Origin of the sequence: Pseudomonas sp. PDM03 (assembly GCF_014852385.1) — a bacterium.
GTDB lineage: Bacteria > Pseudomonadota > Gammaproteobacteria > Pseudomonadales > Pseudomonadaceae > Aquipseudomonas > Aquipseudomonas migulae.
Genome location: NZ_JACVBM010000005.1, coordinates 114,673 through 228,569 on the forward strand (window position 1 = coordinate 114,673; position 113,897 = coordinate 228,569).

Sequence of the window (113,897 nt, forward strand, 5' to 3'; positions counted from 1 at the left end):
GTTACGCCGACAACCTCAACACCACCGTGCTACCGGGTTATGGCCGTTGGGATGCGTTGGCCGGGTTCCGTCAGAAGGATTGGGATTTGCGCGCGGCGCTGAACAACATCAGCGACAAAACCTATTACTCGTCGGCCACCAGCGCGGCGCAGATTCAGCCGGGTGAACCGCGCAGCGTGGTGGTGACCGGGACTTACAGCTTCTAAACACCCCGGACTCCGACATCACGCCGCCCCGTGTAGGAGCCGGCTTGCTGCGGGCGGCGTTCCGACGATAGCGGTGGGCCAGTCAACGTATTTACTGGCCGGACGACCGCTATCGCCAGCAAGCCGGCTCCTACACGGGGTTCTGCGTAATGCCCACAAAACCATCGCCCATAAAAAAGCGCCGCCCTCCCGGCAGCGCTTTTATCAATCCGTTGTTTTTCTTCTTATCCTTCCATCACATCCCACAACGCTTCCAGTTCCGCTTCGCTGAATAAACCAGCGGGGTAACGCTCGATCATCATCCGGCGCGGATCAGGTTCCCTGATCTGACGCGTTCCATTGGACTTCAACCAGTGCGCCAGAATCTGGAGCGAATCGCTGTTCTTTACTGCCAGGGGATGCAATGCCCGCTCGCTCACTACATTCATTTCGGCGTTCATTTCCGCGCTCTCTCCTGGTTTGTGAGCGGCTAACTTATCCAAGGTTTATGACAGAACATCGAAGTCCTCCCCCTCCCTGTCTACACCAGGAGAGATACAAGAGCTGTGCCAATGTGTCTGGACGGTCGACGAGCGGATACAAAAAAGCCCGCAGTCCTGACGGGCTGCGGGCTTTCTGCGAGGCGTACGGGGAAAACGTTTGCCTGAGCGATTTAGCAATCAACTCAAGCTGTTACAACCCCACTCACTCCTTGTGCGGCGCGGGCTGTTGTTGGGTAAGGCAGTGGATGTTACCGCCTCCCAGTAACAGTTCGCGGCCCGGCACCATCACCACTTCGTGTTGCGGGAACAGGTTCTGCAAAATCTCTTTGGCCGGACCATCCAGCGGATCGTCGAAACTTGGCGCGATGATGCCGCCGTTGACGATGAGAAAGTTCACGTAGGAACCGGCCAGACGAACGGTCGGATTGCGCTCCTGAGTTCCGTCCACCGGATCGACACCGGCGCACTCTTCTTCGGTCGCATACAGCGGCCCGGGAATCGGCATCTTGTGCACCGTGAATGGGCGACCCTTGGCGTCGGTGCTGCTTTCCAGCACCTTCATCGCCGCCTGGCAGCGCGGGTAATTCGGGTCTTGCGGGTCGTCGGTCCAGGCCAGCAATACTTCGCCCGGACGCACGTAGCAGCAGAAGTTATCCACATGGCCGTCGGTTTCGTCGTTGAACAAACCGTCCGGCAGCCAGATGATTTTATCCACAGCCAGATTCGCGCTGAGCATCGCTTCAATTTCCGCACGGTTCATGTGCGGGTTGCGATTGCGGTTGAGCAGGCATTCTTCAGTGGTGATCAGCGTGCCTTCGCCATCCACGTGAATCGAACCGCCCTCGAGCACAAAACCCTCGGTGCGATAACGCGGGCTGCGCTCGATCTCGAGGATCTTGCCGCCGACCTGCGAGTCGCGGTTCCAAGGCGAATACAACCCGCCGTCAAAACCACCCCACGAATTGAAGTCCCAGTTCACGCCGCGGACTTCACCGCTGTTATTGATGACGAATGTCGGGCCTGTGTCGCGGACCCAGGCGTCGTCGCTGGACATCTCGACCACACGAATATTCGGCACATCGAGACGCGCCCGAGCGTTTTCGTATTGGCCGGCGGACACCGCCACGGTCACCGGTTCGAAACGCGCGATGGCCTTGGCCACCGCCACGTGTGCGGCTTGCGCCGGTTTGCCGCCCAGGCGCCAGTTGTCCGGACGCTCGGGCCAGATCATCCAGGTTTGGGTTTGCGCCGCCCACTCGGCGGGCATGTAGAAGCCGTCGGCGCGCGGGGTGCTGTTTAATGTGGTCATGCGGTCAGGACTCCAGGGAACCGTCGAGGGTTTTGAGCGCATTGTATAGGTTCGGGCGGCGATCACGGAACGAGCCCCACGCGCTGCGAATGTGCTCCAGTTCATCGAGGTCGAAGCGATGAACCAATACGCCTTCTTCGGTTTTATTGAGTTCCTGAACCTTCTCGCCGAACTGGTTGGCGATGAACGACGAGCCGTAGAAGGTAATGTCGTACCCGTCCTGCTCCTCATTGCCGATGCGATTACTGGCGATCAGCGGCATCAGGTTGGCACCGGCATGGCCCTGTTGCACACGCTGCCAATGATCGCGGGACGAAATGGTCTTGTCGTGCGGCTCGCTGCCGATGGCGGTCGGGTAGAACAGAATTTCCGCACCCAGCAACGCCATGCTGCGCGCGCATTCCGGGAACCACTGATCCCAGCAGATGCCCACGCCGATTTTCGCGTAGCGGGTGTTCCAGACTTTGAAGCCGGTATCGCCCGGGTTGAAGTAATACTTTTCGTGATAGCCAGGGCCGTCCGGAATGTGGCTTTTACGATAAATCCCGAGGTTGGAGCCGTCGGCATCGATGATCGCGATGCTGTTGAAACGCGCACGGCCGGCCAGTTCGTAGAAGCTGATCGGCAGCACCACTTGCAGTTCTTTGGCGATTTTCTGGAAGTGCTTGATGGCGACGTTGTCTTCAACCGTCGTGGCCAGTTGCAGGTAATCCGGGTTCGGCTTCTGGCAGAAGTACGGCGCCTCGAACAGTTCCTGGATCAGGATGATCTGCGCGCCTTTGGCCGCAGCCTCACGGACCAGCCTTTCAGCGGTTTCGAGGTTGGCTTCAAGGTCCCAGGAACAGGCCATCTGGGTGGCGGCGACGGTAACGATACGGCTCATGAATCATCTCCGGGCAGGTGCTGTGGGTCGAGTTTGGCATCGACCGATGACAGAAAGGGAAGCGCCGGGCGTGAAGAGACACGCCGCGGCAATGGCGACTTTATAGCCGATAAAAATCGGCTTTAAAAGCAATTAATCTTCCATCTGTCGAAAACAACAGCACTTAAACCCGATAACAATCGAATTAAACCCTATCCTGTAGGAGTGAGCCTGCTCGCGATAGCGTCGGAACATTCAACATGTGTGTTGGCTGATCCGACGCTATCGCGAGCAGGCTCACTCCTACAGGGGGGTTATGTGTTTACAGACCTTCGGCCAACACCTTCGCCAGCATGTCGACAAAGAAATCCACACTCTGGCGCGACGTAACCATCGGCGGTTTGATCTTGAGGACGTTCAGGAAATCACCGGTCGGCTGCATGAAAATCCCCAGCTCCCGCAACCGGTCACACAGCGCCGTCGTCTCCTCGGTCGCCGGTTCCAGGGTTTCACGGTTGCGGATCAACTCCACGCCCAGATAAAAACCGGAACCGTGCACCGCGCCCACCAGCGGATGACTGTCGATCAGCGCCTCAAGACGCTCCTTGAAATACCCGCCCACGACCTGGGCGTTTTCCCAGAGTTTTTCCTCTTCCATCACATCCAGAACGGCCATGCCGATCTGGCAACTGACCGGGCTGCCACCCGCCGACGAGAAGAAGTAGCCCTCGGCCTCCAGCGCTTCGGCGATTTCCCGACGGGTGATCACCGCGCCCAGCGGTTGGCCGTTACCCATGCCTTTGGCCATGGTGATGATGTCCGGCACCACGCCCTGCTCTTCGAAGCCCCAGAAGAAATGGCCCATGCGGCCGTAACCCACTTGCACTTCGTCGGCGATGCACACGCCGCCCTGCGCACGGACCATTGCATAGACCTGTTTCAGGTAACCCGGCGGCAGCGAAATACCACCGGCATTGCCATACACCGGTTCGCAGATGAAACCGGCCAGCGGGCGTTGCTGCTCCGCGATTTTCGCCAGGTTGTGTTCGACGCTGCGCACATAATCCGGCGCACTGTCCGGGCCACGGAATTCGCCGCGATAGGTGTTCGGCGCGGTCACCGGGTGCACCCAGTCGGGACGGCTGCTCAAGGCCTTGGGGTTGTCGGCGATCGAGGTCGAGACCGCGTCCGCCCCCACGGTCCAGCCGTGATACGCCTCCAGCACGCTGATGATGTCGCGACCGCCGCTATAGGCCCACGCCAGACGGATCGCCAGGTCGTTGGCCTCGCTGCCGCTGTTGACCAGGAACACCCGGTCCATGCCCTCCGGCGACAGTTTCAGCAAGCGCTCGGAAAACTCGGCAACCGCTGCGTAGTTGAACCGCGAGTTGGTATTGAGCAGTGACCATTGACGACTGGCGACCTCGGCCATACGCGGGTGACCGTGGCCAAGCACCGCGACGTTGTTGAGCATGTCGAGGTAGGAGCGACCCTGCATGTCGATCAAGTGATTGCGCCAGCCACGCTCTATGCGCGGCGGGTCGACGTAATAGTGCTTCTGGGTCCGGGCGAAACTGGCGTCGCGGCGCGCCAGCAAAGTCTGCGAATCAAGCTCTGCCTCGGCATCGCACGCCAGCCCCAACAACGCTGCCGGCGACGGGCACAACGCTTGCCAGGCGGCCGCGCGCGAAGGCGTGCAAAACAACGGCGCATCGAGCGCCGCGCCTCGGCACAACTGCACCCGCAACGGGCCGCTGACCGAACCCAACACCTGGCCTTTGACCAGTGCCGCACCGGTGTGCAGCGACGGTGTCACGCCCCACAACCGCACGCTCAACTGTGGGCCGTCCAGTTGCAGCACACCCGGCGCCGGTTGATGCACAACCCCGGCAAACGGCGATTCGACCGCAGTGCCATGAGGCACTCGCAGCTCGACGTGCAATGGGCAAGTGTCTGGTTCTGTCGCACTGTCCGGGCGGGTGCGGGATAAACGGTATTGTCCGTAACGGCTCGCTGCCAAGCCGTGGGCCGCAGCCGCTTCGCTCAACAGACGCTGATCGATCCCCTCCTGCTCCCAGTTACCGGCCTCGAAATGCGGGCTCAATACGCCCAGATCGATCAAGGCAAATTCGCGCCCGACCAGGCTCGGCAGCAGCGGTGCGAAGCCTTCGCTGCCGATGTCCGGCAGGCTGTGACCCACCGAGGTGAGGATCGCCGCTTCCATCAACGCCAACGGCACCGACGTGGCCACGCGGAAAATCTCCCACTCATGGGTCAGGTTGTCGCGACTGTAGGCATTACCCGGGTCGATGCTGACCTGCTGCTCGCCGCTGAGCACCAGTACCGCCGCCCGCGCAACGATCAATGGCCACAGCGCCAGCAGCTCTTCGTGTTGCAACGGATTGACCGCGTGATAAGCCTGAACCGCCGGCAAAATGTAGAACGGATCGCCTCCGGCATGGTGCAGCAGCGCCGCGCAGGTCACCGACAAGTCGGTAATGCGCCACGTGCGGACCAGATCGCCAAAATCGATCACGCCCTGCAATTGCCACTGGCGTTGCGCATCGCGCTGCCAGACCGCGTTGTCGTCGGTGATGTCCATGTGAATGGCTTGTACCGGCAACTTGTCCATCAGCGGCTGCAAATGCCGCTCGGCCTGCTCGGCCACTTCGGCGATCAACGCGCGTTGCCGGTCATCTTCAATCACCGGCAGCAAATGCGCGATCAACGCATTCGCGTGGCGGGCGTCCCACTGAAGGGTGCGCTCAAGGCCCGCATGATCGAAAGCGGCCAGCGCCAGGTCCATTTCGCCGCAGAGCCGGCCGAAACCGGCCACCACGGATCCGGGCAGATGATCGAGATGTGTAAGCGACTGGCCCTCGATGTATTCGAGCAGGCGTACGTGCACCGCTTGCCCGTCGATTTCCAGTGACAGCAGGTCGGCGCCGCTTTGCGCGGCAATCACTCGCGGCACCGGCACACCGGAGTGTTCGGCCAGATGCTTGAGCCCGGCATGCTGGGCTTGCAGCTCCAGCACCGAATAGTCGCCCCGGCAGATTTTCAGGACGAAACGCCCATGCTTACTGTCAACGCGGAAGTTCAGGTCTTGCTGGCTGCCGAGCGCCTGCAGCTTTGCGCTCAGCCCGTAATGCCCCTCGAGCAGCTCAAGCGCTTGCTCCGCAGACACTTGCGGGCTGGGCAAACTGGCGCGATGAATCAACGTGGCGAGCGGCATACAACAACCCCTGAAATTTTATTAGGCGCTTATATCGCCACCGCATCGGTCGATAATCAACCCCCTGTTTACGCCACAAAACCCAAATTGCAGACACAACCCTCTTGCACCACCACTCTCCTGCCGACAAGCTATGATCTTCGCTATATCGTCCGACGGAAAAAAAGGCTGGCCCACATGCGTATTCTTATCACCGGCGGCGCCGGTTTCATCGGCTCTGCCCTGGTTCGCCAGCTGATTCGGCACACCGAGCATGAAGTGCTCAACCTGGACAAACTGACCTATGCGGGCAATCTCGAATCGCTGACCAGCATTGCCACCGACACTCGCTACGAGTTCGTGCAAGCCGATATTGTCGATCAAGCCACCGTGAGCGCCGTACTGACACGTTTCCAGCCACACGCCATCATGCACCTGGCGGCTGAGTCCCATGTCGACCGCTCCATCGATGGGCCTTCGGACTTCATTCAAACCAATATCGTCGGCACCTACAGCCTGCTGGAAGCCACTCGCGCCTACTGGCACACCCTGGCCGAGCCGGAAAAAAGCGCCTTCCGCTTCCACCATATCTCCACCGATGAAGTCTACGGCGACCTGCACGGTGTCGATGATCTGTTCACCGAAACGACTTCGTACGCGCCAAGCTCGCCGTACTCCGCCAGCAAAGCGGCCTCGGACCACCTCGTCCGCGCATGGCAGCGCACCTACGGGCTGCCGGTTTTGCTGACCAACTGCTCGAACAACTATGGCCCGTTCCACTTCCCCGAAAAATTGATTCCGCTGGTGATTCTCAACGCGCTGGCCGGCAAACCGCTGCCGGTCTACGGAAACGGCCTGCAGATCCGCGACTGGCTGTTCGTCGAGGATCACGCACGAGCGTTGCTCAAAGTAGTCACCGAAGGTGTCGTCGGCGAGACCTACAACATTGGCGGACACAACGAACAGACGAACATCGACGTGGTGCGCAGCATCTGTGCCCTGCTCGAAGAACTTGCCCCGGTCAAACCAGCCGGTGTTACCCGATATGCCGACTTGATCACCTTCGTCCAGGACCGCCCCGGGCACGATCTGCGTTACGCGATCGATGCCGGCAAAATCGAGCGCGACCTGGGTTGGGTGCCAGAAGAAACCTTCGAAACCGGTCTGCGCAAAACCGTTCAGTGGTATCTGGAAAACCTGGAATGGTGCCGCCGCGTTCAAGATGGCAGTTATCAGGGTGAACGACTAGGCTCCACCGATATCAAGGAGTTACTCGCATGATGAAAGGAATTGTGTTGGCTGGAGGGTCGGGCACGCGCCTGCACCCGATCACGCTAGGCGTTTCCAAACAGCTGTTGCCGATCTACGACAAGCCGATGATCTACTACCCGATCTCGGTGTTGATGCTGGCTGGCATCAAGGAAATCCTGGTGATTTCCACCCCGCAGGATCTGCCGCAGTACCGCAACCTGCTGGGTGACGGCAGTCAGTTCGGCGTCCATTTCAGCTACGCCGAACAGCCTACGCCGGATGGCCTGGCCCAGGCGTTTCTGATTGGTGAGGAATTCATCGGCGACGACCCGGTGTGCCTGATCCTCGGTGACAACATCTTCCATGGCCAGCACTTCGGTGGCCAGTTGCAAAGAGCGGCGCAGCAAACCAGCGGCGCGACGGTATTTGGCTATTGGGTCAAGGATCCGGAGCGCTTTGGCGTGATCGACTTCGACGCAGAAGGCCGCGCCATCTCGATCGAAGAAAAACCGCTCAAGCCAAAGTCCAGCTATGCGGTCACCGGGCTGTATTTCTACGATAACGACGTTATCCGCATTGCCAAGGCCGTCAAACCGTCACCGCGCGGCGAGCTGGAAATCACCGATGTGAACAACGCCTATCTGCAACGCGGCAAACTTCAGGTCGAGCGCTTTACCCGCGGTTTCGCCTGGCTCGACACCGGCACTCACGACAGCCTGCTCGAAGCGTCGCAATATGTGCAAACCATCGAGCACCGCCAGGGACTGAAAGTGGCCTGTCTCGAAGAAATTGCCTACATGAATGGCTGGATCGATCGCGAGCACTTGCTTGAGCGAGCGAAGTATTTCGGCAAGACCGGTTATGGCCAGTATCTCTATACGATTGCCGGAGAAGCGTAATGAAAGTCACCCCCACCCAGTTACCAGGTGTGCTGATTATCGAGCCGAAGGTCTTTGGTGACGAACGTGGGTTTTTCTATGAAAGTTTCAATGTCCGTGAATTTGAAAACGCCACCGGCCTCAAGAAAGCGTTCGTTCAAGACAACCACTCGCGTTCGCGAAAAGGCGTGCTGCGTGGCATGCACTATCAGGTGCAACACACCCAGGGCAAGCTGGTTCGGGTGACTGCGGGGGAAGTGCTCGATGTGGCCCTTGATGTCCGCCGCAGTTCGCCAAACTTCGGACGCTGGGCCAGTGTGCGTTTGTCCGCACAGAACAATCGCCAGTTGTGGATACCGGAAGGCTTCGCCCATGGCTTCCTGGTACTCAGCGAGTACGCCGAGTTTCTCTACAAAACCACCGACTATTACGACCCGGCGTCAGATCGCTGCATTCGCTGGGACGATCCGACACTGGCCATCGACTGGGAACTGGAAGAAGCGCCTCAACTGTCGGAAAAGGACCAACACGGTAAAAGCTGGCAGGAATCTGAACTGCTTCCATGAAAATCCCTTTGCGAATTCTCATCATTGGCCAGCACGGCCAGGTCGCCCGCGAACTGCAGCGCCGCTTGAGCGCGGCTGATGAACTCATGGTGCTGGGGCGCGATCAACTCGATCTGGCTCAACCGGAACAGATTCGCCAACAGGTCCGGCTCGCTCATCCCGACCTGATCATCAACGCCGCCGCTCACACGGCGGTCGATCGGGCAGAAAGCGAACCTGAGCTGGCGTTCGCCATCAACGCGACGGGCCCGGGAATTCTGGCCGAAGAAGCACTGACGCTGGGCATCCCGCTGATTCACTACTCCACCGATTATGTGTTCGACGGCAGCAAGGGCGAGCCTTACAACGAAGCCGACGCGCCCCAGCCGCTGGGGGTTTACGGCCAGAGCAAACTGGCTGGCGAACAAGCCATCACGGCGGTGGGAGGCATGCATCTGATTCTGCGCACCAGCTGGGTCTACTCGGCCAGTGGCAGCAATTTCCTGCTGACGATGCAGCGTCTGCTGCAAGAAAAACCCGAGTTGCGCATCGTTGCCGATCAGATCGGCGCGCCCACCTGGGCCGGCACGATCGCCAACAGCACCCTCGCCCTGATCGAACGCTGGCAGGCCGGTGAGCCGGGCGCCTGGGGCACTTATCACCTGACCGCTCAAGGTGAAACCTCATGGTTCGGTTTCGCCCAGGCCATTGGTGAAGCACTACGCAAACAGGGCAAGCCTTGCGCGCACCTGTTGCCCATCCCTTCCAGCGAATACCCGACGCCTGCCGTCCGACCGTTGAATTCGCGCCTCGATTGCAGTCGCTTGCTCCGCGAATGGGGTGTCAGTCAGCCAGACTGGCAAACCGCGTTGCGCGAGTGTCTTGCCGGGCAAGCCTAGGCATAATGCGCCTGTACCCTCAGGCGCCTGATGCTCATGACTCCGACCCTCCCCCGCAGACCCCGTTGGCGTAGCCTCGCCCTGCTGGCGCTGTGCCTGGCGCCGTTGCTGTGGCCGCTGGAGCATCTGGCCGAGCGTTATTACCGCAGCGAACTGGCCGGGCAGAACCGGCAGACCCTCGACCTGTACGTCGCCAACCTGCTGGGCACCCTGCACCGATATGAAGTGCTGCCGCAGATCCTCGGCGACCTGCCGGCCCTGCGCGCCACGCTCGGGGCCCCCGACGACGGTGTGACCCAAGGCAATGCCAACCGCCTGCTGAAGAACATCAGCGCGCAGACTGGTGCCGAAGTCATGTACCTGATGGACACCACCGGCAAGACCCTCGCGGCGTCCAACTGGGACAAACACGACAGCTTCGTCGGCCGGAATTTTTCGTTTCGCCCCTACTTCAGCGAAGCCATGGCCGGGCGTCTCGGGCGGTTTTTCGGGCTGGGCACCACCTCGGCCAAACGCGGTTACTTCTTTGCGGCGGCCGTGCGCGACGGCGAAAAAATCCTCGGCGTGCTGGTGGTCAAGGTCGACCTGGACCACACCGAAAGCCTTTGGGGCAAAACCCCGGAACAACTGCTGGTCACCGACCACAACGGCGTGGTCATCCTCACCTCGCGGCCAGAATGGCGATTCCGCGCGACCCGGCCACTGGGCGAGGGCGAGCGCGAGGCAATCACCGCGATTCAACCCTATCCGACCCGCGACCCGAAGCCGTTGAATCTCAATCCCGACGCCTGGCTGACCCAAACCCGGCAGATCGACGAAACCGGCTGGAGCGTCAGCATTCTTGCACCGCGCACCTTGATTGATCGCCCGGTGCGCACGGTGGTCGCCATCGGCGGCGCGACGCTGCTGGTGTTGATGCTGCTGCTCGGCCTGATGATGCAACGGCGCCGTCACTACCTTGAACGGATCGCCTTTGAAGCCAAGGCCCGGCGCGAACTGGAAGGCCGGGTCGCTGAACGAACCAGCGACCTCGAAGGACTGAACCGCCGACTGAAACAGGAAGTGCTGGAGCGCGAACACGCCCAGCAGGAACTGGTACGCGCCCAGGATGACCTGGTGCAGGCCGGCAAGTTGTCGGCGCTCGGGACCATGTCGGCAAGCATCAGCCATGAACTGAATCAACCGCTGGCCGCCATCCGCAGCTATGCGGAAAACGCCGAAGTGCTGCTCGATCATCAGCGCACCGACGATGCGCGCGGCAACCTCAAACTGATCAGCGAACTGACCGGGCGCATGGCTTCGATCATCGCGCACCTGCGTGCCTTTGCCCGGCGTGATCGCCACGCGCCGGAAAGCGTCGCGTTGCAACCGGCGCTCGACGACGCGCTGGCGCTGTTGGCCAAGCGTCGGCGGAGCATGGAAGTCGAGCTGATCCGCGATTTGCCCGCCGCCACGCTGTGGGTCGAAGCCGGGGAAACCCGTCTGCGCCAGGTGCTCGGCAATCTGCTGGCCAACGCACTGGACGCGCTGACGGAAAAAGGCCCGCCGCGTAAACTCTGGTTGAGTGCCCAATCCACCGCCGACGGCGTCAATCTGTACATTCGCGACAACGGCCCCGGCTTTTGCATGGAGGCTCTTGGCCGCGCCAGCGAGCCTTTCTACACCACCAAGACCCGCACGCAGGGCTTGGGTCTGGGGCTGGCGATTTGCGAAACCCTGATGCGCGCCTTCGGCGGTGAACTGTCGTTCGCCAACCACAAGGAAGGCGGCGCCCTGATTACCCTGAAACTGCGCGCAGGCGCACCGGGCGTGAGCCTGCAACCGTCCGAGGACCGAAGTGCATGACCATCGACAACCGCATCCAGGTCGTGCTGATCGACGATGATCCCCATCTGCGCCAGGCCCTGAGCCAGACGCTGGATCTGGCCGGCCTGAAAATCCTGCCGCTTGCCGAAGCCAAGGGCCTGGCCGCGCAACTGGAACGCGACTGGCCGGGTGTGGTGGTCAGCGATATCCGCATGCCCGGCATGGACGGTCTCGAACTGCTGACCGAACTGCACGCCCAGGACCCGGAGCTGCCGGTGCTGCTGATCACCGGTCACGGCGACGTGCCGCTGGCGGTGCAAGCCATGCGCGCCGGGGCTTATGACTTTCTGGAAAAACCCTTCGCCAGCGACGCCTTGCTCGACAGCGTGCGCCGCGCGCTGGCCCTGCGCCGACTGGTGCTGGACAACCGCAGCTTGCGTCTGGCCCTCAGTGATCGCAATGAACTGAGCACAAGACTGGTCGGGCAATCGGCGCCAATGCTGCGTCTGCGCGAGCAGATCGGCGCACTGGCGGCGACCAAGGCCGATGTGCTGATCCTCGGCGAAACCGGCGCCGGCAAAGAAGTCGTGGCGCGGGCGCTGCACGATTTGTCGAACCGGCGTAATGGCCCGTTCGTGGCGATCAACGCTGGGGCTCTGGCCGAATCCGTAGTGGAAAGCGAGTTGTTCGGTCACGAGCCGGGCGCGTTTACCGGTGCGCAGAAGCGCCGTATCGGCAAGTTCGAATTCGCCAGCGGCGGCACGGTTTTCCTCGATGAAATCGAAAGCATGAGCCTGGACGTGCAGGTGAAATTGCTGCGTTTGCTGCAAGAACGTGTAGTCGAGCGTCTGGGCGGCAATCAGTTGATCCCGCTGGACATCCGCATCATCGCCGCGACCAAGGAAGACCTGCGCCAGGCCGCCGATCAGGGCCGCTTCCGCGCCGACTTGTATTACCGCCTGAACGTCGCCCCGCTGCGCATTCCGCCGCTGCGCGAACGCGGTGAAGATGCGCTGATGCTGTTCCAGCACTTCGCCGATGAGGCCAGTGCTCGCCATGGCTTGCCGCCCCACGAACTGCAACCGGGGCAACGGGCGCTGCTGCTGCGTCACACCTGGCCGGGCAACGTGCGGGAGTTGCAAAACGCCGCCGAGCGTTTTGCCCTGGGCCTCGAACTTGCGCTGGACAACAACGCGCCGGATGGCACGGCGGGCACAACGGTTGAAGCGCTCAGCGGTGGCTTGAGCGAGCAGGTGGAAAACTTCGAAAAATCGCTGATTGCCGCCGAACTGGCGCGCTCTCACAGCTCGGTGCGCAGTCTCGCCGAAGCCCTCGGCATTCCGCGCAAAACCTTGCACGACAAACTGCGCAAGCACGGGCTGAATTTCGCCGACCACCACCCGAGCGACGAACTCGATTGATCGACCGTCAAACCGTCCTCTTCAAACAAAAGGTCCCGTCATGAACCGCGACAGTCGTCACCTGGAATCAGTCCTCCATCGCGACATTCCCCTGACGCAAGCCATGGGCATCAAAGTGCTCGACTGGCACGACCAGCAACTGCGCCTGCACTTGCCGCTGGAAGCCAACGTCAATCACAAAAGCACCATGTTCGGCGGCAGCCTGTACTGCGGCGCGGTGCTGGCGGGTTGGGGCTGGCTGCATTTGCGTTTGCGCGAAGAAGGCATTGAAGACGGGCACATCGTGATTCACGAAGGGCAAATCAGCTATCCGCTGCCGGTGACCATGGACGCGACCGCGATTTGCCAGGCGCCGAGTGCGGCGGTGTGGAAGAAGTTTCTGGCGATGTATCAGCGCTATGGAAGAGCGCGGTTGACGCTGCATTCGCGGATTGTGAATGCCGATAGCGATGAAGACGCCGTGAGGTTTGCCGGGCAGTACGTCCTGCACCGGTAAGCCTCAGCGGCTGATCGTTCCCACACTCCGCGTGGGACGATCTCATCTTTGTAGGAGCCGGCTTGCTGGCGATCCAATCAACGCGGTGTATCTGTTCGACCGCATCGCCTGGATCGCCAGCAAGCCGGCTCCTACAAGGTGGCGAGCTTCAGAAGTTTTTCGCGCCAGGCGGCTTTCGCTGGCAGCGCCAGGAAAAACGCGTTCCGCAAAGACTCCCGCGCCGGGTAGCTGAACGGCACGCCGCTCAACTCCAATACCTCACCACCCGCACCTTCCAAAACACCTTGGGCCGCCGCCGTATCCCACTGCGAAGTCGGCGCCAGACGCGGGTAACAATCCGCCGCCCCTTCCGCCAACAAACAAAACTTCAGCGAACTGCCGATGTTGGCCAGTTGCAGCTCACCCAGGCTGTCGCTCAACCCGGCGAGCAAGCGCTCTTGCTCTGGGCTCGAATGCCGACGGCTGGCGACGACCGTGAAGGCCTCACCCGGGGCGGGCACGGTGCGAACCTGAATCGGCAGCGGCTCGGCGTCCTTATCACCACGCCACGCGCCCAGACCGGCACCACCGACGTAGAAGCGTCCATTGGTCGGCATCGACACCACGCCAAACACCACTCGCCCCTGCTCGATCAACGCAATGTTGACGGTAAATTCTTCGCTGCCGGAGATGAACTCCTTGGTGCCGTCCAGCGGATCCACCAGCCACCAGCGCTGCCAGCCGGCACGCACGCTCTGCGGGATGTTGGCGTCTTCTTCAGACAACACCGGGATGCTCGGGTCCAGCGCGGTCAGGCCGGCCAGAATCAGATGATGAGCGGCCAGGTCGGCAGCGGTGACCGGTGAATCGTCGGCCTTGGCGGTCACGGTCGTGCCGGTGCGCCAGAACGGCAGGATCGCGTCGCCCGCCTTCAATGCCAGTTCAATCACCGGCGCCATCAATGGATGAGGGAAAATCATGGCAGGAACACTCCGCGCTGGGTCAGCAAATCTCGGGTCAGGTACAGCGCCGCCAAGGCACGGCCCTCGGTGAATTTCGGGTTCTGGGCCAAGGCCGACAGCTCTCGCAGGTTGATCTTGTCCACGCGCATCGGTTCAGGCTCGTCGCCTTCAAGCCGTTCTTCGTACAGATCGGTGGCCAGCACCACCTGAATTTTCTGGCTCATGTAGCCCGGCGACAAGGACAGCTCGGTGAGGTGTTCCAGTTGTCGCGCGCCATACCCGGCTTCTTCCTTGAGCTCACGCTCGGCCGCCGCCAGCACGTCTTCACCCGGCTCGATCAAGCCTTTGGGCAGCGACATCTCGTATTCATCGGTGCCGCCGCAATATTCCTCGACCAGCACCGCGTGATCCGCGTCGAGCATCGCCACGATCATCACCGCGCCATACCCGGCGCCTTTGCCGACCAGCCGCTCATAGGTGCGCTCCACGCCATTGGAAAAGCGCAATTTCAGCTCTTCGACGCAGAACAAGCGGCTGGTGGCGACGATCTCGCGGGCGAGGATGGTGGGTTTCTGGCGCATGAAAAGCTCCTTGGCGTGAACGCGTTACTATACCCGGCCTATCCTGATTGTTGACCTCGGATATCTCTTTTACCGCTGGAGAAGTTTTTTATGTCCCTGCTGCCCTGGCGAGACATCGACACCGTTCTGCTCGATATGGACGGCACGCTGCTGGACCTGCACTTCGACAACCATTTCTGGCTGGAACACTTGCCCCAGCGTTACGCCGACTTGCACGGGGTGAGCCGGGCCATGGCCGAGATGGAATTGCAGCCACTGTTTGAACGCCATGCCGGTCAGTTGCAGTGGTATTGCCTGGATTTCTGGAGCGCCGAACTGAAGCTGCCGGTGCGCGAACTGAAACTGGAAACCGCGCACCTGATCGCGTTGCGCCCGGACGCGGATACGTTTCTGGAGGCGATCAAGCAGGCCGGCAAGCGGGTGGTGATGATCACCAATGCACATCGGGATTCGCTGTCACTGAAACTGGAACGAATTGAACTGGCGCCGTATTTCGAGCGGTTGATCAGCTCGCATGATTACGGTTTTCCCAAAGAGAATCCGCAGTTCTGGCAGGCATTGCAGGCGGATATCGGTTTTGATCCGGCGCGCAGCCTGTTTATCGACGATACGTTATCGATCCTGCGCAGTGCGCGGGATTTTGGGGTCGCGCATTTGTTGGCGGTGAAGGAGCCGGACAGCCGCAAGGGGCCGAAGGACACGGCGGAGTTTGCGGCGGTGGTTGATTATCGTGGGCTGATTGCGGGCCTATAGACCGAAGTGTCTGCATCGCCAGCAAGCCGGCTCCTACAGGATTGTAGTCGTACGCACTATTTGTGAACGACACAAAACCTGTAGGAGCCGGCTTGCTGGCGATGCAGGCGACTCGGTCTTAAACCCTACTCAGGAATCCGCAACGACTGCCCCGGATAAATCTTGTTCACATCCTTGAGCATCGGCTTGTTGGCTTCGAAGATTTTTTGATACTTGTTGGCATCGCCATACACGCGCAAGGAAATCGCGCTAAGGGTGTCGCCCTTCACAACCGTGACAAAGGTTGCGGCCTTCACCACCGGCCCGGTCACCGTAATCTGGTCATCCACGCTGCCGACACCGGCGATATTGCCCACGGCCAGCAGGATTTTTTCTTTCTCTTCCTGGCTCGCAACCTCACCGGTCACCGTGACTTTGTCGCCATCTACCGTCGCTTGCACATTCGGATTGCCCAGGCCGACCTTACTGATGTGTTCCTTCAACTGCTCGCTGGCATTGGCGTTGCCCGGCGTCAGCAAATCGATAAGCTTTTCGCCTGCTTCTTTTACAAAGCTAAAAATACTCATGGTGCACTCTCCTTGGTTTTTGGTTCCAGACGCAAAAGCCTAGACCAAGGTTGCAACACCCGGTTCCTACCCGACCAATGACGCCGCTTGCCCTCAGGCGCTAGAATCCCGACCTTCCCGCGCCCTGGAGCGAAGATGGACATCAAGCAGCTGAAATTCCTCATCGCCCTCGACGAAACCCGCCATTTCGGCCAGGCCGCTGCACGTTGTCACGTCACTCAGCCGACCCTGTCCATGCGTTTGCGCAGCCTTGAGGAAGAACTCGAGTTACCGTTGGTCAACCGTGGCCAGCGCTTCGAAGGCTTCACCGCGCCGGGCGAGCGGGTGCTGGCGTGGGCGCGCACGGTGCTCGCGGCCTACGACGGTTTGCAGGCCGAAGCTGCCGCCTGTCGCGGCAACCTGGTCGGTACGCTGCGCCTGGGCGTGGTGCCGTTGTCGAGTTTCGACCCGCTGCCGCTGCTGCAACGCTTGCACGGCGAACACCCGAACCTGCGCTTCGAACTCTCGGCGCTGAGCTCCGAGCAGATCCTCGAACAACTGGCGAACAATCGCCTGGATCTTGGCGTGTCGTACCTGGAGCGTCTGGACGCCGAACGTTTCGATTCCCTGGCGTTCAGCGAAACGCGAATGGGCCTGCTCTACGATCAGCGCTTCTTCACGTTCGGCGAGGCGCCGCTGAGCTGGGAGTCGCTGATCGAATTGCCGCTGGGCATGCTCACCAGCGGCATGCATTTCCGCCAGTCCATCGACCACAATTTCCACAGCCGCGGCCTTACTCCGCAGCCGTTGTTGCAAACCGATGCCGTGCATCAACTGTTACAAGCTGTTCATGGCGGGTTGTGTTGCGCCGTGATGCCGCTCGAAGGCGGCCTGGAAAACCTGACTGACCATCTGCGCCTGCAACCGATCGAAAACGCCCAGACCCTCGGCCGGCTGGGGCTCATCATGCGGCGCAGCGCACCGCGCTCGGCGTTGGCGGAGGCCTGTTTCGCGATCTATCAACAATCATTGACAAGCTCTTGATCGACGCCATCTATCGGTAGATCAGTAATAGCGATTAGACGCGACAACTTGTCGCGCATAGGCTTAAAGCTGACTAAACCGTCGGTGATGCCTCATGAACGCCAAGCGTCCTGTTTGCGCGGCGCCAGCCCTCGAAACGCCCGCGCCCGCCGCCAGCCAAACGTACAGTTACAGCGATTTTCAATACACCGAATCGGCCAGTACCGCGCTCGCCGAGGAAGTTGCGTTGGCGATTGCCTACAACGGTATCAGTCAGGCAGTGATGCTGGTGACGCCGACGGACCTGGAAGACTTCATCGTCGGTTTCAGCCTCGGCAGCGGCATCATCGAAGACGCCTCCGACATTTATGACCTGCAACTGAGCGGTTCGGGATCGGCGCAGTACGCGCAAGTGACCATCGCCAACCGCGCCTTCTGGAACCTCAAGCAGCAACGTCGGCAACTGGCCGGCACCAGCGGCTGCGGGCTCTGCGGTGTGGAAGCGGTCGAACAGGCCTTGCCGGACCTCAAAGTGTTGCCCGGCGCGCCACTGCCGCCCGCCGAATGGCTCGACGGTTTGCGCCAGCGTATCGGCGCGTTCCAGCCACTCGGCCAACATTGCGGCGCGGTGCATGCGGCGGTATTCATGAACGCTCATGGCGAATTGCTGCTGGGCCGCGAGGACATTGGCCGGCACAACGCGCTCGACAAGCTGATTGGCGGGCTGATCCGGCAAAAGATCCCGACCACTGGCGGCCTCGCGATTGTCACCAGTCGTTGCAGCCTCGAATTGATCCAGAAAGTACTGCGCGCAGGCATCCAGACCCTGGTCAGCCTGTCGTCGCCCACGGGCCTTGCCGTGCAATGGGCCCGTCGTCACAACCTGAACCTTATCCATCTGCCACAGAAGAATGCGCCTCGGGTCTACAGCCCGGCTTTGGAGAATCAAGCGTGAGTCAACACCGTCAAGCCGACCAGAAACCCGTCCCCCGCTACAAGCCCTACAAGGGCCCAGCCGGTGGCTGGGGCGCACTGATCAGCGTCGCCCAGGCCTGGTTGACCAGCGACAACGCGCTGAAAAACCTGCGCATCATGCTCAAGACCAATCAGAACGGCGGCTTCGACTGCCCGGGTTGCGCCTGGGGCGATTCGCCGGAAAAGGGCATGGTGATGTTCTGCGAGAACGGCGCCAAAGCGGTGAACTGGGAAGCGACCAAACGGGCCGTCAACCCGGCATTCTTCGCCAAACACAGCGTCACCTCGCTGCTGGAACAAAGTGATTACTGGCTTGAATATCAGGGGCGCCTGACCGAGCCGATGCGCTACAACGCCGAAACCGATCGCTACCAACCGATCAGCTGGGATGACGCCTTCACCCTGATCGCCAAACATCTGCGCGGTTTGTCGAGCCCGGATCAAGCCGAGTTCTACACCTCGGGACGTGCCAGCAACGAAGCGGCTTTCCTCTATCAGTTGTTCGTGCGCGCCTATGGCACCAATAATTTCCCCGACTGCTCGAACATGTGCCACGAGGCCAGCGGTGTCGCGTTGGCGCAGAGCGTTGGGGTCGGTAAAGGCACCGTGACCTTCGACGACTTCGAACACGCCGATGCGATTTTCGTCTGGGGCCAGAACCCCGGCACCAACCACCCTCGGATGCTCGAACCGCTACGTGAAGCCGTGAAACGTGGCGCGCAAGTGGTGTGCATCAACCCGCTCAAAGAACGCGGCCTGGAACGCTTCCAGCACCCGCAACACCCGATCGAAATGCTCACCAACGGCGACAAACCGACCAACACCGCCTATTTCCGTCCGGCCTTGGGCGGCGACATGGCAGTACTGCGCGGCATGGCGAAATTCCTGCTGCAATGGGAGCGCGACGCGCAGAAAGCCGGTGAGCCTGCCGTGTTCGACCACGACTTCCTCAATGAACACAGTGTCAACGTGCTGGAGTACCTGGGCACTGTCGACGATACGCCGTGGGAGCAGATCGTCGAGCAGTCCGGCCTGACCCTCGTGGAAATCGAGCAAGCGGCGCGCATGTATGCCAAAGGCAAGAACGTGATCATGTGCTGGGCGATGGGTATCACCCAACATCGCCATTCGGTCGCGACCATCCAGGAAATCGCCAACCTGATGCTGCTGCGCGGCAACATTGGCCGCCCCGGCGCCGGCCTGTGCCCGGTGCGTGGCCACAGTAACGTGCAGGGCGACCGCACGATGGGCATCAACGAGCGTCCGCCGGTGGCGATCCTCGATTCCCTGGAGCGTCGCTTCCAGTTCAAAGTGCCGCGCGAAAATGGTCATAACGTGGTCGAGGCGATCCACGCCATGGCCGAAGGTCGTGCAAAAGTGTTCATCGCTCTGGGCGGTAACTTCGCCCAGGCCACTCCGGACAGCACGCGCACCTTCCAGGCTCTGAGCAACTGCGACCTGACCGTACAGATCAGCACCAAGCTCAACCGCAGCCATTTGGCTCACGGCAAGGAAGCACTGATCCTGCCGTGCCTGGGCCGCACTGACATCGATATCCAGACCGAAGGCCCGCAAGCGGTGACCGTGGAAGATTCGTTCAGCATGGTCCATGCATCCAACGGCCAGTTGCAGGCGCTGTCGAACCAGATGCGCTCCGAGCCGGCGATCATCGCCGGCATTGCCGCTGCGACCCTGGGCAGCAAACCGGTGGACTGGAACTGGCTGGTGGCCGATTACTCGCGCATTCGTGACCTGATTGCCGATACGATTCCGGGCTTCAAGGACTTCAACGAGAAGATCAAGAATCCGGGCGGCTTCTACCTCGGCAACAGTGCCGGTTCCCGTCGCTGGAACACCGCGTCGGGCCGGGCGAATTTCCGGGCGAACGTCCTGCCCAAGGACCTGGTGCACGAGCGCACGCGCTCCACAGGCGTGTTGCCGGACCTGATCATGCAGTCGATGCGCTCCCACGATCAGTACAACACCACCATTTATGGCCTCGACGACCGTTATCGAGGCGTGAAAGGTCAGCGTGATGTGTTGTTTGTGAACGAGGCGGATATTATTCGCCTGGGGTTCAAACCGGGACAGAAGGCTGACATCGTTTCGATCTGGGACGATGGCCGTGAGCGTCGGGTGAAAGGCTTCACGCTGCTGGCGTTTGATATTCCTGCGGGGCAGGCTGCTGCGTATTACCCGGAAGTGAATCCGCTGGTGCCGCTGGAGAGCACTGGGGATGGCAGCCATACGCCGACGTCGAAGTTTGTGGCGATCCGGTTGGAAGCGGCGAGTGAGATCGGGTTGATTTTGGCGAAGTCTGCCTAAAGTTTCGACTGATCCGAAGCCATCGCGAGCAGGCTCGCTCCCACATTTGATCTTCATTGACCACAGCATTTGTGTTCCACCAAGATCCACTGTGGGAGCGAGCCTGCTCGCGATGGCTTCGGATCAGGCAACACATGTATCCGCACCATCCGACGACTTTCCAATCGCCCACAAAAAAGGCCGTTTTTTCACAAAAACGGCCATTCCGAAGTAGCTAAAGACCGGCGAAAAACACTTAAGTTCCAGCTAAAAAACAGTAACTTATAGAAATGTGCTGAAGTCGTGTTACTCGTCGGATTTCGATTGTCAGCCTTACGACACAGCCTCAGGATCGCGCCGTCATCCCCTTGAGGTTCCTCAAATGAAGTTCTCCTCGATTCTCTTGTTGTCCCTTGGCCTGGTCAGTGGCTTCGCTTCTGCCGGAGGCACCACCGAAGCAGGTGTGGGCGGCGCATTGGGCGGGGTTTTGGGCTCGGTCGTCGGTCAATCGCTAGGCGGCAGCACAGGTTCAACCATTGGCGCGGCCCTGGGCGGCGCGGGTGGTAGCGCAGTCGGCGCAGACAAACGCAGCCGTGGCGAAGCGGCCATTGGCGGTGCGTTGGGCGCAGCAGGCGGTAACGTGGTCGGCCGCAGCATGGGCGGCACCACCGGCAGCCTGATCGGCTCCGCAGCAGGCGGCGGCGCCGGTGGCGCGCTGGGTAACTACATGGGCAACAAAAGCGATGACGAGGACGATGATCGTCGCTCCTATCGCGGTCATGGTGACGACCGTCGCTACTACCGTGATGGTCGCCATGATCGTGGCCACCATTACGGCCACCGCAAGCACAAACATCGCTATCACGACTGAGGCTTGAATCGCCTCGTTTACCGGTAGATCAAAAAAATCGCAGCCCAAGGGCTGCGATTTTTTTTGCCCCTCAAACCACCAATCGCTCCAGCGCACCTCGCAACCCGGCAGGAATCGCCACGGGCTGATTCGACACCCGATCCACAAACACATGCACGAAACGCCCCGCGGCGCAGGCTTCGTCTTCACCGGCCTTGAACACCGCCAATTCGTATTGCACCGAACTGTTGCCCAACTTGCCCACGCGCAAACCGATCTCGATCCGCTCAGGGAAAGCGATGGAAGCAAAATAATCGCAAGCCGAACTCACCACAAAACCCACGACTTCGCCGTCATGAATATCCAGGCCGCCGACTTCGATCAGGTAGGTGTTCACCGCCGTGTCGAAGAAGCTGTAGTAGGTGACGTTGTTGACGTGACCGTAGGCATCGTTGTCGTGCCAGCGCGTGGTGATGGGCTGGAAGTGCGGGTAGTCGGTGCGTTGGGGCATGGGGTTGGACATCAGGGTCGATTCCTGGAGTTGGATTGCGAGTTTAAGGCGAAAACCGCGTTATCGTTCATCGCGAGCAGGCTCGCTCCCACATTTGATCGTCAGTGAATACAGAACTTGTGTACGACTGAGATCCAGTGTGGGAGCGAGACCGGCTTGCCGGCGATGAGGCCATCAAAGGCACTATTTCAATCAGCGGTCAGCAAACCCTTTACCCACCGCCGCCAACTCCCCAATCAACCGCGCCGGCTGCCAGTGATCACCCTGTTTGGTTTCCAGCTGCAGTAGCCGCTGATGAATATCCGCCACCCCCTGCTGATCCGCCCAGGCCATCGGCCCGCCCTTGTCCGCCGGAAAACCATAACCGTTGAGGTACACCAGATCGATGTCATGTGCCGACGCCGCAATCCCTTCCTGAAGAATCTTCGCGCCCTCGTTGACCAGTGCCAGCAAGCAGCGCTCCAGAATCTCCTCAGGCCCGATCTCTCGACGCTGGAAACCCAATCCTTCGCTGACCTCCAGCACCAGCGCATCCACCTGCACATCGTGCTCAGCCTGGCGACTGCCCGCTTCGTAGTGGTAATAGCCGTTGCCACTCTTCTGCCCGAAACGGCCCAGTTCGCACAGACGGTTATCCACTTGAACCTGCGGCGCATCCTGCCCCTTGCCGGCCAGCTCCCGAGCCCGCCATTCGAGGTCGATACCAACCACGTCGTACATGCGGAACGGCCCCATGGCGAAACCGAACCCCTGCAACGCCGCATCCACCTGATAGGGGTAAGCGCCTTCAAGCAGCATCTTGCGTGCTTCCAGCACGTAGGTTTTGAGCATGCGGTTGCCAATGAAGCCCTCGCAGTTGCCCGACACCACGCTGACTTTGCCCATGCGTTTGCCCAGGTCCAGCGCGGCTTCCAGCACCGCCGGTGAAGTCTGTGCGCCACGAACGATTTCCAGCAGTTTCATGATGTGCGCCGGGCTGAAGAAGTGCAGGCCCAGGACTTGTTTGGGGCGGCGGGTGGCGGCGGCAATGGCGTCGATATCCAGCGCCGACGTGTTACTGGCCAATATGGCTTCGGGCTTGAGCAGGCCATCCAGCTCGCGGAAGATTCTCTGCTTGAGCTCGAGGTTTTCGTAAACCGCCTCGATCACCAGATCGACCTCGCGGATCGCTGCGTAATCGGCAGCAGCCGTGACCCGTGCAATGCGCGCATCCGCCTCAGCCTGATCAATCCGCCCCTGCCGCACGTTGTGCGCGTAGGTCTCAGCCACGCTGGCCAGTGCCTGCTCAAGCATCTGCGGATTGTTATCGACCCACTGCACCGGCACCCCGGCATTGGCCAGGCACATGACAATGCCACGGCCCATGGTGCCCGCACCGATGACGGCAGCGCGCTGAATGTTGAACGGTGTCTGGCTCATGGTTGTTCTCTTATTGGCGATCCAAAGACAGACCCCACCATAGTCAGCCACCCGGTTTTTTTGAAATTTATTCCTGTGATGGGGGACATTCAGCGGATGGATGCACGTCCGCCAGACACTGACATCCCTGTAGGAGCAAGCTTGCTCGCGATGAGGCCATCACCTTCAACATCAATGTTGAATGTTGAATGTTGAATGTTGAATGTAAATCCGCCATCGCCAGCAAGCCGGCTCCTACAAAGGTACGGTTCAGCCTGAGAGATGCTGCTCAACCCAAGTCCGTACTTCGCCATACGGATACTCTTCCAGCGCCGCAAACCCCGGAATCGACCGTGCCTTGAGCTTGGTAAACAGCGGCACACTGATCCCGCACAGAAACCGTGTCACCCGCTCAGCGGGAGGAACGCTGCCGGTGTGCTGCTCGTGCCTGTGGATAAAACCACCACACAGCGCCTCGAAGTTTTTATCCACAAGCGCCGGCAACTCCGGCGGTGCGGGCAGCCGCGCCACATGCCCGTGACACACCGAACAATGCCCGCACTGCTGCGGCGAGTTTTCGTCACCGAAGTATTCGGCCAGGCGATTACCCAGGCAGTGGTCAGTGGCGAACAGATCGAGCATGGCGTGAATCCGCGCAATCTCGGTGCGTTCGTGCCGGGTGAAACAATCATGCAGTTCGGCACTCAGCGCCTGAATGTCGAACTCCGTTTGCAGCAGGCTGTAGACCTCGGTCATCTGCTTGCTTTCCAGCTCGACCCAACCCTTTTCCTGGAAGTAATCCAGCGCCTTGACCACCCGATTGCGTTCGGCTTGATGCTGCTCGTACAGCGCATCGAAATTCACCGTCGCCCAGGTCCGCGCGCGGCTGGAGGTCTGGATGATGGCCGCGACGAAATCCTTGCGCTCACCCTCGAAGCGGGCCAGCAAGTCTTCCGGCTCCAGCAAATACTTGAAGCGATATTCAGCGTAATAGGCGTAACGCGGGGCGATGATCCCGCGCAGCTCCAATTGCACCAGCAAGGTCTTGAGCGGCAACTGGCGAATATTGCTCTGATCGGCCAACGGCCCTAGCAGAAACTCCCAATGCCCCTCGGGCGCGGCGGCTTGCAATTCGTCGAGCACATGACGGATGCCTTCCAGCTCCGGCGTGTCGCCGTAGACGAAATTTTCCAGCACGTTGAGGCTGTCGCGGTTGGCCAGTACCAGGCAGTCCGATGGCTGCCCGTCACGCCCGGCGCGACCGATTTCCTGGCTGTAGTTTTCGATGGATTTGGGCAGGTCGAAATGCACCACGTTGCGGATGTCGCTCTTGTCGATGCCCATGCCGAAGGCGATGGTGGCGACGATGCAATTGGACTGGCCGCCCATGAATCGTTTCTGAATGGCTTCGCGTTGTTCGTGGGGTAAACCGGCGTGATAGGCCTCGGCCTGAATACCGTTGCGATTCAAGTGTTCGGCGATATGTTCAGCGGTTTTCTGCAGGGTGACGTAGACGATGCTCGGCTGGTTGGGACGCTCGCTCATCCATTCGACCAAGCGTCGCCGTTTGTCCTGACCACGCACCGGTTCCACCAACAAGTTGAGGTTCGGCCGGTAGAAACCGGTGGTCACCACGTCTTGCGGGGCAATGGCGAATTTCGCCTCCATGTCGGCGATCACTTTCGGGGTCGCGGTGGCGGTCAGCAACAGCGCTTGAGGAATGTTGAACTGGCGCTGGTAATCCGGAAGCTTGAGGTAGTCGGGGCGGAAGTTATGGCCCCACTCCGAGATGCAATGCGCCTCGTCCACCACCAGCAGCGAGATGGGCACTTGCTGCAAGAAATTGCGGAAGCGCTCGTTCTTAAGGCGCTCCACGGAAATCATCAGGATCTTCAATTCGCCGGACTTGGCGCGGGCCATCACGTCACTGGCGTCATCGCGGCTTTGAGCCGAATCGATACTGCCTGCCGAAATGCCATGGCGCTGCAGAAACGCCAATTGATCCTGCATCAACGCGAGCAGCGGCGAGACCGCCAGCGTCAGGTGCGGCAGCAACACCGCCGACATCTGGTAACACAGGGACTTGCCTGAACCCGTAGGGAAAATCGCCGCCGCCGAGCGCCCGGCCATCACCGCGCTGACCACCGCCTCCTGGCCGGGTCGAAACTGTGGATAACCGAAAACCTGTTCCAGGGTGTTGTGCATAAGCTGTCACTCCGTTGACCGCTGCGAAGCCCAAAGCCTAGCCGGTGATCGCAGCGAGTCGAGAAAAGGTCGGGGGCAAAAACGATACGGGATGATACAGCGGATGGCGCGGGGGGGATTGCGGGGGTTGAGGAATATGGCGACCGGTAGATCGCCATCGCTAGCAAGCCAGCTCCTACAGTTGATCTTCGCACCTGCCCCTTTTGTAGGAGCTGGCTTGCCAGCGATGAGGCCTGCAGCCTCACCAAAAAATCATGGTTGATCCCTTCAGGGCACCAACACCGCCACCCGCAGCTGTTCATTCAACATCTGCTCATGAAACACCTGGCTCTTGCTCGCCCACACCGCATGGGCCGGGCTGATTTCGCCGGTGAACGCCGCCGCCAACTGACGCAAATCAGCGACGCTTCGCACTCGCGGGCAGAACGGTTCGCCGTCGCAGTTCTGACTGGCGTTGCGGTAGGTGGTCAGCAACCGGTCCCACAACCCGTCACGCACTTGTCGCACAGACTTGAGCTTCAATGCCTGCACGCCCAGACGCTGTTTCAGCCCCTGCTCGTCCAGCGATTCGCTGGCCAGCAACGCCTTGCCAAACATCAACACCTCAGCGCGGGATGCGGTGTCCATGTTCGCCTGCGTGGTGAGGGCATCCGGCCAACCGGTGCGGGCCATGTTGGCCAACATCATCGAACTGCCGGCGTCGGCCGCGCCCGTCAAACGACAAACACCCGCCCACAACAACAAAACCGAGGCCATACGTAGCCACTGCATACCTAATTCCCTTTAAGTGCCTAACCAGGCATTTTCGAAATGCCCTACAGATTCTGGCGCGCACCATACAGAGGTTTACTGCGCCGCGCCTGATAAACACGTAGGAAATTTCACCAGTAGGGGTTTCGGTGAAAAAAACCTCGGGAAACGCGTAGGGCCAATGCCCGAAGACCAGTAAATCCCCTACACATTCTGTCGATTGCGGCTGTATTGCCGCAGCCCGCCGTCCCCTTCATAGTTTTCGGCGCGGCTGAAACAGTGTGTCGGCCTGCCCGACTTCCCAAAGGACTGCCCCTCGATGCAAGATCGCTACCGCCCCCTCAAAAGCAGCTACAGCGACACCCCGGTCCTGGTCATCGACACCGAGGCCGACCCACACGAAATCCTCGACGCCGCCAGCCAACGCATCCACGCCGCCAGCGACCTGCTCGAAACCCTGTATTGCCTGTGCTTCAAACAGGCGAACGCAAGCGACATCCCCAACATCGTCAACGCCCTCTACCTGCTGACCCAGGACGGCAACGAACTCCTCGACATCGCCCGCCAACGCCTCCCAAAACTCACCGCCGGCTAATGCCACCCCCAATCCCCTTGTAGGAGTGAGGCTGCTCGCGATGAACGATAACGCGGTGTACCTGACTAAAAATTTCGGCTGGGGATAACTCCGTAGGCAACGCCCTATCAAAGCTTCATCCCGGTCCTACAACAGAAGACACCTTATCGACTATCGCCAACTCGCTACTCAAACCTATAGTCGGACTGTCGCTGCCAAATCAGCGACCGGGCTTGGTCACCCGAACAGAGAACTCATTTCGCTTCCGTTGTATGCTGCGGCACCTCAAGTGCCTGCACGCTATATGGTGGCTGTGTTCGGGACGCCTTTGGGCGTACCGGCAAAGTGAGTTCTCACCGGTTTGACCAACCCGAACACAGTCCGCCTCCCATCGCTTGGTCACGATGGTGGTGGTTTTTCCTGGTGCACTTGAGAATTCTCACTATGAGCAAATGGAATCCGTTCACAAACGATCGCTACCTTCCACTCCAAACCAACCTCACCGATTCCCCGCCCCTGATCATCGACACAGAAGCCAACCCGCAAGACATCCTCGAAGCCGCCCTCCAGCGCATCCGAGCCTCCAGCGAACTGCTCCGAACCCTGCATTGCCAAAACTTCGAGCAAGGCGATCTAGAAGACATCCCCCACATCACCCACGCGCTCTACCTCCTGACCCAGGATGGCTGCGACCTGCTAAAAGTCGCCCAACAACGCATGTTGGGTTGGAAAGCCCCCACCTGACGCTAAGCGCTAACAGGTAAGCCGCACCCTTGTGGGAGCTGGCTTGCCTGCGCCTCGCAGGATTCGACACGTCACCAGAGGACCTCGTCACTCCACTTCCTGCGCGAGAGAAAGTGCTCGCCAAATACCGGGAAGACAATCCGTCACAATCTCCTCCTGCCCTTCCCACCAAACCTGACGACCAATAAGATCCGCCCAAGCCCAACCGGACGCCCCCGAATGAACCTCGCCCCCAACTTCCCCGACAACCACACCATGCACCTGCTCATGCAGCTGCTGCACGAAGAAATTGGCCTGCCCGAACGCAAAACCATCAGCCTCACCACCTCGATCAACTTCGATCTAGGCTGCGACGGCGCTGACGCCCGGCATCTGATGGAAGCGCTGGAAGAACAGTTCGGGGTCGACTTCGTGGACTACGATGCCTATCGCTACTTTCAGCCGGAAGGGTTTGATGTGTTTCTCAAGCGCAGGGCAAAGGGCCGTGGCGACAAGGTGCCTTTAACCATTGGCATGCTTTACCAAGCGACTCAGACGCAACGATGGGATACACAGGCGCTAGAGAGCCTGTAGCACCTAAGTCATCACCGAAGCCAAACCCGAGCATAAGTAGCAATATTCTGGCTGTTTATCTAGATTTACGCTGGAATAATGCTTGTTACGGTAAATGAGCAAATCCAAATCAGATAGCGTCAACCGAGAGAAGTCCCTGTAGGCAAGACCAGCACAACAACCAACAAGTGCTATTATTCTGGCAGTAAAGCCTGAAAAATGAAGGAATAATGGCACATGGCAAAGAAGACAGCGCCACTCCTGCCCGCCGCAGCCAAGCTACTCTCCGAGTTTGGGGAGCGACTGAAACTCGCTCGGTTGCGCCGCAAGCTGACAGCCAAGCAAGTCGCCGAGAGGGCTGGCATGTCCCTGACCACGCTGCGCTCTCTGGAGTCGGGTGGGTCAGGTGTGACAATGGGCGCCTATTTATCAGTGATGCAGGTGCTGGGGCTGGAGAAAGACTTGAGCAAGCTCGCTGCGGAGGATGAATTGGGGCGCCAACTACAGGACGCTCAATTAATCCCAGGAGCAAAACTCGCAACCAATAAACGCCGACGAGTACGCAGTGTGACTACCGCGACGGTATCGCCACCTATTCGCGACAGGGAAGTTGAGGCATTTGAGAGTCCCGCCCTCGCTGCTGATTTCCCTTTGAACACGCACTCCTTATCCAGTTTGTTAACCAAGAAAAAACCTAAACCTACGACGGGCAAAAAATGACACGGATCGCGGTGTATGCCGATTGGGAGTCTTTGAATGGCCCAAGGCGCCTTGGGTTCCTTCATGCCAGAAAGGCTCGCTCCAGCAACGTATTCGAGTTTGAGTACGACTCCGCAGCACTGGCCGATCCCGAATTGAACTTCACATCGCTGGACCCGCGCATCGGCCTCTTCGAAGGCCGACAATTTCCCGGTCAGCATCAGACCCGGTTTGGCGTTTTTGCCGACTCAAGCCCCGATCGATGGGGGCAATTATTGATGAAGCGGCGCCTGGAGCGAGACATCCGTGAAGGGTTTGCGCCTCAAGGCACCAAACTGTACGAATCGGATTTCCTTCTAGGCGTTCATGACCTCTATCGGGTCGGAGCTATCCGCTACAAGCTCAATGATGAAGGCAACTTTCTGGATGATCGCGATGGTTTGGCGGCCCCTCCTTTCGTCGAATTACGCGCATTAGAGGAAGCAAGCCGCGCCTTGGAAAGCGATCCGGACAACACGTCTCCAGACGGGCGCGAATGGCTGAGGATGCTGATAGCACCCGGTGGCTCACTAGGGGGCGCCAGACCCAAGGCCAGCGTTGCCGACGAGCGTGGTCATTTATGGATCGCCAAGTTTCCGAGCTCTCGCGATGACTATGACATCGGCGGCTGGGAAATGGTGGTCAATGCCTTGGCAAATCACTGTGGCTTGCGGGTTGCAACCGGCACTGCACGCCGCTTCGCGAGCGATCACCACTGTTTCATGGTCAAGCGTTTCGACCGTACAGAACAGGGTGGCCGACTGCATTTTGCATCAGCCATGACCATGACCGACCGCGTTGACGGTGACGATGCATCGGTAGGTGCCAGCTATCTTGAGTTAGCAGAAGTGCTCATGGAGCACGGCTCGGAAACCAATGCGGATCTTCGCGAGTTGTGGTCTCGTATCGTGTTCAACATCCTTGTTTCCAATACTGACGACCATCTGCGCAACCACGGCTTTATCCTTGATCCCGGCCGGGGGTGGCGCCTGTCTGATGCCTACGACATGAACCCTGTGGCACACGCCGATGGGCTGAAGCTCAACATCACAGATGCCGACAACGCGCTGGATCTTGAGCTCGCTCGCGAAGTGGCTGAGTACTTCCGGGTAAGTCGAGCAGATGCGGAAGAAATTATTGAGAGCTTCCAAGAGGTAGTCAGCCAATGGCCAACGCTGGCCAATGCACTGGGATTGTCGAGGCGTGAGCAGGACAATATGGCGCCTGCATTCCGGCTTTCAGGAGTTTAGTTTTTTGGAGTCGTGCAAGGCATAACACTCGGATACTCGGACGCTGGGAAACCTCTAACGTCCGCAGTCTATAAGGACATAGCGTGGACGTACTGATGGGTTTACTCGCCGCCTTACTGTGGGGCGGCACGGATTTTCTGGTGGGGTTGAATGCCCGCGCAGTGGGCGTAAAACGCGCCGTATATTTCGGTCAGGCGCTGGGGTTCAGCATCATGAGCCTGCTGTTGGTCGCCTTCCCCGCGTTCATTCTTAAGTCGATGTCGGCGTCACTCACTGTCTGGCTGTTCGGCGTTGTCGCCGCCGTGCTGACGGTGTCTGGTGCCCTCGCGTTGTCCAAAGCCTTTGCCCTCGGTAAAGCGTCCATCGTTGCGCCGCTGGTAACTTCTTATGGCGTTGTGACGACGCTGCTGTCCTGGGCCGGAGGTGAGCAGATCAGCATGATTCAGCTGCTTTGCATTGCTCTGTGCGTGATCGGGGTGATTCTCTCCAGCATTCATTCCGACTCGAAAATCCCACACACCACTCAAGCCAGCAGCTCGATCGCCTACGCACTGTTGGCCGCCCTTTTCTATGGCACCAGTTTCTGGCTGCAAGGCCACTTTGTGCTTCCGGTACTTGGTCCGATAACGATGCTTTGGCTCGCTTATCTGGTTGGTCTGATCGTGCTGGTGGTGATCGTCCTGAGGATCAAGGACGGACTGAAAATCCCACCGTTGAAAAACTGCATGACACTGACCGGCGCCAGCCTGATGAACCTGGGTGGGTTTTCTTCTTTCGCCTGGGGGGCGGTGGCAGGATCGGTTTCGGTGGTAACGGTGATCAGCACACTGTCCGGAGGAATCGCGGCGATTCTGGGATACGTATTCTTCAAGGAAAGGCTGGCAAAGTTACAGGTGCTTGGCGTGGTTCTGGTGTTGGTGGGCGCGTTCGTGTTGCACCTGAAAACCTGAGCCGCCCTCACAAAAAAGGCACCTTACGGAATCCTGGATAACGCACGACCTGTAGGAGCCGGCTTGCTGGCGATAAACTCAAGTACGCTGCGTTTATCCAGACAGCACGCGTTATCGTTAACGACCATCGCCAGCAAGCCGGCTCCTACAGGTCGTGTGATATTCGTTACCCACAAAAAAGCCGCCCCAAAGGGCGGCTTTTTCATTACATCAAACCAATCTTACAACTTCGGCCCAGCAGCCTTGATCGCGTCGCTCACTTCGAACTTCTTGAAGTTCTCAACAAACAACCCGGCCAGTGCTTTAGCCGCTTCATCGTAAGCAGCCTTGTCAGCCCAGGTGTTACGTGGGTTCAACAGGCCAGTCTCAACGCCCGGTACGGCCAGTGGCACGTCGAGGTTGATGGTGTCGAGGTGTTCGGTTTCAGCACCGATCAACGCGCCGCTCTGGATCGCTGCGATGACGCCGCGAGTAGTCGGGATGTTGAAGCGTTTGCCGACGCCGTAGCCGCCGCCGGTCCAGCCGGTGTTGACCAGGTAGACCTTGGAGCCGAAGCCGCGGATGCGTTTGATCAGCAGTTCTGCGTATTCGCCGGCCGGACGCGGGAAGAACGGTGCGCCGAAGCAGGTGGAGAAGGTCGACTTGATGCCGCTGCCGGAACCCATTTCGGTCGAGCCCACCAGTGCGGTGTAGCCGGACAGGAAGTGGTAGGCCGCTTGTTCTTCGCTGAGGATCGACACTGGTGGCAGTACGCCGGTCAGGTCGCAGGTCAGGAAGATCACAGCGTTTGGCTCGCCACCGAGGTTCTTCTCGGAACGCTTGGCAACGTGCTCCAGCGGGTAGGCGGCGCGGCTGTTCTGGGTCAGGCTGACATCGGCGTAGTCGGCGTGCTTGGCGTCGTCGATCACGACGTTTTCCAGGACTGCGCCGTGCTTGATGGCTTTCCAGATGACCGGCTCGTTCTTCTCGGACAGGTCGATGCACTTGGCATAGCAACCGCCTTCGATGTTGAAGACAACGCCTTCGCCCCAGCCGTGTTCGTCGTCACCGATCAGGTAACGGCTTTCGTCGGCCGACAGGGTGGTTTTACCGGTGCCGGACAGGCCGAAGAACAGGGTCACGTCGCCCGCTTCGCCGATGTTGGCGGCGCAGTGCATCGGCAGTACGTCAGCGGCAGGCAGCAGGAAGTTCTGCACCGAGAACATGGCTTTCTTCATTTCACCGGCGTAACGCATGCCGGCGATCAGCACTTTCTTCTGTGCGAAGTTGATGATCACGCAACCGTCGGAGTTGGTGCCGTCACGCTCTGGCACGCACTCGAAGTTGGCAACGTTGAGCACTTGCCACTCTGCACGACCCGCCGGGTTGTACTGGGCCGGGTTGATGAACAGGCAACGACCGAACAGGTTCTGCCAGGCAGTCTGGGTGGTCATCTTCACGGCCAGGTAGTGATCTTCGGCCGCGCCTACATGCACGTGGGAAACGAAATGATCTTGCGCGTTGTTGAAGGCCTCGACGCGAGCCCACAGGGCATCGAACTTGTCGGCCGGGAACTTGCGGTTGATCGGGCCCCAGGCGATAGCGGCCTGGGTGGTCGGCTCTTCAACGATGAAACGATCGACTGGCGAGCGACCGGTACGGTGACCGGTGCGAACAACCAGCGCGCCGGTATCGGCAAGCTCGCCTTCACCGCGATTCAGGGCTTCTTTAACCAGATCATCAACACTCAGATCGGTGTACACGGCGTTATTGGCTTGCGTCATGAGGTTCCCCGTCGGCCAGTGGCCGAGTGCTCCAAACGTTTTGTAGTAGAAAGTCGTGCACTACTACCGCGAAAAAAGTGGGCCGGATTATGCCAGAAACGCCCAAAAAAAGTAGGGCCCTCCCGTCGTAACGGCGTTATTCCGGCACTTTCCAGTGAATTTACCTGCGCTGAACCGTTTTAGTGACGGGTATCTGACGGCGTCTCGACGCCCGCACCGGCGAATAATTGAACGATATCGGCGGCGTCGAACAGGTAACGTTCATTGCAGAACTGGCAGTCGACCTCGATGTTGCCACCGTGTTCGACGACCAGGCTCTGCGCATCTTCCAGACCCAAACTGACCAGAGCATTGGCAGAACGTTCGCGCGAGCAGCTGCAACGGAAGCGCAATTTCTGCACATCGAACAGCCGGACCTGCTCTTCGTGGTAGAGACGATGGAGCACGGTTTCGTTGTCCAGACCGAGCAATTCATCGGCGTTCAGGGTGCTGGCCATCGCGGTGATGTGCTGCCAGCTGGCGGCGCGTTCTTCTTCGTCTTTCAGGCGGTCGGCGGGCAGTTGCTGCAGCAACAGGCCGCGGGCGCGACGGCCATCGGCGTACAGCCAGAAACGCGTGCCCACCTGTTGCGACATCACGAAGTAGTTAGTGAAGCACTCCGACAGGGTTTCGCCATCCAGGTCGACGATGCCCTGATAACGCTGGCCCACGGTCGGGTCGACGGTCAGCGCCAATACGCCGTTGGGCATCAGGTCGGCGAGGGTGGCGTCGGGGGCGATCTGGTCGGCCTCGTAACGGGCCAGGCCACGGATGTCACGTTCGCTGGAGCATTCGATCATCAGCAACGGGATCGGGCCGTCGGATTTCGCCTGAAGAATCAGCAGACCATCAAACTTCAAGGTGCCGACCAGCAACGATGCCGCGGCCATCAGTTCGCCAAGCAGTTGCGCGACCGGCTCCGGATACGGGTGTTTGGCAAGAACCTCGGCGTAGCTGCGCTCCAACGAAACCAGCTCGCCGCGGGTGTCGCTGTCATCGAAGATGAAGCGTTGGGTGTAGTCGGTATCCGGTAGATCGGTCATAGGTCTGGGTATCTGAAGTAAATGATAAAAAGGTTACAAACGAGAAAATCGCGCCTCTGTAGCACCGTTTTGGTGCGCACTGTTCAGCCATGGGAGGCATTTTATGAACAATCCGGTTTTGTTCCAAGCAAGGTGGAACGTCCGCCGGTGGCGTTGTGCAATTTTGTGCCGCTGGTGCTGCTGGCCTTCTGGTTATGGCCTACAGGTCAGAGGCTGTGTGTGATTTTCGACGAGTGGCTTTCCATCCACTCGATTCGCCGCTGGCGATTCACCCGATATGGCTGCGCATTCGGGCAATTGCAAGTCTGCGACCGTTTGATGCGGTGGTCTGGGGGATACTGCTGGTCGGATAAGTGTGGTGCGTAGCGCCTGAATCCGGGGATGGCTGGCGAGTGCTGCGCACTCGATCGCGAGCAGGCTCGCTCCCACATTGAAATGCGTATCCCTTGTGGGAGCGAGCCGGCTCCGGGCGGCGTTCCGACGAAGGCGTCAGCCCAGACAACGCAGAAACAACCGACTCACTCGTCGTTGCTGCTCCCACGAAATTTAAACAGATCCCGCCGCTGCTTCTTGCTCGGCTTGCCGTCGGTGCTCACGCCCAGCGAGCCCGCCTTGCGCATCGCCGCAGCCGCTTCGCGCTTGGCGATGCTGGCCTCGGTTTCGGCGTACAAGGTCTGAGCTTCCGGCGCACCACGGCGCACGATCGATAACGCCTGGACCACCACCGTACGCTCCTCGAACCCTGCGCGAATCTGAAATTCGTCGCCGATCCGCGGCTCTTTGCCCGGCTTGCAGCGCTCGCCACGGCAATGCACCTTGCCACTTTCAATCGCCGCTTTCGCCAAGGCACGTGTTTTATAAAAACGCGCGGCCCACAACCACTTATCGAGACGGACCTTGTCGTCCTCTTCGCTTTTTTGTGCCATGGAATTTCCTCATTCTGAAATATTGGTGAACTGTACTACCGTTTCTGTCGTGCCAGGATTTCCACCGACCCGTACTACAATGCGCACGCCACACCTCGCTTGCAGGGGTGGAATTCCGGGCCGTAGATATCTGTCGCCTTTTAACCATTATTCTGCGTGAATACCGCGAATCCGGCCGCGTGCGGCCCCAGCGGTATCCACCGGTTGAGTACCTTTGAAGACATTTGACCATTTGACCGTTGTCGGTCTGCGCGAGTGGGTGGCGCTCCCGGATTTGGGAGTCGCGGGCCTGCGGGCAAAAATCGACACCGGCGCCAGCACCTCCAGCCTGCATGCCACTGACATCGAGCCGTTCGAGCGCGACGGCGAGAACTGGGTGCGCTTCACGGCGCATCTGGGCACGGTGGTGCAACTGCGTCACCGGCGCTGCGAAGCACCACTGGTGACGATGAAATCCATCAAAAGCTCCAACGGCCAGGCGCAGAAGCGTTACGTGGTCAGCACTACCCTGGCCCTCGGTGATCGGGTCTGGCGGGTCGAGTTCACCCTCGCCTGCCGCAAGTCCATGCGTTATCGCCTGCTTCTCGGTTCCAAAGCCCTGATCGACGGCCAACTGGTGGTCAATCCGGGCATTAAATATGTACAAGACAAGCCGGTGTTCCCGGTATCTACCTCCTCCACAGGTGTTGCATGAAGATCGCTGTGCTGTCGCGGAACCCGCGTCTGTATTCCACTCGTCGTCTGGTCGAAGCCGGTACCGAGCGTGGCCATGAAATGGTGGTGATCGACACCCTGCGCGCCTACATGAACATTGCCAGCCACAAACCGCAGATCCACTACCGCGGCAAGCCGCTGGAAGGTTTCGACGCGGTGATCCCCCGGATCGGTGCCTCGGTAACGTTCTATGGCTGCGCGGTGCTGCGTCAGTTTGAAATGATGGGGGTGTTCCCGCTTAACGAATCGGTGGCCATTGCCCGCTCGCGGGACAAACTGCGTTCGCTGCAATTGCTCTCGCGCCGTGGGATCGGTTTGCCGGTCACCGGGTTTGCCCACTCTCCGGATGACATTCCCGACCTGATCGACATGGTCAACGGCGCGCCGCTGGTGATCAAGGTGCTGGAAGGCACCCAGGGCATCGGCGTGGTGCTGTGCGAAACCGCGACGGCAGCGGAATCGGTGATCGAGGCGTTCATGGGCCTCAAGCAGAACATCATGGTTCAGGAATACATCAAGGAAGCCGGCGGTGCGGACATCCGCTGCTTCGTGGTCGGCGACAAGGTGATTGCGGCGATGAAGCGTCAGGCCAAGCCTGGGGAGTTTCGCTCCAACCTGCATCGCGGTGGCAGCGCCAGCCTGATCAAGATCACACCGGAAGAACGCATGACTGCATTACGCGCGGCGAAGGTGATGGGACTGGCGGTGGCGGGTGTGGATATTCTGCGTTCGAATCACGGGCCGTTGGTGATGGAAGTGAATTCGTCGCCGGGGCTGGAGGGGATCGAGACCACCACCGGGAAGAATGTGGCGGGGATCATCATTGAGCATCTTGAGAAGAATGGTGGGCCGAATATGACTCGGACCAAGGGTAAGGGCTGATCCTGAATAGTGGCGGCAGTGATGCCGCCATCGTCGGAACGCAGCCCGGAGCCGGCTCGCTCCCACAGGGGAACGCATTCCAATGTAGGAGCGAGCCTGCTCGCGATGAGGCCGCCCGCCGCGACAAAGTTCTTAACGCTTAAACCGCATCCCGAGGCAACATCAACCCCAACGGCAACCGAACCCGCGCTTCCAACCCACCACCAGTACGATTGCGCAGTTCAACATTCCCGCCATGCATCGAAGCAATCCGCTTCACGATCGCCAACCCCAACCCGGTCCCTTTGCCACCGCGAGCGCGATCCCCACGGGTAAACGGGTTGAAGATCGCCTCCAGCTCCGACGGATCAATCCCCGCCCCACGGTCCATGACGCTCAGCACCACATACGGGGCGCTGACATCCCCGGACACATAAGCCGCCACCTCAACACCGCTGCCAGCGTGATGCAGCGCATTGCCGATCAGGTTGTTCAGCAACCGTTTCATGGACACGCGACGCAGCGGAAACGGCTGAATCGGCTCCAGACGCAGGCGTACTTTCTCTTCATTCTGGTTAAACGGTGCGGCGACTTCACGAACCAGATCAGTCAGGTCCACCTCTTCCACCGATTCATCACGGCCATCGCGAATGAACGCCAGGAACTGATCGAGAATCGCGTCCATATCCTCAATGTCGCGGACCATGTCGTCCGTCAGGTCGCTGTGATCGCCCATCAACTCCAGCGACAGACGCAACCGGGTCAGCGGCGTACGCAGATCATGGGACACGCCCGCCAGCATCAGCTCGCGCTCGCGGCCCGCCTGCTCGACGTCTTCGGCCATCTGGTTGAACGCGCGGTACACCTCGGTCATCTCGCTCGGTGTGTCGCTGATCGGCAAACGTACGCTGCGGCCCTGGCCAAGTTGGCGGGCGGCATAGACCAGGCGCTTCAACGGTTGGTTGAGCTGACTGACGAAAATCCAGGCCGAGGCGGTGGACAGCAAGCCAATGGCAAGGAACCAGCCGAGCACGTTCCAGATTTTCTGGCCACGCAAAGGATGCGGATACAGCGGCACCTTCAGCCACCCATCGCCCAGGCTCGGCGCCCGGACCCACAGCGCCGGCGGCGAGTGCATGCGCAGTCGCACCTCGGTGTCGGCGCCGAGTTCGGCCTGCATCTGCCGCTGATAGATCTCGCTGTAAGGCCAGTGTTGCTCGCCCTCCGGCACCCCGGTGCCCACCACCCGGATCAGGGTCGCGGCTTCGGCAATCTTGTCGCGGTTGTTTTCATCGGCCGCCCAGTAGGCGCGCAGCGTCAGGGCGACGCCGTGGCTGTATTGACGATCCACCAGCACGTCTTCGTTCATCAACAGATAAACCAGGGTCAGCGCCTTGGAAAACAGGACAACAATCAGCACCAGCCACAGGGTGCGGGAGAAGAAACTCTGGGGGAACCAAACCGGGGTTTTCATGAATAACCGCTACACACTTGCAGGAGCGAGCGATGCTCGCATATTGCGGATCGCGAGTCTGCGGACAACATCATCCGCACGACCCGCTCCTACAAATCGCCGATCACTTGGTGGCGGCGCCATCCGGAACGAACACGTAGCCCACGCCCCAGACAGTCTGGATGTAACGCGGCTTGGACGGATCAGGCTCGATCATCCGGCGCAGACGGGAAATCTGCACGTCGATGGAACGCTCCAGGGCATCCCACTCGCGGCCACGGGCCAGGTTCATCAGCTTGTCGCGAGTCAGTGGCTGACGGGCGTTCATGACCAATGCCTTGAGCACCGCGAACTCACCGGTGGTGAGCATGTGCACTTCGTCACCGCGTTTCAGTTCGCGAGTGGCCAGGGACAGTTCGTAGTCACCGAAGGTCACGCTTTCGTCTTCGCTGCCCGGCGCACCCGGCACCGGCGCCGATTGACGACGCAAGACCGCTTTGACGCGAGCCATCAGCTCATCCGGGTTGAACGGCTTGGCCAGGTAATCGTCGGCGCCCAGTTCAAGGCCCTTGATGCGGCTCAGCTCGTCGCCCTTGGCGGTGAGCATGATGATCGGAATCTGATTGTTCGCGCCGCGCAGGCGGCGGCAGGCGGTCAGACCGTCTTCGCCGGGCAGCATCAGGTCGAGGACGACCAGGTTGAACACTTCACGCGCCAGCAGGCGGTCCATTTGTTCGGTGTTCGGTACGGCGCGGGCGCGGTAGCCCTTGCTGACGAAAAAGCGTTCCAGCAGGCTGCTGAGCCCCGGATCGTCGTCAACGATAAGAATTTTTTCGCCTTCAGCAATGTTTGCAGTGCTGCTCATTGGATGCTCCTTTGATCTCGGCGCGCATTATGGCGTAGCTGCCGTTATACGCACCGTGTGCATTGTTAGCAGATTTTTCCTTCACCGCCAGAAATCCGGGCATTGTGCCTACAGCCTGTGATGCCCCCGAATGACAGAACGCTGGTTATAATGCGCGGCCTTTTGTGTCAGGCAACGTCTGATCGTTACCGTCGCGGCGGCTTTTTATTTTCATCGCCACGGCAGTAATTGTTCGATTTCACGGGTCAACGGGATGCCTGTTGATCCAGGTAGCGGCGCAGGCCAGGCCGCTCAACCAGACTCGCCGAGCCTTTATCCCCGCGCCCGCGAGCCTGCTTTCACAATTTGTCAGGTGGTTTTATGGACAGCATCAACAGCCGCATCGCCGAGGAACTCGGCGTACGCCCACAACAGGTCGAAGCGGCCGTCGCGCTACTCGATGAAGGCTCTACCGTTCCCTTCATCGCCCGTTACCGGAAAGAAGTGACCGGCAGCCTCGATGACATCCAGTTGCGTCATCTGGAAGAGCGTCTGCGCTACCTGCGAGAACTCGACGAACGGCGCATCAGCATCCTCGCCAGCATCGAAGAGCAAGGCAAGCTGACCCCGCAACTTGAACGCGACATCAAGCTCGCCGACACCAAGACCCGCCTCGAAGACTTGTACCTGCCGTACAAGCAGAAGCGCCGCACCAAGGGCCAGATTGCCCTGGAAGCCGGCCTCGGCGAGCTGGCCGACGGTCTGTTCAACGACCCCTCGCTGGCCCCGGACACCGAAGCCGCACGCTTCATCAACGCAGAAAAAGGCGTGGCCGATGTGAAGGCGGCCCTCGAAGGCGCCAAGTACATCCTCATGGAGCGCTTCGCCGAAGACGCTGGCCTGCTGGACAAGCTGCGCAACTACTTGAAGCAAGAAGCCACTCTCAGTGCCCGCGTGATCGCCGGCAAGGAAGAGGAAGGCGCCAAGTTCCGCGACTATTTCGAACACGACGAACCGCTGAAAAGCATGCCGTCGCACCGCGCGCTGGCGATTTTCCGTGGCCGCAACGAAGGCATTCTCAGCTCCGCGCTGAAAGTCGGCGACGAACTGCCGGGCACCATGCACCCGTGCGAAGGCATGATCGGTCAGCAGTTCGGCATCCAGAACCAGAACCGCGCTGCCGACAAATGGCTGGGCGAAGTGGTGCGCTGGACCTGGAAGGTCAAGCTCTACACCCACCTCGAAACCGATCTGCTGGGCGAGCTGCGCGATGGCGCGGAAACCGAAGCGATCAACGTATTCGCACACAACCTGCACGACCTGCTGCTGTCGGCTCCGGCCGGCCCGCGTGCCACCCTGGGCCTCGACCCGGGCCTGCGCACCGGTTGCAAGGTCGCCGTGGTCGATGCCACCGGCAAGCTGCTGGATCACGCCACGGTTTACCCGCACGTGCCGCACAACAAGTGGGACCAGACGCTGGCGATTCTTGCCGCCCTGTGCGCCAAGCACTCGGTGGACCTGATTGCCATCGGCAACGGCACCGCCAGCCGCGAAACCGACAAGCTGGCTGCTGAGCTGATCAAAAAATACCCAGCCATGAAGATGACCAAAGTCATGGTCTCCGAGGCTGGTGCATCGGTTTACTCGGCGTCGGAACTGGCTTCGAAGGAATTCCCGGACCTCGACGTGTCGATCCGTGGCGCGGTGTCCATCGCCCGTCGCTTGCAGGATCCGCTGGCCGAGCTGGTTAAAATCGATCCGAAATCCATCGGTGTCGGCCAGTACCAGCACGACGTGTCGCAGCTGAAACTGGCGCGCGGCCTGGACGCGGTGGTCGAGGACTGCGTGAACGCCGTCGGCGTGGACGTGAACACCGCTTCCGTGGCGCTGCTGGCCCGTATCTCCGGCCTCAACGCGACCCTGGCGCAGAACATCGTCAGCCACCGTGACGAGCACGGCGCGTTCAAGACCCGCGCAGCGTTGAAGAAAGTGGCGCGCCTGGGCGAAAAAACCTTCGAACAGGCCGCCGGTTTCCTACGCGTGATGAACGGCGACAACCCGCTGGATTCGTCTGCGGTTCACCCGGAAGCCTATCCGCTGGTGCAACGCATCGCTGCTGAAACCGACCGCGACATTCGCTCGCTGATCGGCGACGCGAGCTTCCTCAAGCGTCTTGATCCGAAGAAGTACACCGACGAAACCTTCGGTCTGCCGACGGTCACCGACATCCTGCAAGAGCTGGAAAAACCTGGCCGCGACCCGCGTCCGGAGTTCAAGACCGCCGAGTTCCAGGAAGGCGTCGAAGACCTCAAGGACCTGCAGCTGGGCATGATCCTCGAAGGCGTCGTGACCAACGTGACCAACTTCGGTGCGTTCGTCGATATCGGCGTGCATCAGGACGGTTTGGTGCACATCTCTGCGCTTTCGGAGAAGTTCATCAAGGATCCGCGTGAAGCGGTGAAGGCCGGTGACGTGGTGAAAGTGAAGGTCATGGAAGTCGATATCCCGCGCAAACGCGTCGGTCTGTCGATGCGCATGAGCGACACCCCGGGCGAGAAAATCGACGGTGCCCGTGGTGCGCGTCCGGGGTCGGCACCGCGCCAGTCCCAGAACACTGCACCGCGCAAGGAAACCACGGCGGCGACCCCGTCCAACAACGCCATGGCTTCGCTGTTCGCTAACGCCAAGCAGTTGAAGAAACGCTGATGGAAATCCCGGCCGGGCTGACCGAAAGCGCGTTTTTCAAGCTGCTGGGCTGTCGCTTGCACAGCCTGGAAACCGGGGTGGCGCAAGTCGCCCTGGCGCTGGAACCCGAACTGCGCAATCGCGGCGGCAAGTTGCACGGCGGGGCCTTGTTCAGCCTGGTGGACATTGCCATGGGGCTGGCCTGTTCCAGCACCCACGGCTTTGACCAGCAGAGCGCGACCATCGAGTGCAAGATCAACTACATCCGCGCCGTTTCCGACGGTGAGGTGATGTGCACGGCGCGGGTCATTCACCCGGGCCGCCGCACGCTGGTGGTCGAAGCCGACGTGATGCAGGGCGACAAACTCGTCGCAAAAGCACAAGGCACGTTCGCTGTCCTGTAGCTAGCCGTCATCGATTTGAGGTAATTTCGGCGCTATGACCGCAGTGCCGCAATTTCCTGTAGGAGCGAGCCTGCTCGCGATTGCGGTGTGTCAGACGACTTAAACGTTGACTGACACTCCCTAATCGCGAGCAGGCTCACTCCTACAGGGGATTGCGGCGCTCGATCCTTGGCTGGCTGCCAGTCGTTCTGTGCGGCTCAAAAACCAGGCGAAAACGCCAGTTTCAACTTCACCCTTGTAGACCGTCCTGCCCACCCCCATATTGGGGCGACTGACGCGTGAAGGAATCCAACTTGAGCGAACTTCTCAACCGCCGCCTGGCTCTGCTCGGCGAGCGCGCTAACCTCTCTCTGCTCGAACAGTGCCTTCACGGCATCGAACGTGAATGCCTGCGCGTGACCGGCGAAGGTCGCCTGGCGCAAACGCCGCACCCGGAAGAATTGGGTTCCGCGCTGACCAACGAACAAATCACCACCGACTATTCCGAGTCGCTGCTGGAGTTCATCACGCCCGCCCTGCCCAACCCGGCCGACACCCTGGCGAGCCTGGACAGGATTCACCGTTTTGCCTACAGCAAGCTCGGCAACGAGTACCTGTGGAGTCCATCGATGCCGTGCCCGTTGCCGGCCGAGGAAGATATCCCGATCGCCTATTACGGCACCTCCAACATCGGCAAGCTCAAGTATGTCTACCGCAAGGGCCTGGCCCTGCGCTACGGCAAGACCATGCAGTGCATCGCCGGGATTCACTACAACTTTTCCCTGCCGGAGAAGCTCTGGCCGCTGCTCAAGCAGGCGGAAGGCTTTGTCGGCACTGACCGCGACTATCAGTCGTCGGCCTACATCGCGCTGATCCGTAATTTCCGCCGCTACAGCTGGCTGCTGATGTACCTGTTCGGTGCTTCGCCAGCGCTGGACGCCGGCTTCCTGCGCGGTCGCACGCACCAGTTGGAACAGCTGGACCCGGACACTCTGTACCTGCCGTACGCCACCAGCCTGCGCATGAGCGACCTCGGTTACCAGAGCAACGCCCAGGCCGGCCTGACGCCGTGCTACAACGATCTGTCGAGCTACACCGACAGCCTGCGCAAAGCGGTGGCCACACCGTATGCGCCGTATGTCGAAATCGGCACGCATCAGGATGGTGAGTGGGTTCAGCTCAACACCAACATCCTGCAGATCGAAAACGAGTACTACTCCAACATCCGCCCGAAACGCGTGACCTACACCGGCGAGCGGCCGATCCAGGCGCTGGTGGCCCGTGGCATTCAGTACGTCGAAGTGCGTTGCCTGGACATCAACCCGTTCCTGCCGATGGGCATCGACCTGACCGAGTCGCGGTTCCTCGATGCGTTCCTGCTGTATTGCGCGCTGAACGACAGCCCGCTGTTGACCAGTAATTCGTGCGGCAACGCGACATCGAACTTCCTCAGCGTGGTCAAGGAAGGTCGCCGTCCGGGCCTGCAACTGCAACGCGACGGTCAACCGGTTGACCTGAAAGAGTGGGCGGGCGAGTTGCTGGAGAAGATTGCGCCACTGGCGGCGTTGCTCGATCAGAGCCATGGCGGCGATGCGCACAGCAAGGCATTGGACGCGCAACTGGCCAAGGTCAAGGATTCGTCCCTGACGCCATCAGCCCAGGTGCTGGCCGCGATGGCCGAGCACAAAGAAAGCTTCAGCCAGTTCTCCCTGCGCCAGAGCCAGGCCCATGCGGAATATTTCCGCAGCGAGCCGTTGCGCAGCGAAGACCAGGCAACATTTGAAGAGCGCGCGCGCTCCTCGCTGGCAGAGCAAGTGGAGCTGGAGCAGAACGAAGTCGGCGATTTCGATGTGTTTGTCGGCTCGTATCAGGCAAGCATTTTGGCAATCAGCAACTAACCTCTGAAGGTCCTGCGGACCTTGATCGCCAGCAAGCTGGCTCCTACAAAGATCATGTGCCTCACACATAACCCTGTAGGAGCTGGCTTGCCGGCGATGGCGGCCTGGAATTCACCGCAAGCCTCAAGGGCCTCATCGCCAGCAAGCTGGCTCCTACACAGATATGGGATCGCCACAAAATTGCGCGCCCAACGCAAAACCCTTGTAGGAGCCGGCTTGCCGGCGATGGCGGCCTGGAATTCACCGCAAGCCTCAAGGGCCTCATCGCCAGCAAGCTGGCTCCTACACAGATATGGGATCGCCACAAAATTGCGCGCCCAACGCAAAACCCTGTAGGAGCTGGCTTGCCAGCGATGGCGGCCTGTAATTCACCGCAAGCCTCAAGGGCCTCATCGCCAGCAAGCTGGCCCCTACACAGATATGGGATCGCCACAAAATCGCGCGCCCAACGCAAAACCCTTGTAGGAGCCGGCTTGCCGGCGATGGCAGCCTGGAATTCACTGCAAGCCTCAAGGCCCTCATCGCCAGCAAGCTGGCCCCTACACAGATATGGGATCGCCACAAAATCGCGCGCCCAACGCAAAACCCTTGTAGGAGCTGGCTTGCCAGCGATGGCGGCCTGGAATTCACTGCAAGCCTCAAGGGCCTCATCGCCAGCAAGCCGGCTCCTACAAGGAAGCTGCGCGATAATGGCACTTAGAATATTCCGCTCATAAGCTCATTCGAAAAAGTTATTTATTTTCTGATTCTTATATCATTTAGTCTCTTTTTCACGCCGACTCTCGGTCCGCCTGACAAGGAGCTTCCTAATGAAACTGCATTTCCCTCTTCGCCTCCTGGCGGCCGCGTCTTTGGCTGCGGCGAGTTTCTTTGCCCAGGCGGCTGACGTGACTGTCGCCTACCAGACCACCGTGGACCCGGCGAAAGTCGCCCAGGCCGACGGTGCTTACGAAAAAGCCACCAACGCCAAGATCGACTGGCGCAAATTCGACAACGGTGCCGACATCATCGCCGCCATCGCTTCCGGCGACGTGCAGATCGGCTACCTCGGTTCCAGCCCTCTGACGGCCGCAATCACCCGTAAAGTCCCGGTTGAAACCTTCCTCATCGCCACCCAGATCGGTGCCGCTGAAGCCTTGGTTGCCCGCGACGGCTCCGGGATCAAGACGCCGCAAGACCTGATCGGCAAGAAAATCGCCGTGCCGTTCGTTTCCACCGGCCACTACAGCCTGCTCGCCGCGTTGAAACACTGGAACATCGACCCTTCGAAAGTCACCGTGCTCAACCTCGCCCCGCCAGCCATCATCGCCGCATGGAAACGCGGTGACATCGACGCCACCTACGTGTGGGACCCAGCGCTCGGCGTGGCCAAGGAAAACGGCAAAGTGCTGATCACCTCTGGTGAACTGGCCAAGTTCGGCGCACCGACGTTCGATGCCTGGATCGTGCGTAAAGACTTCGCCGAGAAGCACCCGGAAATCGTCACCGCGTTCGCCAAAGTCACCCTCGACGCCTACGCCGATTACCGCAAAGACCCTAAAGCCTGGCTCGCCAATCAATCCAACGTCGACAAGCTGGTGAAGCTGTCCGGTGCCAAGGCCAGCGACATTCCGTTGCTGCTGCAAGGCAACGTCTATCCGCTGGCGGCTGATCAGGTGATCACCCTTGGCGCGCCGACCACCAAAGCCATCACCGACACCGCCGCGTTCCTGAAAGAACAAGGCAAGGTCGAGGCCGTGCTGCCGGACTACGCGCCGTACGTCAGCGCCAAGTTCATCACCAACTGATCGGGAGTTAATTGCGATGGCCTTGCTACAGCTGGAGCGCATCAGCGCACAGTACCCCGGTAGTCCGGAACCGGTATTGGCGGATATTTCCTTGAGCCTTGGGCCCCAGCAATTGCTGGTAGCCCTCGGCCCGTCCGGCAGTGGCAAGACTTCGCTGTTGAACCTGATTGCCGGTTTCGTCGAGCCCAGCGCCGGGCGCATCACCCTCGATGGCGTGCCGGTCAAAGGCCCGAGCGCCGAACGCGGCGTGGTGTTTCAGGACGACGCGCTGCTGCCTTGGCAAGACGTGCTGGCCAACGTCGGTTTCGGTCTGGAACTGGCCGGTGTCTCCCGGGACAAACGTGAAATCCGCGCTCGGGAAATGCTCGCACTGGTGGACCTTTCCGGTTTCGAAAATCGGCGTATCTGGCAGCTGTCCGGTGGCCAGAAGCAGCGTGTCGGCCTCGCCCGTGCACTTGCCGCCGACCCTCGCGTGTTGTTGATGGACGAACCTTTCGGCGCCCTCGACGCCTTCACCCGCGAACAGATGCAGGAGCTGCTGTTGCAAGTCTGGCAGCGCACCGCCAAACCCGTATTCCTGATTACCCACGATATTGAAGAAGCGGTGTTTCTCGCCACGGACCTGATTCTGCTGGCGCCAAACCCCGGGCAAATTGTCGAGCGCCTGAGCCTGGATTTCGGTCAGCGCTACGCCGCCGGCGAGTCCGCACGGGCGATCAAATCCGACCCGCGCTTTATCGAAACCCGCGAACACGTACTTGCCAAAGTGTTCTCCCAACGCAGCGCCGCCACGCGGCAGGAGCGCGCATGAGCAGCTATGAAATTCCGGCCGTGACGGTGAAACCGGGTTCGACGGTGATTCCTGTTCGGCGCAGCCTCAGTACTCGCTGGATCAGCGTGCTGACCCTGGTCGCGCTGGTTGCCCTGTGGTGGGCCGTTACCGCCACAGGAATGATCGAGCCGCTGTTCCTGCCGCCACCGTCCGCAGTGCTGCAAAAAGGCTGGCTGCTGGTGACCACCGGTTACATGGATTCGACGTTGTGGCAGCACTTGGGCGCGAGCCTCAGCCGCATCGGCCTGGGCCTTGGTTTTGCCGTGCTGACCGCCGTGCCGGTCGGCATCGCCATCGGTCACAACCGTATTGCGCGCGGCATTCTCGATCCGCTGATCGAGTTCTACCGCCCGATTCCACCGCTCGCCTATCTGCCGTTGATTGTCATCTGGTGCGGCATTGGCGAGCTGTCGAAAGTGTTGCTGATCTACCTGGCGATTTTCGCCCCGATCGCCATCGCCACCGCGACTGGCGTGCGCACCGTCGACCCGGCCAAATTGCGCGCCGCGCAGTCCTTGGGCGCGACCCGGGCGCAGTTGATTCGCCATGTGATTTTGCCGAGTGCCTTGCCGGATATCTTGACCGGTGTGCGCATCGGTCTGGGCGTGGGCTGGTCAACGCTGGTCGCCGCCGAACTGATCGCCGCCACCAGCGGCCTGGGCTTCATGGTGCAGTCGGCCGCACAGTTCCTGGTCACCGATGTGGTGGTGCTGGGGATTCTGGTGATTGCGATGATCGCCTTCGCCATGGAGATGGGCTTGCGTGCGCTGCAACGCAAACTGGTGCCGTGGCACGGCCAGGCTCACTAAAGACTTGTCATTGACCATGCCGACAGATCGGCACCCCGGATTGAAGAGAACCACCATGAGCAACCTGACAATCGTCCCCCTCAGCTCCGCCCTCGGCGCGCAAATCAGCGGCATCGACATCAGTCAGCCATTGAACCTGGAACAGCGCGATGCCATCGAGCAGGCATTGCTCAAGCATCAGGTTTTGTTCTTCCGCGACCAGCCGATCACGCCGCAGCAACAGGCGCGATTCGCCGCCAACTTCGGCGACCTGCACATTCACCCGATCTACCCGAATGTGCCCGAACAGCCGGAAGTGCTGATCCTCGACACCGCCGTCACCGACGTGCGCGACAACGCGATCTGGCACACCGACGTGACCTTCCTGCCGACCCCGGCGATGGGCGCGGTGCTCAGCGCAAAACTGTTGCCGGAGTTTGGCGGCGATACGTTGTGGGCAAGCGGCATTGCGGCCTATGAGGCGCTGTCCGCGCCAATGAAAAATCTGCTGGAAGGGCTGACGGCGACGCACGATTTCACCCGCTCATTTCCGTTGGAACGCTATGGCAACACGCCTGAAGCATTGACTCAGTGGGAAGAGGCTCGCCGGAAAAATCCACCGCTGTCGCACCCGGTCATTCGTACACACCCGGTGAGCGGGCGCCGTTCGTTGTTCGTCAGTGAAGGGTTTACGTCAAAGATCAATGAACTGTCGGAAACCGAGAGCGAGGCGATTCTGAAGTTTCTGTTCGCCCATTCCACGCGACCGGAATTCACCATTCGCTGGCGCTGGCAGCAGGACGACATCGCGTTCTGGGACAACCGCGTGACGCAGCATTACGCGGTGGATGACTACCGGCCGGCACGGCGGGTGATGCAGCGGGCGACGGTGTTGGGGGATGTGCCGTTTTTTCGGTAAAGCCGGTTTTTTCATTGGCTATTCTGGCCCCATCGCGAGCAGGGCTCACTCCTACAGAGTTATCGGCTGGCCACACATTTTGTGATCAACCCTAACCCCCCTGTAGGAGCGAGACCGGCTTGCCGGCGATAGCGGTGTAACAGGCGCCACAGATTCTGGCGCCAAACACTTACTCAGCCGTCGAAGGCTTCTCCCAAAGATTGATCCCGCCTTCCTGGGCAAACCGGTCAATCTCCGCCAGCTCCTCCACGCTGAAACTCAAATTTTTCAACGCCCCGACGTTCTCGATAATCTGCTCCGGCCGGCTCGCGCCGATCAGCGCCGAAGTCACCCGAGGGTCGCGCAGCGTCCAGGCCAACGCCAGTTGCGCCAGGCTCTGGCCGCGACGCTTGGCAATCTCATTGAGCCCACGCACGTGGGCGATGTTGGCTTCAGACAGGTGCGAGGACTGCAACGAACCGCCGCCCGGACGATTGACCCGCGCGTCCTTCGGAATGCCGTTGAGGTATTTGTCGGTCAACAGACCCTGCGCCAACGGTGTGAACGCAATCACGCCGGTGCCGAGTTCGTCGGTGACATCCAGCAGATCCTTTTCCACCCAGCGATTGAGCAGGTTGTAGGCCGGTTGGTGAATCAGCAACGGCACTTTCCACTCTTGCAACAGCGCCGCCATCTCACGGGTTTTCACCCCGGAATACGACGAGATGCCGATGTACAACGCCTTGCCCTGCTGCACCGCCGTGGCCAGCGCGCTGGCGGTTTCTTCCAGCGGCGTGTCCGGGTCGAAACGGTGGGAGTAGAAAATATCCACGTATTCCAGGCCCAGACGCTGAAGGCTCTGATCAAGGCTGGCCAGCACGTATTTACGCGAACCACCGCCCTGCCCATAAGGACCGGGCCACATGTCCCAACCCGCCTTGCTCGAGATGATCAGCTCGTCGCGATACTGTTTGAAGTCTTCACGCAGCAAACGACCGAAGTTGGTCTCGGCACTGCCATACGGCGGACCATAGTTATTGGCGAGATCGAAGTGGTTGATCCCCAGATCGAACGCCGTGCGCAGCAACGAGCGCTGGGTGTCGATCGGCGTGCTGTCGCCGAAGTTGTGCCACAGGCCCAGGGACAACGCCGGCAACACCAGACCGCTGCGACCGACGCGGCGGTAAGGGATGGAATCGTAGCGGTTTTCGGCAGCGGTGTAGGTCATCGAATCCTCTCTTGTCTGTCTTGAAGTTGGTATCGACTGCTTCGCAAGTTGCCCAGCATACGCCCAGACAAACGTCGATAAACCTCGGACTTGAGGAAATGCTGAAACGTTTCACATATTTTCGATTGGAGGGGCTAACGCGCCCCCGCAAACACCTCCCCCAACCAATCCACAAACACCCGAACCCGTGGCGACATGTGTCGGTTGTGCGGATACAACACTGAAACCGGCATCGGTGGTGGCGGTGTATCGATCAGGACTTCCTGCACCAGGCCCTGGGCGATCTGCGTTTCCATTCGGTAATGCGGGCACTGGATCAAGCCCAGTCCGGCAATGGCCGAGGCTGCGTAGATTTCTGCGCCGAACACCGAGATCGCGCCCTCGATGGCGACTTCCTGCAATTCGCCATCGACCATGAATTCGAACGGGAACAACTTCGCCGTGGTGCGCGAGACGTAGTTCACCGCGCGATGGTGTTTGAGGTCTTCGAGGGATTTTGGCTCGCCGTATTTGCGCAGATAAGCCGGGCTGGCGCAGGTGATCTGGCGCAGGTTGGCGACACGTTTGCCGATCAGCGCCGAATCACCCAGCGTGCCGGCGCGCAGTACACAGTCGACGCCTTCGGCGATCAGGTCGACAAAGCGGTCGGCCTCGCTGATGGACAGTTCGATGTCCGGATAGCGCTCCATGAATTGCGGCAAGGCGGGGATGACAAAACTCTTGGCCAGCGTGCCATGCAAATCCACCCGCAATCGCCCCTTCGGCGCGACGCTGCGAAAAGCCAGTTCAGCTTCTTCCAGTTCCGCCAGCAATTGCACACAGCGCAAGTAGTACGCCTCGCCATCCAGCGTAGGACGCACCTTACGCGTACTGCGCTCCAATAAACGCGTACCGAGCCAGGCTTCGAATTGGTTCAGCGTGTGGGTCAGGGTTGCCCGTGGCAGGTTCAGGTCTTCGGCGGCCAGGGTGAAGCTGCTGCGCTCGTAGATCCGCACGAACACCTTCATCGCTTTGACTTGATCCATGGCGTTCGAGACCTTTGATTGTTGGCGATTATTGAACAGTCAAGGCAACTCTCGTGCATTTATCCGCCTGAGTAAACATGTGAGTCTGGCTTCACCCCTAACAGACACCCTCAAAGGATTCACCGCCATGACTACTCAAACTTCGAAAGTTGCCATCGTGACCGGCGCCTCCCGCGGCATCGGCGCCGTGATCGCCAAACAACTGGCCAGCGAAGGTTTCGCCGTCGCCATCAACTACGCCAACAGCGCCACTGAAGCCTCAAAGCTGGTCGTTGAACTGCGTCAAGCCGGCCACCAAGCCATAGCGATCAAGGCTGACGTGGCCAATGCCGACGATGTACGCCGGATGTTCGACGAAACCGAAACGCAATTGGGCAAAGTCGATGTGCTGATCAACAACGCCGGCATTCTCAAAGTGATGCCGCTGGCGCAGCACACGGACGAACTGTTCGATCAAAACTTCAACATCCACGCCCGCGGCACTTTCAACACGCTGCGTGAGGCGGCGACCCGTTTGAACAGCGGTGGCCGGATCGTCAATTTCTCCAGCAGCACCGTTGGCATGAACCTGCCGGGCTACGCCGTATACATCGCCAGCAAAGCCGCGGTGGAGTCCCTGACTCAGGTGTTCGCCAAGGAAATGCGCGGTCGCAACATTACCGTCAACGCTGTTGCGCCTGGCCCGGTGGCGACCGATTTGTTTTTGCACGGCAAGAGCGAGGAGCAGATTCAGAACTTCGCGAAGATGGCGCCGCTGGAACGCCTGGGGCAGCCGGAAGACATCTCCCGCGTTGTGTCTTTCCTGGTCGGCCCGGATTCGGCGTGGGTCAATGGACAGATTCTGCGGGTGAATGGCGGGTTGGTTTAAGCTGCTATGTAGGCAGGATTGACGCCATCGCTGGCAAGCCAGCTCCTACAGTGGATCTGCGTCGTTCACAGAACCCATGTAGGAGCTGGCTTGCCAGCGATGAGGGCCTCAAACGCAACACACTTCTGAAGGGAGGAACGCATCATGCACACCACGATCATCATCACCTTCGGCCTGGTCCTCCTGGCGCTGATGCTGTTCATCGGCGAGAACATCGGCTTCAGCCGCCAGACGCTGACCTACAGCTTCATCGTGTTGTGGCTGGCCCTGACGATGATCAACGGCGCCATCGGCGTGGTCACCGCCGGCCAGTCCGTGACCACGGAGCTGGTGGTCGGCAGCATCGTGTTCAGCATCCCGGTGGCGGCGCTGGTGCTGTTCATGGTGATGAGCAGCGAGGCCTGAGCTCAACGCACCAGATGCAAAAACTGCAGGTGCCGCTCGTACTGATCGAGGATGTCGTTGATGACCTGGTCCTTGGTGTAACCCACCAGATCGTAGTCCTGACTGCCCTCGCTCAGGTGCACTTCGGCCCGATAATAACGACGATTGTTGAGTTCCTTGGAACCCATGCCGCCACGGGCGAATGACGGCGTGAAGTAGCCACGCATCTGCACCTGATAGATGAACGGATGCTGCTCGCCGTGACCGATTTCCAGGCTGACGCTGTCGTTTGCCGGATCGGGTTGAGTGATTACGTTCAAACCCTTCTCGACGAACACCGCCGACACCTCTTCAATCGCCGGGCGCACCGTCGTGTCGAGGAAGCGATAGACCTCATCCCGCGACGGGAAATGCACAGCCTGACTCAAACGCTGACGCCAACCGCCGCGCCGCGATCCGGACACCGGCGCCAGGGAATGCAGCTGCGCGATCTGCTTCTGCGACTCCAGATAAAACGCCTTGTGCAGGCCCCACATCATCAGCAGCAAGATCATTGAGAACGGCAACGAAGTCAGCACCACCGCTGACTTCAGCGCATCGATGCTGCCCGAAAACAGCAGCGCACTGGTGACCAGCGCGGTCATCGCGCCCCAGAACACCCGCAGCCATTTCGGCCCGTCTTCATCCGGGTTACCGCCCTTGGCCGAGAGTGTCGACAGCACCACGGTGCCGGAGTCGGCCGAGGTGACGAAGAACACGAAGCTGATGAACACCGTGACCGCGATGACGGTTTTGCTCCACGGATAGGTTTCCAGCAGCAGGTACAACGTCATCGATGGGTTATCGATGGCCGACATGCCGAGCGCGCTCATGCCGTGGTTAAGCACCTGGTCGATGGCGCTGTTGCCGAAAATCGACATCCACGCCAGGGTGAAACCGAGCGGAATCAACAGCACGCCGAAGACGAATTCGCGAATGGTGCGGCCACGGGAAATACGTGCGATGAACAGGCCCACGAACGGCGACCACGCGATCCACCACGCCCAGTAGAACACCGTCCAGCCGCCCAGCCAGTCGCTGGGTTTGTCGTAGGCGTAGAGGTCGAAACTTTTCATCGGCAAGGCGCCGAGGTAGTCGCCGAGGTTCTGGATCAGGGTATTGAGCAAGTGCTGCGTAGGGCCGGCGAACAACACGAACAGCAGCAGCGCACAGGCCAGCAGCATGTTGATGTCGGACATCACCCGCACGCCTTTATCGACGCCGGCCACTGCGACGATGATCGCCGCGCCCATCATCAGCGTGATCAGGCCGACCTGAATCCATTGGGTGTGAGCGATGCCGAACAGGTAATCCAGGCCCGAGTTGAGGTGCAACACGCCGAAGCCCATGTCGGCACCGAGGCCGAACACCGTGGCGATGATGCCGAAGCCATCCACCGCATAACCGATCGGGCCGTTGATGCGTTTTCCGATCAGTGGGTACAGCGCCGAACGCAAGGCCAGCGGCAGGTTATGCCGGTACGCGAAGTAGGCCAGCGCCATGCCGACGAAGGCGAACACGCCCCAGCCGTGCAGGCCCCAGTGCAGAAACAGAATCTGCATCGCCTGGCGCGCCGCATCCGCTGTGCCGGCCTCGCCTTGCGGCGGTTGCAGCATGTGGGTCAGCGGTTCAGACACGCAAAAGAAGAACAGCGTGATGCTGATCCCGGCGGCGAACAGCATGCCGGCCCAGGACAGGTAACTGAATTCGGGCTCGTCGTGGTCGGCACCGAGCTTGATCTTGCCGTAGCCGGACAAGGCGGTGACCACCACGAAGACCAGATACAGCGTCATCGCGAGCATGTAATACCAGCCGACCGTATTGGCCGCCCAGTTTTGCGCTTGCAACAGCCAGGCACCGGCTTGTTCAGGCATGGCGATAACGACGATGCCGAACAGAAAAATAAACGTCGCCGCGAAGTAAAACACCGGCGGATTCATGCGGATCTGGCCGCTGGCGGGGGTGGACGATGCACTCATGAAAGGTGCACCTCGAGGGGGTGAAACTGGGCAATCAATAACGGACTCGGCAAGGGCAAGCCTCCTGTTGTGAGCGGGCAGCAAACCGACGGTTTAACTTGAATGAGCGTTCAAGTTAAACATGGATAGGGGGCTAAGGACTAATCGCAGGGCTCGGCGGTAGTGTTCGTACGCTAGCTCAAGGATGGGTATGACGTGGGGTTTGGGGGATTTGTTCAGTGGGGAATTGGGTGGATGCCGTTATCGCGGTTTGTCTTGAAACCGATCGCCAGCAAGCCGGCTCCTACAGGTTTTGTGTCGCTCACAAAATGATCGTTCGACACAAACTTTGTAGGAGCCGGCTTGCCGGCGATGGCGTCAGAAAGGCCGCTAAAGCCTTCGGGCCTTACTTCTGCGTCCCATCATCATGCTGCAAATTCGCCTGCGTCAGGTTGGCCCCTGCCGGCACACTGCGGGTCAGCCAGACATTGCCGCCAATGGTCGAACCCTTGCCGATGGTGATCCGCCCCAGAATGGTCGCGCCGGCATAAATCACCACATCGTCCTCAACAATCGGATGCCGCGGATGGCCCTTCTGCAGCTGACCATCTTCATCCGCAGGGAAGCGTTTGGCGCCCAGGGTCACGGCCTGATAAATCCGCACACGCTCGCCGATGATCGCGGTCTCGCCGATCACCACGCCCGTCCCGTGATCGATGAAGAAACTACGGCCAATCTGCGCGCCCGGGTGAATGTCGATACCGGTCGCCGAGTGCGCGATTTCTGCACTGATCCGCGCCAGCAGCGGCAGCCCCGCACGGTACAAATGGTGGGCGAGGCGATGGTGAATCACCGCCAGAATCCCCGGATAGCACAGCAGCACTTCATCGACGCTGCGGGCCGCCGGGTCACCGTGATAGGCCGCCAGCACATCGGTGTCCAACAGGCTGCGCAGGCCTGGCAGGGCGAGTGCGAAGTCCTGGATGATCTGGATCGTTTTGGCTTCGACTTCAGTGTCGGCCGAGGCACTGTGGCGAGCGGCGTAACGCAGTTCGAGCCGTGCCTGCCCCAGCAACGCATTCAACGCGACATCCAGCGTGTGACCGACATAAAAGTCTTCACTCTCCTCGCGCAGGTCCACCGGCCCCAGTCGCATCGGGAACAACGCCCCGCACAACGCTTCAAGAATCTCCGCCATGGCCGCTCGGGAAGGCAACTCGCGGCCACCCTGCTCGCCGCTGGCGCGGCCGTTTTGTGCACGCCACTCGTCACGCGCCGTGCGCAGTTGGCTGACGATGGTCTGCAATTGCCAATGGCTGGAACGCTCGCTCACGGTAAAAACTCCACACGGGCGGCCGGACTGTCTGGCCGCACTGACGGCGATTACTTTACGGCAAGGTCTGGAAACCGAATTAAGAACTGATTGTGCTGTGCTCAGCACTTTTGGCTATAAGTAGTCTTGCCGGTTGCCCATGCATTTGGGCGTGCCTATAGTCCTGACATCTCCCACCGCCAGTACGGACCCATGATCAAACAACAGCTCGCCCGTTTTGACCGCCTCGATCTGCTCGGCCACCCGACCCCTCTGGAAAAACTCGAACGCCTGTCAGCCTGGCTGGGCCGCGACGTGTACGTCAAACGCGATGACCTGACGCCGCTGGCGATGGGCGGCAACAAGCTGCGCAAACTCGAATACCTGGGAGCCGATGCGCTGGCCCAGGGCGCAGACACGCTGATCACCGCCGGCGCGCTGCAATCCAACCACGTGCGCCAGACCGCCGCCCTCGCCGCCAAACTGGGCCTGGGATGCGTAGCGTTGCTGGAAAATCCTTTGGGTACCGAAGACGCCAACTATGTCGGCAACGGCAATCGGCTGCTGCTTGACCTGTTCGATGCCAAGGTCGAGTTGGTGGACAACCTCGACAACGCCGATGAGCAACTGGAAGCATTGGCCGCACGCCTGCGCAGCAACGGCAAAAAGCCGTATCTGGTGCCGATTGGTGGCTCCAATGCGTTGGGCGCTCTGGGTTATGTGCGCGCCGGGCTGGAATTGGCCGAACAGATCAAGGACACCGGCCTGACCTTCGCCGCCGTCGTGTTGGCATCGGGCAGCGCCGGGACCCACAGCGGCCTGGCGCTCGCGTTGAGCGAAGCACTGCCGGATTTGCCAGTGATTGGCGTGACGGTTTCGCGCAGCGAAGAAGATCAGCGGCCGAAGGTTCAAGGCCTCGCCGAGCGCACCGCAGCGCTGTTGGGCGTCAGCCTGCCGACAAGTTTCAAGGTTGAGTTGTGGGACGAATATTTCGGCCCGCGCTATGGCGAGCCGAATGCCGGGACGTTGTCGGCGGTAAAACTGGTTGCGAGCCAGGAAGGCTTGTTGCTGGACCCGGTGTATACCGGCAAGGCGATGGCGGGATTGCTGGACGGGATTGGGCGTCAGCGTTTTGATGAAGGACCGATCATTTTCCTGCACACCGGTGGGGCGCCGGCGTTGTTTGCCTACCATTCGGCGTTCTGAGAGCGCTGCGCGCTCTATCGTCGGAACGCCGCCCGCAGCAAGCCGGCTCCTACAAGTTCGTGTCGTTAAGAAATTTATAGTCCGACACAAACCCTGTAGGAGCCGGCTTGCTGGCGATAGCGGTCTACCTGACACATATTCCTTTAAAGAATAACAAACGCAATATTTATTATTTTCCTATCTATAAGCACCATCATATAGTCACGCCGCAGGCGAATTTGCAGCGAGACGCATACGCTGCTTTAGGGCAGGATATCGCAGTCGTCCAAATCCCGATTTTGCCAACATTCCTAAAAGCGTCTTCATAAGAAATCACAGGGGCTTGTCATGAATTTTTCCGCACTACGTCGAAATCTGCTGGTGGGTTCGCTGGGCCTGGCGCTGAGCGCCGGTCTGCTGGGGCAAGCGGTTGCCGGTGAGCAACTGCAAAAAATCAAGGACGCTGGCGTGATCAACGTCGGCCTGGAAGGCACTTACCCACCGTTCAGCTTCGTTGACGCCGACGGCAAACTGACCGGCTTCGAAGTCGAGTTCTCCGAAGCCCTGGCCAAAGAGCTGGGCGTGAAGGTCAAACTGCAACCGACCAAATGGGACGGCATCCTCGCGGCGCTGGAATCCAAGCGTCTGGACGCAGTGGTCAACCAGGTGACCATCTCCGAAGAACGCAAGAAGAAGTATGACTTCTCCGAGCCGTACACCGTTTCCGGGATTCAGGCGCTGGTGCTGACCAAAAAGGCTGCCGAGCTGAACATCAAGTCTGCCGCCGACCTGGCTGGCAAGAAAGTCGGCGTAGGCCTGGGCACCAACTACGAGCAGTGGGTTAAAGCCAACGTGCCGACCGCTGACGTGCGCACCTACGAAGATGATCCGAGCAAGTTCGCAGACCTGCGTAACGGCCGCACCGACGCCATCCTGATCGACCGCCTCGCCGCACTGGAATACGCCAAGAAGGCCAAAGACACTTCCGCCGCCGGCGAAGCGTTCTCCCGTCAGGAAGCCGGCATTGCTCTGCGCAAAGGCGAGCCTGAACTGCTGGCAGCAGTGAACAAGGCCATCGACAAGCTGCGTGCCGACGGTACGCTGAAAAAGCTTTCGGAAAAATACTTCAGCGCTGACGTCACCAAATAATGGGAGAGGCTTTCCAACTTGCGCTGGACTCCGCGCCCTTCCTGCTGAAGGGCGCGTACTACACGGTAATCCTCAGCCTGGGCGGGATGTTTTTCGGCCTGGTGATGGGGTTCGGCCTGGCGTTGATGCGCCTGTCGCGCTTCAAACTGGTGAGCTGGCTGGCCCGCATCTACGTGTCGTTCTTTCGCGGCACGCCGTTGCTGGTGCAACTGTTCGTGATCTATTACGGCTTGCCGCAACTGGGTATCGAACTTGATCCGCTGCCGGCGGCCCTGATCGGCTTCTCGCTGAACATGGCCGCGTACGCCTGCGAAATCCTGCGTGCCGCGATCAGCTCCATCGAGCGTGGCCAGTGGGAAGCCGCCGCGAGTATCGGCATGACCCGCGCGCAGACATTGCGCCGGGCCATCCTGCCGCAAGCGATGCGCACGGCATTGCCGCCGCTGGGCAACAGCTTCATCTCGCTGGTCAAGGACACGGCGCTGGCCGCCACCATTCAGGTGCCGGAACTGTTCCGTCAGGCGCAGCTGATTACCGCCCGGACTTTCGAAATTTTCACCATGTATCTTGCCGCCGCACTGATCTACTGGGTTCTGGCCACGGTGCTCTCGCACCTGCAGAACAAGTTGGAAGAGCGGGTCAATCGGCACGACCAGGAGTCCTGACCCCATGATTGTCGTGGAAAAACTGACAAAGCAGTTCAAGGGTCAAGTAGTGCTTAACGGCATTGATCTGGAAGTGAAGGAAGGCGAGGTGGTGGCAATCATCGGGCCGAGCGGCTCGGGGAAAACCACGTTCCTGCGTTGCCTGAATTTTCTCGAAGAACCCTCCAGCGGCCGGATCAAGGTCGGTGACATCGAGATCGATGGCAGCCGCCCGTTGAACCAGCAGCAGGGCCTGGTGCGGCGCTTGCGTCAGCACGTCGGCTTCGTGTTCCAGAACTTCAACCTGTTCCCGCATCGCACCGCCCTGGAAAACGTCATCGAAGGCCCGATCATCGTCAAGAAGATCGCGCACGCCGAAGCCGTTGCCCTGGGTAAAAAGCTGCTGGCCAGGGTTGGCCTGGCAGGCAAGGAAGACGCGTACCCGCGACGCCTTTCCGGTGGACAGCAACAGCGTGTGGCGATTGCCCGTGCGCTGGCGATGGAACCGGAAGTGATTCTGTTCGACGAACCCACCTCGGCACTCGATCCGGAGCTGGTGGGGGAAGTGCTGGCGACCATCCGCAGCCTCGCCGAGGAGAAGCGCACCATGGTCATCGTGACCCACGAAATGGGCTTTGCCCGCGACGTGGCCAACCGCGTGGTGTTTTTCGACAAGGGTGTGATCGTCGAGCAAGGCGAAGCCAAAGAATTGTTTGCCCATCCGAAAGAAGAACGGACAAAACAGTTTCTCAGCAAGTTCCTGAACAACGCTCAACACTGAGCCGCCATGACAGCGATATAAATTTCCACGGATGGAAGTTACATCGAAACTTCATACTCCCCTTCAACTGCTACTAAAACCACTCTTACAATTTACCCCTCTTTCAATAATCGCGTGCGGTACATATATATGTCCTGCGATAGATTATCCTCGCCTAAAATCCACAAAACACTTGCGCACTGCCATACGAACAACCGGCGCCTCCCACCTCAAAAAACCGCTGATTCGGTGGGTATGTTCGACAAGTCGATGGGGCTTCCGGACCTGAAAGCGTAGGAGCTTTCTGAATAACGAAAGATTCGTTACTTAACTAACCAACTCTATTGACACTTATTCCAGCACACTCTTATCTAGTCTCCGGCAAACGAACTCATCACGTTCAGTCATTGTTCATACGCAAGTAATGAGCCGTTTGTGGCTCGGCCAATCAGTTCTTTCAGAAACGGACTTCGCTGCAAGACTTCAAGGAGAAACCCATGAAACATACTTCGAAAAAACCCGAACTTGCGGCACCGACCGTGGAGCAATCCCATCGGAGCGGCATCAACATCACCTCGGCTTCTCACCTGCTGATCGCCGTCGCGCCTTATCCCGGCATGGACGAAGGCGACTTGATCGAACTGTTCTGGGACAACTGCTACGTGGCCTCCAGGGTGCTGAACACCCTGGACGTCGGCAAATCCGTCAGCCTGCGCGTGCCGCAAAGCTTCATCGCCAACGGCTCCTCTCGCATTCACTACCGGCTGATGCAGGTCGGCCATGGGCCAGCGCTGTCACCGACAACCCGCGTACAGGTCAAGCTCGACTGCCCGGGAGGCCAACCCTCTGCCCTGTACGGCGATGAAATCCAGAGCCTGGCGCCGGTGAGCATTCCCGAAACCATCCGGCGTCAGGGCGTCAACCCGAACCAGATCAAGCGCGGCGTTCCCTTGACCATCGAGCCGTACCTGAACATGGCCATCGACGATGAAATCACCCTGCGCTGGGGCGATGTGCGCATGGACCTGCCACGGCTCAAGGCTGGCGATGTGGGCCAGCCGATTCAGGTCTGGGTGCCGCCGGCGATCATTCTTGAAGCCGGCGAAGACCTGCGGCTGGAAGTGACCTACTGCATCCTCGACCGCGTGGGTAATAACTCTCGCTGGGCGCCGGCGCGTACGTTGAAGATTGGGTGTGCCAATCCGTATCTCAAAATCCCGCAGAGGGAAGTGCTTATGGCTGCAGAATCCCGAAAAAATTGAGATCCATACCATCCCCTGTAGGAGCGAAGCTTGCTCGCGAAAAACGATAACGCGTCGTGTCAGAACTGACGCCTTCGCGAGCAAGTCGGATCGCCGCACCGTTCGCTCCTACAAAAGCCCACCGCAGGGTGTTTCTGTTGCTACAAGAACAAAGTGTTGCCCTGCGTACAGTTGCTCACGACACACTTCTATCCATATTCCTAAAAGTTAGTTTATTTAATTTTTATACACGCTTAGGGTATATAAACCGGACCACCGGACATTCTTGTTTTTACTTCGCCGCATCCATCGCGGCGTTCCATGAGATGTGAGGTAGGTATGGTCCGGAACACAATCACCCCAGTGCAGATCGCCAGGGCATTGCGTGCAGCAGCCAAGGAGCGGCACTGATGTCCAGTCTGGCAGATGCAATCGTCCAGAGTGATCTGGACATCGCCCCGTTGTTGTTGCCCGCGCAGGTGTTGCGCAACGACGCACAAGCAATCAAGGCCGCCCATGAGCTGGCGCAGGTCGCCCGCCAACAAGCGGCTAAACGCGACCGTCAGCGCAAACTGCCGTGGTCGGAAATCGAACAGTTCACCCGCAGCGGCCTGGGCAGCATTGCCATCCCGCGCGAATACGGCGGCCCGCAGGTTTCGTTCGTCACCCTGGCCGATGTTTTTGCGATCATTTCCGCAGCCGATCCGGCACTGGGACAGATCCCGCAGAACCAGTTCGGCATTCTTAACCTGGTGCTCGGCAGCGCTACCGAAGCGCAGAAAAAACAACTGTTCAAAAGCGTGCTCGAAGGTTGGCGCATCGGCAATGCCGGGCCGGAACGCGGCACCAGGAACACTCTGGAACTCAAGGCACGGATCACCGCCGACGGCGACGGATTTGTCATCAGCGGGCAGAAGTTCTACTCCACCGGCGCCCTCTTCGCCCACTGGGTAGCGGTCAAGGCGCTGAATGACGACGGCAAGCAAGTGCTGGCCTTCGTCCGTCGCGGCACACCGGGTTTGCGAATCGTTGATGACTGGTCCGGTTTCGGCCAGCGCACTACCGCCAGCGGCACCATTTTGCTCAACAACGTGCGGGTCGACGCCGAGCTGGTGGTGGACAACTGGAAGATCAACGACAAGCCGAACATCCAGGGCGCCGTCTCGCAGTTGATTCAAGCGGCCATCGACGCCGGCATCGCTCGCGGCGCCATCGACGACGCCATCGAGTTCGTGAAAACCCGTGCCCGCCCATGGATCGACGCCAAGGTCGAACGCGCCAGCGATGATCTTTATGTGATCGCCGACATCGGCAAACTGAAAATCGAACTGCACGCCGCTGAAGCGCTGCTGCGCAAAGCCGGGCAGGTACTCGATCAGGTCAACGCCGCGCCGCTCACCGCCGAGTCCGCCGCCCGCGCCTCGATTGCCGTGGCCGAAGCCAAGGTACTGACCACCGAGATCTCGCTGCAGGCCAGCGAAAAGCTCTTCGAACTGGCCGGCAGCCGCGCCACCCTCGCCGAATTCAACCTCGACCGCCACTGGCGCAACGCCCGCGTGCACACGCTGCACGATCCGGTGCGCTGGAAGTATCACGCCGTCGGCGCCTATCACCTCAACGGCACGCTCCCCGCTCGCCACTCCTGGATTTAACGACCAGACACCTGGAGAAACACATGACAATTTCTCACCACGTCGCGGTCATAACCAGCGATGAGCAAGCCCTGATCGTCGCCAGTGACCTGGCGGAAGATTTCAAACGCGACAGCGCCCTGCGCGACCGTGAACGCCGTTTGCCGCACCCGGAACTGGAAGTGTTTTCCCGCTCGGGCCTGTGGGGCATCAGCGTGCCAAAAGAGTACGGCGGCGCCGGGGTTTCCAACGTCACGCTGGCCAAGGTAATCGCCTTGATCGCCCAGGCTGACGGCTCCCTCGGGCAAATTCCGCAGAACCATTTTTACGCCCTCGAAGTGCTGCGCGTGAACGGCAGCACCGAGCAGAAAAAACGTCTCTATGCAGAAGTGCTTGCCGGCCAGCGTTTCGGCAATGCACTTGCCGAACTCGGCACCAAAACCGCACACGATCGCGTCACCAGCCTGACCCGCGACGGTGACGGCTATCGCATCAACGGCCGCAAGTTTTACGCAACGGGCGCAATCTACGCGCAACGCATCCCGACCTCGGTGGTGGATGAAAACGGCGTGCAGCAACTCGCATTCGTACCACGCGACAGCAAAGGCCTGACAGTCATCGACGACTGGAGCGGTTTCGGCCAGCGCACCACCGGCAGCGGTTCGGTGGTGTTCGAAGACGTCTTTGTGGCCGCCGAAGACGTGATCCCGTTTCAAAGCGCCTTCGAACGCCCGACCCCGGTCGGCCCGTTGGCGCAGATTCTTCACGCCGCCATCGACACCGGCATCGCCCGCGCTGCCTATGAAGACGCGCTGCATTTTGTGCGGACCAAAACCCGTCCATGGATCGACGCCACACACGAAAAAGCCATCGACGACCCGCTGACCATCAAGAGCTTCGGCCACCTGAGCATTCGTCTGCACGCCGCCGAAGCCCTGCTGGAACGCTCCGGCGAATTCCTCGACAAGGCTCAAGCTGACACGAACGCACAGACCGTTGCCGCCGCGTCGATTGCCGTCGCCGAAGCCCGCGCCATCAGTACCGAAATCTCCCTTGCTGCTGGCAGCACGCTGTTTGAACTGGCCGGCAGCCAGGCGACCCTGATCGAACACGGACTGGATCGCCACTGGCGCAACGCTCGGGTGCACACGCTGCACGACCCGGTGCGCTGGAAGTATCACGCCGTGGGCAACTACTACCTCAACGATGAAAACCCTCCGTTGCGAGGGACCATCTGATGGCCGGTGAGAAAAAGAAGATCCTGCTCAACGCGTTCAACATGAACTGCATCGGGCACATCAATCATGGCTTGTGGACGCACCCACGGGACACCTCCACCCAATACAAAACCATCGAGTATTGGACCGAACTGGCGCAGTTGCTGGAGCGCGGTTTGTTCGACGGCTTGTTCATCGCCGACATCGTCGGCGTGTACGACGTCTACCAGAACTCGGTGGACGTACCGCTGAAAGAATCGATCCAGTTGCCGGTCAACGACCCGCTGCTGCTGGTCTCGGCGATGGCGGCCGTGACGAAAAACCTCGGTTTCGGCCTGACCGCCAACCTGACGTACGAACCGCCGTACCTGTTCGCCCGACGCATGTCGACCCTCGATCACCTGAGTCGCGGTCGGGTCGGCTGGAACATCGTCACCGGTTACCTCGACAGCGCCGCCAAAGCCATGGGCCTGAGCGAACAAGTCGAGCACGACCGTCGTTACGACCAGGCCGATGAATACCTCGAAGTGCTCTACAAACTCTGGGAAGGCAGTTGGGAAAACGATGCGGTGCTCAACGATCCGCAGCAACGGATCTACGCGCAGCCAGACAAAGTGCACAAGGTCGAACACAAGGGCGAGTTCTATCAGATCGAGGGTTATCACCTCTGCGAACCTTCGCCGCAACGCACGCCGGTGCTGTTCCAGGCCGGCAGTTCGGATCGCGGTTTGCTGTTCGCCGGGCGCCATGCCGAGTGTGTGTTCATCAGCGGCCAGAACAAACCGTCGACCAGGGTTCAGGTGGACAAGGTGCGCGCCAGCGCCGTTGAAGCCGGGCGCAATCCTGAGGACATCAAGGTGTTCATGGGGCTGAATGTGATCGTCGGCGCCACCGAAGAACTCGCCTGGGCCAAGCACGCCGAGTACTTGAGCTACGCCAGCGCCGAGGCTGGCGTGGCGCATTTCTCGGCATCGACCGGCATCGATTTTTCCGAGTACGCCATCGACGAACCGATCCAGTACGTGAAGAGCAACGCGATTCAATCGGCTACCAAAAACCTGCAAAACAACGACTGGACCCGGCGCAAATTGCTCGAACAACACGCCCTCGGTGGCCGCTACATCACGGTGGTGGGCTCGCCGGAGCAAGTGGCCGATGAGCTGGAATCGTGGATCGCCGAGACCGGGCTGGATGGCTTCAACCTGACGCGGATCGTCACGCCGGAAAGCTATGTGGATTTCATCGAACTGGTGATTCCCGAGTTGCAGCGGCGTGGGTCGTACAAGACCGCTTATGACGATGGCAGCCTGCGGGAGAAGCTGTTTCACGCAGAGGCGCACTTGCCTGAGCAACACACCGGCTCCGCGTTTCGCCGTTAAAAGCTTCGCCAGCAAGCCGGCTCCTACAAGGACACCGCATTCCCCTGTAGGAGCCGGCTTGCTGGCGATGAGGCCCGCACCAACACCACACATTTAATGCACTGACTGGAAAACTCATCATGAAAAAGCACTATCTCTCTCACCCAGTCAAAGCACTGGCCCTGGCCCTCGGCCTCTTCAGCTCGATCACCTTCGCCGCCGACGCGCCGCTGAAAGTCGGCACCACCGCCGCCTTCGCCATCCCGCTGGAAGCCGCCGTCGCAGAAGCCAACAAACAAGGCCTGAAAGTCGAACTCGTCGAGTTCACCGACTGGATCGCGCCCAACGTCAGCCTCGCCGCCGGCGACATCGACGTGAACTACTTCCAGCACGTGCCGTTCCTGGAAAACGCCAAGGCCGCCGCCGGTTTTGACCTGGTGCCGTTCGCACCGGGCATCATCAACAACGTCGGCCTCTACTCGAAGAAATACAAAAGCTTCGACGAACTGCCGGAAGGCGCCAGCGTCGCCATCGCCAACGACCCGATCAACAGCGGTCGCGGCCTGCAACTGCTGGCCAAGGCCGGCCTGATCACACTCAAGCCGGGCGTCGGCTACAAGGCCACCGAAGAAGACATCATCGCCAACCCGAAGAAAATCAAAATCCTGCAAGTCGAAGCGGTGCAACTGGTGCGCGCCTATGACGACGCCGATCTGGTGCAGGGCTACCCGGCCTACATCCGTCTGGCGAAGACCTTCGATGCCGGTTCCGCGCTGCTGTTCGACGGTCTCGATCACAAGGAATACGTGATCCAGTTCGTGATCCAGCCGAAAAACAAAGCCGACCCGCGCCTGATCAAATTCGTCGACATCTACCAGCATTCGCCAGCCGTTCGCGCAGCGTTGGATAAGGCCCACGGCAAACTCTATCAAGCCGGTTGGGAAAGCTGAGAATGACGGCCGCGATCCAACGGCGACTGGATATTCCAGAGCCTCAAAAAGCCGAACAGACCGAACTGCACCCGGACCTGAATCGTGCTCACGTGCGCTTCATCGGCCTGGGCAAAACCTACAACGGCCAGCAAGGTCCGGTGGCGGCGTTGCACGGCATCGACCTGGCGATCCAGCGCGGTGAAGTGTTCGGCATCATCGGCCGCAGCGGCGCCGGCAAGTCGTCGCTGATCCGCACCATCAACCGCCTCGAACAACCCAGCACCGGGCGTGTGTTGATCGACCAGGTGGACATCGGCGAGTTCGATGAAGACCGCCTGGTGGCGCTGCGTCGGCGCATCGGCATGATCTTCCAGCACTTCAACCTGATGTCGGCCAAGACGGTTTGGCAGAATGTCGAGTTGCCACTGAAAGTCGCCGGCGTGCCCAAGGAAAAACGCGAGCAGAAAGTTCGTGAACTGCTGGAACTGGTCGGCCTGCAAGAGAAGCACAAGGCTTACCCGGCGCAGCTTTCCGGCGGGCAGAAACAGCGCGTCGGCATCGCTCGCGCACTGGTGCACGACCCGGAGATTCTGTTGTGCGACGAAGCCACTTCGGCGCTGGACCCGGAGACCACGCAATCGATCCTCGGCCTGCTGCGCGAGATCAATCAGCGCCTGGGCCTGACCATCGTGCTGATCACTCACGAGATGGCGGTGATCCGCGACATCTGCGACCGCGTCGTGGTGTTGGAGCATGGCCGCATCGTTGAGCAAGGCCCGGTGTGGGAAGTCTTCGGCAACCCGCAGCATGAGGTCAGCAAAACCTTGCTCGCGCCGTTGCAACACGCGTTGCCGCAGGAGCTGCAAAGTCGTCTCCAGGCGCAACCACAGTCGTCCGACGCCGCCGTGGTCCTGCGTTTGCAATTCACCGGCAGCGCCACCGACGAACCGGATCTGGCCGCGCTGTTCGCCGCCCTCGGCGGTCGCGTGCGCTTGTTGCAAGGTGGCGTGGAACGGATTCAGGGCCATGCGCTGGGGCAATTGCTGCTGGCGGTGACCGGTTCGCCGCTGGGCGCGGAAGAACTGCGTCAACGCGCCGGCAACTGGGCACAACAGGTGGAGGTGCTGGGTTATGTGGTTTGATCGGTTGCTGCAAGGCTTCATCGACACGTTTTTGATGGTTGGCGTGTCGTCACTGATTGCGCTGCTGGCGGGGATTCCGCTGGCGGTGATCCTGGTCACCAGCTCCAAGGGCGGCATCTACGAAGCACCGGCGCTGAACCGCGCCTTGGGCGCGTTCGTGAACCTGTTCCGCTCGATTCCGTTTTTGATTTTGATGGTGGCGTTGATTCCGTTCACGCGGTTGATCGTCGGCACCACTTATGGTGTCTGGGCGGCCGTGGTGCCGCTGACGATTGCGGCCACGCCGTTCTTTGCGCGTATCGCCGAAGTCAGTTTGCGGGAAGTGGATTACGGCTTGATCGAGGCCGCGCAAGCGATGGGATGCCGGCGTTGGCACATCGTTTGGCATGTGCTGTTGCCTGAAGCGTTGCCGGGGATTGTCGGTGGTTTCACGATCACCTTGGTGACCATGATCAACTCGTCGGCCATGGCCGGGGCGATTGGTGCGGGTGGGTTGGGGGACATCGCGTATCGGTATGGGTATCAGCGGTTTGATAGCCAGATCATGTTGACGGTGATTGTGTTGCTGGTGGTGTTGGTGGCGGTGATTCAATTGGGTGGGGATCGGTTGGCTCGGGGGTTGAATAAGCGCTGAAGAAAATAGAGGACCTGGGGGGAACGTCTCGCAAACGCCTTCCCCCGCCCGTTCAAGCAATAAAGGACTCGATTTCACTTCGCATACAGCTTTTTAAAACCGTGACCAAGAGATCGGAAAAATGAAGTTTTTCTGGTTTTCTCCAGAACGATTGGAGGCGTGACTCCGCTGGTGCCAATGGACGGTTGCACGGGTTCAGGCGCTGGTTTGGCAAGTCTCAACATAGATTCTTCATTGTAGATCTGCTGGGCAGTCATCCCTTTAGCCTCCATCTTGAAAATGATGTTCAGGCCTTCACTTTCGCCAAAATTCGCTTTGGCGGCTTCCCAGACACCTTGTTCTTTCAGGTACGTGATCAAGCCATTGAAATCTCGCTTGTACGTGTTCACCAGGCGCGCATACGTTTCGGGCGAGTCAATGGAATTGATTCGAAGTGTTGAATCAAACGACGAGCTCTCGGGAATCGGGGCATAGCTCACTGACTGTTGCTGCGGAGCAATCTCGCGAATCATCGCCTCAACGTCAATTGAGGATTCAGGTTTGTAGTGGCCGGAATGATTGTCGAAGATGAATTTTGATGAGTCGTGTTCGTCGGCTTTCAACCGTCCGGCGAAAACTGGAAGGCCCATCCCGGGCTGGATGCCCATGTGCTGAAAATACATATTGGCAAACAGACGCAGCTTGCCGTGCTGATCACGAAATGCAGCAATGGCCTGCCAGCTCGAAGAAGGCTCCCACTCGGGATCCGCCCCCTTGATCACTTCCATTCCTCGGGTATAAACCGCGTCGGATCTCATGAACGTGTTTTTCTCTTGATCCCACATCAGCTCCTCGAACCATCCGCTATAAATGGTTTTACTGCTTGGGTTGACGATATCGGCGATAAAAATATCGACTGGAATCGATAACGTGCCTTGCCAGTCGTAGAAATTAATCGGGATGTTCTTCACCATCGCATAGCGATTCAGTCCATCCTTGTCTCCTGCCGGATCTGGGCACATCCAACACTGCAACCACGGCGCGTAATACCGGAATCCGTAGTAATAGAGCCCTGTCGCATCCCGCTCATTGCCGGAATAGCGAATCGTTTTGTACTTCGCAACCAAGGCACTTTTACCCGCCCAGCATGCAGTGCCACCGAAGGCGTAATAGTGTTCCTGGGTCAGCACGCCGGCTTCGTGATCCAGCTCCAACGTGCTGGAACCGAGGTGGTCACAGAGGCTGTAACGCAGTTGATCGGCATGCGCTCCTTCGGGCCAGTGCAAGGCCCGAACACTGCAACGACCGGCTTCAACGTTGATGACATGGCGCTCTTCGCCATCGGACTGGCGGTGGATTTCCAGGTTGGGCAGGTAACGAACTTCAGTACGCCCTGTGCGGCCACTGGTCTGGCTGACATGCACCTTGCGCAGCCGATGGCCGGGCCGGTCGTAGACGTAGCCTTCGTAATCGTCGGGTTCATCGCCGCGCTTGACCAGAGTCACCCGGCTCAACTGGTTGCGGATGTCCCACGTCATCGCTTGGCCGCGCTGCAACTCCAGCTGATTGCCGCAGGCATCGAAGCCTGACTCGATGTCGGATTCCCCCGGCAGGGAACCATCGTCCCGCTGCGCCAGGCTTCGGTTGCTGCGCGCGGAGGTAAACAGCGAGAAACCCGGCGCGCCGCTATGGTGGCGAGTGATCAGATTGCCCGCCGCGTCGTACTCGAAGCGCTGGGTGTAATTGCGCCGCTGATTGGGGTCCAGCGGTGTTGGCAGTAAATCCGGCAGAGCCGGTCCGTGGCTGGGGTTGGCGACTTCCCAGCCTTTGGCTTCGACCAGTTGAGACAGGCTGTCGTAGCGGTAGTGGTTGATTGGCTCGATGCGCTGGTTATTGAACCAGGTAACGGATTGGGCCTTGTCTTCCAGCTCGGTGATGTTGCCCAACGGATCGTAGGTGTAATTCAGGTCCTGAACGGGATCTTCATTCCCGACTGCCGCCACCAACCGTATTAAACGACCGTTCTCGGCGTCGTACTCGGCTCGCGTTTGAATGCCATTGCCGGCCGTTTCGCTTTCGATCTGGTCGTGGGCGTTGTAGCGGATGTCGCTGACCAGCTGTTGTGGTTGTCTGCCCTCTCCGGCCATCAGCAGCCAGGTTTCACTCAGCTTGCCTGCCACGTCGTAGACAAAGGTTCGGTCATTGCCCATGGCATCGGTCTGGCGCTGAATCTCGCCCGTGGGAGAGAAGACGTGCCGCGTGACGAACGACTGATCTTCCAGCATCGCGTCCCGAGCCTCGAACTCGCCTGGCCAGTCCGGTGGTTCAAGGTCGATCAGGAAGCATTGGTTTTCACTCAATTGCGAACCGGCCAAACCGTAGTCGGTGACGAAGCGGGTACTGGCCGGGTTGTCATGGCGGATCAGCTTTGCGCATTGGTTATGCACAGCGAATGCCGGGGCAGAGCCGCCGTAGGTCAATCGCTCGACTACGCGCGGTAGTGCTTTGTCGGGCTGCTCAGTGACGGCTATCGGACGTTGCTGATCGTCATAGACGATGTGACGCTGACTACCTCTGGCGTCCCGGAACGAACACAGCGAGCCGGCCTGATTCAACAGGCTCAGTTGCCAGCCGGCATCGACGCTGTCCGTCAGCAACGACTGGCCACTCAACCCATGGATCGTCGCCAGATTCGGCTTCTGCGCAGACGCCCAGAAACGGGGATCCCACGACTCGACCAAACGCCCCGCCTCATCGAAAACCTGCCGGGTGATGCGTGCATCAACGTCTGGATTGTCCGGATGCCGACAGTAGCCCACGCCGCGAATTGCCAACGCTCGCGGGTCCATGACCGACAGGGTCGGCGTGTGTGGGTGAGCATTCACGGTCTTGACGTTCCTTCGCTCGTATCAAGGTAAGACTGAGCCTTTTTTGGCCGGGCCGATACTGTAAGAAGTAACAGGTAGCCGCACCGAGAGTGTTGGGGGGACGGGGGGATGAACAAGCGCTGAATCAAGGTTAGCGGTAGGAAATTCACTACAAATCGGGAAGTTTTCCCACAGAGAAATCAGCACTCCTACAAGGCCAATCCCTTTCATTTGCAGGACGTTTCCTAGATGATTCCGCACGCTTGCGCCTGGCAAATCCGCTGGCTAGTCTCGGTCCGTCACTGCTCATCAGTGATCGGGATTAGTAGCCCGGATCGATAGGTGCATAGCGTGTTCATGATCATGTCTGGCAATTTGCCGGATGCTGAATATGGTGGCTGTGCGTGGGGCACCTTTGGGTGCGCCGGTTTGCCTATTGACCGGTCTACTAACCTGCGCGCAGCCGCCACCCATCGTTTTAGTAGGCGAAAAGTGGCGGCTCCCATGCATCAATAGGAGCAACACAAGTGAAAAAACCAGTCCCCGATCCACCTCCCGAAACCTCAAGCAAAGACAACGACGATCCGCTTAAAGGTCGTTCAGCGCTTTACCACGCAATCGATTTTTACCTCACCCGCGAACATACCGGCGCACCGGACGAACTGCGCTTCTACAACGTCAGCCAGGACGTGAACTTCGAAGACACGCAACTCTATGTCGCCGACCTACTGCGCTGCGCCTCGGTCACCGCTTATCGGTGTGGCGATCAACTGAAAGGTGCCGACAGGGCCATGGTGTTCTCTATTTGGCATTTGCTGGAAATTGCCAAGGCGATGGTTGACCGGTCCATTGAATGTCTGGGGATGAAGCACAGCGGAAACCGGCCTGAATAATCGGTCGACAGTTAAATCGCCATTCGCGGGCAAGTCGGATCGCCGCACCGCTCGCTCCTACAGGGAAATGTGGTCCTCTGTAGGAGCGAGCGGTGCGGCGATCCGACTTGCCCGCGAATGGCTGCGCAGCAGCCCCAGACCTGATGGCGTATATTCGGCGAATCCCAATTGCCTGCGCAGCCCGCCATGAAACAAACCCCAGACGATCTTGAGAAAATCACCTCCACCACCCTCGGTCATTACAACTCGGTGGCCGAAGGTTTTCGCGAAGGGACGCGTGATCACGATGTCAGCCAGAACATTGATGCACTGCTGCGGCATATTCAGGGTGAGGCGCCCTTCGACATCCTCGACTTTGGCTGCGGGCCGGGTCGGGATTTGCAGACGTTCACGCGCATGGGCCACACCGCTGTCGGCCTCGACGGTTCGGAAAAGTTTGCGCAAATGGCGCGTGAAGACAGTGGATGCGAGGTGTGGCAGCAGGATTTTTTGAAGCTTGATTTGCCGGCTGAACGCTTTGACGGAATTTTTGCCAACGCGGTGCTGTTTCACATTCCGCGTCAGGAATTGCCACGGGTGTTGAAGGAATTGCGCGGTGCGTTGAAGCCGGGTGGGGTGTTGTTCAGTTCCAATCCGCGTGGTGAGAATCAGGAGGGGTGGAATGGGCCGCGGTATGGGGCTTATCACGATCTTCAGGCGTGGCAGGATTTGCTGACCGCGGCGGGGTTTGTGGAGTTGGAGCATTACTACCGACCGGCGGGGCTGCCACGGGAGCAGCAGCCTTGGTTGGCGAGTGTCTGGCGTAGGGTATAAGGCTCCCAGACCTGCGGTGGCTGAGCTAAAGCCATCGCGAGCAGGCTCGCTCCCACAGGGAACCGGGTCTGCCAGAGCGACTCGTTCCACTGTGGGAGCGAGCCTGCTCGCGATTAGAGCGCGAAGCGCTCTGCTTTTACTGGACCTCTTTTTTCGGCTCGCGAATCTTGTACCAGGCCACATACAGCGCCGGCAAAAACAGCAGCGTCAGCAACGTCGCGATGATGATGCCGCCGATCATCGCGTAGGCCATCGGCCCCCAGAACACTTCCCGGGCAATCGGGATCATCCCCAGGCTCGCCGCCGCAGCCGTCAGCAGAATCGGCCGGCGACGGTGTTCCGTGGCTTGCGCCACCGCATCCCACGGTGACAGCCCCTCTTTCTCCAGGGCGTCGATCTGCGTCACGAGAATGACCGAGTTGCGGATGATGATGCCGATCAGCGCCAGAATCCCCAGGATCGCCACGAAGCCCATCGGCGTGCCGGTGGGAATCAGCGCCAGCACCACGCCGATCAGGCCGAGCGGTGCGACGCTCGCCACCAGGAACAACTTCTGCACACTGTGCAGCTGGATCATCAGGAAGGTCGCCATCAGGAACAGCATCAACGGCACCACCTTGGCAATCGGCCCCTGGGCCTTGCCGCTTTCCTCAACCGTACCGCCCGTGGCGACCTTGTAGCCCACCGGCAAAGCGGCGGCGAATTTGTCGATCTCCGGTTTCAGTTGCTTGACCAGATCGGTCGGCTGAATCTCGTCGCGCACCGCAGCCTTGATGGTGATGGTCGGCTTGCGGTCGCGACGCCACACCAACGGCTGCTCCAGTTCATAACGCACGGTGGCGAAAGCCAGCAGCGGGATCGAAGTGCCGCTGGGCGTGACGATCTGCAGGTTCTGCAACGTTTCCGGCGTACCGCGCTCCGCATCCACCGCGCGGCCCACGACGTTGATCAGGTAGATATCGTCATCAACCTGCGTCACCGGCGCACCGACGACGATGCTGTTCATCAGGTTGGCCACGTCTTCCGACGACAATCCCAGTTGCCGCACCTTGTCCTGTGCGATGTCGATGCGCAGGACTTTGCCCGGCTCGTTCCAGTCGTAAATGATCTCGCCGATGTGCGAGTTCTTGTCCAGTTCGGTGGCCAGGGCGATGGCGTGTTTGCGCACCTGGTCGATGTCCTTGCCGCTGACCCGGTACTGGATCGGCCGCCCGACAGGCGGGCCCATTTCCAGCGCCTGCACATAACTGCCGATGCCGACAAAATCCTTGCGCAAGCGCTCGCGCAAACGCTGACTCAGGGCTTCTCGCGATTCCAGGCCTTTGCTGACGATGACCAATTGCGCGTAGTACGGGTTTTGCAATTGCTGGTCGAGCGGCAGGTAGAAACGGATCGCGCCTTCGCCGATGTAGGTGCTCCAGCGCACGATGTCCGGGTCGTCCTTGAGCGTCGCTTCGAGCTTGTCCACGGCTTTGCGGGTTTCGGCAATCGAAGCGTTTTGCGGCAGGTTCAGGTCGACGAGAATTTCCGGCCGGTCCGAGGACGGGAAGAACTGGTTCTGCACAAACTGCATGGAAAACACCGATGCCACGAACAAGGCAATGGTGATGCCGATGGCCCACCAGCGATTACGCATGGACCAGAGCATGCCGTAATTGAAGGCACGACCGATGCGACCAGGCTCTGCGTCGTGAGGTTTCACGTTGGCGCTGAGGATGTGTACGCCGATCACCGGCGCGAACAACACCGCAACAACCCACGACACCAGCATCGCCACGGCAATCACCGCGAACAGCGTGAAGGTGTACTCACCCGCCGAACTGGCGTTCAGGCCGATCGGTACAAAACCGGCCACCGTCACCAGCGTACCGGTGAGCATCGGGAACGCAGTCGAGGTGTAGGCGAACGTGGCTGCCTGCTCCTTGTTTTCGCCCATCTCCAGTCGGGTGACCATCATCTCGACCGTGATCATCGCGTCGTCCACCAGCAGGCCGAGGGCGATGATCAGCGCGCCGAGGGAAATCCGCTGCATGGTGATGCCGCTGTATTCCATGAAGACGAAGACCATCGCCAGTACCAGCGGAATCGAGCACGCCACCACTAACCCGGCGCGCACGCCGAGGCTGACGAAGCTGACCACCAGCACGATCACCACCGCTTCGAACAGCGCGCTGGTGAAGCCGCCAACGGCCTTTTCCACCACGGCGGCCTGGTCGGAAACGTTGTACACACCGACGCCCACCGGCAAATCGGCGGTCAGGTCGGTCATGCGCTGGTGCAACGCCTTGCCGAAATCCTGAATGTTGCCGCCCTTCTTCATGGCAATGGCCAGGCCGATGGCCGGATGGCCGTTGTAGCGAAACTCCGGGGTTGCCGGGTCGACATAACCCCGACTGATGTCGGCAATGTCGGCCAGGCGATAGAAGCGATCGTTGAGCCGCAGGTTGACGTTTTCCAGGTCTTTCTCGGAAGCGAACTGCCCGGTGGTGCGAATGGAAATCCGCTCGGGGCCGGCTTCAATGACCCCGGCCGGCGTCACGGCGTTTTGCGATTGCAGGCTTTCCACGACCTGACGCTGATCAATGCCCAGCGCCGCCAGTTTGCGGGTTGAGAAGTTCAGGTAGAGCACCTCGTCCTGCTCGCCGACCATCTCGACCTTGCCCAGCCCCGGCACCTCACGAATCTCGGCGCGGACCTGCTCGACGTAATCGCGCAACTGGCGCATCGACAAGCCGTCAGCGGTGAAGGCGTACACCGAACCGAACACATCACCGAATTCGTCGTTGAACCCAGGCCCTTGCAAGCCCTTGGGGAACTGGCCGCGAATGTCGTTGATCTTCTTGCGCACCTGGTACCAGATTTCCGGGATGTCCTTGGCGCTGGTGGTGTCGCGCAGGTTCACGAAGACCGTGGACTCACCGGGCCGTGTATAGCTTTTCACATAGTCGAGGGAGTCGAGTTCTTCGAGCTTTTTCTCGATGCGGTCGGTGACCTGCTTGAGGGTTTCTTCCTGGGTCGCACCCGGCCAGCTGGACTGGATGACCATGGTCTTGATGGTGAACGAGGGGTCCTCCTCGCGGCCGAGGTTCATGTACGAGAACACGCCCATCAGCAGCGCGATGAACATCAAATACCAGACAAACGACTGATGCTTGAGGGCCCATTCGGATAAGTTGAAACTCCCTTTCATTGTGGGCTGTCCTCATCGATTTTCACTTTCTGCCCAGGCTTCAGGCTGTTCACACCGGCACTCACGACACGCTCGCCGGACTTCACGCCGCTGGCCAGGACCATGGTGGAATCGGTGCGGCTGATCAGGCTGATGTCACGCGGGGAAACGGTTTGGGTCTGCGGGTCGATGACCCAGATCCGCGATTTGCCATCGACTTCTTGCAGCGCGGTCAGAGGCAGTTCGATACGCGGTTTGATCGCGGAGCTGAGGGTGACGCTGATTGCCGTGCCCAGGCGAAACCCCGGCGGTGTGTCGGTCAGGGTCAGGCGGGCACGCCGGGTGCGGGTGGCGCTCTGGGCCTGGGGTTCGATTTCGCGGACGATGGCGGTGGTGGTGATGCTCGGTTCCAGTTGCACGGCGACCTGAAACACCACGTCCGCTGGCAACTGATCGACCAGCGTGTCGGGCAGGTCAATCACCGCTTCCTTGATGTCCGGCTGCGCCAGGGTCACCACTTGCTGGCCAGCGGTCACCACTTGCCCGGCTTCGGCGTTCCACGCGGTGACGATGGCTTTGTGGTCGGTGCGCAACTCGACATAATCGAGTTGGTCCTTGGCCTGATCGACCGCCGCCTTCGCTTGATCGAGGGAGGCCTGAGTGGTTTTCAGATCGGTCTGGGCGATGTCCAGTTGCGCCTGCGCACCGACCCCGCGATCGAACAGCTCCTGCTGACGCCGGGCGTTGGCCTGGGCGTTGATCAGTTGTGCCTGGACCTTCGCCAGATCGCCCTGAGCCGAGCGCAGCTGGTTTTGCTGATCGGTGGGATCGAGGGTCGCGAGCAAGGCGCCCTTCTCGACCTCGGCGCCGACATCGACGTTGCGACTGGCAATGCGCCCCGGTACGCGGAAGCCGACATTGGTTTCGTATCGGGCCTGAATGCTGCCGGCAAAGCGGCCGAGACTCTCCTCGCCCAGCGCCTGGACCTTGATCGACAGCACCGGACGCACCGGCTCTGGCGGCGGTTCTTCTTTCGAGCAGGCCACCAGCAGCATTCCGGTAAACACCAGCAACACGCGCTTCATGGCTGGGCTCCCGCAGCTAAATCCTTGTAGGTGTTTTCGGCGATTTCCACTTTGACGCCGGGGTGCAGCAACTGACCGCCGGCAATGACGACTTTTTCGCCGCCCTTAAGGCCATCGCTGATGATGACTTTGCCGGTCAGGTAACGACTCACCGTCACCGTATGCAATTGCGCCTTGCCCTCGTCATCTACCAGCCACACGGCCGATTCGCTGAGGTTTTTGGTCAGCGCCGACCATGGCAGTTCGATTGCGGATTTGCTCGGCGTCTTCGCCGTGCCGCTGATCACCGAGCCAAGCTGCATGCCTTCCGGCAGACCGTTGAGGGTGACCTTGACCTGCACCGTACCGGTCTGCGCGGAAACGGCCGGGGTGACTTCCCGAACCGTGCCCGTGGTCTTGATGGCCGGGTTTTCGAGCAAGCTCACCACAATTGTTTTGCCCTCAGGGTCCTCTGTCAGCAGCGACTCGTAGACGTTGAACACCGCGTCGCGCTCACCGTCGCGCGCCAGGCTGAAAATCGGCATCGTGGCCTGCACCACCTGGCCGACTTCGGCCTGCCGGGCAGTGATCACTCCCGGCGCGTCGGCGATCAGCGCGGTGTAACTCAGTTGCTCGCGGGCGTTGGCCAGTTGCGCCTGGGCAGCCGTCAGCGCGCTCTGGCTGCTGCGCAATGCGGCCTGGGCAGAGTCGAACTCGCTTTGACTGGTGTAGCCCTTGGGCAGGAGTTTTTGCTGGCGGACGAAGGCGGCGGCGGCCTGTTTGACCCGCGCCTGCTCGGCGACGACCTGCGCCTGGGCCGAGTCGACATTGGTTTGCAGGTCTTTGGGGTCGAGCCTGGCGAGCACTTGCTTGGCCGACACCCGGTCACCGACATCGACCGAACGCTGGATGATCTTGCCGCCGACACGGAACGACAGCTCTGTCTGGACGCGCGCCTGAACATCACCGGTGAGGGTCACGGACGCGGCGTAATCCGCGGCGTTGACGACTTGCACGAATACCCGCGGACGATCCTTTTCGACCTGGGGTTTTTCCCCGCAGGCCCCCAGCAGGACAAGAAGACTCAGGCCAACCACTCTTTTCAATCCGGGACCAGCCATGCAGACTCCTTTGCGTCGTACGAACGTGCCAATGGCGATACGACTGTGAGCTTAGAACAGGGTTCAACAGGTGCACAGGTTTGCTGCACTCATAGCAGTAAGGAAGCTTCCCATGCTCAAAACCCTAGCGGTGGCCAATTACCGCTCGATCAATAAACTGGTGATTCCACTGGGTCGTCTGAACCTGATCACCGGGCCGAACGGCAGTGGCAAATCCAACCTTTACCGCGCGTTGCGCCTGCTGGCGGAAACCGCTCAGGGCGGCGTGGTCAATGCGTTGGCCCGCGAAGGAGGCCTGGATTCGACCTTCTGGGCGGGACCTGAAGCCATCACCCGGCGTATGCGCAACGGCGAAGTGCCGATCGAGGCGACCGTTCGCCACGGCGTCAAACGCTTGCGCCTGGGGTTTGCCGGGGACGACTTCGGTTATTCGATCAGCCTGGGGTTGCCCGATTCCAACGGTCATTTCATGTTGCCCGGGCACAGCACCCCCATTGCGTCACGGTTCAGCCTCGATCCGCAAATCAAGCGTGAATGCCTGTGGGCCGGGGCGCATTATCGTCCGGCGAGCCTGCTGGTGGATCGCGACGGCCCGATGATCCGCACCCGAGCCAACCGCAGCTGGGACGTGCTGGCTCAGCACACGCCGACGTTCGACAGCCTGTTCGATCAGGTAGGCAGCTTGCGGACCTCGCCAGAGGTGCTGGAGATGCGTGAGTTCATCCGTCGCTGGCGCTTCTACGATCACTTTCGCAGCGACGCCGACGCGCCGGTGCGTCAGCCACAACTGGGCACCCGCACCCCGGTGCTGCACCACGACGGCAGAGACCTGGCGGCGGCGTTGCAGACCATTATCGAAATTGGCGACCCCGAAGCTTTGCGCAACGCCATCAGCGATGCATTTCCCGGTGCGCGTCTGCATATCGAGCCGCTGGCGGGCGGCCGGTTTGCCATCGAGTTTTATCAGGAAGGGTTATTGCGGCCGTTGTCGGCGGCGGAGTTGTCCGATGGGACGTTGCGCTACTTGCTGTTGGTGGCGGCGCTGCTGACACCGCGCCCCCCGACGCTGATGGTGCTGAACGAGCCGGAAACCAGCCTGCACCCGGACCTGTTGCCGGCGTTGGCGCGCTTGATTATCCGTGCGTCAGAGCAGTGTCAGGTGTGGGTGGTGTCCCATGCCCGGCGGTTGATTTCGGCGTTGCAGGAGGATCCCGAGTGCAATTGCATCGTACTGGAGAAAAACCTGGGCCAGACCGGGATTGTCGGGCAGCGGATGCTGGATGAGCCGGCGTGGCATTGGCCGGATTGAGCGGCGCCGCTGAAACCAATCGCCAGCAAGCCGGCTCCTACAGGATCGCGGTGATCCACTTGTAGGAGCCGGCTTGCTGGCGATAGCGGTCGAAAGACCGCTGCAAAAACTACAGAATCACCCCTGCCACTTCCCACCCTCGACAATCACGCTCTCAGGCTTGGTGTCATCGCTCAATTCCTTGCGCACATACTGGTCGTACAGCTTGAGCAGATACTTCTCTTCACCCAGCTTCGCCAACTCGGCGTTCACCCAGTCACGCAGCTCGATATTGCCCTTCTTCACAGCCGGTGCAATCGGCGCTTCTGCACCGAGTTTCTGATCCAGCACGCGGTAGCCAGGGTTCTGCTTGGCCCAGCTGAACAGCACCAGATTGTCCTGCGCATAGGCATCGCCGCGACCGTTGGCCAGGGCTTGCAGGGACTCGGAGTTTTTCTCGAACTTCAGCAGTTTCCAGTCCGGGTGATTCTTGGTCAGCCAGATATCCGCCGTGGTGCCGGTGGTGACAATGGTGGTGCGGGTCGCCAGGTCATCGAGGTTTTTCACTTCGCTGGCCTGTGGCACCAATGCCTGTACTGCAACTTTCAGGTTTGGGTTGGTGAAGTCCACCGCTTCCTTGCGCTCCGGGGTCACGGTCATGTTGGCCAGGATCAGGTCGACCTTGTCACTTTGCAGGAACGGAATCCGGCTCGCCGGTTCTACCGCGACGAACTCGACCTTGTTCTCATCGCCGAGCAGATCCTTGGCAAATTGGCGGCCGATGTCAGTGTCAAAACCAACGTAACGCCCCGCTTCATTGACGAAACCAAACGGCGGTTTGTCAGTGAAAACGCCGACGATCAACTTGTCCCGCGCCTTGATTTTGTCCAGGTAGCTGGCCGGCGCAGTGCTTTCGCTGGCGACTTTCGGCTTCGCGGGTTCTTCGGTTTTGTTGCAGCCGGCCAGCAACGCGAGGCCGAGCAGCGGGAGTAACAGTAGAGAAGACTTGGCAGTTTTCATGGCAGTTCCAGTTCCTTTGTTTGAGTCGTTTTGGGTAGTGCGGCGACGTAGGAGAACTTCTCCAGGAACTGCTGCGCTCGTGCGGTTTGCGGGTTCGTAAAGAAAATCTCGGGAGGGTTTTGCTCAAGGATTCGCCCGGCATCCATGAACACGATGCGGTCAGCCACGGCGCGGGCGAACGCCATTTCGTGGGTGACGATCAACAGCGTCATGCCCTCGCGGGCCAGGCCCTGAATGACTTCCAGCACTTCCTTGACCATTTCCGGGTCGAGGGCGGCGGTGACTTCATCGAACAACATGACTTTGGGGTTCATGCACAACGAACGGACGATGGCGATGCGTTGCTGCTGGCCGCCGGAGAGCTGGCGAGGAAAGGCGTCGCGCTTGTCCGATAGGCCCACGCGCGCCAGCAAGGTTTCGGCCTGATCCCGGGCTTCGCGACGCTCGCGGTTTTGCACCTTGACCGGGCCGAGCAGCAGGTTGTCGAGCACGCTCATGTGCGGGAACAGGTGATAGCTCTGGAACACCATGCCGATCTGCTGGCGCACTTCGCGCCAGTCGGTGCCTTTGTCCAGCAGCTCGCGGCCGGCAAATGTCAGGCTGCCGCTGTGCGCGACTTCCAACCCGTTGAGGCAACGCAACAGGGTACTTTTACCGCAGCCGCTGGGGCCGAGGATGACGATCACTTCGCCGGATTTCACCTTCAGGTCGATGCCGTCGAGCACTTGTTGCTCGCCAAAAAACTTGTTGAAACCCTTGAACTCGATCAATGCGCTCATGCTTGCGTCCAGCGCCGCTCCAGCTCGCGCGAGGCGGCCGAGAGCGGGTAGCAGATGAAAAAGAAAAACAGAAACAGCGCGCCGTAGATCAGCACGGATTCGTAGGTGCGTTCGATGATCTGCTGGCCGACCTTGATCACGTCCACCACGCCGATCAGCACCGCCAGGGAGCTGGTCTTGATGATCCGCGTGTAGACGTTGATGGTCGGCGGGGTCATGCGTTTCAGCGCCTGGGGCAACAGCACGTAGCCGTAGAGTTGCGGGCCGTTCAAGCCGATCGACAGGCCTGCTTCACGCTGGCCGCGTGGCAACGAATGCAAGGCGCCGCGCACCACTTCACCGACTTCGCTGGCGCCCCACAGCGACAGCACCAGCACCGCGCACCAGAAGCTCGGAATGCTCAGGCCGAAGAAAATCGGCAGACCGAAGAACAGCAGATACAACCAGACCAGCACCGGGATCGCTCGGAACAGCTCCAGGTACACGCGCAAAATTGCGTTCAGCCATTTCGAATTCAGCGTACGCAAAACGCCGTAAAGCACACCGCCAACGGTGCTGATGGCGATGCTCAGGAAAGAGATCGACAGGGTTTGCGCAGCGCCCTTGCCCAATTGCGGCAACGACACCCACAGCAACTCAAGACCCGAACTGGCCATGCTGGAGCCTCCTTTCCAGACGGCTGAGCAGCAGCGACAGCGGCAAAAACAGCAGCACGCAAATCAGCGTCAGCACGGCGAGCATTTCGTAGGTTTTGTAGTAGAGCGCGATGTAGCTTTTGGTGGTGTAGAGAATTTCCGGAACCGCTACGGCCGAGACCACGGTGGTCTCTTTCAGCAAGAAAATGAAATTGGCGAACAGCGACGGCAGGCTGAGGATGCCGGCCTGCGGCAGGATCACGTAGCGCAGCAATTGCCCATGGGACAAGCCGATGGAGCGGCCGGATTCGAGCTGCGCCTGGGGCACCGCATCCACCCCGGCGCGCAGCACTTCCGTGAGGTAAGCGCCGCCCAGGAACGTCATGGTGATAATCGCCGCCGTGAAGCCTGACACCTTGATGCCCAGCGCCGGCAAGGCGAAATACACGAAGAACAGTTGAATGAGCAGCGGCGTGTTGCGCGCCAGTTCTACGTACAACCCGACCAGGCGTTGCAGGTAAGGCGTGCGGAACACCAGGATCGTTGCGTTGATCAAGGCCACCAGCAACGAGGTGCCGATGGCGATGAAGCCGACCTGCAGCGTCACGCCCACGGCCTTGAGAAATGCCGGCAGGGTGCTGAGGATAAAAGCGTAATCGAAGTTCATTGAACATCCTGGACGTCGCTCGGTAAGCGACGGTGGTGCAGTCCATGGGGGGTGGATAACCTCCCGGCAGGCACCGACTTTAAAGGTATAAGAACTAGAATTTAAATACCGTTAAAGCATATTGATATCACGCAAAAAACTATCCGGTGAATTTGCCGAGAAGGAGGAAGACGACTATTTTCCTTTTCGCTGTAGGAAGGATCTTTTTTTCGAAATAGCCCTCCAAGGACGCACAGCTTTTGGCCAGACTCCCGGCCGAACCATCACAAGGAAGAGAACATGGCTGACGTAAAAGTACCGCAACGGCTTGATCCGCAAGACATCGTGAAGCTGCTGGTGGCGTTGCGCAGGGCGTTGAAGGCCCGGGTGGCCTAAGCCTTCGGAGCACGCCTATCCCCTGTAGGAGCGAGGCTTGCCCGCGAAGGCGTCCGGCCTGATACACCGCGTCGTCTGAATCGCCAGCAAGCTGGCTCCTACAAGAGTGCCGCCTTTGTGAGCAGGCTCGCTCCTACATTTGGAATGTGCACGCGCAATAAAAAACGCCGACGCTATTGCTAGCCGTCGGCGTTCGAAACCTTGAAGGGGTTTAATGCTGCGTCCAATTAGAACGCCGGCAGTACCGCGCCGCTGTATTTCTTGGCGATGAAGGCTTTCACTTCCGGGCTGGTCAACGCCTTGGCCAGTTTCTGGATGGCTACGCTGTCCTTGTTGTCTGGACGAGCCACCAGGAAGTTCACGTAAGGCGAATCAGCACCTTCGATCACCAGCGCATCTTTAGCCGGGTTCAGACCTGCTTCCAGCGCGTAGTTGGTGTTGATCAGGTCCAGGTCAACCTGGTCCAGAACGCGCGGCAACATGGCCGATTCCAGTTCCTTGAACTTGAAGTTGTGCGGGTTCTTGGCGATGTCTTTCGGAGTAGCCAAAGCGTTTTTCGGGTCTTTCAACTCGATCAGGCCAGCTTTCTGCAGCAGAAGCAGAGCACGGCCGCTGTTGCTGCCTTCGTTCGGCAGAGCGATGGTCGCGCCGTTTGGCAGGTCAGCCAGTTTTTTGTACTTCTTCGAGTAGCCACCGAACGGTTCAACGTGAACGCCGATCACGGTCACCAGGTTGGTGCCTTTGCCTTCGTTGAAGTTTTTCAGGTACGGCAGGGTCTGGAAGTAGTTGGCGTCCAGACGCTTCTGGTCAACTTGTACGTTCGGCTGAACATAGTCGGTGAACACTTTGATTTCCAGGTCCACGCCTTCTTTGGCGAGGGTTGGCTTGATCAGTTCCAGAATCTCGGCGTGTGGGACCGGGGTCGCCGCAATTACCAGTTTCTCGCCAGCCTGGGCCAGGCCCGCGGTCAGGGCAGCCGCCAATGCGGTGAACAACAGAACCTTTTTCATGCAGTGTCCTTATCGAAAATCACGGTCGTCATCGACGACGGCTTGTTTAGTACGAGTGCCAGTGAAGTGCTATCGCTGGCGTGAAGCGGACAATACCGGGATTTTTTATTCCCGAACAATATCTTTTATTCACTTTCATATTCCATTTTGTTCATACAGCTCTAACTCACATGTTGCCTGCATTTCGCCGCACTCACCTGTAGGAGCGAGGCTTGCCCGCGAAGGCGTCCTTCCAGAAAATCCGTGTCGTCTGGTTCGCGAGCAAGCTTCGCTCCTACAAGAGCTCGGTGTGTTCGTGATCTGTAGGAGCGAGGCTTGCCCGCGAAGGCGTCCGGCCTGATACACCGCGTTGTCTGGATCGCCAGCAAGCCGGCTCCTACAGGAGTGCGGTGTTTTTGAGGAGGTTTTTCAGGGCGGCTTGTTCGGTGGCGGTGCCTTTGGTGAGGATGTGCTGGAGCTGCTGCTCGATCTGCGTCAGCGGCGCTGGTGCTTCGGGCAGGTTCAAATGTTCGGGCAGGATCTCGTCGCCAGTGCTGACCAGCAATGCAAAGTGAATGACGTTTTCCAGCTCCCGGGTGTTGCCCGGCCAGCTGTGCTGTTCCAGCAACTGCTGCGCAGCTTCGCTGATCAGCGGCACCGGCAGGTCCAGGCGCTGGCTGTAGATGCCTAGGAAGTACTCGGACAACGACAGGATATCGCCCACCCGCTCACGCAACGCCGGCAGTTCCAGCTGACCTTCGCTGAGGTAGTGATACAGCCGCTCATGGAATTTCCCTGCGGCCACGGCTTGCGCCAGATCAATGCTGGTCGCGGCCACGAGACGCACGTCCACCGGGCTCGGTTGATGCGCGCCGACGCGGGTGACTTCGTGGTTTTCCAGTGCGGCGAGCAACTTGATCTGGATCGGCAGCGGCAAGTCGCCGATCTCGTCCAGGTACAGCGTGCCGCCATTGGCCGAACCGAACCAGCCAGCACGACTGCTCGCCGAACCGGTGTAACTGCCAGCGGCATAACCGAACAATTCGGCGTCGGCGTAGGTCGGGCTGATTGCGCCGCAATTGACCGACACGAACAACCCACCACGATCACTGGCGCGATGAATGTGCCGCGCCAGCAGTTCTTTACCACTACCGGTTTCGCCCCGGATCAACACGGAGATCGAACGCGGGGCCAGTTGCTCCAGCTCGGCGCGCAATTGACGCGAGCGCGGATCGACGAACACCAACGCCTTGGCGCGGATGCTCAGCGGACTTTTTTCTGCGTCGGGAAAGGTCAGCAGCGGCTGACCGAAGGCTTCAAAACTCATGGCAGACTCCCGCCCAAAACCGCCGGGAGACGGGGGGCGATGTTAAAAAAAGAAAAGGTTCAAGCGCGGCGCAGGGCGTGATGTTCCATGCGGTTTTGCAGGCGATACAGATAAGCAAAACCCTGCTCCCAGCGCTGATGACCGGACTTCACGTTGATGTGTCCGGCACCCGACAGTATTCCTGCCTCGGCGCCCCAGTTACGTGCCAGTTCCAACGCACGCGGTGCGCTGACAGCGGCGTCGTTGTCGGAGCTGACCACCTGGCTCGGGAACGGCAAAAGGCTCGTCGGAATCGGCGCGAAGTTGCGCAAGGCTGGCGCGCAGGCCGGGCGCTCGACGTCCGCCGGGGCGACCAGCAAGGCACCGCGCACCTGGCGCAAAAAATTCAGCGGTGCAGTGGCTGCCCAATGCGCGACCGTGATGCAACCCAGGCTATGGGCAATCAAAATCACCGGCGTGCTGTCAGCGGCAATCGCCTCGGCCAATGCCGCCACCCAGTCTTCACGACGGGGCGTCAGCCAATCGGCCTGCTCCACCCGCGCGCTGTTCGGCAAGCTGTTCTGCCAGTGGCTTTGCCAATGATCTTCTGGCGATCCTTGCCAGCCCGGCACAATCAGATAGCGAATTGATTCGTTGCGCATGGGGGAACTCTCCTGCTGCGTGTCTGTTCCTGATCGAGTATAGGGAGGAGAGTTATATTCGTTAAGGAATAAGAAGCTATTTATTAAGACCTATAAAGAATATGAGAGACACACGACCTGTAGGAGCCGGCTTGCTGGCGATAGCGGTCGGTCAATTAGCATTTCCATTGGCTGGACGGACGCCATCGCCGGCAAGCCGGCTCCTACAGGAGCGTGGGTTTTCTCGAGGCATAAAAAAGGGGCCGCACCCTGCCAAGGAGACGGCCCCGGAAAATCGAAAATCGGTCAGCGTGCGGTAATCACCGACAACTTGGTAATCCCTGCCCGCTCAATCGACGCCATGGCTCGCGCCACTTCGCCGTAATTCACCCCGTCGTCCGCCTGCAATTGCACACGCACTTCGGGATCCTTGGCCTTCGCCGACTTGAGGTTGAACTCCAGCAAGTCCGGCTGAATTTCGTCCTTGTTGATAAACAGTTTTCCGGCACCGTCGATGCTCACGACCAGCGGGTCCTTCTGCTCCACCGGCGCCACGGCCTCGGTCTTGGGCAGGTTGATCGGGATCGCGTTGGTCAGCAGCGGCGCGGTGACGATAAACACCACCAGCAGCACCAGCATCACATCCACCAGCGGTGTCACGTTGATCTCGCTCAGCACCTCATCGCTGTCTTGCGTGGAGAAAGCCATCTCAGGACGCCTCCTTCACTTTCTGCGCGCTGCCCGATGCGGCGGTTTTATGTGCCGTCGGATGAATCAGCACACGGAACGAACTCTTCTGCGCCAGGCTGTAGAAGTCATGGGCGAAGTCATCCAGGTCCGCCGCCGTCAGTTTCAGACGACGCAAAAAGTAGTTGTAAACCAGCACCGCCGGTACCGCGACGGCGATCCCCACACCGGTCGCCACCAGTGCCGCGCCAATCGGCCCGGCCACGGTTTCCAGGCTGGCGGAGCCCGCTGCGCTGATTCCTTTCAACGCCTCCATGATTCCCCACACAGTGCCGAACAAACCAATGAACGGCGATGTACTGCCAATACTTGCGACCACCGCCAAACCTGTTTCCAGCGAGCGGCGCTCACGCACGATCTGCTGACGCAAGGCGCGCTCAAGACGATCCTGATGGTTGATCGCCTGGCTCAAATCCGCCGCTAGTGGCGCCTCCCCTACCTGTATGGCCGCGTAGCCGGCCTGGGCCACTCGGGCCGCTGCGCCGGGCTGGGTCTCGGCCAGCTCCGCCGCCGAATCAAGGCTCGACGCCGCCCAGAACTGCTTATGAAACTTTCGGTCCTGCACCTTGAGACGGCCGAACTGCACGCCTTTGAGCAACGCCAGGCCCCAAGTTGCAACGGAAAAAACCACCAGCAGCCAGATCACCGCGCTTTCAATGGATTCAAGTGGAGATGCCAGTAACGTCATGATGAGTTCCTCGTGTAAACGTTTCGCGCGAATTTGGTTTCGGTTTAATGAAGCTTGAAATCGATGGGCACGCTGACCCAGCCGTCCTGGGCGACCTCACCCTGCTTGGCCGGCACGAAACTCCAACGTTTCACGGCATTGATCGCCGCCTCATCGAGGGAATCGCGACCACTGCCTTTCTGGATCTGAATCTCGCCAGGCTTGCCGTTGGCCAACACATGCACCCGCAATAACACCGTGCCTTCCCAACCGCGACGCACGGCTTGCGACGGGTATTCCGGCGCCGGGTTTTTCAGGTACGCGGCATTGGCCGAGGCAGGCGTCACCGGCGTGGGTGCCGGTGGTGCAGGTGGCGCCGGGGCCGCGACAGGGGCTGCCGGTTGTGGCGGCGCGGGCGGTTGCGGGGCGACTTTTTGCACCGGTTTCGGCACGGGTTTGGCGACCGGTTTTGGCTTGGGAATCGGTTTCGGTGGCGGCGGCTTCACGGCCAGCTCGTCTTCCACCGGCGGCGGTGGCTCGACCACGGGTTGCACCGGCTGCGGCGGTGGCGGCTCGACCACGGGCGGCGCCGGACGCGAGAATTCAATCGTCATCGGCGGAATTTCCGGCGGCACGATCGGCAATGCCTTGGTCGGCTGCTGATTGACCCAATAGATGACTGCGCCATGCACCAGCAACGCCAGCACACCGAGCAGAATCGTTTCCCGGCGACTCAGAATGCCCTTGGGCGCACGCTGCAAACGCAGCTGCCCCAAGGGCACTCGGTGCACCCGGCCGAGGTCGACCAACTCGCCACCCGGCGCCTGGCGCCACAGCACCTCGTGTGCGCTGGCGGCGGTCTGGACATTGCCCATTGCTTAACTCCCTGCGGTCTCTTTGCGGATAACCGAAACGTCGTGCCAGACATCCCCCGACGACGTATCGATGGGTGAATCATTGAGGCAGACGCTTATCTCAGAAAGTAATCTTTCAAGTTATGCATAGACCAAAAACGAATATAAAAGGCCACCCATCGGCTCCAGGCCTTGCCCGGTAAGGGCTGCGGGCAACAGGCTGAAATCACATGCTTTTAAGGCATCGAAAATATTCACCAAAGGCATGATTTTTGGACCATTTTCACGGCCACGAGGCCTTGGCGCCGGCAATCGGGCGGCAGGAACAACGCTCTATTGATATTCTTTTATCATCTAATAGTTATTTGATTGCTTCGTTGACGGAATAAGCGATTACCTTTAAAAAACCTCAACCACGCTCGTCGCACATGCCATCGAGGTCGTTTCAGGATGCCGGGAAAAACCTATGGATCTTCGTCAGCTGCGTTACTTCATTGCCCTCACCGAACACCGAAGTTTCGTACGGGCAGCCGACGCCATGGGCATCACTCAGCCGGCATTCAGTCGTAGCATTCAAGGGCTTGAACAGGAATTCGGCTGTGCACTGGTGGACCGTGGCAACAAGGACTTGCGCCCCACGCCGGAAGGTCAGGTGGTGCTGCAACATGCACTGACGCTGGTACAGGGCGCCGCACTGCTCAACGCCGAAGTCACGCAAATGACCAAGCTCGACGCCGGTGAACTGCGGTTCGGCTGCGGCCCGGCACCGGCGGTAAAACTGGTGCCGGATGCGGTGGCGCAGTTCATCAGCGCCCACCCGAAAATACGCACCTGTTTTCAGGTGGATAACTGGGAAAAACTCAGTCGCGCCCTGAGCCGTGAAGAGATCGAATTTTTCATCGCCGACATCCGCCATTTCGAAGCGGATCCGAACTTTCAGACCCGAGCGTTGACACCCAAACGCAGTGTGTTTTTCTGCCGTCCGGGGCATCCGTTGCTGGCCAAGGAAAGCCTGTCGACCAACGACATGTTCGATTACCCGTTGGCGACCACGCAGATCCCGTCGGGTATTCGCAAACTATTGGCGAACCTCAGCGGCCGGATCGATTTTTCACCGACCATCGAGACCGAGCATTTTCCGGCGCTGGCCAGGATCGTGTTGCAATCGAACGCCATCGGCGTAGGCACGGAAGAAGCGTTTGTCGAGGACATCGCCGACGGTTCGCTGGTGCTGCTGCACTGGCGAAACCTGCCGCCGCACATCGAGAGCATGAGCGTGCGATGCGGGATTGTCAGCCGCACGGGGTTCCGGTTGTCACCGGCTGCGCGGGCGATGATCGAGACGTTGGTGGCGCTGGATAAGCAGGATGTCAGCGTTGCGGTTTGAACAGAACGACCGCTTTCGCCGGCAAGCAAGCCCCCTGTAGGAGCTGGCTTGCCAGCGAAGAGGCCCTCAGACGCGCACACCCTCCACCGTTTGCCCCTGCACTTCTTCCTTGCGCACAAACCGGTTCGCCCGCCCGAACGTCCCGAAATCGTTAAACCGCACGCCCATCTCGCGCATCACCCTGTGCGCCACCGGCACGGTCAACTGGCGGATGTAAAACGGCTCCTTCACCACGAAGTGATGGATCCCGTGGCTGCTGCCGAAGTTGAAGCAGAACGCCTGCAACGGCCACATCCACCACGGGTTCAGTACCTGGGTTTGCTGGATCACATTCCCCGGCTCCACATCGCCGTAGTAATGCATGTTCGAGCTGACAAAGTGCAGGCAAAACGTGCGCAGCACGTTCGGGCCGATGATCACCACTGCCGCGATATCGATCACCTGCATCACCGAGAGCGTGGTCGCCGACCATTCGATCGGTGCTCCCAGCAGATGGGCGACGCCATTGGCGGCGTGGAAGCCGAGAAACACGTACCACGCGCCCCAATGCACCAGCGCGAGCGGCGCATAGACCTTCAGTGCACGCTTGATGATGCTGAACTTGTGGGTCCAGGTCTTGGCCCGCAGCATGCGGATGAACGCCGACATCACGTTGTCGCCGACCATCAACAGCCGCGCAAAACCCCAGGGCTCGCCGTTGGTGATCGCGCGCTCTTCCATGTCGGCTTCAGTGCCGGACACCTTGTGGTGATTGAGGTGCAGATGTCGGCGAATCCATGGGTTGATCGTGCTCGGCCGCGCCAACCACACCAGGCCCATCATCAGGTTGTGCGGCACGCGTTGTTTACGGAAGTACATGCTATGAATCAGGTCATGTTCCAGCTCGTGGGTCAGCGACGCAAAGAACGCGTTGAGCAGCAGACATACCCACCAGGCCATGTATCCGCTGATGTACAGCGCTGCCGAACCGATCATTCCCGCCAACGCAAAGGCCAGAATGCCCGCGCCCAAGGCGTCCTGATGGTTGAGAATCGGGTAGCGTTTACGCAGTTCGACGCCTTTGGCCAACACCACTTCGCGAATATGCGCAGATCGCTGAGCTGCATTCAGTCGCTGGGGACTTGCAGAAGTACCGTCCATGCTTCCATCCTCTGGTTATTGATGTTCGCATCCTGCCGTGTGAACCTTCACAAGGCGGTAGCCCTGGACGCCAACCTGTTGACTGGAAGCGCCAATCAGCATGACTGAACCGACCTCCCTCGCCAGCTGGACCCGCGCCCTGCGCAAGCAACTCGATGCGCTGGGCCTCGACAGCACCGCGCTGTGCCACCAGGCGGGGCTCGACCCGCAATTGATGGACGACCCGAACGCCCGTTACCCGTTGTCCGGCACTACGCGGCTGTGGGAAATCGCGGTGCAGGTCAGCGGCGATCCGGCGATCGGCTTGCGGGTGTCGCGCTTCGTCAGCCCGACCACCTTTCACGCACTCGGCTATGCGCTGGTGGCCAGCGGCAGTTTGCGCGAAGTGTTCGAGCGCATCGTGCGTTATCACCAGGTGGTCAGCGATGCCCTGGATCTTGAACTGAGCCGCACCGAGGATCGCTATCGCTTCCGCCTGAAAATCCCGCCAGGCAACCCGGCGCCAGCGTTCGAAGCCATCGACGCTTTCACCGCGATTTACGTGCGCACCTGCCGCAACCGACTGGGCCGCGACTACGCGCCGCTCGCGGTGTACCTGCGTCGCCCGGAACCGGCCGACGCGCATCAATGGCACAAAGTCTTCCGCTCACCGGTGCACTTTTCGGCCGACGAAGACCGGCTGGAGTTTGCGCTGGTGGACTTCGACAGCCACTTGGACGACGCCAACCCGGAACTGGCCGAACACAACGAAACCGTACTCAAACGCACGCTGGCGCAGCTCAAACCCCTGACCTGGGAGCGCAAGGTCCGCGACGCCATTGAAGAGCAACTGCCCGAAGGCGAGCCCAGCGCCGAACACATCGCCAAGGCCTTGCACTTGAGCTTGCGCAGCCTGCAACGGCATTTGGCAGATGAGGGTTGCCGGTTCGATACGCTGCTCAATGAAAGCCGCGAAAACCTCGCGCTGCTGCACCTGCGCGACCCGCAATGCTCGTTGAGCGAGATCAGTTATTTGTTGGGGTTTGCGGATACGAGCAGTTTCAGCCGCGCGTTCAAGCGCTGGACGGGGATGACGCCGGGGCAGTTTCGGGATGGGTTGCGGTGACAGGATTCTAAAGGTGTGCTGAATGTTCCGGCCTCATCGCGAGCAGGCTCGCTCCCACAATGGATTTTCAGCGAACACAAAAATTTCCTGGCAACGCAGCCCCCCTGTGGGAGCGAGCCTGCTCGCGAAGGCGATTGCCCAGGCACCGCAGAAGCTTCAGCGTCCGCGATCCCGCCGCAACAATTTGCGCACCCGCGTCACCAGTTCGCTCACGGCAAACGGCTTGAGCAGATAATCGTCCTCATGCAGCTCCAACCCGCGCAGGCGATCTTCAATGCCATCCTTGGTGGTGAGAAACAGCACCGGCGTCTCGCCGAGCTTGCGGATCTGTTGCTGCAATTGCCAGCCGTTCAACCCCGGTAGCATGACGTCAAGAATGATCAGCTCGTATTCACCGGTCTCGATGAAGCGACGGCCGTCCATGCCGTTGAGCGCCACATCCACCGAGTAACTCGCTTCGCTCAGGCCGTTGGCCAGGAGTTTGGCGGTCTCCGGTTCGTCTTCCACTAACAGCACACGCATGGCACACCTCGATTGTCGTCGTCACAGGCTAGGCGCCTTCGCGGACAAAGCCCACCTTTACTGTGATGCTTCGGTTCGGCGGTAGCGGTGAGTTGGGGTACATATCCGGTTCTGCGGTTATGGCGGCTATTGGTTTCGCCCTTACGGCGAGTCACTTGGAAGAACGGAACGCCGCCCGGCCCTAAGTAACCAAGGGCTCTTGCCCCTTTCGTTCGGTGCCTCGCTGTGGCTCGGCATACCCTCGCTCCGGTCCTGCTCCGTGGGCCCGCCGCCATCGGCCATCCATGGCCGGGGGCGGCTAACTCGGCATCCATGCCGGGTTGCCCACTGCGCAGAACCTCCACTCGGCCTCTCGAGGGGGCGCTCAGATCAAGAGCTGAAGGCGAGCTAACGCTCGGCCTGATGAGTGGTGAGAATCAAAAGCGCACGCAGGCCCCCTGTAGGAGCCGGCTTGCCGGCGAAAATCGTTTGCACACCGCGTTCATTCAGACAGCCCGCGTTATCGTTGACGTCCATCGCTGGCAAGCCAGCTCCTACAATTTCGAACTGTGTGAACACAATCCCTGTAGGAGCCGGCTTGCTGGCGATCGCGGTGGGGCAGTCGACGCATGTATTGGCTGGACGGACGCCATCGCCAGCAAGCCGGCTCCTACACGGGATTGGTGTACATGTTCGGAATGAGTGAACGCATCAGAGAAGGACAACGCGGACAACTGAAGAGCCAGGTCGGCTTTCAGGCCGCCTCGGCGGCTGTGGCGGTAGTCGCCCCCTCGAGAGGCTGAGCGCAGGTTCTGCGCAGTGGGCAACCCGGCATGGATGCCGGGTTAGCCGCGCACGGCCAAGGATGGCCGATCGCGGCGGGCCCACGGAGCAGGACCGGAGCGAGGGGATGCCGAGCCACAGCGAGGCACCGAACGAAAGGGGCAAGAGCCTTTTGGTTACTTTGGGGCTTTTCCAAAGTGACTCGCCGTAAGGGCGAAACCAATAACCGCCATAACAAAACTAACGGATACACCCCCAAACACCAGGCAACCTTAAAAGACCGCCAACGCCCGCAACCGCTCGGCATCCAGAATCTCAATCTCACCGTACTTCAAATTCAAAATCCCCTGCCCCTGCAATTCCTTGAGCAGCTGATTGGTGGTCTGGCGTGACAGCGACAGCATTGAAGCCAGCTGTTCCTGCGGCAGTTGCAGCACGCGCCGCGGCAGGGCGATTTCGCCGTAACCGTCGGCGATCATCAGCAAGCGATGCGCCAACCGTGCAGGCGCCGGCATCAGGCTCAACTGTTCGAGGTTGATGAAGGTCAGGCGCAGTTTCTGGCTCATCAGCAACGCCAGTTGCCGCCAGTACACCGGTTGCTCATCCAGCAAGGCCAGCAGCGCGGCTTGCGGGATGTGCAGCAGGATGCACTGGCCGACGCCGAACGCATCATGGGTGCGCGGCTGGCCGTCGAACAGACAGATTTCGCCAAACCAGTGCGGTGACTCGACGAGGCTCAACAACGCTTCCTTGCCCTGTTCGCTGACAGCGCCGATTCGAACCGAGCCTTCGAGCACCGCGTACAAACCGCACGGCGGATCGCCGCGCTTGAACAGCCGCTGCCCCGACGCCAGCCGCCGCACCTTGGCGCTGGCCAACAGACTATTCTGTAGAGGAACAGGTAGATGACTGAACCACTGCCCCGTTTCCAGGCGCGAACGCCAAACCTGCATGTCCATGAAAACTCCTGGAGATTGTCGCCTGGCTGACAGAGCGAGCGGTGAACCCGGGGCATGATCAATCACCCTACAGGAGGAATAACAATGAAAAGCCTCGTTGACCATCTCAGTCAATACGCCGCCTACCACCGTGATCCGCGCAATATTGCCAGCCACTTTATCGGTATTCCGCTGATTGTGGTCGCTGTCGCGGTGCTGCTGTCGCGGCCGCAATGGGCCGCAGGCTGGCTTTCGCCGGCGGTGCTGGTCTCGCTGGCATCGGCGTGGTTCTACCTGCGCCTGGAACTGCGTTTAGGCGTGTTGATGACGGTGCTGCTCGGTCTGTGCGTTTGGGCGGGTCATGTGCTGGCACAGCAAAGCACGCTAGTGTGGCTGGCGAGCGGCGTCGGGATGTTTGTGATCGGCTGGGCGATTCAGTTTGTCGGGCATCATTACGAAGGACGCAAACCGGCGTTTGTCGATGATGTGACGGGGCTGATTGTCGGGCCGTTGTTTGTGGTGGTTGAACTGGCGTTTTTGCTGGGGATGCGGCGGGAATTGAAAGAGCAGATCGAGGCGCGGGTAGGAGGTGTTCGGGTCAATCCGAAGCGCGCTGCTGCGTAGGACGCCTTCGCGGGCAAGTCGGATCGCCGCACCGCTCGCTCCTACAGAGAATTTGTGAACGCCGCAATACTGTAGGAGCCGGCTTGCTGGCGATCAACGATAACGCGGTGTGTCAGCCACACCGCCATCGCCGGCAAGCCGGCTCCTACAGAGTTAGATGTTGGCGACTTTCTGCCAGACCTTTGGCTTGAAGAACAAGGTTTCGCCCTTCGCCAGACCGATCAGGCTGTCGTGATCCTTCACCACTTCCGCTTCGATCAAATCACTCTGCCCTTCGACCTTCAATGTCACCCGGGTCGTCGCGCCCAGCGGACGGATATCGCGCACTTCGGCCGCGTGGTGATCCTCCAGCTCATGCCGCGACAGCGACACTTCATGAGGACGGAACAGCACGTGCTTGTCTTCGCCCAGATGCAGGCGGTTGGAATCGCCGAGGAAGTGGTAAACGAAATCGCTGGCCGGGTTTTCGTAGACGTCGCCCGGTGAGCCGATCTGCTCGATCACCCCTTTGTTCATCACCACGATACGGTCGGCCACTTCCATCGCCTCTTCCTGGTCGTGGGTCACAAACACGGAAGTCAGGTTGATGTCTTCGTGCAGCCGTGCCAGCCAGCGACGCAGCTCCTTGCGGACCTTGGCGTCGAGGGCACCGAACGGTTCGTCGAGCAGCAGCACTTTCGGCTCCACCGCCAAGGCCCGAGCCAGCGCGATACGCTGACGCTGGCCGCCGGAGAGTTGTTCCGGGTAGCGATCCGACAACCAGTCCAGTTGCACCATGTTCAGCAATTCGTGGACCTTCACCGCGATCTGGCTTTCAGTCGGGCGCTGGTTTTTCGGTTTCATGCGCAGGCCGAACGCGACGTTGTCGAACACCGTCATGTGGCGGAACAACGCGTAGTGCTGGAACACGAACCCGACGTTGCGATCACGCACGTCGTGGCCGGAAACGTCTTCACCGTGGAACACGATGCTGCCCTGATCCGGGGTTTCCAGACCGGCGATGATCCGCAACAGCGTGGTCTTGCCGCAACCCGACGGGCCGAGCAGCGCCACGAGCTCGCCGCTTTGAATGTCCAGGCTGATGTCATTGAGGGCCTTGAACGCATTGAAATTCTTGCTGACGTTACGCACTTCGATCGACATGAATTATTCCTCCGCGGCGCTGGCGCGCAGGCGGTTAATACGGTTTTCGCTCCACTGCTTGAGCAGCAGGATGAAGAGCGCCAGGATCAGCAACAGGCTCGCCACAGCGAACGCGGCCACGTGGTTGTATTCGTTGTAGAGGATCTCGACGTGCAGCGGCAAGGTGTTGGTCACCCCGCGAATGTGCCCGGAAACCACCGACACCGCCCCGAATTCACCCATCGCCCGCGCGGTACACAGCACCACGCCGTAGATCAGGCCCCATTTGATATTGGGCACGGTGACGTGCCAGAACATCTGCCAGCCATTGGCGCCCAGCAGGCGCGCGGCTTCTTCTTCCTGCGTGCCTTGTTCCTGCATCAGCGGGATCAGTTCACGCGCCACGAACGGCACGGTGACGAAAATCGTCGCCAGCACGATGCCCGGCAACGCGAAGACGATCTGGATATCGTGATCCTGCAACCACGGGCCGAACAGCCCCTGCGCGCCAAACATCAGCACGTAGACCAGACCGGCGATCACCGGCGATACCGAGAACGGCAGGTCGATCAGGGTCACCAGAATGCTTTTACCGCGGAACGAGTATTTGCTCACGCACCACGCGGCGCTGACGCCGAACACGAGGTTCAGCGGGACCGAAATCAACACGGCGATGACCGTGAGTTTCAGCGCCGACAGCGCGTCGGGTTCAAGGATCGCGGTGAAGAACGAACCCAGACCATTCTTCAAACCCTGGGACACCACGATCACTAGCGGCAGCAACAGGAAAAGGGCAAACACCAGCCAGCCGAGGCCGATCAGGATTCGCCGCGAGGTGGCACTGCCACGGCGGGCAGCGTTCGAGGAAGCAGCAGCAATAGATGATTGGGACATTTCTGCGCCTCCTTATGGGGTTTCAATACGGCGTTGCAGCAAGTTGATCAGCAGCAACAGGACGAAGGAAACCACCAGCATCAGTACACCAATGGAGGTAGCGCCGGTGTAATCGTACTGGTCGAGTTTGACCATGATCAGCAGCGGCAGGATTTCTGTTTTCATCGGCATGTTGCCGGCGATGAAAATCACCGAACCGTACTCGCCGACCCCGCGGGCAAAGGCCAACGCGAAACCGGTCAACCAGGCAGGCAGCAGCGCGGGCACCAGGATATGGCGGAAAACCTGCAGTGGTTTTGCACCGAGGCACGCCGCTGCTTCTTCCACTTCACGCGGGATATCGGCCAATACTGGCTGTACCGTACGTACTACGAATGGAAGCGTTACAAAAGTCAGCGCCAGCGTGATGCCGAGGGGGGTATACGCGATCTTGAAACCCAGGTCCGCAGCAAACTGACCCACCCACCCATTCGGCGCGTACAACGCAGTCAGCGCGATACCGGCCACGGCCGTGGGCAATGCGAAGGGCAGATCGATCATCGCATCGATGACCTTGCGACCCGGGAAGGTATAGCGCACCAGCACCCAGGCCAGCAGCGTGCCGATGATGCCGTTGATGATCGCGGCGTACAGCGCGGTACCGAAGCTCAGCTTCAACGCCGCCAGCACGCGGGGCGCCGAAATGATCGCCCAGAACTGATCCCAGGTGAGTTGAGCAGCATGCACGAACATCGCCGCCAGTGGTATGAGCACAATCAGGCTGAGGTACACCAAGGTGTAGCCCAGCGTCAGCCCGAAGCCGGGTATGACGGGGGAGATACGACGCGACATAAAAGTCCTTGGTTGAGAACGCACAAAGCCCCGAACGTATATCCGGGGCTCGTTTATGGCTTATTGCAGATTACTGCGCCGAGTAAATCTGGTCGAACACGCCACCGTCATTAAAGAATTTCGGTTGCGCGGTTTTCCAGCCGCCGAAGTCTTTGTCGATGGTCACCAGCTCCAGTTTCGGGAACTGCTGGGCGTACTTGGCGGAGACGTCCTTGTCACGTGGACGATAGAAGTTTTTCGCGGCAATTTCCTGGCCGGCCGGGCTGTACAGGTGCTTGAGGTACGCTTCGGCGATCTGCTCGTTGCCTTTTTTCTCGGCGTTTTTGTCGACGACCGCCACTGGAGGCTCGGCCAGGATCGACAGCGAAGGCACGACGATCTCGAACTTGTCGGCACCGCCGTCTTCTTTCAGCGCCAGGAAGGCTTCGTTTTCCCAGGCCAGCAACACGTCGCCCTGACCGTTGTTGACGAAAGTGATGGTCGAACCGCGAGCACCGGTGTCTAGCACAGGTACGTGCTTGAACAGGGTTTGTACGTATTCCTTGGCCTTGGCTTCGTTGCCACCGTTGGCTTTCAGGCCATAGGCCCAGGCCGCGAGGAAGTTCCAGCGTGCGCCGCCGGAGGTTTTAGGGTTCGGAGTGATGACCGATACGTCGTTCTTGATCAGGTCGCCCCAGTCCTTGATGCCTTTAGGGTTGCCCTTGCGCACCAGGAACACGATGGTCGAAGTGTATGGCGTGCTCGCTTCCGGCAGGCGTGTCTGCCAGTCCGCCGGCAGGGTCTTGCCGAGCTTGGCGATTTCATCGATGTCACCGGCCAGGGCCAGGGTCACTACGTCGGCACGCAGACCGTCGATCACTGCACGGCCCTGCTTGCCCGAGCCACCGTGGGATTGCTGGATTTTCACGGTGTCGCCAGCATGGTCTTTCTGCCAGTACTTGACGAACTCGGCGTTGTAATCCTGATACAGCTCACGAGTCGGGTCGTACGACACGTTGAGCAGCTCATAATCCTTGGCAACCGCAGAACCAGCAAAAAGGGCACTGGCCAGTGCGGCCAAAGCGAAATGACGAATCGACGACATGGTGAAAGCTCCTGGAATTCTTGGTGTGTTGGCTTTTTTTATGAAGTGCTGGAATCGGTTGCCGGTTGCTTAGCTCGACTTGGTGCTCGGGTTCTGCAAACGGAATTTCTCTTTACGCTCGATCTGGACCACTTGAGCGTTGTGTACGGTGATTTCCACGGCGCCAAATCGCAGATCGCGCAGGGCGCTCTGAATCTCACGCAAGATGGTGGCTTCGTCTTGACCGTCAACGCTACGTAGGGATGCGCTCATGGTGCTGCTCCTTCAACTGAGAGGTTGCCTGGCAGTGGGCGGCACTGCTTGCGGCGTGAGGCCAATAGTAGATAGGTGCGGATATTCTTAAAAAGACTATTTAAGAATGTTTATATAACCAAAAGAAATTATTTGCCGGGACGAGGGTTTACGTCTGCGCGACGGATCAAGGATCCAGAAATCAGCCCCCACGCGATCCCTGTAGGAGCCGGCTTGCCGGCGATGAGGCCCTCGATACTTACGCAGGACTTGAGGCAGCCATCGCCGGCAAGCCGGCTCCTACAGGGGATCGGGTTGTTAGTAGGATTGGGGGGCGTGCATCCAGTCCAGTTGCCCGGCCGGCACCGGTCGGCCGAACCAGTAGCCCTGGCCAAGATCGCAACCGTGCTCCAGCAGGAAACCCGCCTGCTCGACCTGCTCGATCCCTTCGGCATGCACCTGCATGCCCATGCTTTGCGCCAAAGCGATGATCACGCGCACGATGGCCGCGTCGTCGTCATCCCAGGGCAATCCGGCGACGAAGCCCTGGTCGATCTTGAGTTTCTGCACCGGCAAACGCTTGAGTCGCAACAGTGACGAATACCCCGTGCCGAAGTCATCGATGGCCAACCGAACGCCGAGCTCGCGCAAACGATGCATCTGCTCGAGCGCCACTTCCGGGTCATCCATCACCGCACTCTCGGTGACTTCCAGCTCCAGATACGCGGGATCCAGCCCGGTGTCGCGCAGCACCTGCGCCACCTGCTGATACAGCTCACGGCGTGCGAACAAGCGCGATGAAACATTCACCGCGACAAACGACAACGCCACCCCGGCCTGCTGCCAGTGGCACATCTGCCGGCAAGCCTGCTGCATGACCCAGGCATCGATCTCGGCGATCAATCCGGTGCGCTCGGCGATGGGGATGAACTCCGCCGGCGACACCAACCCCCGCTGCGGATGCTCCCAGCGCACCAGCGCCTCGACACCGACCAGGCGACGGGTCTTGAGGTCGTGAACCGGCTGGTAATACACGCGCAATTCCTGCTGCTCCAGCGCACGGCGCAATTCGGATGCCGTCTCGACCCGCTGTTGCGCATGGGCAGTCAATTCTTCGGTGTAGAGCGCGTAACCATCGCGACCAGCGCTTTTGGCCTTGAACAAGGCCGAGTCGGCGTTGCGCAGCAGCTGTTCAGCGCTCAAGGCATCACCGGGAAACAGGCTGATGCCGATGCTGGCGTTGATAAACAGCCGATGACCGTCAATGTGGAACGGCTCCTTGAGACCGTCGACGATCCGCTGGGCCAGTGCCGCGGCATGCACCAACTGTGGACAACTTTCAGCCAGTACGGCGAACTCATCGCCGCCCAGCCGCGCCAGCGTGATGCCCGGGCCGAACATGGCCTTCAAGCGTTCGGCCACGGCCTTGAGCAATTGGTCACCGACCGTATGCCCGAGGCTGTCGTTGATCATCTTGAAGTGATCCAGATCGATCATCAGTAACGCACAGCCGCGCTTTTGGATTTGCGCCGACGCCAATGCCTGCTCGGCACGGTCGGTGAACAGCAGGCGGTTGGGCAGATCGGTCAGTGGATCGTGATGCGCCAGGTACTTGAGTTCGTGCTCGGAATCCTTGATCGCGCTGATGTCGGAAAACACCGCAACGTAGTGGCTGAGCTGGCCGTGGTCGTCGTGAATCAGGCGGATCGTCTGCCATTGCGGGTAGATCCCGCCGTTTTTGCGACGGTTCCAGATCTCGCCGCTCCACTCGCCGCAACGGTTGAGCGTGGCGAACATCGTCTGGTAGAAACTCGCCGGGTGGTGGCCGGACTTGAACAGGCTGGGTTGCTGGCCCAACACTTCTTCGCACTGGTAGCCGGTTATTTCCATGAAGGCGCGGTTCACATGGACGATGACCCCATTACGGTCGGTGACCAGCACGCCTTCGCGGGTGCAATCGAACACGGCGGCGGCCTGACGCAAACGCTCCCGGTCTTCATTGCGCTCACGCAATTTGGCGCCGATCCCCAGGCAACGGAACAATCGCGCCCGGGCGAGGAAGATCAGCCCGGCGCTGAGCACCACCCAGACGTAACCGTTGATCAGTTGCCATCGCAGTAACTCATCGGAGCTATCGAAGAAACTGTTCAATAAATGACCACTGAGCTCCAGCCAGACGACGGAAAGCAGCAGGTAAAGCAGCGATGCACGCATGGCATCGCGATAGGTGGCAGACATTCGGCCGTCCATGTCCCTACAAAAGGGTTGGAATTATAGGTTAAAGAAACATCAAGCCACTCTTATCTGAAAGGGCGACTGGTTTTATCTGTGGGCTTAGTGATAATGCAACGGCTGTTTTTTTCTTTATCGAGGGCGCTATAGCCTATGTGGTACGAAGGTTTTCTCGGCTTGTCGCCCTGGTCACTGGTGGCAGTCACCCTGCTGATGACCCACGTCACGATTATCGGCGTGACGGTCTATCTGCATCGTTATTCAGCCCATCGCTCGCTTGAGCTCAATGCCGGCCTGAAACATTTCTTCCGCTTCTGGCTGTGGCTGACCACGGCGCAGAACACCCGCGAGTGGACCGCCATCCACCGCAAGCATCACGCCAAGTGCGAAACCGTCGATGACCCGCACAGCCCGGTCATCAAGGGCTTGTCCACCGTTCTGCGCAAAGGTGCCGAGTTGTACCGAGCCGAAGCGGAAAACCCCGAGACCCTGCGCATCTACGGCAAGAATTGCCCCGAAGACTGGATCGAACGCAACCTCTACAGCCGTTACCCGCTGTTGGGCGTGGCGATCATGGCCGTCATCGACCTGCTGCTGTTCGGCACCATCGGCATCACCATCTGGGCTATCCAGATGATGTGGATCCCGGTCTGGGCCGCCGGTGTGGTCAATGGCCTGGGCCACGCCGTCGGCTACCGCAACTTCGAATGCCGCGATGCGGCGACCAACCTGGTGCCCTGGGGCATCCTGATCGGCGGTGAAGAACTGCATAACAACCATCACACCTATCCTAATTCGGCAAAACTGTCGGTGAAGAAGTGGGAATTCGACCTCGGCTGGGCCTGGATCCAGGTCTTCAGTTTCCTGCGCCTGGCCAAGGTTCAACGGGTTGCGCCGATTGCCCACCGGGTCGAAGGCAAGGGCAACCTGGACATGGACACCGCCATGGCCATCCTCAACAACCGCTTCCAGATCATGGCCCAGTACCGCAAATTGGTGATCGCGCCGCTGGTCAAACAAGAGCTGGAAAAGGTCGATCACTCGGTCCGTCACCAATTCCACAGGGCCAAACGCCTGCTCTCGCGGGAAACCAGCCTGCTCGATGACAAACACCACCTGCGCATCCAGACCATGCTCGAGCACAGTCAGGCGCTGAAGGTAATTTACGAGAAACGACTGGCCTTGCAGCAGATCTGGGTCAAGACCAGCTCAAATGGTCACGACATGCTGGCGGCCATCAAGGATTGGGTACACGAAGCCGAAGCCAGCGGAATTCAGTCCCTGCGCGACTTCGCCGACCAATTGAAGACCTATTCCCTGCGCCCTGCCGCTACCGCCTGACACCGTTGATCGGTGCGCCCCGTTCGAGGGCGCACCCTTCGGAACTTAGCTCCAAATCCCCTATCTCAAAGACACTTCGCCACTACGGCGGGCTTTGTTGTGGCCGCTGTCGAATACGCGGCACGTCCTTGAGATTTGTGTCGATGGTCAATAAGAACCTGCAAGACTCATCCCTACCCCAGTGGCCGGAAGCCGCGCAAACCCTGATGGCGCTGATGCATGCCCAAGGCGAAGTCGCGCGCCTGAGCGAACGCGAACAGCTGTTCAGCTCGCTGCTGGTGAGCGTTAACGCGGTGCTTTGGGCGTTCAATTGGGAAACCCGCCAGGTGCTCTACGTGAGCCCTGCCTACGAACGGATTTTCGGTCGGCCCGCCGGCCTGTTGCTGGCCGACGCCAACCAGTGGCGCGACAGCATTTACCCCGACGATCTGGAGTATGCCGAGCGCAGCCTCGCCGAGGTGCTGGTCAAAGGCGCCGTTGAAGACCGTGAGTACCGCATCATTACCGCCGACGGCCAGGTGCGCTGGCTCAGCGACAAGTGCTTCATCAACCGACAAGCCGAACCGGGTCAACCGCTGATCATCGTCGGCATTGCCGAAGACATCACCGACAAGAAGCAGATGGAAAGCGAGTTGCATCGCCTGGCTACCACCGACGTCCTGACCCAGAGCAGCAACCGCCGGCACTTCTTCGACTGCGCCCACCTTGAATTCGAACAGGCACGACAAAAAGGCACGCCGTTGGCGTTTCTGTTGCTGGACATCGATGACTTCAAATTGATCAACGACACCTACGGCCACCCGGAAGGCGACAACGTGCTGCAACGGATCGCCGAGTGCGGGCAAGCGGCTTTACGGCGCGGTGACGTGTTCGGACGCATTGGTGGGGAGGAGTTTGCGGCGGTGTTCCCCGGTTGCGCACCGGACATGGCCATGCAAGTGGCCGAGCGCCTGCAACGGGAGATTCAGCGGTTGAGCTTCAGCCATGACGACCAGACGTTCGGCATCACCGTCAGCCAGGGATTGACCAGCCTGACGGCCGAAGATTTAAACCTGGATAGCCTGTTCGCCCGCGCGGACGCGGCGATGTACGAAGCGAAGCGCCAGGGCAAGAACCGGATCATCTCCGGCTGACAACCCCACGCTGAACCCTGTAGGAGCCGGCTTGCTGGCGATGGCATCACCGCGATTAATCAGCCACACCGCGTTGTCCGGATCGCCAGCAAGCCGGCTCCTACAGGGTTTGGGGTCAGGTTTATTTTTTGCGCAAACGTATCAATTCCGGCAAGCCAATCTTGAGCAACCGCGCCGTCCGGCTCTTGGCCAGTTCCTCGATGCCTTCATGCTCATTCAATCGCGCCAACTGCGCCGCCATGTTCATCACCAGCGCTTCGCGCGAGTAAACCCCGCCACCGAGCTGATAGACCGCCGCAATCAGCTCTCGCAGCTCCAGAGGCAGGCGCCAGCGCGTACGCAGCGCCGAACCATAGGCTGCACCGAACTCGGCCAGTGCATCACCGACTTCCTCCCATTCATCCAGCTCTCCACCGGACTGCTTCCATTCCTGCAAACATCGCAGCAACGCAAGGTCACCCAAGCGATGCAGCATGCCTGCGCAGTAGCAGCGCTCCTGGTCCAGATCCAGCAAGCGCGCCAATGTTCGGGCGTACTCAGCGGTGTGCAGCGACAGGTTCCAGTAACGCTCGGCATAATCGGCCAGCAGCGGATCGCTGAGCCGCGCACTGCGCTTGAGCGCCAACCCCAAAATCAGATTCATGCTCTGCCCGGTGCCCAGCCGATGCAGCGCCTGGGACAGGGTTTGTACCGCAGCGCCGTGATGCTGGGCCGCACTGTTGGCGGCGGCGATCAGGACGGCAGTGATCTGTGGATCAATGCGGATTTCATCTTCCAGCAGTTTCAGGTCAAGGCCGTTGGGATTAAGGCTGCGCTTGACCGCCAGTTCCACGTCGGTCATCAGCGGCGCACCGTCGGCAAACTCACGACGACACTCCAGGTACGCCGACAAACTCATGCCCGGCGCCAACGCCGGCACCTCACACGAGACCTGTTCCCCGGCGTTCAGCAGCAAATCCTGCAGACGGAGGGTCAGGCTTTCCATGTTCAGGGGTTTGGTCAGGTACGCCGTGGGCGCCAGGGGCAAGGCTTCGCGCACGCTGGCGCTGTCGTTGCGGGTGCTCATCAGAATAAAAGGCAACGGCGGATTGCGTTTGCGCTGGCGGACGTGGCGCAAGACATTCAAGCCATCGACGCCGGGCAACTCCCAGTCGACGATCACCAGGTCATAAGGATTTTCCGCCAGCAGCTCCAGCGCCTGCTGACCGTCGGCACATAGATCCAGCCGCGCGTCACAGCGCACTTTCAACAGCACCTGCTTGAGCAAGTCGCGGGACCAAGGGTCAGCTTCGGCAATCAGCACACGCGGTACAGCGGGCAAAACTACAGCGGTCATCTGCATACTCCATTTGCACTGCTTGCACCTTAGTCAATGCGGGCCATTTGAAAAAGTGCGGCAGGTTCTGCAGTCACGAAAAAACCCGCCGAAGCGGGTTTTTTGTCGATCAGGTCACACTCGGTGATCAGAGCTCGGCGAAGCACTCTTCGATGATCGCCAGGCCTTTGTCCAGTTGCTCGTCCGGCGAGGTCAGCGGTACCAGGACGCGCAGAACGTTGCCGTAGGTGCCGCAGGACAGCAGGATCAGGCCTTTTTCACGAGCCTTGGCCACGACAGCAGCGACCGCTGGAGCGTTTGGCTTGTGGCTGTCGCCATCAACGAACAGCTCGACTGCGATCATCGCGCCCAGGGCACGGACTTCACCGATTACCGGGTACTTGGCCTGGATGGCTTTCAGGCCAGTGACCAGACGCTCGCCGACTGCCTTGCAGCGGTCCAGCAGGTGCTCTTCTTCGAACACTTCCATCACGGCCAGGGCCGCGGCGCAAGCGATCGGGCTACCGGCGTAGGTGCCGCCCAGGCCGCCTGGAGCGATGGCGTCCATGTATTCGGCCTTGCCGCACACACCGGCCAGCGGGAAGCCGCCAGCGATGGATTTGGCGAAGGTGGTCAGGTCGGCGGCAACGCCCATCTGTTCCATGGCGAAGAAGGTGCCGGTACGGCCAGCGCCAGTCTGCACTTCGTCAGCGATCAGCAGGATGCCGTGCTGGTCGCACAGGGCGCGCAGGCGCTTCATGAACTCTTTAGGCGCGACGTAGAAACCGCCTTCGCCCTGAACCGGCTCGATGATGATGGCAGCGATGTCACGCGGCTCGGCGTCGTTCTTGAAGATGCGTTCGATGCTGGCGATCGAATCGTCGATGCTCACACCGTGCAGTTCGTTCGGGTACAGCGCGCGGAAGATGCCGCCTGGCATCAGGCCCATGCCGGCCGAGTAAGGCACGACTTTACCGGTCAGGCCCAGGGTCATCATGGTGCGACCGTGGTAAGCGCCGGTGAACGCGATCACGCCGGCACGGCCAGTGGCGGCACGGGCGATCTTGATGGAGTTTTCAACGGCTTCGGAACCGGTGGTCACCAGCAGGGTTTTCTTGGCGAAATCACCTGGCACCTTGGCGTTGATTTTTTCGCACACTTCTACGTACGGCTCGTAGGCCAGTACCTGGAAGCAGGTGTGGGTCAGCTTGTTCAGCTGCTCGGTCACGGCGGCGATGATTTTCGGGTGCACGTGGCCGGTGTTCAGCACGGCGATACCGCCGGCGAAGTCGATGAACTCGCGACCTTCAACGTCGGTCACGGTGGCGTTCTTCGCGGACTCGGCGAAGATCGGGTGAATCTGGCCAACACCGCGTGGTACAGCGGCTTCGCGGCGTTTCATCAGGGAAGCGTTAGTCTTGCTCATAAAGTCCTCATTCACCGCTCATCGGGCGGCGTGGTTCAAGGAAAATGCAGCGGGGAGGCAACTGAGGCAGCATGCGATGATCGACTGCCACAGCGTTCCCGGCCACAGAGAAAATTCCGGTTGAAGCACGCAAAGGGTCAGCGCTCTCGTGCCCTTTGCGTTTGAAGCAATGCCTTGCCGGGCTTATGCCCTCGAGCTTAGATGCCCAGGCAGAGGTATTTGATTTCCAGGTAATCTTCGATGCCGTACTTGGAGCCTTCACGGCCCAGGCCCGACGCCTTGATGCCGCCGAATGGCGCGACTTCGTTGGAGATCAACCCGGTGTTGACACCAACCATGCCGTATTCCAGGGCTTCCGCCACACGGAACACACGACCCAGGTCGCGAGCATAGAAGTACGAGGCCAGACCGAATTCGGTGTCGTTGGACATCGCGATCACGTCGGCTTCGTCTTTGAAGCGGAACAGCGGCGCCAATGGACCGAAGGTTTCTTCCTTGGCCACGGCTGCGTTGTTTGGCACGTTGGTCAGGATGGTCGGCTCGAAGAAGTTACCTTCCATGACCTTGCCACCCGCCAGAACGGTTGCGCCTTTGCTGATCGCGTCAGCAATGTGCTCTTGAACCTTGGCCACGGCTTTTTCGTCGATCAGCGGGCCAGTGGTGGTGCCCACTTCCAGACCGTTGCCGATCTTGAGTTTGGCCACAGCCACTTTCAGTTTTTCAGCGAACGCATCGTAGACCGAATCCTGAATGTACAGACGGTTGGCGCAGACGCAGGTCTGGCCGTTGTTGCGGTACTTGGAAATAATCGCGCCTTCGACGGCCTTATCCAGGTCCGCGTCGTCAAACACGATGAACGGCGCGTTGCCGCCCAGTTCCAGGGACACTTTCTTGATGTCCTTGGCGCATTCAGCCATCAACTGACGACCGATTTCGGTCGAGCCAGTGAAGGACAGTTTGCGAACGATCGGGTTGCTGGTCAGCTCGCTGCCGATGTCGCCGGCGCTGCCGGAAACAACGCTGAACACGCCCGCAGGAATGCCGGCACGCTGAGCCAGTTCAGCCAGAGCGAAAGCGGAAAACGGAGTTTGCGAAGCAGGCTTGAGCACCATGGTGCAACCGGCGGCCAGGGCCGGGCCGGCTTTACGGGTGATCATCGCGGCCGGGAAGTTCCACGGGGTGATTGCAGCGGTCACGCCGATAGGCTGCTTGATCACGATCAGGCGCTTGTCTGGCTGGTGGCCCGGAATCACGTCACCGTAGACGCGCTTGGCTTCTTCGGCGAACCACTCGATAAAGGAAGCGGCGTAAACGATTTCGCCCTTGGCTTCGGCCAATGGCTTGCCCTGCTCCAGGGTCATCAGGCGAGCCAGGTCGTCCTGGTTCTCGATGATCAGCTCGAACCAGCGACGCAGCTTGTTGGCGCGGTCCTTGGCGGTCAGTGCACGCCAGGCCGGCAGCGCTTTGTCAGCAGCTTCGATCGCACGGCGGGTTTCGGCAGCGCCCATTTTCGGCACGGTGCCCAGAATTTCGCCCGTTGCCGGGTTGTTGACCTTGATCGTCTGACCATTGTCCGCATCAACCCAAGCGCCATCGATGAAGGCTTGCTGGCGGAACAACTGGGTGTCTTTAAGCTGCATGTCGGCTTTCCTTAACAGCACCGCGGCACGCGCGGAGCAAATTATGATTGTAGAAAGGCGCCTCAAAGGCTGCCGTCAGGGAAATCATTCACCGGGCTGAAGCACATAAATAGCGCACGGAATGTACTCGTGCGGTTCAGCACCCAGACAAGAGCGTTTGAAATCTCAAACGAATCCTAGGATCAAAGGGGGTAAAGGACAATAGGCTGTTCGAAAAAAAGAACGAAAACGCCGCATTTGCTCAATTTTTCTGATCAACGTAGCAAACGCAGGTTACGCTTTGAAAAAGCGCAGTCGATTCAGCAGCATGGACGCCCGCAGTGCATATGAGTATCATGGCGCCCGCTTGCACCAGTAGCTCAGCTGGATAGAGTACTGCCCTCCGAAGGCAGGGGTCGTGGGTTCGAATCCCGCCTGGTGCACCATATAGTAGAAACGAGAAAGCCTCAGGCCGTAGGGTCTGGGGCTTTTTTGTGGGCCATGAAAAACCGCCGAAGCGGTTTTTTCATTCAGTCGTCCAGTCAAACTCGTCGTAATCATCGTCTTCGTCGTCCTCAAACTCTTCTTCATCAAGGACGTCCTCCTCCAGAGCTTCTTCTGCCTGCTTGGCCAGAAGAAATTCCTTACGACTCTCGGTCACTGCTCGCCGCAGTTCCTCGCCCTTGACCGGGCAGTTGAGCATTTGGGCGATGCGGTCGATTTTTTTTGCCACGGCATCCTCCAACGCATCGGCTATAGGCCGATAGTGCGCGCTTTCGGGGGTGGATGCCAAATTGTGGAGCACCGCTGTCCTCAGTTTTTCTTCAATTCCTTGAGCCGGGCCGCGAGATTTTCCTTGGGAAAGCGTTTGTGCAATGTCGCCAACAATTCATCCGCCTCACGAGCCTGACCGGCGTTCTGCAGGCGAACCACCTCACGCAATTGCTCATCCAGGGTTTTCACCGGGGCAGCTAGGCGCTTGCTGACTTTTGCTTCATCAGCCATTTCGACACTGATGGATTCGCTCTGCGCGGGGGCGGCAAAATCGGCCATCGGGGTAGCCGGGGCTGCCAGCGAGCGCGCAACTGACGACGGGGCTTGCGCAGCCTCTTTTTTGGCAACAGGGGCGGATGCTTTGGGGGCGAAGTCGTAACTCGGTACTTGCTCCGGCGTGCGTTGCACCAGCGCCAGCATCAGCGCGACACCGACAAGACTGGCAAACGCCACTTGCCAACGAGGTTTCTGGCAAGCCTGAACCCAGCGTTGCCACAGATTTGGTTTCGGCGCAGGGACTTCACGCTGTGCAGCAGCCAGGATGAACGCATCAAGATGGCTCGGCGGTTCGCTGGTCGAATGCTCGCGGAAATGCTGAAGCATTTCATCGTCTGGTGTTTTGCGGGCGTCAGTCATGTCAGTACCTCCTCGGCCAGCAGCCGACGCAGTTTTTGCTGGGCGTAGCGCAAGCGGCTCTTGACGGTTTCCAGCGGTGTTTCGGTGAGGGTGGCGATCTGCGGCAGGTCGAGATCGCCGTGGGCGCGCAGCAGGAACACTTCGCGCTGGTCGGTGGGCAAGGTTTGCAGGGCGGATTCGAGGCGCTGGTTATCGCGGCTCAGGCTCAGCAGTTGTTCGGGATCGGCGGCGTCATCGGCCAAGGCGTGGGTTTGTTCGTCATAGCTGTCGTGCAAGGGGTTGTGGATTCCGTGTTTGCGCCAGTGATCGATCAGGCGATTGCGGGCGATCTGGTAAAGCCAGGTACGAAAATTCGCCCGGCCTTGTGGCTGACTGGTGCTGCGGATCAGGCTCAGCCAGGTGTCTTGGTAAACCTCTTCGGCGAGTTCGGATTTACCGCTGAGGCCGAGCAGAAACCGATAAAGACCTTGCCGGTGACGGGCGTACAGAATCTCGAACGCTGGCCCGTCGCCTTTGCGGTAACTGGCCAGCAGTGATTCGTCGCTCGGTTCAAGAGCAGACATGTCAGTTGTAGCCTCCTTTAACCGGTTCGCTGTTGGATGCGGTGGTGGTTCGCAGGCTCTGCGCCAGTTCCACCAATTGCACGAACTCAGAACGCAAACCGAATGGATCATCACCCCGCGCACCGCGAGCCAAATCCTCAGTGTCCTTCAGGCTGAAATCGCCGGTATAACGCCCATCCTTGAGCTGCTGGGAAAACGCCGCCACTGCCGCCGCAAATCTAAGGTCGTCACTGGCCTTGCCTTCCGAACCAGCGGCAATCGGCCGTTCGATCAAGCGACTGTTCCCACCTTCCGGCAGCTGATAACGCACGCGCAGCATCGCCAATTCTCCAGACTTTGCAGAGGTGGCTGACTCAGCGTTGCCATACCGCAATGGCTCCAACCAGCCCTTCTCACCCTTCGGCACAATTTCATACAACGCCGTGACCGTATGCCCTGCACCGATTTCACCGGCATCGACTTTATCGTTGCTGAAATCCTCACGCTTCAACGCGCGATTCTCATAGCCCAGCAACCGATATTCGCTGACCTGCGCCGGGTTGAACTCCACTTGCAGTTTCACGTTCTTCGCCACCACCGCGAGGGTCGAACCGAGCTGATCCACCAGCACTTTGCGCGCCTCGCGCAGGTTGTCGATGTACGCATAGTTGCCATCGCCTGCATCGGCCAGTTGTTCCATCAGGTGTTCATTGTAGTTATCCACACCAAAACCCAGGGTGGTCAGGGAAACGCCGGTCTTGCGTTTATCCACAGCCATTTGCTTGAGGCTGTCGAAGTCGCTGATGCCGACGTTGAAGTCGCCGTCGGTGGCCAGCAGGATGCGGTTGATGCCTTTGGGGATGAACGCTTGCTGCGCCATTTGATAGGCCAGCTCGATACCCGACGCCCCGGCGGTGGAGCCGCCCGCCGTCAATTGATCGATGGCTGTGCGAATTTTCGCTTTTTCCCGTCCGGAAGTTGGCTCCAGCACCACACGCGAATCGCCGGCGTAGACCACCAGCGACACCCGATCCTGCGCGCGCAATTGATCGACCAGCAATTTCAGCGTGCTTTTGACCAGCGGCAGCCCCTCGCGACGGTCCATCGAGCCGGACACGTCCACCAGAAACACCAGATTCGCCGGGGCCAATTCAGCCACCGCACGGTCCGATGCCTTGATGCCAATGCGCAGCAAGCGGGTGTGCGGGCTCCACGGTGATGGCGCCAGTTCAGTGGTCACACCAAACGGCGAGCCATCGGTGGGCAACGCGTAGTCGTAGGGGAAGTAATTGACCATCTCCTCCAGGCGCACCGCACCTTCAGGTGGCAGGCGACCTTGATTGAGCAGGCGACGGACATTGGCATAAGCGCCGGTGTCGACGTCGGCGCTGAAGGTCGAGACCGGCGCCTCGGCGACGCTGTGAATCGGGTTATCCGCCAGCGCCTGATACTGCTCGCGCTGCTCATCCTGATAACCCGGCGGCGCAGATTCAGGCGCAAAACTTGCCATCGGTGCCGGACTCACGCTGCGTTTGGCCAAGGTCGCATCGGCCATGATCGCCTCACTGCGCACCAGCTCATGTTGTGCAGGAGACGCAACTGAAGGGGATTCAGGCTTGGACGAAACACCACAACCGGCAACGGCCAGCAGCAACCCGACGGTGAAACCCTGGGCGGCCGGGCGGAGGAAATGCAGAGGGAGGGACATGGGGGCTGACCTCAGGAGGAAATTGATCCATTCATCCTCTGAGACGGGCAGCCTCACCGGTTCGGGTTAAACCCGCTGAAAAAAACTTCAGCGGTGATAACGCCGCACCACGCTGCTATTTTTCAGCACATGCCCTTTGATTTTTTCCAGCAGTTGCGCGCGGGTCAGGCCGGCCGGTAACGCGTCTGGAGCAAGGTCCAGGGCGTAGAGCTGGATGATGTAGTGGTGGGAACTGTCACCGACCGGCGGGCAAGGGCCAATGTAACCGATGGTGCCTTTGCTGTTGCTGCCGCCCACGCCTTCAAACGCAGACTTGGCGCCAACACCGGCCGGAATCTGGTGGGTCGCGGATTTAATGCCGTAATGAATCCAGTGGTCGGAACCCAAGCCTTTCTGACCGTCCGGGTCGTGCATGACGATGGCGTAACTCTGGGTGCCCGCAGGGCCAGCGGTCCAGCTCAGGGCCGGGGACTGGTTCTTGCCGCCACAACCGGCCGCATCGCTGGCCGCCGCCGAAGTGAACAGGCGGTTGTCGGTGACACCGGGAATGCTGACGGTGAAGCGTTCTGCGGCCTGCGCCGGCAATTGCACGCAAAGGGCGACTGCAACGGCCGCCAGCCAAGGGTTCAGAGAGGTCAATCGGGTCATACCGGAGCACCTTGTGCGGGTGGGGCCGTGGTCGGCGTGCAAACTATAGCCGGACCGTTCACGCGGTGGCAGCAGGAATTGGCTGAACCTCGGGATAAGCGCCAAACTCTTAAGTGAAACGCTTGCCTGGAGAACGATCATGGCACTGCACCGCGTCGCCCGTTTTGCCGATGTGTCCGAGAACCGAGGCCTGGAAGTCCGGATTGGCGACACCAAGATCGTCTTGCTGCGGGTCGGCGCCCAATTGCGCGCCTATCAGGGTGAATGCCCGCACGCCGGGGCGCCGTTGGCGGAGGGCGCGCTGTGTCACGGGCGTCTGATTTGCCCGTGGCACAAGGCCGCTTACCGGATCGAGGACGGGGCGCTGTGTGAACCGCCGTCGCTGGACAGCCTCAAGCGCTATCCCCTGGAGGTGCGCGACGACGAAGTCTGGGTCGACGATCAGCCGCTGGACGATGCTCACACCCCGCCGGCCGATGACGAACGTACGTTTGTGATCATCGGTGCCGGTGCCGCTGGCACGGCGGGTGCGGCGGCGCTGCGCGAAAAGGGTTTCGGCGGCCGTGTGCTGCTGATCGACCGCGAGCCTGACGCCGGTTACGACCGTACGGTGTTGAGCAAATTCGTGATCGCCGGGGAAATGCCGCCGGAAGAAGTCCCGCCACTGCGCGATGAAAACTTCTATCGCGAGCAACGCATCGATCGCATAAACGGTGAAGTGGCGAGCCTGGATGCACAAAACCGGACGGTGCAGCTCAAGGACGGCCAGACATTGACCTATGACGCCGCGCTGATCGCCACGGGCGGCACACCGAACGCTCTCGACATTCCCGGCGCCGACCTGCCGCAGGTGTTCTTGCTGCGCTCGAAAGACCAGGCACAACGGATTCTGAACGCCGCCAAACCCGGCCAGCGGGCAGTGATCATCGGCGACAGCTTTATCGCGATGGAGTCCGCTGCGGCGCTACGCGAATACGGTCTGGACGTCACCGTCCTGGCCCGCCATCCGGTGCCCTTCGCCAAACAGTTCGGCGAAACGGTCGGCAAGGCGATTCTTGCCCACCATGTGGCCCACGGCGTGGTGTTTCATACGGAGGGCGAAGCCGCGCAGATCGAAGGCACGAACAAGGTCGAAGCAGTGCGCCTGGATAACGGTCAGCGCTTTCCGGCGGATTTGGTATTGGTTGGTATTGGCGTCAGCCCGGCCACCGGGCCGTTCAAGGATTTACCAACGGAAAAGGATCAGTCACTGAAGGTCGACGGCGGGATGCGCGTGACCGAAGGGCTTTGGGCGGCTGGCGATATCGCCACCTTCCCGCTCAATGGCCAACCGCAACGAATCGAGCATTGGCGCCTGGCACAACAACAGGCGCGGATCGCAGCGATGAACATGCTGGGCGGTGATGAGCATTACCTGGATGTGCCGTACTTCTGGACCTGGCACTTCGGCAAGAACTACGACTACCTCGGTCACGCCGAAGCCTGGGACGAAGTCGAGTTCAAGGGTGATCCGTACCATCCACCCTTTATCGGTCTGTTCGGCAAGAATGGTGTGGTAACCGCCGCCATCGCCTGCGATGAAGAGCGGGCGATGGCAATGCTGGCCGAGCAGATGAAGCAGCCGCTGCCGGTTGACGAGGCATGGCGGCTGATTCGGGACGTCTAGGCGTTACTGAACAACGCCTGCACCGCCGAGTTTGCTCATCACAAAGCCGATAAACTCTTCGAGGGTCATTTTCTGGCCGTTGAACTCCACTTGGTTGTTGGCGTAGTGCAGTTTGCTGACGATGTTATTGCCGTCCAGCCTGGCGAACTGCGTACCGACCGCCATGGAGCCGAACATGTCGGCGGTGGCCGTGGCTTGATCGGCAACGACCTTCACGTCGGCCTGGCCATCGATCTGGCTCTGGACGCTGAGCAAATCAACCAGCATCGGTTTGGACACCTGGATATTGACGTCCAGCAGGGCAATCAACTGTTTGATCAGTTGATCCGGCGTCAGGTCCAAAGATTGTGGCTTGGTCAGGTCGAGCACCAGGTTGGCGCGACTTTCACCGTTGGCGGTGGTGAACGACAGGTTTTCCAGAGCCACTTGCGGGCCGGCTGCCAGCAGTTTCTCCAGACCGGTTTTCACCTGAGCCTCTTCTTCCGGGGTCAAGACCAGTTCGGGGGCAGGTTCGCCAGCTGCAACCGCTTCGGCGGCGGCCTTCTCGTACGGTTGCAGTTTGGTCTGGTAGATCTGCATCAACGACATCGTGGATGGAATGTCGAGGTTCTTCAGGCTCATGGCCATCTGTGCGGAGCCGACCGTCTTGCCGTTCAGGGACACTTCACCGATCTTGTAATCGGCACGCCCGGAAGCGCTGGTGCCCGACTCTTCGGTCTGGTTCTTCATTTCAAATTTCTTGATGCCCAACACCGACTGCTGCGTACCAAAGGTGGTCTTGCTGTCGGTCAGCTCGAAGGTGTTCTCGCCGGTGTAAAAGCCGTAGGTGCTTTTGACGAGATTGCTGGCCAGGGTCAGGCCGCTCAATTCGACTTTCACCGGTGTCTGGTCTTCAGCCACGGTGGTCAGTGTAAGGTTGTCCATGTAGCCGTTGGCTTTGACTTTCTGCGCCTGGGCGTTGGCGGCGACCTCGAGGTTCAGGCCGGAAAATTTCAGGTGGGACTTGTCGTCCAGCGCGACATCCAGCGGCAGCAGTTCGAGGGTGCCGTTGGTGGCGTTGTCATAGCCGATGTTGACCACGCCGGTGAGCGGCGATTTGTCCTTGGCAGCGGCGAACCACTTCTCGGTGACCGGGGTCTTTTCCAGTTCGTAGTGACTGGTGGCCATGACCGGCAGCAATTTCAGCGACATCAGGCGCGAGAGCGGCAGCGGACCGTGTTCGATGCGGTCGGTGAAAAGCAGTTCGACCGGTGCTTCGCCGAACATCTCGCCCTCGCCCTTGAGGCGGTAGTGCGCGGTGCTGCTGAATACGTGGCGCTCAAGCGATACCAGTTCCAGCGACGCGGTGCCGTTGGAACCGACCAGCGCGGCTTGCAGTTCTTTGTTGGCGTCGGCGATCGAGGTGTTCAGCACCCCTTCGAGTTTGGTGCCGGTGAACCAGGCACCGCCGGCGCTGATTGCACCGATGGCCACGACGATTCCAAGAAGCACGCCTGCTGATTTATTCATGAATGACCCGTTCAATGTCCGTTGTTTGAGTGTGGTCGTCTTCCCTGAACCCATTTCGGGTTGCGGTCACGACTGCGCGAAAAGTGCGATGGAGATTAGCATCAGGCGTACCGGGCGGCCCAATGTTTAAAGGTTAAAGAGTGTCTATGGACCGCGCGGAGGGTTTGAGGGTTTCGGCGGATATGAAAACGCCATCGCCA

General features: G+C 59.9%; 102 protein-coding genes, 1 tRNA gene and 1 pseudogene (1 of these 104 running past the window's edge). 52 read left to right on the forward strand and 52 right to left on the reverse strand.

Translation table 11 applies throughout. The features are described from left to right. Positions 1-206 carry the end of a TonB-dependent receptor gene (locus IB254_RS10415; RefSeq protein WP_192417220.1) on the forward strand. The gene continues 1,888 nt to the left of window position 1, outside the view, so only the last 206 of its 2,094 coding nucleotides appear in the window; its start codon lies off the left edge, out of view; the stop codon is at positions 204-206. 224 nt (positions 207-430) lie between these two features. Here the strand turns inward: IB254_RS10415 and IB254_RS10420 are convergent, their stop codons facing one another. The 4 genes from IB254_RS10420 to IB254_RS10435 form a co-directional block, all read right to left on the reverse strand. Then, a complete protein-coding gene (locus IB254_RS10420; RefSeq protein ID WP_008040104.1) occupies positions 431-646 on the reverse strand; it encodes a hypothetical protein in 216 nt (71 codons plus the stop codon). Positions 647-890: 244 nt separating this feature from the next. After that, a complete protein-coding gene (gene aguA / locus IB254_RS10425; RefSeq protein ID WP_192417221.1) occupies positions 891-1,997 on the reverse strand; it encodes an agmatine deiminase in 1,107 nt (368 codons plus the stop codon). Positions 1,998-2,001: 4 nt separating this feature from the next. After that, positions 2,002-2,880, reverse strand: a complete 879-nt coding sequence (aguB, locus tag IB254_RS10430) for an N-carbamoylputrescine amidase (protein WP_008025021.1) — start codon at positions 2,878-2,880, stop codon at positions 2,002-2,004. 301 nt (positions 2,881-3,181) lie between these two features. Continuing rightward, complete coding sequence (locus IB254_RS10435) at positions 3,182-6,094, reverse strand: aminotransferase (protein WP_192417222.1); 2,913 nt, start codon at positions 6,092-6,094, stop codon at positions 3,182-3,184. A gap of 177 nt (positions 6,095-6,271) precedes the next feature. Between IB254_RS10435 and rfbB the strand changes: the two genes are divergently transcribed. From rfbB to IB254_RS10470, 7 genes are read left to right on the forward strand one after another with little or no spacing between them, the layout of a single operon-like run. Next, complete coding sequence (gene rfbB, locus IB254_RS10440; RefSeq protein ID WP_008040110.1) at positions 6,272-7,354, forward strand: dTDP-glucose 4,6-dehydratase; 1,083 nt, start codon at positions 6,272-6,274, stop codon at positions 7,352-7,354. Beyond that, positions 7,351-8,223 carry a glucose-1-phosphate thymidylyltransferase RfbA gene (gene rfbA, locus IB254_RS10445; protein WP_008040111.1) on the forward strand — a complete coding sequence of 291 codons (873 nt, stop codon included), beginning with the start codon at positions 7,351-7,353 and terminating at the stop codon, positions 8,221-8,223. Before rfbB ends, rfbA begins: the two co-directional genes overlap by 4 nt. After that, positions 8,223-8,768 carry a dTDP-4-dehydrorhamnose 3,5-epimerase gene (rfbC, locus tag IB254_RS10450; RefSeq protein ID WP_008040112.1) on the forward strand — a complete coding sequence of 182 codons (546 nt, stop codon included), beginning with the start codon at positions 8,223-8,225 and terminating at the stop codon, positions 8,766-8,768. Before rfbA ends, rfbC begins: the two co-directional genes overlap by 1 nt. Further along, positions 8,765-9,646, forward strand: a complete 882-nt coding sequence (gene rfbD, locus IB254_RS10455) for a dTDP-4-dehydrorhamnose reductase (RefSeq protein ID WP_192417223.1) — start codon at positions 8,765-8,767, stop codon at positions 9,644-9,646. Before rfbC ends, rfbD begins: the two co-directional genes overlap by 4 nt. 36 nt (positions 9,647-9,682) lie before the next feature. Next, the gene (locus IB254_RS10460) at positions 9,683-11,491 is read left to right on the forward strand and encodes a sensor histidine kinase (protein WP_032832528.1); all 1,809 of its coding nucleotides are present in this window, start codon (positions 9,683-9,685) and stop codon (positions 11,489-11,491) included. Further along, entirely contained in the window at positions 11,488-12,873 is a 1,386-nt protein-coding gene (locus tag IB254_RS10465) for a sigma-54-dependent transcriptional regulator (RefSeq protein WP_192417224.1), read from the forward strand. The genes IB254_RS10460 and IB254_RS10465 overlap by 4 nt, the downstream gene beginning before the upstream one ends. A gap of 40 nt (positions 12,874-12,913) precedes the next feature. After that, a complete protein-coding gene (locus IB254_RS10470) occupies positions 12,914-13,369 on the forward strand; it encodes a thioesterase domain-containing protein (RefSeq protein ID WP_192417225.1) in 456 nt (151 codons plus the stop codon). A 131-nt stretch (positions 13,370-13,500) separates the two neighbouring features. On the opposite strand, the gene cysQ is transcribed toward IB254_RS10470, so the two are convergent. Together cysQ and nudE are read right to left on the reverse strand one after the other, a co-directional pair. Next, positions 13,501-14,328, reverse strand: coding sequence for a 3'(2'),5'-bisphosphate nucleotidase CysQ (gene cysQ / locus IB254_RS10475; protein WP_192417226.1), 828 nt, complete (start codon positions 14,326-14,328; stop codon positions 13,501-13,503). Further along, positions 14,325-14,891: an ADP compounds hydrolase NudE gene (nudE, locus tag IB254_RS10480; protein ID WP_008040117.1), complete on the reverse strand. Its 567-nt coding sequence runs from the start codon at positions 14,889-14,891 to the stop codon at positions 14,325-14,327. Before nudE ends, cysQ begins: the two co-directional genes overlap by 4 nt. Positions 14,892-14,981: 90 nt before the next feature. On the opposite strand from nudE, the gene yrfG reads away from it, so the two are divergent. Further along, on the forward strand, positions 14,982-15,644 hold the full coding sequence (gene yrfG, locus IB254_RS10485) for a GMP/IMP nucleotidase (RefSeq protein ID WP_192417227.1): 663 nt from the start codon (positions 14,982-14,984) through the stop codon (positions 15,642-15,644). Between the two features lie 125 nt (positions 15,645-15,769). Here the strand turns inward: yrfG and lysM are convergent, their stop codons facing one another. After that, a complete protein-coding gene (lysM, locus tag IB254_RS10490; RefSeq protein ID WP_084318267.1) occupies positions 15,770-16,210 on the reverse strand; it encodes a peptidoglycan-binding protein LysM in 441 nt (146 codons plus the stop codon). A gap of 135 nt (positions 16,211-16,345) precedes the next feature. Here lysM and IB254_RS10495 point away from each other — a divergent pair, with 135 nt between their 5' ends. The 4 genes from IB254_RS10495 to IB254_RS10510 all read left to right on the forward strand — a co-directional run bounded on the left by IB254_RS10495 (position 16,346) and on the right by IB254_RS10510 (position 21,362). Then, positions 16,346-17,233 (forward strand): LysR family transcriptional regulator, encoded by an 888-nt coding sequence (locus IB254_RS10495; RefSeq protein WP_192417228.1) that lies wholly within the window; start codon positions 16,346-16,348, stop codon positions 17,231-17,233. Positions 17,234-17,327: 94 nt separating this feature from the next. Then, the gene (fdhD, locus tag IB254_RS10500; protein WP_192417229.1) at positions 17,328-18,167 is read left to right on the forward strand and encodes a formate dehydrogenase accessory sulfurtransferase FdhD; all 840 of its coding nucleotides are present in this window, start codon (positions 17,328-17,330) and stop codon (positions 18,165-18,167) included. Beyond that, positions 18,164-20,512 (forward strand): FdhF/YdeP family oxidoreductase, encoded by a 2,349-nt coding sequence (locus IB254_RS10505; RefSeq protein WP_192417230.1) that lies wholly within the window; start codon positions 18,164-18,166, stop codon positions 20,510-20,512. The genes fdhD and IB254_RS10505 overlap by 4 nt, the downstream gene beginning before the upstream one ends. A 361-nt stretch (positions 20,513-20,873) precedes the next feature. Further along, positions 20,874-21,362, forward strand: coding sequence for a glycine zipper domain-containing protein (locus IB254_RS10510; protein ID WP_192417231.1), 489 nt, complete (start codon positions 20,874-20,876; stop codon positions 21,360-21,362). A 70-nt stretch (positions 21,363-21,432) separates the two neighbouring features. On the opposite strand, the gene IB254_RS10515 is transcribed toward IB254_RS10510, so the two are convergent. The 4 genes from IB254_RS10515 to IB254_RS10530 all read right to left on the reverse strand — a co-directional run bounded on the left by IB254_RS10515 (position 21,433) and on the right by IB254_RS10530 (position 26,226). Beyond that, positions 21,433-21,864 (reverse strand): acyl-CoA thioesterase, encoded by a 432-nt coding sequence (locus tag IB254_RS10515; RefSeq protein WP_192417232.1) that lies wholly within the window; start codon positions 21,862-21,864, stop codon positions 21,433-21,435. 180 nt (positions 21,865-22,044) lie between these two features. Continuing rightward, on the reverse strand, positions 22,045-23,271 hold the full coding sequence (locus tag IB254_RS10520) for a 3-hydroxyacyl-CoA dehydrogenase (protein WP_192417233.1): 1,227 nt from the start codon (positions 23,269-23,271) through the stop codon (positions 22,045-22,047). Between the two features lie 249 nt (positions 23,272-23,520). Then, the gene (locus tag IB254_RS10525; protein ID WP_192417234.1) at positions 23,521-25,455 is read right to left on the reverse strand and encodes an ATP-dependent DNA helicase RecQ; all 1,935 of its coding nucleotides are present in this window, start codon (positions 25,453-25,455) and stop codon (positions 23,521-23,523) included. A 267-nt stretch (positions 25,456-25,722) separates the two neighbouring features. Then, on the reverse strand, positions 25,723-26,226 hold the full coding sequence (locus tag IB254_RS10530; protein WP_008040133.1) for a hypothetical protein: 504 nt from the start codon (positions 26,224-26,226) through the stop codon (positions 25,723-25,725). A gap of 298 nt (positions 26,227-26,524) precedes the next feature. On the opposite strand from IB254_RS10530, the gene IB254_RS10535 reads away from it, so the two are divergent. From IB254_RS10535 to IB254_RS10560, 6 genes are all read left to right on the forward strand, one after another. Then, on the forward strand, positions 26,525-26,800 hold the full coding sequence (locus IB254_RS10535; protein WP_192417235.1) for a hypothetical protein: 276 nt from the start codon (positions 26,525-26,527) through the stop codon (positions 26,798-26,800). A gap of 423 nt (positions 26,801-27,223) precedes the next feature. Beyond that, positions 27,224-27,523, forward strand: coding sequence for a hypothetical protein (locus IB254_RS10540; RefSeq protein ID WP_192417236.1), 300 nt, complete (start codon positions 27,224-27,226; stop codon positions 27,521-27,523). A gap of 219 nt (positions 27,524-27,742) precedes the next feature. Continuing rightward, a complete protein-coding gene (locus IB254_RS10545; protein WP_192417237.1) occupies positions 27,743-28,096 on the forward strand; it encodes a DUF1493 family protein in 354 nt (117 codons plus the stop codon). A 216-nt stretch (positions 28,097-28,312) separates the two neighbouring features. Next, positions 28,313-28,795, forward strand: coding sequence for a helix-turn-helix domain-containing protein (locus IB254_RS10550; RefSeq protein WP_192417238.1), 483 nt, complete (start codon positions 28,313-28,315; stop codon positions 28,793-28,795). After that, positions 28,792-30,063, forward strand: coding sequence for a type II toxin-antitoxin system HipA family toxin (locus tag IB254_RS10555; protein WP_192417239.1), 1,272 nt, complete (start codon positions 28,792-28,794; stop codon positions 30,061-30,063). Before IB254_RS10550 ends, IB254_RS10555 begins: the two co-directional genes overlap by 4 nt. 95 nt (positions 30,064-30,158) lie before the next feature. Next, on the forward strand, positions 30,159-31,013 hold the full coding sequence (locus IB254_RS10560; protein WP_192417325.1) for an EamA family transporter: 855 nt from the start codon (positions 30,159-30,161) through the stop codon (positions 31,011-31,013). 221 nt (positions 31,014-31,234) lie between these two features. On the opposite strand, the gene IB254_RS10565 is transcribed toward IB254_RS10560, so the two are convergent. Together IB254_RS10565 and hslO are read right to left on the reverse strand one after the other, a co-directional pair. Beyond that, the gene (locus IB254_RS10565; protein WP_008025058.1) at positions 31,235-32,776 is read right to left on the reverse strand and encodes a phosphoenolpyruvate carboxykinase; all 1,542 of its coding nucleotides are present in this window, start codon (positions 32,774-32,776) and stop codon (positions 31,235-31,237) included. Positions 32,777-32,955: 179 nt separating this feature from the next. Further along, positions 32,956-33,858, reverse strand: a complete 903-nt coding sequence (gene hslO, locus IB254_RS10570; protein ID WP_192417240.1) for an Hsp33 family molecular chaperone HslO — start codon at positions 33,856-33,858, stop codon at positions 32,956-32,958. 103 nt (positions 33,859-33,961) lie between these two features. Between hslO and IB254_RS29490 the strand changes: the two are divergent. After that, positions 33,962-34,202 (forward strand): annotated as a pseudogene (locus IB254_RS29490) (phosphoesterase); the annotation flags it as partial. Between the two features lie 174 nt (positions 34,203-34,376). Here the strand turns inward: IB254_RS29490 and IB254_RS10575 are convergent. Further along, positions 34,377-34,784 carry an RNA-binding S4 domain-containing protein gene (locus IB254_RS10575; RefSeq protein ID WP_008025063.1) on the reverse strand — a complete coding sequence of 136 codons (408 nt, stop codon included), beginning with the start codon at positions 34,782-34,784 and terminating at the stop codon, positions 34,377-34,379. 232 nt (positions 34,785-35,016) lie between these two features. On the opposite strand from IB254_RS10575, the gene IB254_RS10580 reads away from it, so the two are divergent. Together IB254_RS10580 and rimK are read left to right on the forward strand one after the other, a co-directional pair. Then, positions 35,017-35,478, forward strand: a complete 462-nt coding sequence (locus IB254_RS10580) for an ATP-dependent zinc protease (protein ID WP_192417326.1) — start codon at positions 35,017-35,019, stop codon at positions 35,476-35,478. Continuing rightward, entirely contained in the window at positions 35,475-36,380 is a 906-nt protein-coding gene (gene rimK / locus IB254_RS10585) for a 30S ribosomal protein S6--L-glutamate ligase (RefSeq protein ID WP_007949201.1), read from the forward strand. The genes IB254_RS10580 and rimK overlap by 4 nt, the downstream gene beginning before the upstream one ends. 139 nt (positions 36,381-36,519) lie before the next feature. Here rimK and IB254_RS10590 read toward each other — a convergent pair whose 3' ends face one another. Together IB254_RS10590 and ompR are read right to left on the reverse strand one after the other, a co-directional pair. Then, positions 36,520-37,833: an ATP-binding protein gene (locus IB254_RS10590; RefSeq protein WP_192417241.1), complete on the reverse strand. Its 1,314-nt coding sequence runs from the start codon at positions 37,831-37,833 to the stop codon at positions 36,520-36,522. Positions 37,834-37,936: 103 nt separating this feature from the next. After that, positions 37,937-38,677, reverse strand: coding sequence for a two-component system response regulator OmpR (ompR, locus tag IB254_RS10595; RefSeq protein ID WP_008032260.1), 741 nt, complete (start codon positions 38,675-38,677; stop codon positions 37,937-37,939). A gap of 360 nt (positions 38,678-39,037) precedes the next feature. Between ompR and IB254_RS10600 the strand changes: the two genes are divergently transcribed. The 7 genes from IB254_RS10600 (at position 39,038) to tauD (ending at position 47,948) form a co-directional block, all read left to right on the forward strand. Continuing rightward, complete coding sequence (locus IB254_RS10600; RefSeq protein WP_192417242.1) at positions 39,038-41,362, forward strand: Tex family protein; 2,325 nt, start codon at positions 39,038-39,040, stop codon at positions 41,360-41,362. Next, entirely contained in the window at positions 41,362-41,745 is a 384-nt protein-coding gene (locus tag IB254_RS10605; protein ID WP_008019061.1) for a PaaI family thioesterase, read from the forward strand. The genes IB254_RS10600 and IB254_RS10605 overlap by 1 nt, the downstream gene beginning before the upstream one ends. A gap of 293 nt (positions 41,746-42,038) precedes the next feature. After that, complete coding sequence (gene gshA, locus IB254_RS10610; protein ID WP_192417243.1) at positions 42,039-43,622, forward strand: glutamate--cysteine ligase; 1,584 nt, start codon at positions 42,039-42,041, stop codon at positions 43,620-43,622. 809 nt (positions 43,623-44,431) lie between these two features. Continuing rightward, the gene (tauA, locus tag IB254_RS10615) at positions 44,432-45,409 is read left to right on the forward strand and encodes a taurine ABC transporter substrate-binding protein (RefSeq protein WP_157709949.1); all 978 of its coding nucleotides are present in this window, start codon (positions 44,432-44,434) and stop codon (positions 45,407-45,409) included. A gap of 16 nt (positions 45,410-45,425) precedes the next feature. Beyond that, positions 45,426-46,220 carry a taurine ABC transporter ATP-binding subunit gene (gene tauB, locus IB254_RS10620; protein WP_008040159.1) on the forward strand — a complete coding sequence of 265 codons (795 nt, stop codon included), beginning with the start codon at positions 45,426-45,428 and terminating at the stop codon, positions 46,218-46,220. Then, the gene (gene tauC / locus IB254_RS10625; RefSeq protein WP_192417244.1) at positions 46,217-47,050 is read left to right on the forward strand and encodes a taurine ABC transporter permease TauC; all 834 of its coding nucleotides are present in this window, start codon (positions 46,217-46,219) and stop codon (positions 47,048-47,050) included. The genes tauB and tauC overlap by 4 nt, the downstream gene beginning before the upstream one ends. A 55-nt stretch (positions 47,051-47,105) precedes the next feature. Then, positions 47,106-47,948: a taurine dioxygenase gene (gene tauD, locus IB254_RS10630; protein WP_192417245.1), complete on the forward strand. Its 843-nt coding sequence runs from the start codon at positions 47,106-47,108 to the stop codon at positions 47,946-47,948. 169 nt (positions 47,949-48,117) lie between these two features. Here the strand turns inward: tauD and mgrA are convergent, their stop codons facing one another. Further along, the gene (gene mgrA, locus IB254_RS10635; protein ID WP_192417246.1) at positions 48,118-49,155 is read right to left on the reverse strand and encodes an L-glyceraldehyde 3-phosphate reductase; all 1,038 of its coding nucleotides are present in this window, start codon (positions 49,153-49,155) and stop codon (positions 48,118-48,120) included. Between the two features lie 134 nt (positions 49,156-49,289). Continuing rightward, positions 49,290-50,180 (reverse strand): LysR family transcriptional regulator, encoded by an 891-nt coding sequence (locus IB254_RS10640; RefSeq protein WP_192417247.1) that lies wholly within the window; start codon positions 50,178-50,180, stop codon positions 49,290-49,292. Positions 50,181-50,307: 127 nt separating this feature from the next. Here IB254_RS10640 and IB254_RS10645 point away from each other — a divergent pair, with 127 nt between their 5' ends. Then, positions 50,308-51,048 (forward strand): SDR family oxidoreductase, encoded by a 741-nt coding sequence (locus tag IB254_RS10645; RefSeq protein ID WP_192417248.1) that lies wholly within the window; start codon positions 50,308-50,310, stop codon positions 51,046-51,048. A gap of 144 nt (positions 51,049-51,192) precedes the next feature. Continuing rightward, a complete protein-coding gene (locus IB254_RS10650; protein ID WP_008032471.1) occupies positions 51,193-51,453 on the forward strand; it encodes a hypothetical protein in 261 nt (86 codons plus the stop codon). Between the two features lie 2 nt (positions 51,454-51,455). On the opposite strand, the gene betT is transcribed toward IB254_RS10650, so the two are convergent. Together betT and epsC are read right to left on the reverse strand one after the other, a co-directional pair. Next, positions 51,456-53,411 (reverse strand): choline transporter BetT, encoded by a 1,956-nt coding sequence (betT, locus tag IB254_RS10655; RefSeq protein WP_192417327.1) that lies wholly within the window; start codon positions 53,409-53,411, stop codon positions 51,456-51,458. Between the two features lie 424 nt (positions 53,412-53,835). Then, positions 53,836-54,762, reverse strand: coding sequence for a serine O-acetyltransferase EpsC (epsC, locus tag IB254_RS10660; RefSeq protein WP_008032476.1), 927 nt, complete (start codon positions 54,760-54,762; stop codon positions 53,836-53,838). A 192-nt stretch (positions 54,763-54,954) separates the two neighbouring features. On the opposite strand from epsC, the gene IB254_RS10665 reads away from it, so the two are divergent. From IB254_RS10665 to IB254_RS10715, 11 genes are all read left to right on the forward strand, one after another. After that, on the forward strand, positions 54,955-55,947 hold the full coding sequence (locus IB254_RS10665) for a D-cysteine desulfhydrase (protein ID WP_192417249.1): 993 nt from the start codon (positions 54,955-54,957) through the stop codon (positions 55,945-55,947). A gap of 327 nt (positions 55,948-56,274) precedes the next feature. Next, the gene (gene tcyJ, locus IB254_RS10670) at positions 56,275-57,075 is read left to right on the forward strand and encodes a cystine ABC transporter substrate-binding protein (protein WP_008040169.1); all 801 of its coding nucleotides are present in this window, start codon (positions 56,275-56,277) and stop codon (positions 57,073-57,075) included. Continuing rightward, positions 57,075-57,740 carry a cystine ABC transporter permease gene (gene tcyL, locus IB254_RS10675; RefSeq protein WP_008032482.1) on the forward strand — a complete coding sequence of 222 codons (666 nt, stop codon included), beginning with the start codon at positions 57,075-57,077 and terminating at the stop codon, positions 57,738-57,740. The genes tcyJ and tcyL overlap by 1 nt, the downstream gene beginning before the upstream one ends. A 4-nt stretch (positions 57,741-57,744) precedes the next feature. Then, positions 57,745-58,500, forward strand: coding sequence for an L-cystine ABC transporter ATP-binding protein TcyN (gene tcyN / locus IB254_RS10680; protein ID WP_192226725.1), 756 nt, complete (start codon positions 57,745-57,747; stop codon positions 58,498-58,500). Positions 58,501-58,976: 476 nt separating this feature from the next. Beyond that, complete coding sequence (locus IB254_RS10685) at positions 58,977-59,741, forward strand: hypothetical protein (protein WP_192417250.1); 765 nt, start codon at positions 58,977-58,979, stop codon at positions 59,739-59,741. Between the two features lie 389 nt (positions 59,742-60,130). Continuing rightward, positions 60,131-61,372: an SfnB family sulfur acquisition oxidoreductase gene (locus IB254_RS10690; protein WP_192417251.1), complete on the forward strand. Its 1,242-nt coding sequence runs from the start codon at positions 60,131-60,133 to the stop codon at positions 61,370-61,372. A gap of 23 nt (positions 61,373-61,395) precedes the next feature. Continuing rightward, a complete protein-coding gene (locus tag IB254_RS10695) occupies positions 61,396-62,589 on the forward strand; it encodes an SfnB family sulfur acquisition oxidoreductase (RefSeq protein ID WP_192417252.1) in 1,194 nt (397 codons plus the stop codon). Beyond that, a complete protein-coding gene (locus IB254_RS10700; RefSeq protein ID WP_192417253.1) occupies positions 62,589-63,947 on the forward strand; it encodes an LLM class flavin-dependent oxidoreductase in 1,359 nt (452 codons plus the stop codon). Before IB254_RS10695 ends, IB254_RS10700 begins: the two co-directional genes overlap by 1 nt. A gap of 119 nt (positions 63,948-64,066) precedes the next feature. Further along, positions 64,067-64,876, forward strand: a complete 810-nt coding sequence (locus IB254_RS10705; protein ID WP_192417254.1) for a MetQ/NlpA family ABC transporter substrate-binding protein — start codon at positions 64,067-64,069, stop codon at positions 64,874-64,876. Between the two features lie 2 nt (positions 64,877-64,878). Then, on the forward strand, positions 64,879-66,000 hold the full coding sequence (locus IB254_RS10710; protein ID WP_192417255.1) for a methionine ABC transporter ATP-binding protein: 1,122 nt from the start codon (positions 64,879-64,881) through the stop codon (positions 65,998-66,000). Further along, positions 65,990-66,634, forward strand: a complete 645-nt coding sequence (locus tag IB254_RS10715) for a methionine ABC transporter permease (protein WP_192226712.1) — start codon at positions 65,990-65,992, stop codon at positions 66,632-66,634. The genes IB254_RS10710 and IB254_RS10715 overlap by 11 nt, the downstream gene beginning before the upstream one ends. 74 nt (positions 66,635-66,708) lie before the next feature. Here the strand turns inward: IB254_RS10715 and IB254_RS10720 are convergent, their stop codons facing one another. Then, positions 66,709-69,498 (reverse strand): RHS repeat protein, encoded by a 2,790-nt coding sequence (locus IB254_RS10720; protein ID WP_192417256.1) that lies wholly within the window; start codon positions 69,496-69,498, stop codon positions 66,709-66,711. 509 nt (positions 69,499-70,007) lie between these two features. Between IB254_RS10720 and IB254_RS10725 the strand changes: the two genes are divergently transcribed. Beyond that, complete coding sequence (locus IB254_RS10725; protein ID WP_192417257.1) at positions 70,008-70,373, forward strand: DUF6124 family protein; 366 nt, start codon at positions 70,008-70,010, stop codon at positions 70,371-70,373. A gap of 186 nt (positions 70,374-70,559) precedes the next feature. Then, positions 70,560-71,186 (forward strand): class I SAM-dependent methyltransferase, encoded by a 627-nt coding sequence (locus tag IB254_RS10730; protein ID WP_192417258.1) that lies wholly within the window; start codon positions 70,560-70,562, stop codon positions 71,184-71,186. Between the two features lie 136 nt (positions 71,187-71,322). Here the strand turns inward: IB254_RS10730 and IB254_RS10735 are convergent, their stop codons facing one another. The 3 genes from IB254_RS10735 to IB254_RS10745 are packed head-to-tail and all read right to left on the reverse strand — an operon-like array spanning position 71,323 to position 76,540. Then, positions 71,323-74,376: an efflux RND transporter permease subunit gene (locus tag IB254_RS10735; RefSeq protein WP_192417259.1), complete on the reverse strand. Its 3,054-nt coding sequence runs from the start codon at positions 74,374-74,376 to the stop codon at positions 71,323-71,325. Beyond that, positions 74,373-75,440 carry an efflux RND transporter periplasmic adaptor subunit gene (locus IB254_RS10740; protein WP_192417260.1) on the reverse strand — a complete coding sequence of 356 codons (1,068 nt, stop codon included), beginning with the start codon at positions 75,438-75,440 and terminating at the stop codon, positions 74,373-74,375. Before IB254_RS10740 ends, IB254_RS10735 begins: the two co-directional genes overlap by 4 nt. After that, positions 75,437-76,540 carry an efflux RND transporter periplasmic adaptor subunit gene (locus IB254_RS10745; RefSeq protein WP_192417261.1) on the reverse strand — a complete coding sequence of 368 codons (1,104 nt, stop codon included), beginning with the start codon at positions 76,538-76,540 and terminating at the stop codon, positions 75,437-75,439. Before IB254_RS10745 ends, IB254_RS10740 begins: the two co-directional genes overlap by 4 nt. 112 nt (positions 76,541-76,652) lie before the next feature. On the opposite strand from IB254_RS10745, the gene IB254_RS10750 reads away from it, so the two are divergent. Beyond that, positions 76,653-77,849 carry an AAA family ATPase gene (locus tag IB254_RS10750; protein WP_192417262.1) on the forward strand — a complete coding sequence of 399 codons (1,197 nt, stop codon included), beginning with the start codon at positions 76,653-76,655 and terminating at the stop codon, positions 77,847-77,849. A gap of 117 nt (positions 77,850-77,966) precedes the next feature. Here IB254_RS10750 and IB254_RS10755 read toward each other — a convergent pair whose 3' ends face one another. From IB254_RS10755 to IB254_RS10800, 10 genes are all read right to left on the reverse strand, one after another. Beyond that, a complete protein-coding gene (locus IB254_RS10755; RefSeq protein ID WP_008040217.1) occupies positions 77,967-78,848 on the reverse strand; it encodes a transporter substrate-binding domain-containing protein in 882 nt (293 codons plus the stop codon). Beyond that, complete coding sequence (locus tag IB254_RS10760; protein WP_192417263.1) at positions 78,845-79,627, reverse strand: amino acid ABC transporter ATP-binding protein; 783 nt, start codon at positions 79,625-79,627, stop codon at positions 78,845-78,847. Before IB254_RS10760 ends, IB254_RS10755 begins: the two co-directional genes overlap by 4 nt. Continuing rightward, positions 79,624-80,283, reverse strand: coding sequence for an amino acid ABC transporter permease (locus tag IB254_RS10765; RefSeq protein WP_192417264.1), 660 nt, complete (start codon positions 80,281-80,283; stop codon positions 79,624-79,626). The genes IB254_RS10760 and IB254_RS10765 overlap by 4 nt, the downstream gene beginning before the upstream one ends. Further along, positions 80,264-80,929: an amino acid ABC transporter permease gene (locus tag IB254_RS10770; RefSeq protein ID WP_008032519.1), complete on the reverse strand. Its 666-nt coding sequence runs from the start codon at positions 80,927-80,929 to the stop codon at positions 80,264-80,266. Before IB254_RS10770 ends, IB254_RS10765 begins: the two co-directional genes overlap by 20 nt. Positions 80,930-81,531: 602 nt before the next feature. Further along, on the reverse strand, positions 81,532-82,314 hold the full coding sequence (locus tag IB254_RS10775) for a MetQ/NlpA family ABC transporter substrate-binding protein (protein ID WP_008040224.1): 783 nt from the start codon (positions 82,312-82,314) through the stop codon (positions 81,532-81,534). Positions 82,315-82,690: 376 nt separating this feature from the next. Next, positions 82,691-83,620 carry a sigma 54-interacting transcriptional regulator gene (locus IB254_RS10780; RefSeq protein WP_192417265.1) on the reverse strand — a complete coding sequence of 310 codons (930 nt, stop codon included), beginning with the start codon at positions 83,618-83,620 and terminating at the stop codon, positions 82,691-82,693. A gap of 59 nt (positions 83,621-83,679) precedes the next feature. Then, positions 83,680-84,261, reverse strand: a complete 582-nt coding sequence (locus IB254_RS10785; RefSeq protein WP_192226691.1) for an alpha/beta hydrolase — start codon at positions 84,259-84,261, stop codon at positions 83,680-83,682. A 285-nt stretch (positions 84,262-84,546) separates the two neighbouring features. Then, positions 84,547-84,948 (reverse strand): ExbD/TolR family protein, encoded by a 402-nt coding sequence (locus IB254_RS10790; RefSeq protein WP_003220570.1) that lies wholly within the window; start codon positions 84,946-84,948, stop codon positions 84,547-84,549. A 1-nt stretch (position 84,949) separates the two neighbouring features. Then, positions 84,950-85,675, reverse strand: a complete 726-nt coding sequence (locus IB254_RS10795; protein ID WP_192417266.1) for a MotA/TolQ/ExbB proton channel family protein — start codon at positions 85,673-85,675, stop codon at positions 84,950-84,952. Positions 85,676-85,719: 44 nt separating this feature from the next. Continuing rightward, entirely contained in the window at positions 85,720-86,529 is an 810-nt protein-coding gene (locus tag IB254_RS10800; RefSeq protein WP_192417267.1) for an energy transducer TonB, read from the reverse strand. A gap of 445 nt (positions 86,530-86,974) precedes the next feature. Between IB254_RS10800 and IB254_RS10805 the strand changes: the two genes are divergently transcribed. Beyond that, a complete protein-coding gene (locus IB254_RS10805) occupies positions 86,975-87,895 on the forward strand; it encodes a LysR family transcriptional regulator (RefSeq protein WP_192417268.1) in 921 nt (306 codons plus the stop codon). 66 nt (positions 87,896-87,961) lie between these two features. Here the strand turns inward: IB254_RS10805 and IB254_RS10810 are convergent, their stop codons facing one another. After that, complete coding sequence (locus IB254_RS10810; RefSeq protein WP_192417269.1) at positions 87,962-89,035, reverse strand: fatty acid desaturase; 1,074 nt, start codon at positions 89,033-89,035, stop codon at positions 87,962-87,964. A 100-nt stretch (positions 89,036-89,135) separates the two neighbouring features. Here IB254_RS10810 and IB254_RS10815 point away from each other — a divergent pair, with 100 nt between their 5' ends. Further along, the gene (locus IB254_RS10815) at positions 89,136-90,140 is read left to right on the forward strand and encodes an AraC family transcriptional regulator (RefSeq protein ID WP_008034389.1); all 1,005 of its coding nucleotides are present in this window, start codon (positions 89,136-89,138) and stop codon (positions 90,138-90,140) included. Positions 90,141-90,296: 156 nt separating this feature from the next. Here the strand turns inward: IB254_RS10815 and IB254_RS10820 are convergent, their stop codons facing one another. After that, positions 90,297-90,662, reverse strand: a complete 366-nt coding sequence (locus IB254_RS10820; RefSeq protein ID WP_192417270.1) for a response regulator — start codon at positions 90,660-90,662, stop codon at positions 90,297-90,299. A gap of 1,034 nt (positions 90,663-91,696) precedes the next feature. Beyond that, a complete protein-coding gene (locus tag IB254_RS10825) occupies positions 91,697-92,383 on the reverse strand; it encodes a Crp/Fnr family transcriptional regulator (protein ID WP_192417271.1) in 687 nt (228 codons plus the stop codon). Between the two features lie 84 nt (positions 92,384-92,467). Between IB254_RS10825 and IB254_RS10830 the strand changes: the two genes are divergently transcribed. Further along, complete coding sequence (locus IB254_RS10830) at positions 92,468-92,986, forward strand: DUF962 domain-containing protein (RefSeq protein WP_192417272.1); 519 nt, start codon at positions 92,468-92,470, stop codon at positions 92,984-92,986. A 153-nt stretch (positions 92,987-93,139) separates the two neighbouring features. Here the strand turns inward: IB254_RS10830 and IB254_RS10835 are convergent, their stop codons facing one another. The 6 genes from IB254_RS10835 to dibA all read right to left on the reverse strand — a co-directional run bounded on the left by IB254_RS10835 (position 93,140) and on the right by dibA (position 99,386). After that, positions 93,140-94,129, reverse strand: coding sequence for a sulfate/molybdate ABC transporter ATP-binding protein (locus IB254_RS10835; protein WP_192417273.1), 990 nt, complete (start codon positions 94,127-94,129; stop codon positions 93,140-93,142). A 3-nt stretch (positions 94,130-94,132) separates the two neighbouring features. Continuing rightward, complete coding sequence (cysW, locus tag IB254_RS10840; RefSeq protein WP_008034093.1) at positions 94,133-95,002, reverse strand: sulfate ABC transporter permease subunit CysW; 870 nt, start codon at positions 95,000-95,002, stop codon at positions 94,133-94,135. 12 nt (positions 95,003-95,014) lie between these two features. Then, positions 95,015-95,833 (reverse strand): sulfate ABC transporter permease subunit CysT, encoded by an 819-nt coding sequence (cysT, locus tag IB254_RS10845; RefSeq protein ID WP_007899634.1) that lies wholly within the window; start codon positions 95,831-95,833, stop codon positions 95,015-95,017. Positions 95,834-95,903: 70 nt separating this feature from the next. After that, positions 95,904-96,917: a sulfate ABC transporter substrate-binding protein gene (locus IB254_RS10850; RefSeq protein ID WP_192226683.1), complete on the reverse strand. Its 1,014-nt coding sequence runs from the start codon at positions 96,915-96,917 to the stop codon at positions 95,904-95,906. 69 nt (positions 96,918-96,986) lie between these two features. Further along, a complete protein-coding gene (gene oscA / locus IB254_RS10855; RefSeq protein WP_008034086.1) occupies positions 96,987-97,169 on the reverse strand; it encodes a sulfur starvation response protein OscA in 183 nt (60 codons plus the stop codon). A gap of 297 nt (positions 97,170-97,466) precedes the next feature. Next, positions 97,467-99,386 carry a phosphodiesterase DibA gene (gene dibA, locus IB254_RS10860; protein WP_192417274.1) on the reverse strand — a complete coding sequence of 640 codons (1,920 nt, stop codon included), beginning with the start codon at positions 99,384-99,386 and terminating at the stop codon, positions 97,467-97,469. 147 nt (positions 99,387-99,533) lie between these two features. On the opposite strand from dibA, the gene desA reads away from it, so the two are divergent. Together desA and IB254_RS10870 are read left to right on the forward strand one after the other, a co-directional pair. Next, the gene (gene desA / locus IB254_RS10865) at positions 99,534-100,721 is read left to right on the forward strand and encodes a delta-9 fatty acid desaturase DesA (protein ID WP_008034081.1); all 1,188 of its coding nucleotides are present in this window, start codon (positions 99,534-99,536) and stop codon (positions 100,719-100,721) included. Positions 100,722-100,864: 143 nt separating this feature from the next. Next, a complete protein-coding gene (locus tag IB254_RS10870) occupies positions 100,865-101,854 on the forward strand; it encodes a GGDEF domain-containing protein (RefSeq protein WP_192417275.1) in 990 nt (329 codons plus the stop codon). A gap of 121 nt (positions 101,855-101,975) precedes the next feature. Here the strand turns inward: IB254_RS10870 and IB254_RS10875 are convergent, their stop codons facing one another. From IB254_RS10875 to gabD, 3 genes are all read right to left on the reverse strand, one after another. Beyond that, a complete protein-coding gene (locus tag IB254_RS10875; protein ID WP_192417276.1) occupies positions 101,976-103,190 on the reverse strand; it encodes a response regulator in 1,215 nt (404 codons plus the stop codon). A 127-nt stretch (positions 103,191-103,317) separates the two neighbouring features. Next, positions 103,318-104,595, reverse strand: coding sequence for a 4-aminobutyrate--2-oxoglutarate transaminase (gene gabT / locus IB254_RS10880; protein ID WP_008039680.1), 1,278 nt, complete (start codon positions 104,593-104,595; stop codon positions 103,318-103,320). 197 nt (positions 104,596-104,792) lie between these two features. After that, positions 104,793-106,235, reverse strand: a complete 1,443-nt coding sequence (gene gabD, locus IB254_RS10885; protein WP_192417277.1) for an NADP-dependent succinate-semialdehyde dehydrogenase — start codon at positions 106,233-106,235, stop codon at positions 104,793-104,795. 348 nt (positions 106,236-106,583) lie between these two features. On the opposite strand from gabD, the gene IB254_RS10890 reads away from it, so the two are divergent. Beyond that, positions 106,584-106,660, forward strand: a tRNA-Arg gene (locus IB254_RS10890). Between the two features lie 80 nt (positions 106,661-106,740). On the opposite strand, the gene IB254_RS10895 is transcribed toward IB254_RS10890, so the two are convergent. The 5 genes from IB254_RS10895 to IB254_RS10915 form a co-directional block, all read right to left on the reverse strand. Continuing rightward, positions 106,741-107,007 carry a hypothetical protein gene (locus IB254_RS10895; protein ID WP_008034655.1) on the reverse strand — a complete coding sequence of 89 codons (267 nt, stop codon included), beginning with the start codon at positions 107,005-107,007 and terminating at the stop codon, positions 106,741-106,743. Positions 107,008-107,027: 20 nt separating this feature from the next. Beyond that, positions 107,028-107,624, reverse strand: a complete 597-nt coding sequence (locus IB254_RS10900; protein ID WP_192417278.1) for a hypothetical protein — start codon at positions 107,622-107,624, stop codon at positions 107,028-107,030. Then, complete coding sequence (locus tag IB254_RS10905) at positions 107,621-108,187, reverse strand: RNA polymerase sigma factor (protein WP_192417279.1); 567 nt, start codon at positions 108,185-108,187, stop codon at positions 107,621-107,623. Before IB254_RS10905 ends, IB254_RS10900 begins: the two co-directional genes overlap by 4 nt. Before the next feature lies 1 nt (position 108,188). After that, positions 108,189-109,874 carry a vWA domain-containing protein gene (locus IB254_RS10910; protein ID WP_192417280.1) on the reverse strand — a complete coding sequence of 562 codons (1,686 nt, stop codon included), beginning with the start codon at positions 109,872-109,874 and terminating at the stop codon, positions 108,189-108,191. An 87-nt stretch (positions 109,875-109,961) separates the two neighbouring features. After that, the gene (locus IB254_RS10915) at positions 109,962-110,522 is read right to left on the reverse strand and encodes a YbhB/YbcL family Raf kinase inhibitor-like protein (RefSeq protein WP_192417281.1); all 561 of its coding nucleotides are present in this window, start codon (positions 110,520-110,522) and stop codon (positions 109,962-109,964) included. A gap of 139 nt (positions 110,523-110,661) precedes the next feature. Here IB254_RS10915 and IB254_RS10920 point away from each other — a divergent pair, with 139 nt between their 5' ends. After that, positions 110,662-112,188 (forward strand): apoptosis inducing factor family protein, encoded by a 1,527-nt coding sequence (locus IB254_RS10920; RefSeq protein ID WP_192417282.1) that lies wholly within the window; start codon positions 110,662-110,664, stop codon positions 112,186-112,188. A 3-nt stretch (positions 112,189-112,191) separates the two neighbouring features. Here IB254_RS10920 and IB254_RS10925 read toward each other — a convergent pair whose 3' ends face one another. Then, complete coding sequence (locus IB254_RS10925) at positions 112,192-113,697, reverse strand: YdgA family protein (RefSeq protein ID WP_192417283.1); 1,506 nt, start codon at positions 113,695-113,697, stop codon at positions 112,192-112,194. Positions 113,698-113,897 lie beyond the last annotated feature (200 nt).

Excerpts from the sequence above, each read along its gene's own strand:
- IB254_RS10420 (WP_008040104.1), bottom strand. The coding sequence starts at position 646 with ATGAACGCCGAAATGAATGTAGTGAGCGAGCGGGCATTGCATCCCCTG.
- aguA (WP_192417221.1), bottom strand. The coding sequence starts at position 1,997 with ATGACCACATTAAACAGCACCCCGCGCGCCGACGGCTTCTACATGCCC.
- aguB (WP_008025021.1), bottom strand. The coding sequence starts at position 2,880 with ATGAGCCGTATCGTTACCGTCGCCGCCACCCAGATGGCCTGTTCCTGG.
- IB254_RS10435 (WP_192417222.1), bottom strand. The coding sequence starts at position 6,094 with ATGCCGCTCGCCACGTTGATTCATCGCGCCAGTTTGCCCAGCCCGCAA.
- rfbB (WP_008040110.1), top strand. The coding sequence starts at position 6,272 with ATGCGTATTCTTATCACCGGCGGCGCCGGTTTCATCGGCTCTGCCCTG.
- rfbA (WP_008040111.1), top strand. The coding sequence starts at position 7,351 with ATGATGAAAGGAATTGTGTTGGCTGGAGGGTCGGGCACGCGCCTGCAC.
- rfbC (WP_008040112.1), top strand. The coding sequence starts at position 8,223 with ATGAAAGTCACCCCCACCCAGTTACCAGGTGTGCTGATTATCGAGCCG.
- rfbD (WP_192417223.1), top strand. The coding sequence starts at position 8,765 with ATGAAAATCCCTTTGCGAATTCTCATCATTGGCCAGCACGGCCAGGTC.
- IB254_RS10460 (WP_032832528.1), top strand. The coding sequence starts at position 9,683 with ATGACTCCGACCCTCCCCCGCAGACCCCGTTGGCGTAGCCTCGCCCTG.
- IB254_RS10465 (WP_192417224.1), top strand. The coding sequence starts at position 11,488 with ATGACCATCGACAACCGCATCCAGGTCGTGCTGATCGACGATGATCCC.
- IB254_RS10470 (WP_192417225.1), top strand. The coding sequence starts at position 12,914 with ATGAACCGCGACAGTCGTCACCTGGAATCAGTCCTCCATCGCGACATT.
- cysQ (WP_192417226.1), bottom strand. The coding sequence starts at position 14,328 with ATGATTTTCCCTCATCCATTGATGGCGCCGGTGATTGAACTGGCATTG.
- nudE (WP_008040117.1), bottom strand. The coding sequence starts at position 14,891 with ATGCGCCAGAAACCCACCATCCTCGCCCGCGAGATCGTCGCCACCAGC.
- yrfG (WP_192417227.1), top strand. The coding sequence starts at position 14,982 with ATGTCCCTGCTGCCCTGGCGAGACATCGACACCGTTCTGCTCGATATG.
- lysM (WP_084318267.1), bottom strand. The coding sequence starts at position 16,210 with ATGAGTATTTTTAGCTTTGTAAAAGAAGCAGGCGAAAAGCTTATCGAT.
- IB254_RS10495 (WP_192417228.1), top strand. The coding sequence starts at position 16,346 with ATGGACATCAAGCAGCTGAAATTCCTCATCGCCCTCGACGAAACCCGC.
- fdhD (WP_192417229.1), top strand. The coding sequence starts at position 17,328 with ATGAACGCCAAGCGTCCTGTTTGCGCGGCGCCAGCCCTCGAAACGCCC.
- IB254_RS10510 (WP_192417231.1), top strand. The coding sequence starts at position 20,874 with ATGAAGTTCTCCTCGATTCTCTTGTTGTCCCTTGGCCTGGTCAGTGGC.
- IB254_RS10515 (WP_192417232.1), bottom strand. The coding sequence starts at position 21,864 with ATGTCCAACCCCATGCCCCAACGCACCGACTACCCGCACTTCCAGCCC.
- IB254_RS10520 (WP_192417233.1), bottom strand. The coding sequence starts at position 23,271 with ATGAGCCAGACACCGTTCAACATTCAGCGCGCTGCCGTCATCGGTGCG.
- IB254_RS10525 (WP_192417234.1), bottom strand. The coding sequence starts at position 25,455 with ATGCACAACACCCTGGAACAGGTTTTCGGTTATCCACAGTTTCGACCC.
- IB254_RS10530 (WP_008040133.1), bottom strand. The coding sequence starts at position 26,226 with ATGCAGTGGCTACGTATGGCCTCGGTTTTGTTGTTGTGGGCGGGTGTT.
- IB254_RS10535 (WP_192417235.1), top strand. The coding sequence starts at position 26,525 with ATGCAAGATCGCTACCGCCCCCTCAAAAGCAGCTACAGCGACACCCCG.
- IB254_RS10540 (WP_192417236.1), top strand. The coding sequence starts at position 27,224 with ATGAGCAAATGGAATCCGTTCACAAACGATCGCTACCTTCCACTCCAA.
- IB254_RS10545 (WP_192417237.1), top strand. The coding sequence starts at position 27,743 with ATGAACCTCGCCCCCAACTTCCCCGACAACCACACCATGCACCTGCTC.
- IB254_RS10550 (WP_192417238.1), top strand. The coding sequence starts at position 28,313 with ATGGCAAAGAAGACAGCGCCACTCCTGCCCGCCGCAGCCAAGCTACTC.
- IB254_RS10555 (WP_192417239.1), top strand. The coding sequence starts at position 28,792 with ATGACACGGATCGCGGTGTATGCCGATTGGGAGTCTTTGAATGGCCCA.
- IB254_RS10560 (WP_192417325.1), top strand. The coding sequence starts at position 30,159 with ATGGGTTTACTCGCCGCCTTACTGTGGGGCGGCACGGATTTTCTGGTG.
- IB254_RS10565 (WP_008025058.1), bottom strand. The coding sequence starts at position 32,776 with ATGACGCAAGCCAATAACGCCGTGTACACCGATCTGAGTGTTGATGAT.
- hslO (WP_192417240.1), bottom strand. The coding sequence starts at position 33,858 with ATGACCGATCTACCGGATACCGACTACACCCAACGCTTCATCTTCGAT.
- IB254_RS10575 (WP_008025063.1), bottom strand. The coding sequence starts at position 34,784 with ATGGCACAAAAAAGCGAAGAGGACGACAAGGTCCGTCTCGATAAGTGG.
- rimK (WP_007949201.1), top strand. The coding sequence starts at position 35,475 with ATGAAGATCGCTGTGCTGTCGCGGAACCCGCGTCTGTATTCCACTCGT.
- IB254_RS10590 (WP_192417241.1), bottom strand. The coding sequence starts at position 37,833 with ATGAAAACCCCGGTTTGGTTCCCCCAGAGTTTCTTCTCCCGCACCCTG.
- ompR (WP_008032260.1), bottom strand. The coding sequence starts at position 38,677 with ATGAGCAGCACTGCAAACATTGCTGAAGGCGAAAAAATTCTTATCGTT.
- IB254_RS10600 (WP_192417242.1), top strand. The coding sequence starts at position 39,038 with ATGGACAGCATCAACAGCCGCATCGCCGAGGAACTCGGCGTACGCCCA.
- IB254_RS10605 (WP_008019061.1), top strand. The coding sequence starts at position 41,362 with ATGGAAATCCCGGCCGGGCTGACCGAAAGCGCGTTTTTCAAGCTGCTG.
- tauA (WP_157709949.1), top strand. The coding sequence starts at position 44,432 with ATGAAACTGCATTTCCCTCTTCGCCTCCTGGCGGCCGCGTCTTTGGCT.
- tauB (WP_008040159.1), top strand. The coding sequence starts at position 45,426 with ATGGCCTTGCTACAGCTGGAGCGCATCAGCGCACAGTACCCCGGTAGT.
- tauC (WP_192417244.1), top strand. The coding sequence starts at position 46,217 with ATGAGCAGCTATGAAATTCCGGCCGTGACGGTGAAACCGGGTTCGACG.
- tauD (WP_192417245.1), top strand. The coding sequence starts at position 47,106 with ATGAGCAACCTGACAATCGTCCCCCTCAGCTCCGCCCTCGGCGCGCAA.
- mgrA (WP_192417246.1), bottom strand. The coding sequence starts at position 49,155 with ATGACCTACACCGCTGCCGAAAACCGCTACGATTCCATCCCTTACCGC.
- IB254_RS10640 (WP_192417247.1), bottom strand. The coding sequence starts at position 50,180 with ATGGATCAAGTCAAAGCGATGAAGGTGTTCGTGCGGATCTACGAGCGC.
- IB254_RS10645 (WP_192417248.1), top strand. The coding sequence starts at position 50,308 with ATGACTACTCAAACTTCGAAAGTTGCCATCGTGACCGGCGCCTCCCGC.
- IB254_RS10650 (WP_008032471.1), top strand. The coding sequence starts at position 51,193 with ATGCACACCACGATCATCATCACCTTCGGCCTGGTCCTCCTGGCGCTG.
- betT (WP_192417327.1), bottom strand. The coding sequence starts at position 53,411 with ATGAATCCGCCGGTGTTTTACTTCGCGGCGACGTTTATTTTTCTGTTC.
- IB254_RS10665 (WP_192417249.1), top strand. The coding sequence starts at position 54,955 with ATGATCAAACAACAGCTCGCCCGTTTTGACCGCCTCGATCTGCTCGGC.
- tcyJ (WP_008040169.1), top strand. The coding sequence starts at position 56,275 with ATGAATTTTTCCGCACTACGTCGAAATCTGCTGGTGGGTTCGCTGGGC.
- tcyL (WP_008032482.1), top strand. The coding sequence starts at position 57,075 with ATGGGAGAGGCTTTCCAACTTGCGCTGGACTCCGCGCCCTTCCTGCTG.
- tcyN (WP_192226725.1), top strand. The coding sequence starts at position 57,745 with ATGATTGTCGTGGAAAAACTGACAAAGCAGTTCAAGGGTCAAGTAGTG.
- IB254_RS10685 (WP_192417250.1), top strand. The coding sequence starts at position 58,977 with ATGAAACATACTTCGAAAAAACCCGAACTTGCGGCACCGACCGTGGAG.
- IB254_RS10690 (WP_192417251.1), top strand. The coding sequence starts at position 60,131 with ATGTCCAGTCTGGCAGATGCAATCGTCCAGAGTGATCTGGACATCGCC.
- IB254_RS10695 (WP_192417252.1), top strand. The coding sequence starts at position 61,396 with ATGACAATTTCTCACCACGTCGCGGTCATAACCAGCGATGAGCAAGCC.
- IB254_RS10700 (WP_192417253.1), top strand. The coding sequence starts at position 62,589 with ATGGCCGGTGAGAAAAAGAAGATCCTGCTCAACGCGTTCAACATGAAC.
- IB254_RS10705 (WP_192417254.1), top strand. The coding sequence starts at position 64,067 with ATGAAAAAGCACTATCTCTCTCACCCAGTCAAAGCACTGGCCCTGGCC.
- IB254_RS10710 (WP_192417255.1), top strand. The coding sequence starts at position 64,879 with ATGACGGCCGCGATCCAACGGCGACTGGATATTCCAGAGCCTCAAAAA.
- IB254_RS10715 (WP_192226712.1), top strand. The coding sequence starts at position 65,990 with ATGTGGTTTGATCGGTTGCTGCAAGGCTTCATCGACACGTTTTTGATG.
- IB254_RS10730 (WP_192417258.1), top strand. The coding sequence starts at position 70,560 with ATGAAACAAACCCCAGACGATCTTGAGAAAATCACCTCCACCACCCTC.
- IB254_RS10735 (WP_192417259.1), bottom strand. The coding sequence starts at position 74,376 with ATGAAAGGGAGTTTCAACTTATCCGAATGGGCCCTCAAGCATCAGTCG.
- IB254_RS10740 (WP_192417260.1), bottom strand. The coding sequence starts at position 75,440 with ATGAAGCGCGTGTTGCTGGTGTTTACCGGAATGCTGCTGGTGGCCTGC.
- IB254_RS10745 (WP_192417261.1), bottom strand. The coding sequence starts at position 76,540 with ATGGCTGGTCCCGGATTGAAAAGAGTGGTTGGCCTGAGTCTTCTTGTC.
- IB254_RS10750 (WP_192417262.1), top strand. The coding sequence starts at position 76,653 with ATGCTCAAAACCCTAGCGGTGGCCAATTACCGCTCGATCAATAAACTG.
- IB254_RS10755 (WP_008040217.1), bottom strand. The coding sequence starts at position 78,848 with ATGAAAACTGCCAAGTCTTCTCTACTGTTACTCCCGCTGCTCGGCCTC.
- IB254_RS10760 (WP_192417263.1), bottom strand. The coding sequence starts at position 79,627 with ATGAGCGCATTGATCGAGTTCAAGGGTTTCAACAAGTTTTTTGGCGAG.
- IB254_RS10765 (WP_192417264.1), bottom strand. The coding sequence starts at position 80,283 with ATGGCCAGTTCGGGTCTTGAGTTGCTGTGGGTGTCGTTGCCGCAATTG.
- IB254_RS10770 (WP_008032519.1), bottom strand. The coding sequence starts at position 80,929 with ATGAACTTCGATTACGCTTTTATCCTCAGCACCCTGCCGGCATTTCTC.
- IB254_RS10775 (WP_008040224.1), bottom strand. The coding sequence starts at position 82,314 with ATGAAAAAGGTTCTGTTGTTCACCGCATTGGCGGCTGCCCTGACCGCG.
- IB254_RS10780 (WP_192417265.1), bottom strand. The coding sequence starts at position 83,620 with ATGAGTTTTGAAGCCTTCGGTCAGCCGCTGCTGACCTTTCCCGACGCA.
- IB254_RS10785 (WP_192226691.1), bottom strand. The coding sequence starts at position 84,261 with ATGCGCAACGAATCAATTCGCTATCTGATTGTGCCGGGCTGGCAAGGA.
- IB254_RS10790 (WP_003220570.1), bottom strand. The coding sequence starts at position 84,948 with ATGGCTTTCTCCACGCAAGACAGCGATGAGGTGCTGAGCGAGATCAAC.
- IB254_RS10795 (WP_192417266.1), bottom strand. The coding sequence starts at position 85,675 with ATGACGTTACTGGCATCTCCACTTGAATCCATTGAAAGCGCGGTGATC.
- IB254_RS10800 (WP_192417267.1), bottom strand. The coding sequence starts at position 86,529 with ATGGGCAATGTCCAGACCGCCGCCAGCGCACACGAGGTGCTGTGGCGC.
- IB254_RS10805 (WP_192417268.1), top strand. The coding sequence starts at position 86,975 with ATGGATCTTCGTCAGCTGCGTTACTTCATTGCCCTCACCGAACACCGA.
- IB254_RS10810 (WP_192417269.1), bottom strand. The coding sequence starts at position 89,035 with ATGGACGGTACTTCTGCAAGTCCCCAGCGACTGAATGCAGCTCAGCGA.
- IB254_RS10815 (WP_008034389.1), top strand. The coding sequence starts at position 89,136 with ATGACTGAACCGACCTCCCTCGCCAGCTGGACCCGCGCCCTGCGCAAG.
- IB254_RS10820 (WP_192417270.1), bottom strand. The coding sequence starts at position 90,662 with ATGCGTGTGCTGTTAGTGGAAGACGAACCGGAGACCGCCAAACTCCTG.
- IB254_RS10825 (WP_192417271.1), bottom strand. The coding sequence starts at position 92,383 with ATGGACATGCAGGTTTGGCGTTCGCGCCTGGAAACGGGGCAGTGGTTC.
- IB254_RS10830 (WP_192417272.1), top strand. The coding sequence starts at position 92,468 with ATGAAAAGCCTCGTTGACCATCTCAGTCAATACGCCGCCTACCACCGT.
- IB254_RS10835 (WP_192417273.1), bottom strand. The coding sequence starts at position 94,129 with ATGTCGATCGAAGTGCGTAACGTCAGCAAGAATTTCAATGCGTTCAAG.
- cysW (WP_008034093.1), bottom strand. The coding sequence starts at position 95,002 with ATGTCCCAATCATCTATTGCTGCTGCTTCCTCGAACGCTGCCCGCCGT.
- cysT (WP_007899634.1), bottom strand. The coding sequence starts at position 95,833 with ATGTCGCGTCGTATCTCCCCCGTCATACCCGGCTTCGGGCTGACGCTG.
- IB254_RS10850 (WP_192226683.1), bottom strand. The coding sequence starts at position 96,917 with ATGTCGTCGATTCGTCATTTCGCTTTGGCCGCACTGGCCAGTGCCCTT.
- oscA (WP_008034086.1), bottom strand. The coding sequence starts at position 97,169 with ATGAGCGCATCCCTACGTAGCGTTGACGGTCAAGACGAAGCCACCATC.
- dibA (WP_192417274.1), bottom strand. The coding sequence starts at position 99,386 with ATGTCTGCCACCTATCGCGATGCCATGCGTGCATCGCTGCTTTACCTG.
- desA (WP_008034081.1), top strand. The coding sequence starts at position 99,534 with ATGTGGTACGAAGGTTTTCTCGGCTTGTCGCCCTGGTCACTGGTGGCA.
- IB254_RS10870 (WP_192417275.1), top strand. The coding sequence starts at position 100,865 with ATGGTCAATAAGAACCTGCAAGACTCATCCCTACCCCAGTGGCCGGAA.
- IB254_RS10875 (WP_192417276.1), bottom strand. The coding sequence starts at position 103,190 with ATGACCGCTGTAGTTTTGCCCGCTGTACCGCGTGTGCTGATTGCCGAA.
- gabT (WP_008039680.1), bottom strand. The coding sequence starts at position 104,595 with ATGAGCAAGACTAACGCTTCCCTGATGAAACGCCGCGAAGCCGCTGTA.
- gabD (WP_192417277.1), bottom strand. The coding sequence starts at position 106,235 with ATGCAGCTTAAAGACACCCAGTTGTTCCGCCAGCAAGCCTTCATCGAT.
- IB254_RS10900 (WP_192417278.1), bottom strand. The coding sequence starts at position 107,624 with ATGACTGACGCCCGCAAAACACCAGACGATGAAATGCTTCAGCATTTC.
- IB254_RS10905 (WP_192417279.1), bottom strand. The coding sequence starts at position 108,187 with ATGTCTGCTCTTGAACCGAGCGACGAATCACTGCTGGCCAGTTACCGC.
- IB254_RS10910 (WP_192417280.1), bottom strand. The coding sequence starts at position 109,874 with ATGTCCCTCCCTCTGCATTTCCTCCGCCCGGCCGCCCAGGGTTTCACC.
- IB254_RS10915 (WP_192417281.1), bottom strand. The coding sequence starts at position 110,522 with ATGACCCGATTGACCTCTCTGAACCCTTGGCTGGCGGCCGTTGCAGTC.
- IB254_RS10920 (WP_192417282.1), top strand. The coding sequence starts at position 110,662 with ATGGCACTGCACCGCGTCGCCCGTTTTGCCGATGTGTCCGAGAACCGA.
- IB254_RS10925 (WP_192417283.1), bottom strand. The coding sequence starts at position 113,697 with ATGAATAAATCAGCAGGCGTGCTTCTTGGAATCGTCGTGGCCATCGGT.